Origin of the sequence: Catellatospora paridis (assembly GCF_009720365.1) — a bacterium.
Classification (GTDB): domain Bacteria; phylum Actinomycetota; class Actinomycetes; order Mycobacteriales; family Micromonosporaceae; genus Catellatospora; species Catellatospora paridis.
In genome coordinates, this window is the sequence record NZ_ML769314.1 from 108,489 (window position 1) to 223,831 (window position 115,343).

Annotated in this window: 97 protein-coding genes and 2 tRNA genes (2 of these 99 cut by a window edge); 54 read left to right on the forward strand and 45 right to left on the reverse strand. The window is 71.4% G+C overall.

All coding sequences use genetic code 11. The features are described 5' to 3' along the window. On the forward strand, positions 1-1,416 hold the 3' portion of the coding sequence (locus tag F9C41_RS09625) for a RecQ family ATP-dependent DNA helicase (protein WP_155386360.1). Its footprint begins 720 nt before the window's first position; 1,416 of the gene's 2,136 nt are visible here — the last part of the coding sequence; its start codon lies beyond the left edge, outside the window; it ends in the stop codon at positions 1,414-1,416. Between the two features lie 103 nt (positions 1,417-1,519). On the opposite strand, the gene F9C41_RS09630 is transcribed toward F9C41_RS09625, so the two are convergent. Further along, entirely contained in the window at positions 1,520-1,795 is a 276-nt protein-coding gene (locus F9C41_RS09630) for a dsRBD fold-containing protein (protein WP_155386361.1), read from the reverse strand. 97 nt (positions 1,796-1,892) lie between these two features. Here F9C41_RS09630 and F9C41_RS09635 point away from each other — a divergent pair, with 97 nt between their 5' ends. Beyond that, positions 1,893-2,864 carry a quinone oxidoreductase family protein gene (locus tag F9C41_RS09635; protein ID WP_155386362.1) on the forward strand — a complete coding sequence of 324 codons (972 nt, stop codon included), beginning with the start codon at positions 1,893-1,895 and terminating at the stop codon, positions 2,862-2,864. 1 nt (position 2,865) lies between these two features. On the opposite strand, the gene F9C41_RS09640 is transcribed toward F9C41_RS09635, so the two are convergent. Next, on the reverse strand, positions 2,866-3,633 hold the full coding sequence (locus tag F9C41_RS09640; protein ID WP_196279699.1) for a carbohydrate-binding protein: 768 nt from the start codon (positions 3,631-3,633) through the stop codon (positions 2,866-2,868). A gap of 211 nt (positions 3,634-3,844) precedes the next feature. Between F9C41_RS09640 and F9C41_RS09645 the strand changes: the two genes are divergently transcribed. Then, positions 3,845-5,068 (forward strand): YncE family protein, encoded by a 1,224-nt coding sequence (locus tag F9C41_RS09645; RefSeq protein ID WP_155386364.1) that lies wholly within the window; start codon positions 3,845-3,847, stop codon positions 5,066-5,068. On the opposite strand, the gene F9C41_RS09650 is transcribed toward F9C41_RS09645, so the two are convergent. Beyond that, positions 5,043-6,368 carry a hypothetical protein gene (locus F9C41_RS09650; protein ID WP_196279700.1) on the reverse strand — a complete coding sequence of 442 codons (1,326 nt, stop codon included), beginning with the start codon at positions 6,366-6,368 and terminating at the stop codon, positions 5,043-5,045. The two genes, F9C41_RS09645 and F9C41_RS09650, sit on opposite strands and share 26 nt — an antisense overlap. A gap of 59 nt (positions 6,369-6,427) precedes the next feature. On the opposite strand from F9C41_RS09650, the gene F9C41_RS09655 reads away from it, so the two are divergent. Both F9C41_RS09655 and F9C41_RS09660 read left to right on the forward strand, forming a co-directional pair. After that, positions 6,428-8,095: a hypothetical protein gene (locus F9C41_RS09655; protein ID WP_155386365.1), complete on the forward strand. Its 1,668-nt coding sequence runs from the start codon at positions 6,428-6,430 to the stop codon at positions 8,093-8,095. 181 nt (positions 8,096-8,276) lie between these two features. Continuing rightward, entirely contained in the window at positions 8,277-9,827 is a 1,551-nt protein-coding gene (locus F9C41_RS09660; RefSeq protein WP_155386366.1) for an AMP-binding protein, read from the forward strand. A 35-nt stretch (positions 9,828-9,862) separates the two neighbouring features. On the opposite strand, the gene F9C41_RS09665 is transcribed toward F9C41_RS09660, so the two are convergent. Both F9C41_RS09665 and F9C41_RS09670 read right to left on the reverse strand, forming a co-directional pair. Beyond that, positions 9,863-11,041 carry a macrolide family glycosyltransferase gene (locus F9C41_RS09665; protein WP_155386367.1) on the reverse strand — a complete coding sequence of 393 codons (1,179 nt, stop codon included), beginning with the start codon at positions 11,039-11,041 and terminating at the stop codon, positions 9,863-9,865. An 82-nt stretch (positions 11,042-11,123) separates the two neighbouring features. Further along, positions 11,124-11,732 carry a GNAT family N-acetyltransferase gene (locus F9C41_RS09670; protein ID WP_155386368.1) on the reverse strand — a complete coding sequence of 203 codons (609 nt, stop codon included), beginning with the start codon at positions 11,730-11,732 and terminating at the stop codon, positions 11,124-11,126. An 88-nt stretch (positions 11,733-11,820) separates the two neighbouring features. On the opposite strand from F9C41_RS09670, the gene F9C41_RS09675 reads away from it, so the two are divergent. The 8 genes from F9C41_RS09675 (at position 11,821) to F9C41_RS09705 (ending at position 25,943) form a co-directional block, all read left to right on the forward strand. Then, positions 11,821-13,200: a pyridoxal phosphate-dependent decarboxylase family protein gene (locus F9C41_RS09675; RefSeq protein ID WP_155386369.1), complete on the forward strand. Its 1,380-nt coding sequence runs from the start codon at positions 11,821-11,823 to the stop codon at positions 13,198-13,200. Further along, a complete protein-coding gene (locus F9C41_RS09680; protein WP_155386370.1) occupies positions 13,197-14,183 on the forward strand; it encodes a phosphotransferase in 987 nt (328 codons plus the stop codon). Before F9C41_RS09675 ends, F9C41_RS09680 begins: the two co-directional genes overlap by 4 nt. Before the next feature lie 78 nt (positions 14,184-14,261). Beyond that, positions 14,262-15,014, forward strand: coding sequence for a polyphosphate--glucose phosphotransferase (gene ppgK / locus F9C41_RS09685; RefSeq protein ID WP_155386371.1), 753 nt, complete (start codon positions 14,262-14,264; stop codon positions 15,012-15,014). Between the two features lie 59 nt (positions 15,015-15,073). Then, positions 15,074-15,196, forward strand: a complete 123-nt coding sequence (locus tag F9C41_RS41760; RefSeq protein WP_269058907.1) for a hypothetical protein — start codon at positions 15,074-15,076, stop codon at positions 15,194-15,196. A gap of 94 nt (positions 15,197-15,290) precedes the next feature. Continuing rightward, the gene (locus F9C41_RS09690) at positions 15,291-15,689 is read left to right on the forward strand and encodes a hypothetical protein (RefSeq protein ID WP_155386372.1); all 399 of its coding nucleotides are present in this window, start codon (positions 15,291-15,293) and stop codon (positions 15,687-15,689) included. 1,030 nt (positions 15,690-16,719) lie between these two features. Further along, positions 16,720-23,166, forward strand: coding sequence for an RHS repeat domain-containing protein (locus F9C41_RS09695; RefSeq protein ID WP_155386373.1), 6,447 nt, complete (start codon positions 16,720-16,722; stop codon positions 23,164-23,166). Positions 23,167-23,238: 72 nt separating this feature from the next. Next, entirely contained in the window at positions 23,239-23,769 is a 531-nt protein-coding gene (locus F9C41_RS09700) for a PH domain-containing protein (protein ID WP_155386374.1), read from the forward strand. Positions 23,770-24,224: 455 nt separating this feature from the next. Further along, positions 24,225-25,943, forward strand: coding sequence for a hypothetical protein (locus F9C41_RS09705; protein ID WP_155386375.1), 1,719 nt, complete (start codon positions 24,225-24,227; stop codon positions 25,941-25,943). Between the two features lie 132 nt (positions 25,944-26,075). Here F9C41_RS09705 and F9C41_RS09710 read toward each other — a convergent pair whose 3' ends face one another. Together F9C41_RS09710 and F9C41_RS09715 are read right to left on the reverse strand one after the other, a co-directional pair. Further along, positions 26,076-27,308 carry a cytochrome P450 gene (locus tag F9C41_RS09710; RefSeq protein WP_155386376.1) on the reverse strand — a complete coding sequence of 411 codons (1,233 nt, stop codon included), beginning with the start codon at positions 27,306-27,308 and terminating at the stop codon, positions 26,076-26,078. Between the two features lies 1 nt (position 27,309). Beyond that, positions 27,310-28,608: an SGNH/GDSL hydrolase family protein gene (locus F9C41_RS09715; RefSeq protein WP_155386377.1), complete on the reverse strand. Its 1,299-nt coding sequence runs from the start codon at positions 28,606-28,608 to the stop codon at positions 27,310-27,312. Between the two features lie 359 nt (positions 28,609-28,967). Between F9C41_RS09715 and F9C41_RS09720 the strand changes: the two genes are divergently transcribed. Genes F9C41_RS09720 through F9C41_RS09730 form a run of 3 tightly spaced genes read left to right on the forward strand, consistent with a single transcriptional unit; the run spans position 28,968 to position 33,191 of the window. Next, positions 28,968-30,542, forward strand: coding sequence for an AMP-binding protein (locus F9C41_RS09720; RefSeq protein WP_155386378.1), 1,575 nt, complete (start codon positions 28,968-28,970; stop codon positions 30,540-30,542). Then, on the forward strand, positions 30,542-32,500 hold the full coding sequence (locus tag F9C41_RS09725; protein ID WP_155386379.1) for an MFS transporter: 1,959 nt from the start codon (positions 30,542-30,544) through the stop codon (positions 32,498-32,500). Before F9C41_RS09720 ends, F9C41_RS09725 begins: the two co-directional genes overlap by 1 nt. After that, positions 32,493-33,191: an SGNH/GDSL hydrolase family protein gene (locus tag F9C41_RS09730; RefSeq protein WP_155386380.1), complete on the forward strand. Its 699-nt coding sequence runs from the start codon at positions 32,493-32,495 to the stop codon at positions 33,189-33,191. The genes F9C41_RS09725 and F9C41_RS09730 overlap by 8 nt, the downstream gene beginning before the upstream one ends. Positions 33,192-33,201: 10 nt before the next feature. Here the strand turns inward: F9C41_RS09730 and F9C41_RS09735 are convergent, their stop codons facing one another. After that, the gene (locus tag F9C41_RS09735; protein WP_155386381.1) at positions 33,202-33,690 is read right to left on the reverse strand and encodes an isochorismatase family protein; all 489 of its coding nucleotides are present in this window, start codon (positions 33,688-33,690) and stop codon (positions 33,202-33,204) included. A gap of 226 nt (positions 33,691-33,916) precedes the next feature. On the opposite strand from F9C41_RS09735, the gene F9C41_RS09740 reads away from it, so the two are divergent. After that, positions 33,917-34,978, forward strand: coding sequence for a S1 family peptidase (locus F9C41_RS09740; RefSeq protein WP_155386382.1), 1,062 nt, complete (start codon positions 33,917-33,919; stop codon positions 34,976-34,978). Positions 34,979-35,035: 57 nt separating this feature from the next. On the opposite strand, the gene F9C41_RS09745 is transcribed toward F9C41_RS09740, so the two are convergent. From F9C41_RS09745 to F9C41_RS09810, 14 genes are all read right to left on the reverse strand, one after another. Continuing rightward, positions 35,036-36,010: an alpha-ketoacid dehydrogenase subunit beta gene (locus tag F9C41_RS09745; RefSeq protein ID WP_155386383.1), complete on the reverse strand. Its 975-nt coding sequence runs from the start codon at positions 36,008-36,010 to the stop codon at positions 35,036-35,038. Beyond that, positions 36,010-36,996 carry a thiamine pyrophosphate-dependent dehydrogenase E1 component subunit alpha gene (locus F9C41_RS09750; protein WP_155386384.1) on the reverse strand — a complete coding sequence of 329 codons (987 nt, stop codon included), beginning with the start codon at positions 36,994-36,996 and terminating at the stop codon, positions 36,010-36,012. The genes F9C41_RS09745 and F9C41_RS09750 overlap by 1 nt, the downstream gene beginning before the upstream one ends. A gap of 64 nt (positions 36,997-37,060) precedes the next feature. Further along, positions 37,061-38,053: a methyltransferase gene (locus F9C41_RS09755; protein WP_155386385.1), complete on the reverse strand. Its 993-nt coding sequence runs from the start codon at positions 38,051-38,053 to the stop codon at positions 37,061-37,063. A gap of 95 nt (positions 38,054-38,148) precedes the next feature. Further along, a complete protein-coding gene (locus tag F9C41_RS09760) occupies positions 38,149-38,937 on the reverse strand; it encodes a DUF3050 domain-containing protein (protein ID WP_155386386.1) in 789 nt (262 codons plus the stop codon). Between the two features lie 29 nt (positions 38,938-38,966). Continuing rightward, on the reverse strand, positions 38,967-39,878 hold the full coding sequence (locus tag F9C41_RS09765) for a phytanoyl-CoA dioxygenase family protein (protein WP_155386387.1): 912 nt from the start codon (positions 39,876-39,878) through the stop codon (positions 38,967-38,969). 57 nt (positions 39,879-39,935) lie between these two features. Continuing rightward, on the reverse strand, positions 39,936-41,057 hold the full coding sequence (gene hppD, locus F9C41_RS09770; protein WP_155386388.1) for a 4-hydroxyphenylpyruvate dioxygenase: 1,122 nt from the start codon (positions 41,055-41,057) through the stop codon (positions 39,936-39,938). A 335-nt stretch (positions 41,058-41,392) separates the two neighbouring features. Beyond that, positions 41,393-42,658 (reverse strand): beta-ketoacyl-[acyl-carrier-protein] synthase family protein, encoded by a 1,266-nt coding sequence (locus F9C41_RS09775; protein WP_155386389.1) that lies wholly within the window; start codon positions 42,656-42,658, stop codon positions 41,393-41,395. Further along, positions 42,655-44,274 carry a class I adenylate-forming enzyme family protein gene (locus tag F9C41_RS09780; protein ID WP_407924689.1) on the reverse strand — a complete coding sequence of 540 codons (1,620 nt, stop codon included), beginning with the start codon at positions 44,272-44,274 and terminating at the stop codon, positions 42,655-42,657. The genes F9C41_RS09775 and F9C41_RS09780 overlap by 4 nt, the downstream gene beginning before the upstream one ends. Beyond that, positions 44,271-44,825, reverse strand: coding sequence for a beta-ketoacyl synthase chain length factor (locus F9C41_RS09785; RefSeq protein ID WP_155386391.1), 555 nt, complete (start codon positions 44,823-44,825; stop codon positions 44,271-44,273). The genes F9C41_RS09780 and F9C41_RS09785 overlap by 4 nt, the downstream gene beginning before the upstream one ends. Continuing rightward, on the reverse strand, positions 44,822-45,964 hold the full coding sequence (locus F9C41_RS09790; protein ID WP_230689464.1) for a beta-ketoacyl synthase N-terminal-like domain-containing protein: 1,143 nt from the start codon (positions 45,962-45,964) through the stop codon (positions 44,822-44,824). The genes F9C41_RS09785 and F9C41_RS09790 overlap by 4 nt, the downstream gene beginning before the upstream one ends. Further along, the gene (locus F9C41_RS09795; RefSeq protein WP_120321414.1) at positions 45,957-46,160 is read right to left on the reverse strand and encodes a hypothetical protein; all 204 of its coding nucleotides are present in this window, start codon (positions 46,158-46,160) and stop codon (positions 45,957-45,959) included. Before F9C41_RS09795 ends, F9C41_RS09790 begins: the two co-directional genes overlap by 8 nt. Before the next feature lie 92 nt (positions 46,161-46,252). Then, positions 46,253-46,510, reverse strand: coding sequence for an acyl carrier protein (locus tag F9C41_RS09800; protein WP_155374819.1), 258 nt, complete (start codon positions 46,508-46,510; stop codon positions 46,253-46,255). Positions 46,511-46,586: 76 nt separating this feature from the next. Then, positions 46,587-47,990: a class I adenylate-forming enzyme family protein gene (locus F9C41_RS09805; RefSeq protein ID WP_155386895.1), complete on the reverse strand. Its 1,404-nt coding sequence runs from the start codon at positions 47,988-47,990 to the stop codon at positions 46,587-46,589. 235 nt (positions 47,991-48,225) lie between these two features. After that, the gene (locus F9C41_RS09810) at positions 48,226-49,818 is read right to left on the reverse strand and encodes an MFS transporter (protein ID WP_155386392.1); all 1,593 of its coding nucleotides are present in this window, start codon (positions 49,816-49,818) and stop codon (positions 48,226-48,228) included. Between the two features lie 174 nt (positions 49,819-49,992). Here F9C41_RS09810 and F9C41_RS09815 point away from each other — a divergent pair, with 174 nt between their 5' ends. Beyond that, a complete protein-coding gene (locus tag F9C41_RS09815; protein WP_155386393.1) occupies positions 49,993-51,291 on the forward strand; it encodes an ATP-grasp domain-containing protein in 1,299 nt (432 codons plus the stop codon). Between the two features lie 109 nt (positions 51,292-51,400). Continuing rightward, complete coding sequence (locus tag F9C41_RS09820; RefSeq protein WP_155386394.1) at positions 51,401-52,336, forward strand: alpha/beta hydrolase; 936 nt, start codon at positions 51,401-51,403, stop codon at positions 52,334-52,336. Between the two features lie 92 nt (positions 52,337-52,428). Here the strand turns inward: F9C41_RS09820 and F9C41_RS09825 are convergent, their stop codons facing one another. The 4 genes from F9C41_RS09825 to F9C41_RS09840 form a co-directional block, all read right to left on the reverse strand. Continuing rightward, complete coding sequence (locus F9C41_RS09825; RefSeq protein ID WP_155386395.1) at positions 52,429-53,142, reverse strand: SRPBCC family protein; 714 nt, start codon at positions 53,140-53,142, stop codon at positions 52,429-52,431. Positions 53,143-53,146: 4 nt separating this feature from the next. Continuing rightward, the gene (locus tag F9C41_RS09830; protein WP_155386396.1) at positions 53,147-53,776 is read right to left on the reverse strand and encodes an ArsR/SmtB family transcription factor; all 630 of its coding nucleotides are present in this window, start codon (positions 53,774-53,776) and stop codon (positions 53,147-53,149) included. A 114-nt stretch (positions 53,777-53,890) separates the two neighbouring features. Further along, on the reverse strand, positions 53,891-55,183 hold the full coding sequence (locus tag F9C41_RS09835; RefSeq protein WP_155386397.1) for an aminotransferase-like domain-containing protein: 1,293 nt from the start codon (positions 55,181-55,183) through the stop codon (positions 53,891-53,893). A 13-nt stretch (positions 55,184-55,196) separates the two neighbouring features. Then, entirely contained in the window at positions 55,197-56,285 is a 1,089-nt protein-coding gene (locus tag F9C41_RS09840; protein ID WP_230689465.1) for an alpha-hydroxy acid oxidase, read from the reverse strand. A 532-nt stretch (positions 56,286-56,817) separates the two neighbouring features. On the opposite strand from F9C41_RS09840, the gene F9C41_RS09845 reads away from it, so the two are divergent. The 5 genes from F9C41_RS09845 (at position 56,818) to F9C41_RS09865 (ending at position 60,722) form a co-directional block, all read left to right on the forward strand. Next, positions 56,818-58,062 (forward strand): sensor histidine kinase, encoded by a 1,245-nt coding sequence (locus tag F9C41_RS09845; protein ID WP_155386398.1) that lies wholly within the window; start codon positions 56,818-56,820, stop codon positions 58,060-58,062. Further along, entirely contained in the window at positions 58,059-58,679 is a 621-nt protein-coding gene (locus tag F9C41_RS09850) for a response regulator (protein ID WP_155386399.1), read from the forward strand. Before F9C41_RS09845 ends, F9C41_RS09850 begins: the two co-directional genes overlap by 4 nt. Before the next feature lie 73 nt (positions 58,680-58,752). Then, positions 58,753-59,622, forward strand: a complete 870-nt coding sequence (locus F9C41_RS09855; protein ID WP_155386400.1) for a hypothetical protein — start codon at positions 58,753-58,755, stop codon at positions 59,620-59,622. Positions 59,623-59,733: 111 nt separating this feature from the next. Continuing rightward, positions 59,734-60,546, forward strand: coding sequence for a protein phosphatase 2C domain-containing protein (locus tag F9C41_RS09860; RefSeq protein ID WP_155386401.1), 813 nt, complete (start codon positions 59,734-59,736; stop codon positions 60,544-60,546). Next, on the forward strand, positions 60,543-60,722 hold the full coding sequence (locus F9C41_RS09865) for a hypothetical protein (protein ID WP_155386402.1): 180 nt from the start codon (positions 60,543-60,545) through the stop codon (positions 60,720-60,722). Before F9C41_RS09860 ends, F9C41_RS09865 begins: the two co-directional genes overlap by 4 nt. A 23-nt stretch (positions 60,723-60,745) precedes the next feature. On the opposite strand, the gene F9C41_RS09870 is transcribed toward F9C41_RS09865, so the two are convergent. The 6 genes from F9C41_RS09870 to F9C41_RS09895 all read right to left on the reverse strand — a co-directional run bounded on the left by F9C41_RS09870 (position 60,746) and on the right by F9C41_RS09895 (position 67,476). Beyond that, positions 60,746-61,972: a sugar ABC transporter permease gene (locus F9C41_RS09870; protein WP_230689466.1), complete on the reverse strand. Its 1,227-nt coding sequence runs from the start codon at positions 61,970-61,972 to the stop codon at positions 60,746-60,748. An 11-nt stretch (positions 61,973-61,983) separates the two neighbouring features. Then, positions 61,984-62,781 carry an ATP-binding cassette domain-containing protein gene (locus F9C41_RS09875; RefSeq protein ID WP_196279729.1) on the reverse strand — a complete coding sequence of 266 codons (798 nt, stop codon included), beginning with the start codon at positions 62,779-62,781 and terminating at the stop codon, positions 61,984-61,986. A 104-nt stretch (positions 62,782-62,885) separates the two neighbouring features. Further along, positions 62,886-63,971 (reverse strand): sugar ABC transporter substrate-binding protein, encoded by a 1,086-nt coding sequence (locus tag F9C41_RS09880; protein WP_155386404.1) that lies wholly within the window; start codon positions 63,969-63,971, stop codon positions 62,886-62,888. A gap of 207 nt (positions 63,972-64,178) precedes the next feature. After that, positions 64,179-64,997, reverse strand: coding sequence for a MerR family transcriptional regulator (locus tag F9C41_RS09885; protein WP_155386898.1), 819 nt, complete (start codon positions 64,995-64,997; stop codon positions 64,179-64,181). 187 nt (positions 64,998-65,184) lie between these two features. Continuing rightward, the gene (locus tag F9C41_RS09890; protein ID WP_230689468.1) at positions 65,185-65,991 is read right to left on the reverse strand and encodes a M23 family metallopeptidase; all 807 of its coding nucleotides are present in this window, start codon (positions 65,989-65,991) and stop codon (positions 65,185-65,187) included. A 303-nt stretch (positions 65,992-66,294) separates the two neighbouring features. Beyond that, on the reverse strand, positions 66,295-67,476 hold the full coding sequence (locus F9C41_RS09895; RefSeq protein ID WP_155386405.1) for a cytochrome P450 family protein: 1,182 nt from the start codon (positions 67,474-67,476) through the stop codon (positions 66,295-66,297). Between the two features lie 235 nt (positions 67,477-67,711). On the opposite strand from F9C41_RS09895, the gene ppdK reads away from it, so the two are divergent. The 3 genes from ppdK (at position 67,712) to F9C41_RS09910 (ending at position 73,939) form a co-directional block, all read left to right on the forward strand. Next, complete coding sequence (gene ppdK, locus F9C41_RS09900) at positions 67,712-70,339, forward strand: pyruvate, phosphate dikinase (RefSeq protein ID WP_155386406.1); 2,628 nt, start codon at positions 67,712-67,714, stop codon at positions 70,337-70,339. Positions 70,340-70,479: 140 nt separating this feature from the next. Then, a complete protein-coding gene (locus F9C41_RS09905; RefSeq protein WP_155386407.1) occupies positions 70,480-70,827 on the forward strand; it encodes a VOC family protein in 348 nt (115 codons plus the stop codon). A gap of 268 nt (positions 70,828-71,095) precedes the next feature. Then, on the forward strand, positions 71,096-73,939 hold the full coding sequence (locus tag F9C41_RS09910; RefSeq protein WP_155386408.1) for a glycoside hydrolase family 9 protein: 2,844 nt from the start codon (positions 71,096-71,098) through the stop codon (positions 73,937-73,939). A gap of 197 nt (positions 73,940-74,136) precedes the next feature. Here the strand turns inward: F9C41_RS09910 and F9C41_RS09915 are convergent, their stop codons facing one another. Both F9C41_RS09915 and F9C41_RS09920 read right to left on the reverse strand, forming a co-directional pair. Further along, a complete protein-coding gene (locus F9C41_RS09915) occupies positions 74,137-75,219 on the reverse strand; it encodes a DUF1996 domain-containing protein (RefSeq protein WP_230689469.1) in 1,083 nt (360 codons plus the stop codon). Between the two features lie 106 nt (positions 75,220-75,325). Further along, positions 75,326-76,036: a DUF4142 domain-containing protein gene (locus F9C41_RS09920; protein ID WP_155386410.1), complete on the reverse strand. Its 711-nt coding sequence runs from the start codon at positions 76,034-76,036 to the stop codon at positions 75,326-75,328. A 292-nt stretch (positions 76,037-76,328) separates the two neighbouring features. On the opposite strand from F9C41_RS09920, the gene F9C41_RS09925 reads away from it, so the two are divergent. Genes F9C41_RS09925 through F9C41_RS09935 form a run of 3 tightly spaced genes read left to right on the forward strand, consistent with a single transcriptional unit; the run spans position 76,329 to position 79,284 of the window. After that, complete coding sequence (locus F9C41_RS09925) at positions 76,329-77,342, forward strand: ferric reductase-like transmembrane domain-containing protein (RefSeq protein WP_196279701.1); 1,014 nt, start codon at positions 76,329-76,331, stop codon at positions 77,340-77,342. Beyond that, positions 77,339-78,598 carry an NAD(P)/FAD-dependent oxidoreductase gene (locus tag F9C41_RS09930; RefSeq protein WP_196279702.1) on the forward strand — a complete coding sequence of 420 codons (1,260 nt, stop codon included), beginning with the start codon at positions 77,339-77,341 and terminating at the stop codon, positions 78,596-78,598. The genes F9C41_RS09925 and F9C41_RS09930 overlap by 4 nt, the downstream gene beginning before the upstream one ends. 20 nt (positions 78,599-78,618) lie before the next feature. Next, a complete protein-coding gene (locus F9C41_RS09935; protein WP_155386413.1) occupies positions 78,619-79,284 on the forward strand; it encodes a hypothetical protein in 666 nt (221 codons plus the stop codon). A 75-nt stretch (positions 79,285-79,359) separates the two neighbouring features. Here the strand turns inward: F9C41_RS09935 and F9C41_RS09940 are convergent, their stop codons facing one another. After that, the gene (locus F9C41_RS09940) at positions 79,360-80,763 is read right to left on the reverse strand and encodes a carbohydrate-binding protein (protein WP_407924681.1); all 1,404 of its coding nucleotides are present in this window, start codon (positions 80,761-80,763) and stop codon (positions 79,360-79,362) included. 226 nt (positions 80,764-80,989) lie between these two features. Here F9C41_RS09940 and F9C41_RS09945 point away from each other — a divergent pair, with 226 nt between their 5' ends. Further along, positions 80,990-82,207: a deoxyguanosinetriphosphate triphosphohydrolase gene (locus F9C41_RS09945; protein ID WP_155386415.1), complete on the forward strand. Its 1,218-nt coding sequence runs from the start codon at positions 80,990-80,992 to the stop codon at positions 82,205-82,207. Positions 82,208-82,217: 10 nt separating this feature from the next. On the opposite strand, the gene F9C41_RS09950 is transcribed toward F9C41_RS09945, so the two are convergent. After that, on the reverse strand, positions 82,218-82,943 hold the full coding sequence (locus F9C41_RS09950) for a hypothetical protein (RefSeq protein WP_155386416.1): 726 nt from the start codon (positions 82,941-82,943) through the stop codon (positions 82,218-82,220). Positions 82,944-82,998: 55 nt separating this feature from the next. Between F9C41_RS09950 and dnaG the strand changes: the two genes are divergently transcribed. The 6 genes from dnaG to F9C41_RS09980 all read left to right on the forward strand — a co-directional run bounded on the left by dnaG (position 82,999) and on the right by F9C41_RS09980 (position 89,181). Beyond that, on the forward strand, positions 82,999-84,843 hold the full coding sequence (gene dnaG, locus F9C41_RS09955) for a DNA primase (protein WP_330164745.1): 1,845 nt from the start codon (positions 82,999-83,001) through the stop codon (positions 84,841-84,843). Positions 84,844-84,848: 5 nt separating this feature from the next. Then, positions 84,849-85,361 (forward strand): hypothetical protein, encoded by a 513-nt coding sequence (locus tag F9C41_RS09960; protein ID WP_407924690.1) that lies wholly within the window; start codon positions 84,849-84,851, stop codon positions 85,359-85,361. A 224-nt stretch (positions 85,362-85,585) separates the two neighbouring features. Next, positions 85,586-86,500 carry an ABC transporter ATP-binding protein gene (locus F9C41_RS09965; protein ID WP_155386900.1) on the forward strand — a complete coding sequence of 305 codons (915 nt, stop codon included), beginning with the start codon at positions 85,586-85,588 and terminating at the stop codon, positions 86,498-86,500. Then, on the forward strand, positions 86,500-87,255 hold the full coding sequence (locus tag F9C41_RS09970) for an ABC transporter permease (protein ID WP_155386419.1): 756 nt from the start codon (positions 86,500-86,502) through the stop codon (positions 87,253-87,255). The genes F9C41_RS09965 and F9C41_RS09970 overlap by 1 nt, the downstream gene beginning before the upstream one ends. Before the next feature lie 11 nt (positions 87,256-87,266). After that, complete coding sequence (locus tag F9C41_RS09975) at positions 87,267-88,088, forward strand: ABC transporter permease (protein ID WP_155386420.1); 822 nt, start codon at positions 87,267-87,269, stop codon at positions 88,086-88,088. A 163-nt stretch (positions 88,089-88,251) separates the two neighbouring features. Further along, positions 88,252-89,181, forward strand: coding sequence for a hypothetical protein (locus tag F9C41_RS09980; protein WP_155386421.1), 930 nt, complete (start codon positions 88,252-88,254; stop codon positions 89,179-89,181). Between the two features lie 17 nt (positions 89,182-89,198). Here F9C41_RS09980 and F9C41_RS09985 read toward each other — a convergent pair whose 3' ends face one another. Next, on the reverse strand, positions 89,199-89,405 hold the full coding sequence (locus F9C41_RS09985) for a hypothetical protein (protein WP_155386422.1): 207 nt from the start codon (positions 89,403-89,405) through the stop codon (positions 89,199-89,201). A gap of 168 nt (positions 89,406-89,573) precedes the next feature. On the opposite strand from F9C41_RS09985, the gene F9C41_RS09990 reads away from it, so the two are divergent. After that, a tRNA-Asn gene (locus tag F9C41_RS09990) sits at positions 89,574-89,646 on the forward strand. Between the two features lie 180 nt (positions 89,647-89,826). After that, positions 89,827-91,302 (forward strand): hypothetical protein, encoded by a 1,476-nt coding sequence (locus tag F9C41_RS09995; RefSeq protein ID WP_155386423.1) that lies wholly within the window; start codon positions 89,827-89,829, stop codon positions 91,300-91,302. A 60-nt stretch (positions 91,303-91,362) separates the two neighbouring features. Here F9C41_RS09995 and F9C41_RS10000 read toward each other — a convergent pair whose 3' ends face one another. Next, positions 91,363-92,178 (reverse strand): serine/threonine protein kinase, encoded by an 816-nt coding sequence (locus tag F9C41_RS10000; RefSeq protein WP_196279703.1) that lies wholly within the window; start codon positions 92,176-92,178, stop codon positions 91,363-91,365. Between the two features lie 156 nt (positions 92,179-92,334). Here F9C41_RS10000 and F9C41_RS10005 point away from each other — a divergent pair. Beyond that, positions 92,335-92,408, forward strand: a tRNA-Ile gene (locus F9C41_RS10005). Between the two features lie 117 nt (positions 92,409-92,525). On the opposite strand, the gene F9C41_RS10010 is transcribed toward F9C41_RS10005, so the two are convergent. Beyond that, a complete protein-coding gene (locus F9C41_RS10010; protein WP_155386424.1) occupies positions 92,526-93,197 on the reverse strand; it encodes a type 1 periplasmic-binding domain-containing protein in 672 nt (223 codons plus the stop codon). 173 nt (positions 93,198-93,370) lie between these two features. On the opposite strand from F9C41_RS10010, the gene F9C41_RS10015 reads away from it, so the two are divergent. The 4 genes from F9C41_RS10015 to mraY all read left to right on the forward strand — a co-directional run bounded on the left by F9C41_RS10015 (position 93,371) and on the right by mraY (position 99,268). Continuing rightward, positions 93,371-94,588, forward strand: coding sequence for a HupE/UreJ family protein (locus tag F9C41_RS10015; protein WP_155386425.1), 1,218 nt, complete (start codon positions 93,371-93,373; stop codon positions 94,586-94,588). Positions 94,589-94,729: 141 nt separating this feature from the next. Then, a complete protein-coding gene (locus F9C41_RS10020) occupies positions 94,730-96,706 on the forward strand; it encodes a purple acid phosphatase family protein (RefSeq protein WP_230689470.1) in 1,977 nt (658 codons plus the stop codon). 91 nt (positions 96,707-96,797) lie between these two features. Then, positions 96,798-97,874 carry a WxL protein peptidoglycan domain-containing protein gene (locus tag F9C41_RS10025; RefSeq protein WP_155386426.1) on the forward strand — a complete coding sequence of 359 codons (1,077 nt, stop codon included), beginning with the start codon at positions 96,798-96,800 and terminating at the stop codon, positions 97,872-97,874. Between the two features lie 278 nt (positions 97,875-98,152). Then, entirely contained in the window at positions 98,153-99,268 is a 1,116-nt protein-coding gene (mraY, locus tag F9C41_RS10030; protein WP_155386427.1) for a phospho-N-acetylmuramoyl-pentapeptide-transferase, read from the forward strand. 70 nt (positions 99,269-99,338) lie between these two features. On the opposite strand, the gene F9C41_RS10035 is transcribed toward mraY, so the two are convergent. From F9C41_RS10035 to F9C41_RS10055, 5 genes are all read right to left on the reverse strand, one after another. Next, a complete protein-coding gene (locus tag F9C41_RS10035) occupies positions 99,339-100,088 on the reverse strand; it encodes an ABC transporter permease (RefSeq protein ID WP_155386428.1) in 750 nt (249 codons plus the stop codon). Continuing rightward, positions 100,085-101,026 (reverse strand): ATP-binding cassette domain-containing protein, encoded by a 942-nt coding sequence (locus tag F9C41_RS10040; protein ID WP_155386429.1) that lies wholly within the window; start codon positions 101,024-101,026, stop codon positions 100,085-100,087. The genes F9C41_RS10035 and F9C41_RS10040 overlap by 4 nt, the downstream gene beginning before the upstream one ends. Before the next feature lie 124 nt (positions 101,027-101,150). Further along, positions 101,151-101,726: a dienelactone hydrolase family protein gene (locus F9C41_RS10045; protein WP_155386430.1), complete on the reverse strand. Its 576-nt coding sequence runs from the start codon at positions 101,724-101,726 to the stop codon at positions 101,151-101,153. Positions 101,727-101,849: 123 nt separating this feature from the next. Beyond that, positions 101,850-103,031 carry a glycoside hydrolase family 3 N-terminal domain-containing protein gene (locus F9C41_RS10050; protein ID WP_230689471.1) on the reverse strand — a complete coding sequence of 394 codons (1,182 nt, stop codon included), beginning with the start codon at positions 103,029-103,031 and terminating at the stop codon, positions 101,850-101,852. Between the two features lie 97 nt (positions 103,032-103,128). After that, a complete protein-coding gene (locus tag F9C41_RS10055) occupies positions 103,129-103,980 on the reverse strand; it encodes an alpha/beta fold hydrolase (RefSeq protein ID WP_155386431.1) in 852 nt (283 codons plus the stop codon). Positions 103,981-104,411: 431 nt separating this feature from the next. On the opposite strand from F9C41_RS10055, the gene F9C41_RS10060 reads away from it, so the two are divergent. Next, complete coding sequence (locus F9C41_RS10060) at positions 104,412-106,865, forward strand: glycosyl hydrolase family 28-related protein (RefSeq protein ID WP_155386432.1); 2,454 nt, start codon at positions 104,412-104,414, stop codon at positions 106,863-106,865. A gap of 54 nt (positions 106,866-106,919) precedes the next feature. Here F9C41_RS10060 and F9C41_RS10065 read toward each other — a convergent pair whose 3' ends face one another. Continuing rightward, positions 106,920-109,010, reverse strand: a complete 2,091-nt coding sequence (locus F9C41_RS10065) for a putative bifunctional diguanylate cyclase/phosphodiesterase (protein ID WP_155386433.1) — start codon at positions 109,008-109,010, stop codon at positions 106,920-106,922. Positions 109,011-109,133: 123 nt separating this feature from the next. On the opposite strand from F9C41_RS10065, the gene F9C41_RS10070 reads away from it, so the two are divergent. The 9 genes from F9C41_RS10070 to F9C41_RS10110 form a co-directional block, all read left to right on the forward strand. Further along, entirely contained in the window at positions 109,134-110,318 is a 1,185-nt protein-coding gene (locus F9C41_RS10070) for a branched-chain amino acid ABC transporter substrate-binding protein (protein ID WP_196279704.1), read from the forward strand. A 28-nt stretch (positions 110,319-110,346) separates the two neighbouring features. Beyond that, on the forward strand, positions 110,347-111,138 hold the full coding sequence (locus tag F9C41_RS10075) for a class I SAM-dependent methyltransferase (protein WP_230689472.1): 792 nt from the start codon (positions 110,347-110,349) through the stop codon (positions 111,136-111,138). Between the two features lie 143 nt (positions 111,139-111,281). After that, the gene (locus F9C41_RS10080) at positions 111,282-111,707 is read left to right on the forward strand and encodes a hypothetical protein (protein ID WP_155386435.1); all 426 of its coding nucleotides are present in this window, start codon (positions 111,282-111,284) and stop codon (positions 111,705-111,707) included. A gap of 454 nt (positions 111,708-112,161) precedes the next feature. Next, complete coding sequence (locus F9C41_RS10085; protein WP_147432774.1) at positions 112,162-112,539, forward strand: hypothetical protein; 378 nt, start codon at positions 112,162-112,164, stop codon at positions 112,537-112,539. Positions 112,540-112,547: 8 nt separating this feature from the next. Then, positions 112,548-113,537, forward strand: a complete 990-nt coding sequence (locus F9C41_RS10090) for an ADAM 12 protein (protein ID WP_155386436.1) — start codon at positions 112,548-112,550, stop codon at positions 113,535-113,537. A gap of 53 nt (positions 113,538-113,590) precedes the next feature. Next, entirely contained in the window at positions 113,591-113,971 is a 381-nt protein-coding gene (locus tag F9C41_RS10095; protein ID WP_155386437.1) for a roadblock/LC7 domain-containing protein, read from the forward strand. 42 nt (positions 113,972-114,013) lie between these two features. Further along, the gene (locus F9C41_RS10100; RefSeq protein WP_155386438.1) at positions 114,014-114,385 is read left to right on the forward strand and encodes a hypothetical protein; all 372 of its coding nucleotides are present in this window, start codon (positions 114,014-114,016) and stop codon (positions 114,383-114,385) included. 315 nt (positions 114,386-114,700) lie between these two features. Continuing rightward, entirely contained in the window at positions 114,701-115,120 is a 420-nt protein-coding gene (locus F9C41_RS10105) for a DUF6232 family protein (RefSeq protein WP_155386439.1), read from the forward strand. Between the two features lie 128 nt (positions 115,121-115,248). Beyond that, positions 115,249-115,343 carry the start of a helix-turn-helix domain-containing protein gene (locus tag F9C41_RS10110; protein ID WP_155386440.1) on the forward strand. Its footprint extends 802 nt past the window's final position, so 95 of the gene's 897 nt are visible here — the first part of the coding sequence; it begins with the start codon at positions 115,249-115,251; its stop codon lies beyond the right edge, outside the window.

Sequence of the window (115,343 nt, forward strand, 5' to 3'; positions counted from 1 at the left end):
GCCTGGCTCGCCGACCACCTGGACCAGATCCCCGGCTCCGGCATCGTCTACACGCTGACCGTCGCCGCCGCCCAGGAGACCGCCCAGTTCCTCGCGAGCCGGGGCTACGCCGTGGCCTCCTACACCGGCCAGGCCGAGGACGCCGACCGCCGCTCCGCCGAACAGGACCTGCTCGACAACAAGCTCAAGGCGCTGGTCGCCACCTCCGCCCTCGGCATGGGCTTCGACAAACCCGACCTCGGCTTCGTGGTCCACCTCGGCGCGCCCGCCTCGCCCATCGCCTACTACCAGCAGGTCGGCCGCGCCGGGCGCGCCGTCGCCGGTGCCGACGTGATGCTGCTGCCCGGCCCCGAGGACGCCGCCATCTGGCGCTACTTCGCCTCGCTCGCCTTCCCGCCCGAGGACCAGGTCCGCCGCGTCCTCGACGTGCTCGACACCGCCGGCAGGCCCGTGTCGACGCAGGCCCTCGAGGTCCAGGTCGACCTGCGCCGCAACCGCCTGGAGATGATGCTCAAGGTCCTCGACGTGGACGGCGCGGTCAAGCGCGTCCGCGGCGGCTGGGAGGCCACCGGCTGCCCCTGGGCGTACGACACCGAGCGCTACGCCCGCATCGCCAAGGCCCGCCAGGCCGAACAGGACTCGATGTGCGACTACACCGCCACGACCCGCTGCCGCATGGAGTTCCTCCGCCACACCCTCGACGACCCCGAGGCGCGACGCTGCGGCCGCTGCGACAACTGCGCCGGCCCCGCCTACACCAAGGACGTCTCCGCCGACGCCCTCAACGCCGCCCACACCTTCCTCGGCCGCCCCGGCGTCCAGATCGAATCCCGCAAGATGTGGCCCACCGGCCTCGCCGCCGCCGGCGTAGCCCTGACGGGAAAGATCCCCCCAGCCCAACAAACCCTCCCCGGCCGCGCCGTAGGCCGCCTCTCCGACCTCGGCTGGGGCACCAGACTCAGAGAACTCCTCGCCGACGGCACCCCCGACACCACCCCACCCCAAGACCTGCTCGACGTACTCGTCGAGGTCCTCAAAGACTGGTCCCACGGCACCGACCCCTGGCCCACCCGCCCCGCCGCCGTCGTGGCCATCAACTCCCGCACCCGCCCCCACCTGATCACCGGCGTAGCCGAACACGTCGCCCGAGTAGGCCGACTGGAGTTCCTCGGCACAGTCGCGGGCGGCCCGCCCCCGGACCAGCCCCGCGCCAACAGCGCCCAACGCGTCAAAGCCCTACACGACGCCTTCACCATCCCCGACGACATGGCCGACAGACTCCGAAACCTGTCCGGCCCCGTCCTACTCGTGGACGACCAACTCGACTCAGGCTGGACCATGGCCGTAGTAGCCCGCCAACTCCTCCAGGCAGGCGCCCCCGGAGTGCTCCCACTCGCCCTGGCCACCACGTCCTGACGCCAAGCGGAGCGGGGTGGTGCCCGGCGGAGCGTAAAAGGGCCGCAGGCCCCCAGCGCAGCCGGGCACCACCCCGCGGAGCGCCCCCCGACGAACCGAGACCTCAAATCGCCGGATCACCCCCGTGCACATTCGTCTCGACCTCGTCCGCGGCAGCCTCCAAAAGCCGGTGCGCCAACCCCGACAGCGCCCGAGCCCCCGCCATCTCCTCACCGATCGACGCCCGCGGCCGATCGACCGGATTGCGCCGGGCCTGCCCCTCAGCGGTCAGCAACCGCCCCGACGGCAGCCGCATGGACGCGATCGCCCTGGTCAGATCCGCGTCCTCCTCGTACCGCAGCTCCACCATCCAGGTCGTGGTCATCGTCGCGGTGGTCATGACGCGCCTCCTCCCGTTCCTGCGATGCTGCTCTCATTGTCCCTCCGCAGGCGTGCCCCGACCCCCGCATCCGGCCCCGATGAGGCAGGCTCGGACCATGCAGGCTGTTCAGATCACGCAGTACGGCGGGTCCGAGGTGCTCACCCCCGCCGACGTCGACCTGCCCGTGCCGGGTCCGGGTCAGGCGGTCGTCGAGATCGCCGCGACGGGTGTCAACTTCATCGACGTGTACCACCGCATGGGCCGCTATCCGACGCCCCTGCCGTTCATCCCCGGGGTGGAGGCCGCGGGCCGGGTCGTCGCGCTGGGGCCGGACGTGACCGGGGTGGCGATCGGCGACCGGGTCGGCTGGGTCCTGGCGCCCGGGGCGTACGCGCAGGCCGCGGCCGTGCCCGTGGACCGGCTGGTGCCGCTGCCCGACGGGGTGTCCGACGAGACCGCGGCGGCGGTGCTGCTGCAGGGCATGACCGCGCACTTCCTGACCCATGACGTGCACCCGGTGCGGGCCGGTGAGACGGTGCTGGTGCACGCGGCGGCCGGCGGCATGGGGCTGCTGCTGACGCAGCTGGTCACGCACTTGGGCGGCCGGGTGATCGGCACGGTGTCCACGGAGGCGAAGGAGCACCTGGCCCGGAACGCGGGCGCGGCCGAGGTCATCCGCTACGACCAGGTCGACGATCTGGCGGCGCAGGTGCGCGCGCTGACCGGCGGCGAGGGCGTGGCCGCCGTGTACGACGGCGTCGGCGCGTCCACGTTCGACGCGAGCCTGGCCTCGCTGCGGCGGCGCGGTGTGCTGGCCCTGTACGGTGCGGCCAGCGGCCCGGTGCCGCCGGTGGACCCGCTGCGCCTGATGTCGGCCGGCTCGGCGGTGCTGACCCGGCCTACGCTCGGCGACTTCGTGGTCTCGCGGCAGGAGCTGCTGGAGCGGGCCACCGACGTGCTCGGCTGGGTCGACGCGGGCACCCTGCACGTGTCGATCGGCGGCCGGTATCCGCTGGCCGAGGCCGCGCGCGCCCACGAGGATCTGACCTCCCGGCGTACCACGGGCAAGCTGCTGCTGATTCCGTGAGCTACTGGACGACCTCGAGGTAGTCGACGTTCGGGCCGCCCTCGCGGCTGGCGGCGGTGGCCCGGACGGTGTTCGCGCCCGCGGTCAGGGTGACGGTGACGGTGACCGTGTTCCAGGCGTCCCAGCTGGGCGTCGGGTCGAAGCGGACACCGCGGTGCACGGTGCCGCCGTTGACGCTGATGTCCATGGTGCGGCTGCAGCAGCCGGCGTTGGCGAAGCGCAGCCGCAGCGTGGCCGTGCCGGCCTTGCCCGGCACGCTCCACTGCAGGTATCCGCCGGCGGTGTTGTCGAAGTCGATGAAGCCCGAGCCGCTGTAGCCGGTGTGGTCGTCGGCGGTGCGGGCCTGGGACCGGCTCGCCGACTCGGCCTCGTGGCGTGTGGTCCGCGGCGCGGCTGGCGGCGGCGGGGCGGCCGGGGACGGCGAGATGGCCGGGGACGGCGTGGCGGCCGGGGACGGCGACGAGCCTTCGGCCCGCGGGGCGGCCGACGCCGACGCGGTCGCCGCGGGCCGGGCCGCGGGGGTGCGCGGTGCGGGGGTGTGCGCCGCCGGGGCGTCCGGGTTGATCGGCGCGACGACGGGCGCGGCGCTCGGCTGGTCCTCCCACGGCAGCGCGTCGTTCCAGGTCGCCGGCCGGTGGACGGTGGTGAGGATGAGCAGGATCAGCGCGGCGGTGAACACTGCGGCTGCCACCAGCGGCAGGGCGCGCAGCCGTTCCAGCAGCGGTACGCGAATCCGCCGCCGGCCCTCGTACCCGAAATCGTCCTCCACCGCCGGATGCCTGCCGTCTCTCGTCTGCCGTCTGCCGTCTGTCACGGTTACGAGCGAGAAACGTAGTGGGCGGGTGCCTGTCGCGCACCGGCCGCTCGGTCAGCAAATCCGGAGCCGACGGTCAACCCGGCCCGCCGTGCGGCTCTCGGGCCACTCCGTATCGATCGTCGTCGTACGGGAACCGGGGTCCGGTGCGGTGACTCGACCGGGCATGACGACGAGACGTGATGTGCTGGCCCTGCTCGGCGTGGGCGCGGCAGCGGCGCTGACCGGGTGCCGTGCGGCGGCGCCCGCGGCGGGGACGGGCGTGCCGGACCTGCTGCTGGTGCGGGCCGAGGGCGGGCTGACCGTGCTGCGGCCGTCCGGGATGGAGCGGATCGGGGCCGGTCTGGCCACCCCGGACGGCGCGACCGTGTACGCGGCCGCCGCGGCGGGCGTGGACACCGAACTGACCGCGATCGAGACCCGGACCGGGCAGCGCACCGCGGGGCCGCGGCTGGCCGGGGCGTGGACGCCGCGGGTCGTCTCCGCGGACGGGCGGCTGGTGGCGTTGGCCGCGCCCGGCTCCGGCGAGGTCACCCACGTGCCCTCGGGCCGGGCGCGCACCCCGCTGGTGGTCGCGGACACGGCCCGTGAGGTGGCCCGGCTGGAGCTGCCCGGCAACATCGTGCCGGACGCGTTCTCGACCGGCGGCGAGGGCCTGTTCGTGCTGGACTGGCTGCCCGCCACCGCGCCGGACCGGTACCGGGTGCGCCAGGTCGACGTGGCCACCGGCCGCAGCTCGGCGCTGCTGACCCGGGTGAAGTCGCCGGTCCCGCCGGGGGCCGAGGAGGAGATGAGCGGCGAGGGCCGGATGGCCGTGTACGCGCCGAACCGGCAGGTCCTCTACACCCTCTACACGCATCAGCCGGACCACCGGCACACCCGCGACCTGATCGCCGGTCGCCCCGGCGGCGTGCACGCGTTCGTGCACACGTTGCACCTGGCCGAGCAGTGGGCGTTCTGCGTCGACCTGCCCGCGCCGTTCGGCGAGGGTCCGGGGGCGGGGCACGCACTGACGATGTCGCCGGAGGGCGGCGAGTTCTACGTGGCCGACGTGACCAGCGGGCGGTTCGCGGTCGTCGGGACCGAGCAGCTCGCCGTCCGCGAGACCGTCGACGGCCCGAAGGGCGTGGGCGTCGCGTTCGCGGCGGCGACGTTCCGCGAGGTGCTGGTGGCGGTCGGCAGCACGGTGCACGTGCTGCCGCGCGACGCCGCGCCGGTGTGGCGCAGCTGGGACGCCGGGGGCGTGGTGCGCGGCCTGGGCGTCAGCGCCGACGGCAAGCGGGTGTACACGGCTCTGCCCGACGCCGTGGCCTGGTTCGACGCCGCGACCGGGCAGCGCCTGGGCACCGTCGCCGTGCCCGGCCTCAGCGCCCTGGACCGGGTCCTGTGACGGACGGCGATGCGTCGGTGGGCCGGGCTCCGGCCTGCTGACGCGGCCGCCGGGCCCGGCCGAACGGGGGGATCCGGGCGGCGACCAGGGCCAGCAGCCAGGCCGGGGCGAGCAGCGCCGTCAGCGCGGCATACCAGGGCAGCCGCCAGGTCCACGACGGGCCGGTGGCGGCGGTGACGTCGCCACCGGTCCACGGCCGCGCCGCCAGCGACCAGGCCAGGAACGCGTCGCCGACGGGCAGCGCGCCGCCCAGGTAGCGGCGTCGACCGTCCCACTGCACGGCCAGCCCGGCCGCCTCGGCCAGGCCGGTGAGCGCCGCGGCCGCCGGGGCGTCGCCGTAGACGACCGCGTCGCCGAGGGCGACCGCGCTCGCCGACGTGCTCAGCCCCCACAGCAGGGGCCCGGAGTCGACGTCGCCCGCGAGGTCGACGCCGCGCGGGTGCTCGCGGATGCCGGGCGCGCCCGGCACGGTCGAGGCGAACTGCGCGCGGAAGGCCGCCCAGTCGCGGGCGCCGACCGCCGGGTCCACCTCGCGCAGGAAGCGCAGCACCATCACCTGCGAGGTGGCGCGCGCGCCGCTGGTCGGCTGTCCGGTCGCCGGGTCCACGGTGTGCGGGAGCAGCCCGGTCGCCGGGTCGCGGCGGGTGTCCGCGGCGGCCAGCCAGTCGCGGACCAGGCCCGCGCGGTCGACACCGGTCAGCGTGCCCGCCAGCCGCACCGCGGCGATGCCCACGGCGCTGTCACAGGGCCAGGCCTGCCCCGGGTATGCGGTCAGGAACGGCGACCCGGTCGTGTCGAGCTGCCGCCGGAACGCCGTGGCCAGCGCGTCGGCGTCCGCGGTCAGCCGGGCCCGCTCCGGCGCGTCCGGCCCGTCGAGCGCGACCACGCCGCCTCGCAGCCAGGTGGCCCAGCCCTGATAGAACACGCCGTACGGCGGTTCGAGCGAGGCGTCGAAGACCGCGCTGCCCTCTGCGGAGTCCACCTGGGACAGCGCCCAGCGCGCCTCGGCCAGCGCCCGTGCCCGCAACTGCGTGCTGCGCGCGCCGACGTCGAGCCAGGTCAGGCCGTAGAGCGTGTAGCTGAAGAACCATCCCTCGGGGAACAGCTGCTGCATCCGCGCGGCGCTGCCGCCGTCGAGCGCCTCGCGCTGGAAGGCCAGGCGCGGCAGCGCGTCCGCGACGATCTCCGCGTCGGTGCGCGCCAGCGGGCTCGCCGCGTGCAGCCGGGACACCTCGATCCCCGCCAGGCCGGTGAGCGCCAGGACGAGCAACACGAGGAACGACCGCACCAGCCTGCGCATCGGGTGATCGTAGACGGGCGTGCATGCGTAGCGTCGTCCCGCGGGCCTACTATCAGTCGGTGACCCAGGGTGTGGAACCAGTGGACCTGTTGCGGCTCATCGGATCCGCGGCGCACGACTACGACAGCATGGACGGGCTGGAGCAGGTGCTGCTGCCCGCCGACGGCCTGCATCCGCTGGCCGCGCAGCTGGTCGCGCCGATCCTGGCGTTCGCCGCGGACCCCAAGACCCGCCTGCCCGACCAGCTGCTGATGCTGGTCCGCGAGCTGGCGGCGCACCCCGACGGGGAGCCGGTGCGCCAGCAGTTGCGCGCCTTCACCGTCACCCTGCGTAGCCTGTCCGATCTCGACGACCACAGCGTCGTCGAGGAGTCCACCGCCCTGCTCGGCTGGTGCGGCCCCGATCCACAGCTGTCGGCGGTGCTGCTGGCCCGCGCCCGGGACTACGCCGACGACTATCGCCGGGTCACCCCGCTGGTGACCGCGGCGCAGCTCGACCCGGCCGCCGCGGCGGGCTGGCTGCCGGAGTTCCTCGATGCGTCGCGGTCGTCCACGGTCCGGGTCGCGGCGGTGCTGGCGATGCGCGAGTCCGGACTGGCGCCCACCGCGCAGGCCGCCGCGGCGCTGGCCGCGGGCTGGTCCGCCGATCCCGACGCGCTGCGCTGGACCACCCGCCGCGGCAGGCTGGCCGACCTGGTCGAGTACGCGGCGGGCGGCGACGCGGGGCGCGACGCCGAGCTGCTCACCGCGATCGCGCGCGACGGCCAGGCGCAGGCGCGCCGCGACGTCGCGCAGACCCTGGCCGACCGCGCCGCCGGGCAGCGCCTGCCGGTGGAGCTGCAGGCCCTGCTCTGCTCGTTCCTGGACGACCCGGAGGAGCGGGTGCGCCGCTGCGCGTACCGGGCCGTGGTCGCCGACGACGCGCTGACCCGCCGCCAGGCCGACTGGCTGGCTGACGCGGTGGCGCGCGGGGCCCGCATGCGCCGCTCGGCGCTGGACGCGCTGATCCGGGTCGGTGACCCGCGCTGGCGTGTGCACGCCGAGGATGCGCTGCGCCAGGGCTGGACGCCGCCGCGACTGCCCGGCGCGCTGGCCGAGCTCCCGCCGCCGGACGAGTCCCTGCGGGGGGCGGTGCTGGGCCGGGTGGTCGCGCTGGCGACCACGATCGACGTGAACCGCTCGCCCAAGGCCACCGCCAAGGAGCAGCGCGAACTCGTGGGACTGCTGCGGGTGCTGGGCGCCGCCGCCGACTCGGCGGTGGTCGGCACGCTGGCCCGGCACCTGGCCCAGATGACCTGGCCTGCCCGGCTGTGGGTGGCCGAGTTCCTGGCCGAGGCGGGCCGCGGCGACCCCGAGGTGCTCGACGCGATCGGCGCGATGGCCAACGGTGAGGTCATCTACCTGCGGCTGCTGTGGCTGGCCGGGGGCGACGACGCGCCGCTGCGGGCCGCGATCGCGGTGGCCCCGCGCCGGGACGTGCTGGCCGCGGTCGCCGCGGCCGAGGTGTTCGGCGACGCCGACCCCGACGTGGCGGCCCGCCTGCGCGAGATCCGGGACAGCGACGCCGACGTCAAGGACCGGTTCGCGGCCGCGGGCGCGCTGTGGGAGCTGACCGGCGACCCGGCGGAGGCCGTGGCGACGGTCCGGGAGGCGCTGGACGCGCCGTGGCTGCGCACCCGGCAGCGCGCTCGGGAGCTGGCCGACCAGCTCGGACTTGAGCACGCCTGACCGGGAAAGCGCTCCATAGCACAGTTCCGACCCGCTGGCGTCCACTGAGGAGACATATGCATCTCGATTGTCGACGAATGGTTGCGATCTCGTAACCAGCGCTATGGTGCCGGTTCGGAAGCGCGCCATGTCAACGTCGCCAGTGCGCCCAGTGATCGGTCGAGCCACGGGAGTGTCCGCGATGGACCAGCGCGACCAGGAAAACTACGCGGCCCAGGCGCTCGCCGTCTTCGAGGGATACGGCACGGCCGAGGCGATCGTCTACGGGCCCCGCCGGCTGACCTACGCCGACCTGGCCACCGGGATCCGGGACATGGCCGCGACGCTGTACGAGCACGGCGTGCGCTCCTCCTCGGCGGTCGGCATCCTGGCCGGCAACCCGCCCGAGTCGATCCAGGTGCAGTTCGCCCTGCACCTGCTCGGCAGCCGCTCGGTGTGGCTGGCCCCGAACGCGCCCCCGCAGCTGTGCGCCGACTACCTGGCCCTGGCCGACGTCGACGCGTTCGCGTACGACGCGCGCACCCACGCCGCACTCGGCGAGCAGCTCGCGTCGGGGGCGGGCGACCTGTCGGTGTTCTGCTTCGGCGCTGGCGTGGGCATCGACCTGGCCGCGCCGCGGCGGCCCGGCGCGCCGCAGCTCGGCCTGCCGCCGTCGGTGCGCGAACCGCAGTCGCTGTTCCAGACCGGCGGCACCACCGGCCGGCCGAAGCTGGTGCACCACCGGCACGCCTTCTTCAAGGCGGTGCAGGCGGTTGCGGCCAGCTACCAGGTCACCGACGGCCGCCCGCTGCGGCACCTGGCCGTGGGCGGGTTCTGGCACTCCAGCCAGCAGGTCGCCGCGATGATCACGCTGTTCACCGGCGGGGTGCTGGTGCTGCACGACCGGTTCGTCGCCGAGGACTTCCTGGCCACCCTGGAGCAGGAGCGCATCACCAGCGCCATCCTGCCGCCGCCGATGCTCTACCAGGTGCTCGACCACCCGCGGCTGGCCAAGACCGACACCGGCAGCCTGCTCACGCTGTCCTGCGCGGGCAGTGCCGCCGCGCCGACGCGCCTGGCAGAGGCCGTCGAGCGGTTCGGGCCGGTGCTCCGCCCGGTGTACGGCATGAGCGAGGCCACCTTCATCGCCGCATATCCGAACCTGGCCTACGACCCGGCGCATCCGGAGCGGCTCGGCTCGTGCGGGCGGCCCTACCCGGGGGTGCGGGTCGAGATCCGGGACGATCGCGGTGCGGTCACCCCGACCGGGGAGATCGGCGAGGTGTGGGTGTCGGCGGCGCTGATGACCGCCGGTTACTGGGGGCAGGCCGAGCTGACCAGCCGCACCATCGTGGACGGCTGGCTGCGTACGGGCGACCTGGGCCGCGTCGACGCCGACGGCTACCTGTTCCTGGTCGACCGCCGCAAGGACATGATCGTCACCGGCACGACGTCGACCAACGTCTACTCCCGCACGGTCGAGGACGCGCTGCTGCGCCACCCGCAGGTGCGGGCCGCCGCGGTGATCGGGGTGCCGCACCAGAGCATGGGCGAAGCGGTCTACGCCTTCGTCGTCCCCGCCCCCGACGCCACCGTCACCGCTTCCCAACTGCGCGAATGGGCCGTCGCCGAACTCAACGAGCTCTGGGCCCCCTACGCCGTCGAGTTCATCCGCGAACTCCCGCTGACCGACGTGGGCAAGGTCGACAAAAAAGCCCTCCGCGCCCGCCGCGTAGCCGGCGCCACCGGCTGAAGGAAGGGGCGCAAGGCGCGAGCCGGGCGGTGGGGTCAGGGGAGAGTGGATTCGATGAGGTCGGCGGCCAGCGGGGCGCCGCCGTAGGTGCGGATCTCGGCTTGCAGGCGCGTCAGCGCTTCGGATACGCCATGGTCGGTGGTCAGGTTTTCGACGGCGGCGCGGAGCGCGTCGGCGGTCGGGGCGGTGGAGTCCAATGGGCGGCCGACGCCCAGCTCGGCCACGCGCAGCGCGTTGACCTCCTGCTCGGGAGTCTGCGGCACGGTCAGCATCGGCACCCCGGCCCGGATCGCCTCCAGGATGCCGCCCATACCGGCGTGCGTGACGAAGGCGGCCGCGTGCGCCAGCACGTCCAGCTGCGGCACGGTCGCCGCCACGGTCACGTTGCCGGGCACGGGACCCAGCTCGGCGGGGTCGGTGCGCTCGCCCACGGCCAGCACGGCCTGCCAGCGCGTGCCGGCGAACGCCTCGACGCAGGTGCGGTAGAAGCCGGGCAGCCGGTTGTAGACCGTGCCGAGCGAGATCAGCACGACGGGCCGGTTCGGGTCGGCCGGCGCCCACCGCTGCTGGAACGGCCGCGGCCCGGTGCACGGCCCCACGAAGTGGCACCGCTCGCCGAACGTGTCCGCGCGGAACTGCATGAACCGCGGATACAGCAACAGCTGCGCCGAGGGCTGGAAGGCGCGGACCGCGTCGGGGTCGACGCCCTGGGCGGCCGCGTACGCGTCGAGCTGCGCCTGATGGTCGGGCATGCCGGGGCGGGGGGTGACGGTCAGCGCCAGGTGCCGGGCGATGGACCAGTGCTCGTTGGCGGCCTGGAAGCTCTGGAACTGCACCGCGGGCAGGCCGTCGCGGATCGCGATGAGCCGCCCGGCGAGGCTCTGCATGCCGAAGACCATGAGGTCGGGGCGGTCGTCGCGGAAGTACGGCGCGAGCTGCGGCAGGGTGGCGCGGGCCTCGCCGAGGAAACCCTCCCGCACGGTGGCGATGTAGTCGGCGCGGTCGGGCCGCCGCAGGTCGCGGTCGCTTTCCGCGGGCAGGCTCGAGGTGTACGGCACCACCAGCGCGCCGGTCGCCGCCACCGCCTCGGCGCGTGCCGCCACGGTGGCGTAGCCGACCCGGTGGCCGCGCCGGACCAGTTCCGCCACGATCGGCAGGGTCGGGTAGACCTCGCCGACCGTCGGCGCGTTGACGAAAGCGATGTGTCGGCCCATCCGCACAGCGTCGGGGCGGCGGCAGGTCCGCTCAAGCGACCATCGGACCGTCTACTGTGGCGTAACGGTCGATGGACGTCGATCAGACCTTGAGGCCGAGGTAGGTCAGCGGGCCGGGGTCGGGCACGTCGACGACGTGCATGCCGATCCGGTCGTAGAAGGCCCGCGCGGCGGTGTTCTCGGTGGCCATGCCCAGATGCACCGCGGGCACGCCGGCCTCCTGCAGGGCCAGCACGAGCCGGCCGATCAGGGCACGGCCGTGGCCCTGCCGCTGGTGCTCGGGCAGCAGGTCGATGTGCAGGTGCGCCGGGTATGCCGCGAGCGCGGGCACCACCATGCGCTCCGGCCGGTGCAGCAGGTGCCGCATGACCTCGTCGCCGTCGCGGGGCTCCGCGCCGTCCAGCGGCGGGTAGCGGTCGGCCACCAGCGGCAGCCACTCGTGCCGGAACCGTTCCGCGAACGCCTCGGTGTCCCCGGCGGCCAGCACGTATCCGACGGCGTGGTCGTCGGCGTCGGCCAGCACGAAGGCGAACTGCGGCTCCAGGTGGGCGTACGGGAGGGCGAAGATCTCCGGGAGGATGCCCGGGTCGCGGTAGTGCGGCCGGGCGTCGCCGCCGTGGTGCGCGGTGCGGATGCAGATGTCGTACACCGCGTCGTGGTCGCTCGGCCGGTACGGACGGATGATCGTCATGCGTGGCAGAGTACCTGGAAGCGCTCCCACGTGCGCCCCCGTCGATCGCCTTCGCACAGGCCGGGGTCCGATGTAGCAGAGTGCAGGTATGACCGCACGCCCCGAGGACTACGCGCCCGCGCTCGATCACGCCGTCGCCCATACCCTCGCCTGGCTGGCCTCGCTGCCGGACCGCCCGGTGCGGCCCCGCGCCGACGCCGACGAGCTGGCGGCCGCGTTCGGCGGCCCGATGCCCGACGGTCCCACCGACGCGGCAGAGGTCGTCGACCAGCTCGCGCGCCAGGCCGAGCCCGGCCTGATGGCGATGCCGTCGGGACGCTTCTTCGGCTGGGTCATCGGCGGCACGCTGCCCGCCGCGCTCGCCGCCGACTGGCTGGTCAGCGCCTGGGACCAGAACGCCACGCTGCGGTACGCCACGCCCGCCGTCGCCGCGATCGAGGAAGCCGCCGCGGCCTGGGTGCTCGACCTGCTGGGCCTGCCCGGCCACGCCGACGTCGGGTTCGTCACCGGCGCGACCATGGCCAACTTCACCGGCCTGGCCGCCGGGCGCCAGCACGTGCTCGCCGAGGCCGGCTGGGACCTCGACACGCTGGGCCTGACCGGCGCGCCCCGGGTGCGCGTCATCGCCGGCGCGGAACGCCATGCGACCGTCGACCAGGCACTGCGCTACCTCGGCCTGGGCGCGCCGACCCCGGTCCCCGCCGACGGCCAGGGCCGCATCCGCCTCGACGCGCTCGCCGAGGAGCTGGCCCGCGGCCCCGGGCCGACCATCCTGTGCCTCCAGGCGGGCAACATCCACTCCGGGGCGTACGACGACGTCGGCGCGGCCTGCGCGCTCGCCCGGCAGCACGGCGCATGGGTGCACGTGGACGGCGCGTTCGGGCTCTGGGCGGCCGCCGCCCCGGCCACCAGGCACCTGCTCGCCGGGCACGAGCTGGCCGACTCCTGGGCCACCGACGCGCACAAGACCCTCAACGTGCCCTACGACTGCGGCATCGTCGCGGTCGCGCACCCCGCCGCGCTGCGAGCCGCCATGGGCACGCAGGCCAGCTACCTGGTACGGGCCGAAGCCGGTCCCGCCGACCCGCAGGACAAGGTGCCCGAGCTGTCCCGCCGCGCGCGCAGCGTGCCGGTGTGGGCGGCGCTGCGCTCGCTCGGCCGCACCGGCGTCGCCGACCTGGTCGAGCGGCTCACCCGGCACGCCCGCGCGCTGGCCGACGGCATCGGCGCGATCGAGGGCGCGACCATCCTCAACGACGTCGTGTTCACGCAGGTCTGCGCCGCCTTCGAAGACGACGCCCGGACGCGGGAGGTGACCGCGCGCCTGTTGGCCGAGGGCACCGCCTGGATGTCGGGCTCCCGCTGGCAGGGCCGTGACGTGCTGCGGGTGTCGGTGAGCAACTGGTCCACCGACGACGCCGACGTGGCCGCGTCCGTCGCCGCCGTACGCCGCGCCGCCGCCCGATGAGTGCTCCCGCCGTGCCACCCGCGCACGAGGCCGACAACCGCGCAGGCCCGGTCACCCCCGCCTGGACGCCCGAACACGAGGTCGACGTCGCGCAGGCGGCCGCGCTGCTCGCCGAGCAGTTCCCGGCGCTGCGCGCGGCTCCCGTGACGCTGCTCGCCACCGGCTGGGACAACACCGTGCACCTGGTCGGCGGCGAGTGGGTGTTCCGGTTCCCGCGCCGTGCCGTCGCCCTGCGGCTGCTGGCCCACGAGACGGCGGTGCTGCCCCGGCTCGTCGGGAGGCTGCCGCTGCCGATCCCGGTCCCCGAGCTGATCGGCGTGCCGTCTGCCCGCTTCCCGTGGCCTTTCTGGGGTGCCCGCCTGGTGCCGGGGGTGGAACTGGCCGACACCGGCCTGCCCGACGACCGGCGCACCCGCGCTGCCGCGGACCTGGGTGGCTTTCTCCGCGCACTGCACGACCCCGCCCTGGCCGCGCTGGTCATGGGCGACAGCGATCCGGCGGCGGTGTTGCCGCACGATCCGATGCGGCGCGGGGACCCCGCTGTGCGAGGGCCGCAGGCGCGGGAATGGCTGGCCGGGCTCGCCGCGTCGGGTCTGTGGCAGCCCGACTCGGCCGTGTTCGGGCTGCTCGACGAGGCGGAGCCGCTCGGCCCGGCAGACGGCCCGCCGGTGCTGGTCCACGGCGACCTGCACCAGCGGCACCTGCTGCTCGGCGACGACGGGCGGGCCACGGGCGTCATCGACTGGGGCGACGTCTGCCTGGCCGACCCGGCCGTGGACCTGTCCCTGGCCTACAGCGGCTTCACCGGCCCCGCCCGAGCCGCCCTGCTCGATGCCTACGGCCCCGTCCCGCCCGAGCGCGCGGCGCGGGCGCGGGTACTGGCCGTCAACATCAGCGCCGTGCTGGCCGAGTACGCCCACGCCGAGGGCCGTGCCGCCCTGCTGCGCGAGGCGCTGGCGGGAGTCTCCCGCGCGGCCCGCTGACCTGATCACGCCGTTTTCCGCGGCCGGCTGGTCGCTTGTGGGACGTGAACGCGGGTGGGTGCGGCCTAGACTGGGCCAATGGCGATTCTGGGCATCGACATCGGCGGCTCCGGCATCAAAGGGGCCCCGGTGGACATCACCACCGGCACCCTGGTCGAGGAGCGGTTCCGAGTGGAGACACCGCAGCCGTCCGACGTGACCAGTGTGGTGGCCGCGGTCGCCGAGGTGGTCGCCCACTTCGACGCCACCGAGCGGATCGGGGTCACCTTCCCCGGCGTCGTGCTCGGCGGGGTGACCCGCACCGCCGCCAACGTGGACAAGTCCTGGCTGGGCGCCCCCGCCCGCGACCTGTTCAGCCAGGCCGTCGGCGCACCGGTGACCGTGCTCAACGACGCCGACGCGGCCGGTGTCGCCGAGATGACCTTCGGCGCGGGCCGCGGCCGCAAGGGCGTCACGATCATGCTCACCCTGGGCACCGGCATCGGCAGCGCGATCTTCATCGACGAGAGGCTGGTGCCGAACACCGAGTTCGGACACCTCAAGATCAAAGGTGAGGACGCCGAGGAACGGGCGTCGGCGCACGCGCGCGAGGTGGACAAGCTCGGCTGGAGCAAGTGGGCCAAGCACGTCGAGGAATACCTGCGCGAGATGGAGAACCTGTTCAACCCCGACCTGTTCATCATCGGCGGCGGCATCAGCAAGAAGTCCGAGAAGTTCCTGCCGCTGATCGACATCCGCACCCCGGCGGTGCCCGCGGTCCTGCTCAACGAGGCCGGCATCGTCGGCGCGGCGCTCGCCGCGGCCGGAGCCGAGTTCGCCGGAGGGGCATAGCACCCACCGAGTGGACCGCAGGCGGGCATGAAGACCCGGACGGGAAGGAGCGGCTGCGCATGCGCATCGGAAACACGGAGATCAGACCGGTCGGCGGGGCGTGGGGCTGCCTCGCCATGATCGCGGTCTCGATCCTGCTCTCGGTGATCTGCACGATCGGGCTCAACCTGATCGGCCGGTGACCGGAGTGCGGATAACCAGGCGCGCCAGGCCATCGCCGTTGGACAATGTGCGCAGCACCGGCGCGCTGCCGCCGGTCCGGACCGAGGAGGGGCCGTGGCCTTTCAGGACCGCTTCACCCTGCGCAACATGTACCTCTACCTGGTCTGCCTGATCACCCTCGTGATCTCGATCTTCGCCGCGGTGAACCTGGTCCGCAGCACCGTCGAGCTGCTCTACCCCGACCCCGGCTACTACGGCTACGTGCCCCGCTGCGCCGAGAGCAAGCCCGGTCAGGCATGCACGCCCGCCGAGGAGGCGGCGTTCGCCGTGGAGCAGAAACGCATCGAGAAGCTGACCCGCGACTCGCAGCGCCGCCAGGCGGTGCTGAGCATCGTCGGCTCGGCCACCACACTGGCCATCGCGGTGCCGGTCTACATCTACCACTGGCGGCGTATCCAGACCGAGCTGCCGCCGCGGGTTCCGGCCACGACGGGTGAGCCGCCGACGGCGTGACCGGAGCACGGTCGGCAACTCATGCAGGCAGCAGTAGCACGGTTGCGGCCGGGCGGCTGACATCTTCCCGCCCGCGCCGAACGCCGGATCGACGCGTAGCCCAAAGGAGCCTGTTGATCCGCATTGTCGGTTAGGGCGTTGTTTCCGGTCGGTGTTCGGCATCTCGATTGCCTGATTCGGCCGCGGTTCGACATGCAGTTCACCTCGACGCATGGCAAACCTTCGCGCACTGGATCGTCGCCGCTATGGCATGGAAGCGCCGTGGTAGTCGGTAATAACGATCGAATAACGAAGACAACCATCGCTGCGTCTCAAGCCTGCGAAGCGTCAGTGACGGTCAGTGACGGAGTTGCCATAAGGGGGACCGCCTGTGCGGCGGCTGCCGCCTCTGCGGCCAGCTGCTTGTTCGTACGGTGCGGGGAGCTGTCTTCGAACTTCCTGCGGTGAGCGTCCATGGGTCTCGGGTTCGGTGATACCGACCGCATGTCGGAGCGATGTGGACCGCGAGTGACGATCGTCCCGCCGCCTTACGTGTTATCGCCGCGACCTCCGACTGCACGGGGGTCAGCGAGACGATCCGCGCTTAGGTAGCGTGCGGCGCGCCGGATCTTTCCGGTAGAACCGCTTCGGAGGACGGGGGTCCTATGCGGATCGATGCTGCCTGTGCGCACGTCGAGGCGATGTCATGGTCCGTTCGCGCGGCGACGCCGACCAGGTCGGCCGTCATTGCGCGGTCGCAAAGTGTGTCAGGCGGATTCTGCCGCCGACCAGGGGCCACTCCCACGCGAATCCCATCGCGGTAAGTGGAGCCGAGGCCCGTCCGGGTCTGGTTCCACCGACTCCGTGCCCCTGAATCCTGCGGTTCGCAGCGCATCCGTTCCACACACGAGAGAGCGACGGTCGGCCGTATTCACGGCCGCCGCAGCTCATCCATGCACGCCCTTACGGAGGGGATCACGTGTCACATCCATCGAGCCGGATACCGATCGGTATCCGGCCTGGTTCGAGATCGCGAACCATACAGCGAGGCATGATTGCGGCAGTGGCATCAGTGCTGACCGCGGGATTGCTCAACGCGGCGCCCGCCGCTGCGGAGCCGCCGGCGGAGCGGCTGAAACCACAGGCCGCAGTGTTGGACAAGGACGGACGCCCCGTCTCGGGTCAGGCCTGGTCGCAGCAGCGGGTGAAGGACACCTCTGCGGTTGCTCCCGTGTGGCCGCAGGCCGGGACCGCTCGGGTGGAGCTCGGGGCGGCCGGTGCGCGTTCGGCCGGCAACCGTGGCGTCCGCGCCGGTGGACTACCGGTGTGGGTCGATCGGACCGGCGGCACATCCGGGGATCGGCTTTCACGGCTGGATGTCCAGGTACTGGATCGAGTGCGACTTCCGCAGGCTTGGCGCGACGGCGTCGCCGTACGAGTCACGGCACCAGCCGGTGCAGCAGCGGGTACCGCGAGAGTGTCGGTGGACTACTCCGGTTTCCGGCACGCCTCAGGTGGCCAGTGGGCCTCCAGACTGCGGTTGTGGCGGGTGCCCGAGTGTGCGCTGACGACACCGGCCGCGGTGGCCTGTCAGCCCGTGGCCTTGCGCACCTCCAACGACCTCGCCGCGGGGGTGGCGTCGGCGGAGGTGGCCGTTGAGCAGGCCGGACAGTCGGCAGTGTCGCGGCAGAGCGGTCAGCTGCAAGGCGACGTGCCGCTGGCCGTCGGCCGGGGGTCGATGGTGCTCCTGGCGGCAGGTGGATCCGGCTCGGACGGGGACTTCACCGCTACCAGCCTCGCGCCGTCCTCGACGTGGTCGGCCGGTGGCTCATCGGGTGACTTCTCGTGGCAGTACCCGCTCCGTATGCCGCCGGCAACGGGTCCGACGCCCTCGATCGCGCTGGCCTATGCGTCGGCATCGGTCGATGGCCGTTCCGAGGTGACCAACAACCAGCCGTCCTGGATCGGTGAGGGGTTCGAATACAACTCCGGGTACATCGAGCGTCGGTATGTCCCCTGTATGGAGGACATGAAGAACAACGCCAACAACACCGACAAGACCGGTGACATGTGCTGGCGTTCGGACAACGCCACCATGTCGTTCAACGGCCGCGGTGGCGAGCTGATCAAGTCGGGCAGCACCTGGCATGCCACGTCGGAAGACGGCTCGAAGATCGAAAAGCTGACTGGCGCATCGAACGGAGATGCGGGATCGGCTGCCACCGCCGACATCGGCGAGTACTGGAAGGTGACCACGAACGACGGCACCCAGTACTTCTTCGGTCTGCACAGCCTTCCTGGACAGTCCTCCAACACGAACTCCGTCTCGACGGTGCCGGTGTACGGCAACCACACCGGTGAGCCCTGCCGTGCTGCGACCTTTGCCGCGTCCAGCTGTGTGCAGGCGTGGCGTTGGAATCTCGACTACGTCATCGACGTGCACGGCAACACCATGTCGAACTGGTACGGCAAAGAGACGAACAAGTACGGCAGGAACAACAGCCAGACGGATCTCGTGCAATACGACCGCGCCAGCTACCTGACCCGGATCGACTACGGCACTTATGACCGTACGCTGAGTGAGCACGGTGTGACCGAGCGAAGCGTGGTGCCGTATGCCAAGGTCGAGTTCGAGACGGGCATGCGCTGCTTCACCAACTGCGGCACCGACCAGGCTCCGGTGAAGGAGAACTGGAAGGACACGCCCTGGGACCAGAACTGTGCCAGTTCTCCGTGCAACCAGACCGCGCCCACGTTCTGGACCGGCAAGCGCCTCAAGAAGGTCACGACGTCCGTGTGGGACACCACCGTGACGCCGTCGCAGTGGCAGCCGGTCGAATCATGGACGTTGTCGCACACCTTCACGGCGACCGCCGACTCGACGCACACCGGTCTGTGGCTGGACCGGATCGACCACGCGGGCCTGGTCGGCACAGTGGTCAACATGCCGCCGGTCACCTTCGGCGCGGTCTCGCTGGCCAACCGGGTGCTGACCGAGCATGGCGCCACTGACAACTGGCTGCGGGTCAACGACATCATCACGGAGACCGGCGCGAAGATCAAGGTCGATTATTCTGCGCCGGAATGCACGGCGACGATGGTCGCCGGCCTGACGCCGCACACCAACACGAAGCGGTGTTATCCGGTGCTCGTGCCCGATCCGAATGATCCGTCCGGTGAGACGCTGGTCAAGGAGTGGTGGCACAAGTATCGCGTGGAGCATGTGACCGAAAACGACGTGCAGCTGGTCGACGGTCACCAAGCGGACCCGAAACACACGTGGTACGAGTACACCGAACCACCCGCGTGGCACTACGCCAACGACGACGGTCTGAGCAAGCCCGACCGCAAAACGTGGTCGCAGTGGCGCGGCTACGCTCAGGTGGCGACGCGTTCCGGAAGCAACGCCGCGACGCAGACCTTGACCGTCACGAACTACCTGCGTGGCATGCACAAGGACCGGCTGAACACCTCGGGCGGCGAGAAGTCGGTGATCGTCGGCGCCTCGCTGGGCTCTGAGACGGTCTACGACGAGGACCAGTTCGCAGGTCAGATTCGTGAGCAGGTCGTCTACAACGGCACGGTGGACAAACCGGTCTCGAAGACGGTCAACGTCCCATGGCGCTCCAACGCCCTCGCTTCGCGAACGATCAACGGAGACGTCGCCGAGGCACGTTACGTCAAGACCAAGACCACCTACTCGGCCACCGCGCTGGGGGTCGACGGTGCTCGCGGCTGGCGAGTCAGCCGCGGCGATCAGGACTTCCACCAGACCTATGGCACGGTCAACTGGTCGCAGAACGACGGCGACCTCGCCATGAGCAACGACGAGAAGTGCACGACCACCACGTACAACAGGAACCTGGCGAAGAACATCACGACCACGATGCAGCAGGTCTTCGTGACTGCACTGCCCTGCGGCACGCCGCCGCAGAGCATCGATGACGTGATCTCCGATTCGCGCAGTTACTACGACGGTGCGACGTCGGTCACCGACGTGCCCAAGTATGGCGACGTGACCAAGAGCGAGCAGCTCAAGGACTGGACGTCCGCGGGCGGCACGCAGTGGGAGACCGTATCGCAGGCGACCTACGACGGTTCGGGGCGGACGAAGACGAGCACTGACCTGAAGGGCTCGGTCACGACCACCACGTACACCCCGGCGGCCGGCGGTCCGACGACGAATGTGGCGACGAAGATCACCGCTGCCGGCGCCACGCCCTACAACTGGAGCTCGAACAAGGATCTCAGCCCGTTCTGGGGGGTGGCGACGAAGGAGGTCGATGCCAACGGCCAGGTCACGGTGCAGGCCGTATACGACGGCATGGGTCGCGTCGCCAAGGTCTGGAACACCGGCTGGTCCTACGCCGGCCATGAGACCCAGCCATCCAGCGAGTTCACCTACAACTTCGCGGTGAATCGCGACGGATATCCGTACATCACCTCGAAGACGCTCAATCCGGTGGGGAGCTACATCACCTCGCACCAGATCTACGATGCGTTCCTTCGTCCCCGGCAGACGCAGTCGCCGTCGGCCAACAACGACGGAAGCCGGATCGTCACGGACACCGTCTACGACGAGTTCGGCCGGGAGGCGGCGAGCTATGCGGCCCACGCCGAGCCCGGCGCGCCTTCGGGTGTGCTCTGGTGGGAGCCGGAGTGGTCTCTGCCCACCGTCACCAAGATGGAGTTCGACCGCGCCTCTCGGGGCACCGCCACGGTTCTCCTGTCCGGCGACGGACTGGTCAACCTGGTGGAGAAGTGGCGGACCGTCACCCTCTACGAGGGCGATCTGACGCAGACCGTGCCGCCGGGCGGTGGCACCCCGACGACCGTCATCACTGACATCGACGGACGCGCGATCAAGCTCCGGCAGCACAAGACGCCCGCCGGCCTGGGTGGCGGCTACGACGAGTATCGCTACGAGTACGACCGAAAGGACAAGCTCGTCAGGTCGATCGATCCGTCGGGCAACGAGTGGACCAGCAAGTATGACGCCAAGGGGCGGCAATACGAATCGGTCGACCCGGACAAGGGCAAGTCGAAGACCCAGTACAACGCGTTCGACCAGGTGGAGAAGACCACCGACGGCCGGGGTGAGGTGCTGTGGTTCGTCTACGACGGCCTGGGACGCAAGACCCAGGTGCGAGACGACTCTGCCACCGGTGCCCTTCGCACCGAATTCAAGTACGACAGCCTGTACTCCGGGCAGGGTGGCTTCCGTGGCCAACTGACGCAGTCGATCCGGTACGAGCCGCCGGGCAGTGCGAACGCGTACAAGTGGCAGGTGCGCAACTTCGACGGGCGCTACCAACCGAGCGGTGTCAACTACGTGGTCCCGGCCGTCGAGGCGGGACTGGACGGCACTTACGTCTACGCGTACGAGTACTCGCAGTACACCGGCGCGCCGACCAAGGCCACCATGCCTGGCGGCGGTGGGCTGGTCAACGAGGAGCTGAAGACGGTATACGACAGTGTGAGCGGCGCTCCGGCGCGGCTGAACACGAACATCACCGGGCCGGACGCGACGATGGTCACGGCCTGGTATGACGCCTTCGGCATCCCCTCGATGACGACACTGAAGCTGCCCGGCGGCCTGTACGTCGACAACAGCTTCGAATACTACGACGACACCCGCCGGCTCAAGACCGTCAAGGTGCAGCCGGAGACAGCTGCGGGAACGGTCTCATCGCGCACCTACGACTACGACCCGTCGGGCAACATCACCTCGATCGCTGACGCGCCGCAGGTGGGGTCGACCGACACGCAGTGTTTCGGCTACGACGGCCTGGCTCGACTGACCAGCGCCTGGACGCCGAAGTCGGGGGTGAACTGTTCGGCGACGCCTTCGCTGGCGAATCTGGGCGGCCCTCAGCCCTACTGGCAGGACTGGACGATCGACAGCACAGGCAACCGCACCACCGAGGTGAGCCACGCCTCCGCAGGTGAAACCACGCGGACGTACACCGTTCCGGCCGGAGGGGCGAACGTCCCGCGTCCGCACGCGGTGACCCAGATGAAGACCGAGGTTTCGGGTCAATCCCCGGTCTACACCAACTACAACTACGACAACTCCGGCAACATGCTCTGCCGGCCGTCCGGCAGCGCCGCGAACAACTGCACCACAGGAAGCGGCAGCCAGCAGCTGGCCTGGGATGCCGAAGGCAGGTTGTCCTCGGTCCAGATCGGGTCGACCACGTCGGAGACGAACATCTACGGCGCGGACGGCACCCGCTTGATCCGGCGGGACCCGGCCGGCACGACCTTGTTCCTGCCGGGCCAGGAGATCCGGCGCGAGGGCACGGTCAACACAGGAACCCGCTACTACTCGTTCGCCGGGCAGGTCTGCGCCAGCCGCAAGGGCAGCTCGGCGAACTCGGCGGTGAACTGGCTGTTCAACGACCACCAGGGCACCCAGCAGGTTTCGGTGAACGCCGCCACGCAGGCGGTCACGATCCGCCGGCAGAACCCGTTCGGGGGAGCGCGCCCCGGCGCGACCAACCCGGCCTGGCCGAACGGCAAGGGCTTCGTCGGCGGAGACAATGATCCGACCGGCCTGGTCAACGTCGGCGCTCGCCAATACGACCAGCTGCTAGGGCGGTTCGTGTCGGTCGATCCGGTCATCGACCTCTCGGATCCGCACCACTGGAACGGGTATGCATACGCGTACAACAGTCCGGTCACCCGGTCGGACCCCTCGGGTCTTGATCCGTGCCCCGGCGGTGGCGGCGGCTGCTACTACGACGGCACCACCACCAGGTTCGATGGTGTGACACCTGAGCAGATGGCCAAGGCGCGCGCGGAAAGTGACGTACTGGCGCAGAAGGTCGCCGAGGAGAGGCGCAAGCGCGAGGAGGCCGAGCGCAAGAGGCGCGAATGCCAGGCGAACTTCTGGTGCAGGACCAAGTCGCGCGTCACTGATGCGGCGAGCGCTACCTGGGACTGGGTGGTGGACCACCGCGGGATGCTCGCCACCGTCGCAGCCACTGCCGGCTGCTTCATCCCCGCGGTGGGATGGGGTCTCTGTGCGGCGTTCCAAGCAGGGGCCTTCGCCATGCGCACCGACCAGAAGATCCGGGACGAGGGCGGCTGGGAGAAGAACAAGAACTCAATCATCATCGATGGAGTGATCACCGGTGCCACGATGGGGCTCGGGGGTCTGGTCAGGAGCGCACAGTTCGGCACCACCGCCGGTATCAAGGGTGCCTATCTGCCCGGTTACATGGAGAAGCCAGCTTCTCTGCTCGGGAAGGTGCCAGGGTTGCGGGGCGTCGCACCGAAGCTCACCGAGTTCGCCAAGCGCGCGAAAGACGCGCAGCTCGATGACTGGACGAAACAGACCCTCGGGGAGGGTAAGATCACGAGCCTGATCAATGTGCCGTCGGCGATCGCGATTCTGGGATTTACCGTTCCGATGACCGGTGTCAAGCAGGCGATTGACCCGGTGAACATCCTGGAAGATCCGTTAGGGTTCCTCTCGAACATCGTGTCCGTCTAATCGGAGTGATTCCGGGGGCCGGTGCTCACCGGCCCCCGGAATCACTCCGCCAGTCACTTGGAGAATTGTCGTGTGCACGAGCGCGAACCGGCAAGGAATCGATGGAGTATGACGGACAGGCGGCTTTCCTGGAGCTCGACCTTCTGGAACATCGTTCTCGCGGGCGTGTTTCTGGTCATGGCGGTGCTGTTCATTGAACGTGGTGTGTTTTACCTCTCGCTCCCGGGCGCGCTGTGGGCGGGCGTCGGGTTCGGGGCGTTCGGGGTCGCGATGGCGATCGGCGCGCTGCGTGCGCCGTTTGTCGGGGTGCGGGCCGACGGCCGGGGTATCACGATCCGCGCGGTGACGTCCACGAAGCGGATTCCGTGGCAGGATGTCTCGCGAATTTCGCTGGGTGGGCTCACGCCGGGTGCGTCGGGCGCCGCGGGAGCGACGGCGCCCGTGGTCTTCGTCAAATCCGGAGGAGCGACTGAGCGGCAGATCGTGCTGAAGGAACTGGGTGGCTACGGCGTGTCGTCCGGCCGGTCTGTCGCGCAGCAAGCCGCGGAAGACCTCAATCGACTGCTCACGGAATGGCGAAAGCAGCACAAGACGTCGAGCTGATCTGGAGCGACCGAGAACCGTCGACCCGAACTGCCGTGGCGCTCGGTGGTCTGCGCGCCACCGCTCAAAGCGGATCGACGGTGCCGACGCGTCACGGTTGACCCGATCGTGCACAGGTTGGACCGGTTGCTCCTGCGGAGCGGCCGGTCCGCCCTGTGCTGTTCGCGCCGCCGGGGATGGGTGCTTTCAGCCCATCCGGTCGCGAATGGCGAATCGCGAGCAAACGGCAGGTGCGGGCTTGCGTCGCGCGATTGTTAAATTCACAGGTGACTATCTTCGCTGTTCGTCCTAGGCCTTTACAACTACTCGTTCATGCCGTTAGCTAGCCGGGATCAGCTGTTCGGCTGGTCTCTATCCGCTTTGGAGAAACGGGGATCCACATGCGGCCTATTTGGCGTGCCCGAATGTCTGCCACCACGGTGGCGCTACTGGCAGCGGGCCTCAGCGCATCAGTCATGTCAGCACCCTCGATCGCCGCACCGCCGGCGTGTGCGGGAGTCGCGGAGTCGGAGCAGGCGGCGCGGGACCTCGCCGCCGCGTGCCGCCAGTCCGTCGTCATCGGCTCGTCCAGGTCTGAGTACGGCCAGGTCACGGTGCACGCGGACGGCACCCGCACGCTCGAGGTGGCGGCGGTGCCGCAGCGGGTGCGGCAGGCCGACGGCTCCTGGTCCGACATCGACCTCGGCCTGGCCCGCGGTGCCGACGGCTCCTGGCGGCCCAAGGTGTCCGCGGCGGACGTGGCGTTCTCCGCCGGTGGCAGCGGGCCCCTGGTGACGCTGACCCGCGGCGGCAAGACCATGACGATGTCCTGGCCGGGCACGCTGCCCGCGCCTACGGTCGCCGGCGACACGGTGACCTACGGCGAGGTGCTGCCCCAGGTCGACCTGGTGGTGCGGGCGACCCGGACCGGCTTCACGCACGTGCTGGCCGTGAAGTCGGCCGCGGCCGGGAAGAACCCGAAGGTGCGCGACATCGGCTTCACCCTGGGCGGCGACGCCCGGGTGCAGGCGGCCGCGGACGGCTCGCTGAGGGCCGTGGCCGGGGACGAGGTGCTGGCCTCAGCGGACCCGGCGGAGATGTGGGACTCGGGCACGGTCCGGGCGGGCGGGCGCGCGGCGACGATCGCGGGCGCACGCTCCTCGGCGGCCGGTGCCGGTGACGCGGCGCGCGTCGCCAAGGTGGGTCTGCAGCTGGGGGCGGGACGGTTGTCGCTGCGCCCGGACGCGAAGCTGCTGGATGCCCCCGACACCGTGTACCCGGTCTACGTCGACCCGACCTGGCAGGTCGGCAGGACCCGGTGGGCGTACGCCACGAACGACGGCTCGTCGAACCTGGACTACAGCGCGGCGCGGGTCGGCCTCAGCTCGGACACGGGCGCGATCTACCGCTCGTTCTTCGAGTTCCCGACCATGCCGCTGACGGGCAAGTACATCCAGTCGGCCCGGGTCGACATGGAGCTGACCCACTCCTGGTCGTGCAGCCCCACCGTGACGTCCATGTACAGCACGGCCACCATCAACGCCACGATGAAGGCGACCTGGTCGGCGATGACGCTGCAGTCGTTCCTGGACACCGCCACCGGCAACGCCAACGAGCTGGGCTGCGGAACGAGCCAGCCGAACATGACCATGCGGTTCGAGGGGTCCCTGGTGAGGTCACGGGTGCAGGTCGCGGCCGACAGCGCCGCGTCGTTCCTCACCTTCGGGTTCACCGCTCGGGACGCCTCCGGCGCCGGCGAGTCGAGCGCGGACCGCTGGAAGAAGTTCGTTCCGGAGTCGGCACGGCTGGTCGTGGATTACGACACCGCGCCCGCCGCGCCCTCTGCCCTGCAGGTCGGAACGGTGGCCTGCGGTGCCGAGAGCGTCGCCGCCGGCACGCTGACGCCCGCTCTGTCCGCGGTGTTCTCGGACGTCGACTCGGGCGACCTGCTGACCGGGCAGTTCGAGTGGATCGAGGTGCCGGTCGAGGGCATCGGCGCGGTCACCGACACCGTGCCCGCCCGGCTGACCGCGCCCGCAGCGGTGACCAGCGTCGTGCCGAACACCCGCGCGACCAGTGACTCGGTGACCGTCGAGGACGGCAAGGTGTACGCGTTCCGGGCCCGCAGCATGGACCGGCCGCCGTACTCCCTGACCGGCCCCTGGTCGGACTGGTGCCAGTTCACCGCCAGCTGAGCCGCCGGGCCCGACCTGCTGAGGGCGGGGCGCTCGTTGGCCGCACCTGCCGCGGCGCGAACCACCGCCCACGACACGGCTGGGACCCACCTTGCGGCCGCCGCTCCTCTGGAGTGGCGGCCGCGAGGCTGTTCAGTCCGAGAGGTGGAGCCACAGCTGCTCGTGCCCGCGCAGCATCAGCTGCCGTGGCGTGCCGGGCGGCTCGGCCAGCCGGATGGCCGCGCCGAAGCGCTCCAGCAGCATCGCCAGCCCGCGTTGCCCCTCCAGCCGGGCGAGCGCGGCCCCCAGGCAATAGTGCGCCCCGCCTCCGAAGCTCAGCGTCGACGTCTCGGCCCGGTCGGGGTCGAACAGGTCCGGGGAGGCGAACACCGCCGGATCGCGGTTGGCCGCGGCGAGCAGCACCAGCACCCAGCACCCGGCGGGGATGGGCACCCCGGCGACCTCGGTGTCCTGGGCGCACCAGCGCACCGAGAAGTGCGTCGGCACCTCGTAGCGCAGGATCTCCTCGACGTAGCGTGGGGCCAGCGAGAGGTCGCCACGGAGCCGGGCCAGTTCGTCCGGGCGCTCCAGCAGCAGGGTGAGCCCGTTGCCGAGCAGGTGCGTGGTGGTGACGAAACCCGCGTTGAAGACCACGATGAGGTTGGCCAGCAGCTCCTCCTCGGAAAGCTGCGAGCCGTCGGCCTCCAGCGCCTGCACCAGCGCGGTGACCAGGTCGTCGCGCGGGTCCTTGCGGCGCGCCGCCGCGAGGTCGGCGAAGTAGCCGGTGATCTCCTCGGCGGCGGTGTTGGCGGCGGCGACGTTGTCGGGGGTCGTGCCGCCGAGTTCCAGGATCGCGCCGAGCGCCAGGGCGCGGGGGCGATACCAGGCGCGGTCGGCCTCGGGCACGCCGAGCAGCTCGCCGAGGACGTTGGCGGGCAGCGGGAACGCGAATTCGCTCATGAAGTCGACCTTCGCGCCGCCGGCGGCCTGTTCGGCGAGCCGGTCCAGCAGGTCCGCGGTCATCCGGTCGATCGCGGGTTCGAGCGCGTTGACGCGCCGTGGGGTGAACGCCTGGTTGAACATCTTGCGCATGCGGGTGTGCCGGGGCGCGTTGGTGAAGAAGACCGAGTTCATGAACACGGCGTGCGCCCGGTTGCCCTCCCAGGTGGGCTTCGCACCGAGCAGGGTGGAGTCCATCACCTTGAAGGTCGCGGAGTCGCGCAGCACGGCCGCCGAGGCCTCGTATCCGTGCACCACGTAGCTGTACCGGTCGCCGGGTGCGACCCGGCAGACCGGGCCGTGGCGGTGCAGTTCGGCGTAGAACGGGTAGGGGTCGCGGCGTACCTCGTCGGTGTGCAGCGACGCCAGCGAGACCTCGACGACCACGTCAGTCCTCGTCGGAGTCGTCGGCCAGGAGCAGGTCGAGCGGGACGGCCTTGGCCATCGCCTCGTTGCCGGCGTCGTTGGGGTGGATGTGGTCACCGCTGTCCCACTCGGGGCGCAACTTGGTCGGATTGGCCGGGTCGCGCAGCGCGGCGTCGAAGTCGATGATCCCGTCGAACTCGGTGCTGGTGCGGATGTACGAGTTCACCTGCAGCCGCACCGAGTCCAGCGTCGGGGTGTACGCGACCACGCCGGGCGCGGACTCGAAGGCGTTCCACGGGCTCAACGTGCACACGATGACCTGCAACCCGGACTGCTTCGCCACGGAGGCCATCTGCTGGATCCGCGCGATGATGTTGTCCGCGGTGTCCTGGCTGAGCCAGACGTCGTTGATGCCCAGGGCGAGGATGACGGTGCGCACCCCGGTCTGCCCGAGCACGTCGAAGTGGAACCGGGATGCGCCGTTCATGCCGAGTTCGTTGACGCCTAGGTCGGAGCCGTTGAGGGTGAGCCGGTTGCCGGACAGGCCCGCGTTGAGGATGCCGGGGGCCCGGCCCTCGGGCGCCTCCTTGACCAGCCGTGCGCCCAGGTAGTCGGTCCAGCGGCGGTCGGCGTTGACGGTCGTCTTCAGCCCGTCGGTGATCGAGTCGCCGAGCACCACGACCGAGCCCTGCCCGCTGCGGTTGAGCACGTCCAGGCCGGCGAGGTAGTACCAGTTGTTGCGGGTCTCGGCGAGCTTCGCGCCACTGGCCTCGCTCGCGTGGTCGCCCGTGCCGATGTAGGTGGTCTCCCGGGAGTACAGGTGCCAGGTGGCCGGGTTCGGCTTCTGCTGGGCCGGCACGTAGAGGGTGACCGCGAGGTCCTGCGCGGTCGGGACCTCCATCGACACCGGGTCGCTGACCGCGCTGCCGCCGGAGGGGATGGTCACCTGCTTCTGCCCGTTGAACGTGGCGTCGACCACCGAGCCGGGCTTCAGGTCGCCGGGACCGGCCTCGGGCCACGGCAGCGCGAGCGTGGCGCGGCCGATGGTGAGCGGAGCGGTGCCGTAGCGGTTGGACAGCCGGATGCGGGCCTGTGTGCCGCCGACCGAGGTGTGCACGAACATCCGGATGGTCTGGTCGGAGAAGCCGTCCTTGGACTTGCCCGACCCGGCCGGCGTCAGCGCCGCGGACCAGGAGCCGGTCCACGCCTCCGGTTCGGGGGCGACGGCCTGGCTGTTCGCGGTGGCGACCAGCAGGGTCGAGCCGACGGTCACCAGGGTGACCAGTGCCATCAGGAATTGCCGTTGCCGGGGGCTGTTCATCGGCGTGAAGCTCCTCGGTCGCTGAGGGGTGTGTCGACCATCGGTCACCGGAATCCGGGCGTCGCGCCATGCGGCCGCAGGCGCCGGCGGCGCCCCGGGCTCCGTGGTGTTCAGGTCGGCAGTCTAAGCCGATCGAAGCGCCGTTGGCACCATCGGAATCGATGGACCGTCCGCTCAAGACGTCTGCATACGCAAATGTCCCGATTGGAAAATGACGTCTATACGAATCGACGACTCTAGGTGGTTCCTGATTCATCGCGGCGGCGGTATCGTCCCCGCGTAGGCCGCTGCCACACTCCCGGAACCGGCCTGCCACCAGCGAATCCGCTGTCTCCTGACCGAACTGGGGTGACTCGACCGTGGGCGATCGGACATACGATCCGGCAGACAACTACGCCGCGAAGGCATTGACGCTTTTCACCGGATACGGTGACGCCGAAGCGCTCGTCGCGGTCGACGGCCGGCGCTACTCGTACGCCGAGGTGCGTGCCGAGGTGATCGCGATGGCGGGGGCGCTGTGGGCGCACGGCGTCCGCCCCGGGCAGGCGCTGGGCGTGCTCGCCCGCAACCCCGCCGAGTCGGTCTTCCTCCAGCTCGCGGCGGGGCTGATGGGCTGCCGCACCGCGTGGATCGCCAACAACGCCCCGCCGCGGTTCCGGCGGGGCTTTCTCGACCTGGCCGAGGTCGACGCCTTCGTCTACGACGCCGGCAAGCTGCGCGAGATGGGCGCGGAGCTGGCCGCGCTGGCCGCGCCGCGGCCGGTGTTCTGCTTCGGGCCGGGCGGCGCGGGGCCGGACCTCACCGCCGGGCCGCCCGCGACCGAGCTGCCGTTCGGCCCGGCCGCCGTCACCGACGAGCCGTCGTCGCTGTTCCAGACCGGCGGCACCACCGGCTCGCCGAAGCTGGTCCACCACGGGCACCGCTTCTTCGCCGCGCTGCACGCCCTGTCGGAGTACTACCTCAGCGGCGGCCAGCCCACCCTGCGCCACCTGCTGGTCGCCGGCACCTGGCACGTCAGCGCGCAGACGGCGGTGTTCATGACGCTGTTCACCGGGGGCACCGCGTTCCTGCACGACGGCCTGGACTACCCGCTGTTCTACGACACCATCGAGCGCGAGCGCATCAACAGCACCCTGCTCGCCCCGCCGCTGCTGTACGTGCTGCTCGACGACCCCAAATCGGCCGGGGTCGACTTCAGCAGCCTGCACACGCTGACCGTGTCCGGCGCGGCGGCCTCCCCGGCCCGGCTCACCCAGGCCATCGAGCGCTTCGGCCCGGTGCTGCGCATCGTGTACGGCATGAGCGAGTCCCCGTTCATCTCGGCGCTGCCAGAACTCGACCACGACCCGGCGCACCCCGAGCGGCTGTCCTCGTGCGGCATCCCGTACGGCGACGTGCGCGTGCAGGTCCGGGGCGAGGACGGGGCCGTGCTGGCGCCCGGCGAGGTCGGCGAGGTCTGGATCACCGGTTCGCTGCTGATGCGCGGCTACTGGGGCATGCCCGAACTGACCGAGCAGACGCTCGTCGACGGCTGGTTGCGCACCGGCGACGTGGGCCGGCTGGACGCCGACGGCTACCTGTACTTGCTGGACCGGGTCAAGGACATGATCGTGACCGGGTTGAGCAGCACCAACGTCTTCTGCCGCCCGGTCGAGGACGCGCTGGCCGCGCACCCCGAGGTGGTGGCCGCGACGGTCATCGGCGTGCCGCACGAGCTGGAGGGCGAGGCGGTGCACGCGTACGTGGTGCGCACGCCCGACGGCACGGTCACTCCCGCGGAGCTGATCGAGCTGGCCACCGCCGAGCTCAACGCCATGTGGGCGCCGCAGCACGTCGAGTTCATCGACGAGTTCCCGCTGACCGAGTCCGGCAAGGTCGACAAGAAGGTTCTGCGGGAGCGGTATGCCGCCCGCACCGGTCCTGGAGGGCACTGATGACGATCAACGCCGCACCCGCGGTCGGCGACCCGGTGCCCGAGCAGGCCGAGCAGGCCGCCGCGCTGCCGGTGCTGGCCGCCGAGGCGGTGTCGACCCTGGCCACCCGGATGTCGCTGCTGGCGGTGCCGTGGCTGATGCTCGCCGCGGACGCGGACTGGCGATTCGTCGGGCTGGTCTCGGCGGCGCAGGTGCTGGCATACCTGCTGGCCGGGCCGGTGGGCGTGGCACTGGCCGACCGGCTGCACCCGGTGCGGCTGGCGGTGTCGGCCGACCTGCTCAGCGCGCCGGCGCTGGCGGGGATCGCGTACTTCGCGCTGCCGGACTCGGCCCTGGCCGCATCGCCGGGACTGCTCGGCACCGCCGGGCTGGGCGTGCTGGCGGCGCTGGCCGGCGCGCTGCGCGCGGTCGGTGACCGGGCCCGGAACGCGGTGCGCCGCGGCGCCGGTGACGACGGGGCGGGGCCGCCGCGGTCCGGTGTGGTCCGTGCCCTGCAGGTGGTCGTGGTGCTTGTCGGCGGCGCGGCGGCGGGGGTGCTGGTGGTGCGCCTGGGCCCGGCCGGGGTGCTGTGGCTCGACGCCGTGCTGTGCGCTCTCGGCGCGGCGATGCTGGTGCAGGCGGTCACCGTCAGGCCGCGGCCCGATGCCGCGTCGCCGCCGTCCGAAGTGCTCAGCGGCGAGGTGCTGCCCGCCGAATCCGGCCAGGACACCACGGCATCCGATGCGGCATCCGACGGCCGCGTCACCGCCGCGACCCAGGCCGCAAGCGAGCCGCCCGTCAACGGCCGAGTCGCTGCTGCGACCCAGGCCGCAAGCGATCCGCCGGTCAACGGCCGAGTCGTGGCCGAGCCACCTGCCGAAGACGACGCGGCGGCCGCCACCGCCGAGCGGGCTGACGACGACGCCGCCACGCGTGGGCGGCATGCCGCGGAGGAACCGCGCAAGGCCGGTGACGGTCGGCAGGCACCGCCGATCGCCCGCACCCAGGCTCGTGACCTGCGGCGCAGCGCCATGGCCGAGCTGCGGGCCGACGGGCTGGTGCGCCGCCTGGCGGCCGTGCTGTTCGTGACCAACCTGCTGGTGCAGGCCGGTGCCGTGCTGCTGGTGGCGGCCTGGATGGAGCACGTGCTGGGCGGGCCTGACCTGCTCGGCCTGGTAGGCGGGGCGTTCGCGCTCGGCGCGGTCGCCGGAGCCGTGGTGCTGACCGGGCTGACCCGGACACCGTCGCGCCACCTGCTGCCGGCGCTGGCCTTCCTCGCCGGCGGCGGGGCCGCCGCCCTCGTCGTCGGGCTGCCGCCCGTGCAGCTGATCATCGCCGTGGTCGCGGCGGTGTGCGGGGCGACCATGTCGTCGGTGACGCCGCCGCTGGGCATGCTGCTGTCGCAGCGGGTGCCGGTGCCGGTGCGCAGCCGGGTCGGCGGGTTCGCCGCGGGTATCGCCTACCTGGGCGTGCCGCTCGGCACGGCCGCCGCGGCCTGGGCGCTGCCCCGGCTGGAGTTGCGCTGGGCACTGGCCGCCGCGGCCGGGGCGTACCTGGTGGCGCTGCTGGCCCCGGTTTTCGCGTACCGCACCTGGCGGCAGCTGAGCGCCGGTGCGCCGGCCGTGCTGACCGGCGCGGCCCGGCTGCCCGCCCGCCTGTCCGTGACGCTGGCCTACGCCAACGGCCAGTGGCTGGTCGAGGTGCGCAAGGGCCGCGCCCTACTGGGCTCGCGACACCTGGTGAAGAGCGCCGAGGCGCTGAACATGCTGGCCCTGCTGGACGTCCCGGGCGTACGCCGCAGCGTCGAGGAGGCGCTGACCGTCGATCAGACCGAGGCGGCCAGGCAGGCCGAGCGCATGCGCAGCGAACTCGCCGAGCTGGAGGCGAAGCTGGCCGGGCTGTCCGAGATGGCCGAGCTCAGCGAGGTCCGGCTGCCGGTGCAGCAGACGCCGAACAGCAAGGCGACCACCCATGGCTGACGGGTACGCCTCCACGCTGGAGGCGGCCGACCCCTACTGCCTGCGCCCCGGCGAGGCGGCGGGGCTGCTGGCCGGGCACCCGTGGCGGCGCTTCGCGGTGCTGGGCGACAGTGTCGCCTCGGGGGTGGGCGACCCGGTGCCCGGATACGTCGAGCAGGCCTGGTGCGACCGGATCCACAGCGAGCTCGCCGCGCAGCAGCCCGACCTGCGGTATCTGAACCTCGGGGTGCGCGAGCTGCGCGCGGCGGAGATCCGCGAGCAGCAGCTGGACCGCGCGCTGCGTTTCGCGCCGGACCTGGCGCTGATCTCGGCGGGCGGCAACGACGCGATGCGGCGCTCGTACCAGCCGGACGCGGTGGACGAGGAACTGGCCGCGATGATCATCGCGCTGCGCGTGGCCGGCGCGGATGTCATCACGGTCGGCATGTTCGACGTGTCCTTCGCGCCGTCCTTCCCGGAGCCGGTGAAGCAGCAGGTGGGGGAGCGGATGCGGATGCTGTCGGCGCGCACCGCGGCGCTGGCCCGGCGGCTCGGCGCGATCCACGTCAACTGCACCGGGCATCCGGCCGAGCGCGACCCGGCCAGCTACAGCGCAGACGGCGTACACGGCAACCTGCGCAGCCACAGCATCTGCGCCGCGCTCACGGTGCGCCGCCTCGGCCTCCACCTGGGCCGCGGTGACACCGACTGACCGGGGAGGGTCAGAGGTAGTCGGCGGTGGTGCGGACCCGGCCGAAGCGGGGGAAGGTGCGGCGTACCGCCATCTCGTGCTCGTCGGTGGCCAGGCCGGACATGGCGTCCTCGACGAACTCCAGGTCGTAGCCGAGGTCGCCGGCGGCCCGCGCGGTGGACTCCACGCCCATGGTGGTGACCAGGCCCGCGAGCACGAGCTTGGTCGCGCCCAGGCGCTGTAGCTGCTCATGCAGGTCGGTGTTGTGGAACGCGCCGATGGTGCGCTTGACCACCAGTACGTCACCGGGCTGGGCCAGGCCCTCGACCAGGTCGCTGCCGGGCGGCTGCGCGGCGACGTTGGGCCGGTCGACCCGCACCAGCACCACGGGTCGCTCCGCGGCCCGGAACGCGGCGGCCAGTTGCGCGCAGCGGCGCAGCACGTCTTCGCCGGAGTGGGGCTCCACGGGCAGCGCCACGATGCGGGGCATCAGGTCGATCAGTACGAGAGCCGTGGTCACGAGTCGATCTTACTCCGCCGTGAGGTGCCTCGGTCGTTCGGCCACGGCGGGACGTTGCCGGAGCCGTTCGGGTTGCACGCTGAGCAGAGTTGGCACATACATTTAGCAAGCTAAATATTGAAGATTCTTGCAACGTTTGGCATCGTGTTCCACGACCGAGCGCCCCAACCGGGCAACCCGGTCACCTCCGGCATGTCACCACATGCCATAACCCCGAGGAGGAACCATGCTCCACACCGAATCCCCGTTCCGGCGAATCGCCGTACGCGCGGCCGCTGCCACGCTGCTCGCCGCGGGTCTGCTGGTCCCGGCGACCGCCCAGGCCGCCCCCGCCGGCGGCACCGGGCCCGCGCTGACCGCCGACGCGGCAACCGCTCTCGCGGCCGACATCGACTCGGCCGGCGTATACCAGGACAACGCCGGCAAGATCGTCGTCACCGTCACCGACAGCGCCTCCGCCGACCGGGTCCGCGCCGCAGGCGGTGTCGCCCGTCTCGTCACCCGCAGCGCCGCGCAGCTGAACGGCGCCACCGCCGAACTCGACCGGCTCGCCCGCATCCCCGGCACGTCCTGGTACACCGACCCGATCAGCAACCAGGTCGTGGTCACCGCCGACAGCACCGTCACCGGGTCGAAGCTGGCCAAGCTGAAGGCCGTCACCGACCGCCTCGGCGACACCGTGCGGGTGGAGATCACGGCCGGCACGCTCAGCCCGACCATCTCCGGTGGGCAGGCCATCTACGGCGGCAACTCGCGCTGTTCGCTCGGCTTCAACGTGCGCAACTCCGCGGGCGTCTACTTCTTCCTCACCGCCGGGCACTGCACCAACATCTCGTCCAGCTGGTACGCCTCGTCGGGCGGCGGCAACTTCATCGGCACGCGCACCGGCACCAGCTTCCCGGGCAACGACTACGGCATCGTGCGCTACGACAGCGCGATCGCCCACCCCGGCAACGTCTACCTCTACAACGGCAGCTACCAGGACATCACCAGCGCCGGCAACGCCACCGTCAACCAGACCGTGTACCGCAGCGGCAGCACCACCGGCCTGCGCAGCGGCCGCGTGCTCGGCACCGGCGCGACCGTCAACTACCCGCAGGGCACCGTCACCGGTCTGATCCGCACCAACGTGTGCGCGGAGGGCGGCGACAGCGGCGGCTCGCTGTTCGCGGGCACCGTCGCGCTCGGCCTGACCTCCGGCGGCAGTGGCAACTGCAGCTCCGGCGGCACGACCTACTTCCAGCCCGTCACCGAACCGCTCAGCGTCTACGGCGTGAGCGTCTACTGAGGCCTCCTCCTCAGGTGAGGCAGCCGCCGGGCCCCCACCCCGGCGGCTGCCGCCCGGTCAGCGGCTGGACTTGTAGACCTCTTGCACGGCGGTGAGCAGCTGGTCCTGCTGCGGCTGGACGGCCAGGTCGAGTTCGCGGGCGAACGGCAGCACCGCACCGTCGGGCCGGGTCACCCGCTTGGGCGGCACCGTCAGCCGCATCTGCTCGGCGGCGGTGGCCAGGATCTCCCCGGCGATGCCGCACATCCGGTTGGAGTCGTCGATCACCACGAGCCGCCCGGTCTTGGCCACCGAGGCCGCGAGCCCGTCCCAGTCGAACGGGTAGAGCGTGCGCGGGTCGAACACCTCCACCGAGATCTGGTCGGCGAGCTGCTCGGCGACGGCCAGCGCCGCCTGCACCAGGTGCCCGACCGCGACCACGGTCACGTCCGTGCCCTCGCGGTGCACCCGGCCGACGCCCAGCGGCACCGGCCCGAGCGCGGCCAGGTCGACGTCTCCGCGCACCCCGAGCGAACCCGCGGGCGCGAACAGCACCACCGGGTCGTCGTCCCGGATCGCGGTGAGGAACAGCCCGTATGCGTCCTCCGGCGTCGCGGGCACCACCGTCTTCACGCCGACGTGGGCGAACAGCCCGTATGGGTGGTCGGAGTGCTGGCCGGCCCAGCCGCTGCGGGAGCCCGAACCCGGCACGAAATAGGTCACCGGCACCTTCGCCTGCCCGCCGGTCATCAGCGAGAACTTGTGCGCCTGGTTGGCGATCTGCTCGAAGACCAGGAACAGCAGCGACGGGATCTGGAACTCGATGACCGGCCGCTGCCCGGCCAGCGCCGCGCCGGTGGCGAAGCTGGTGAAGGCCTGCTCGGACAGCGGGGTGTCGACGACCCGCAGGGGACCGTGCTTGGCCAGCAGGCCGGTGGTGACGTTGTTGACGCCCACGCCGATGTCCTCGCCGAGCACGCACACGCTGGAGTCGCGGGCCATCTCGTCGGCCAGTGCCCGCTGCAGGGCCTTGAGGTAGGACAGTCGTGCCATCAGCGCACCGCCGTGTCGAGGAGTCCGACGCCGTCGCGGCCGCGCAGGCCGGTGGCGTAGAGGTGGTCGAGCGCGCCGGCCGGGTCGGGGCGCGGGCTGTCCAGCGCGAACGCGACCGCCTCGGCCAGCAGGGCCTCGACGTCGGCGTCGATCCCGGCGCGGGTGTCGGCGTCCAGGCGTACCCCCTGGATGTCCAATGGGTCGCGGGACCGGCCGGCCGCGACCTCCTCGTCGGCGCGGTAGCGCACCCGGGCCTTGTGCTCCCATGTGTGGTGGGCGTCGAAGCGGTATGCGGTGGCCTCGATGAAGCTCGGGCCGCCCCCGGCCCGGCCGCGGGCGACCGCGTCGCGGGCCGCGTTCAGCACTGCCGCGGCGTCGGCTCCGTCCACGCTGACCGCGGGGATGCCGAAGGCCTCGGCGCGGGCCGTGATGGACCCGGCGACGGCCTGCGCCACGGTGAGCGTGGTGGCGTAGCCGTTGTTCTCGCACACGAACAGCACCGGCAGCCGCCACAGCGCGGCCAGGTTGAACGTCTCCAGCAGCACGCCCTGGTTGACCGCGCCGTCGCCGAAGAAGCTGACCGCGACCCGGTCGCTGCCCTCCTTGACCGCGGCCCAGGCGGCGCCGGTGGCGATGGCCCCGCCCGCGCCGACGATGCCGTTCGCGCCGTAGATGCCCTTGCCGAAGTCGGCGGCGTGCATCGAGCCGCCGCGGCCGCCGTTGAGGCCGGTGGACCGGCCGGTCAGCTCGGCGAGCATGCGCACCGGGTCGGCGCCCTTGGCCAGCACGTGCCCGTGCCCGCGGTGGGTGCTGGTGATGACGTCGTCGTCGCGCAGAGCCGCGCAGACTCCCGCGGCGATGGCCTCCTGCCCGATGTACGGGTGGATCCCGCCGATGATCTCCCCGGCGTGCACCAGCTCGATCGCCCGCTCCTCGAACCTGCGGATCAACCGCATCGTCCGGTAGAGCCCTTCGCCAACACTCATGCCTTCTCCTCGCTGCGCTCGTCGGCGGCATCGCCAAGGCTGCCGATTCGCTCGCTGCGCTCGCTCATGCGACCCGCGCCTCCATCACTCCCGCGCGGGCTTCGACGATCTCGAACCCGGCTTTGCCCAGCAGTTCGCGGTACTCGTGCTCGGTGCGGTCACGGCCTTCCAGGGTGACCAGCATGAGCAGATCGACGAGCCCGGCCGCGGAGCGGCCCGCCGGGTCGGCCTCCTCGGGCAGGAACTCCTCCAGCACGATCACCCGCCCGTGCGGGGGCAGCACCGCGTGCACCCTGCGCAGGATCGCGATCGCGTTGTCGTCGTTCCAGTTGTGCAGCACCCGGGCCAGTGTGTAGACGTCGCCCCCGTCGGGCACGCCGTCGAAGAAGCTGCCCTCCACGCACGCCGAGCGCCCCGCCAGACCCGCCTCGGCCAGTCTGGTGCGGGCCGCCGCCGCCGCGTCGGGCAGTTCCAGCAGCACGCCCTGCAGGTCCGGATGGCGCTCCAGCAGCTCGACCAGCAGGCTCCCGTTGCCGCCGCCCACGTCGACCACGATGCGGGCCGCGCTGAGGTCGCAGCCGGCCAGCGCCTCCGGCGGGCGCTGGTCGCCCATGGACTCGTTGAAGACCGCCGCGGCCTCGGGGTTGTCGCCGAGGTAGTCGTAGAACGGCCGGCCGTACACCGCCTCGAAGGCCGGGCGGCCGGTGCGCAGCGTATGCATGATCTCGGCGAACGAGCGGAACACCTCGTCGCCCTGCATCAGTGCGTTGAGGCGCACCGAGCCGGGCACGTCGGCGCGCAGCAGCTCGGTGGTGGGGGTGAGCCCGTAGGTGTCCGGGGCGGGGCGGGTGAACAGGCCCATCAGGGCCAGCGCCCGCAGCAGGCGGCCCAGCGCGCGCGGATCCGCGCCGCACCGGTGGGCCAGATCGCCGACGTGCACCGGACCGTCCGCCATCAGGTCCGGAACACCGAGCCGGACCAGCGCGTACACGCCCTGGGCGACCCAGCTGCCGGAGAGGATGCCGAGGAGTTTGCGTCGGGCCAGTGCTTCGTTCATGGTGCTCTCCGAGCCGGGGTGAGGGTGTGCCGAAGCCGCGGCTCACAAGCGGGCGACACCGGTTGTGAGCCGCGACTGAAAAAAGAGAAGGCCGGTCAGCCCGCGTTGATCGCGGCGAGGATGCCGGTCCACAGCTTCTGCCGGGCGGCCAGCGCCGCGTTGACCGTCTGCGCCGCCTGCGCCCACTTCTCGTCGTCGTCGCCGCACAGGTCGGTGACCATCTGCATGGCCATCGGCGTGTGGAACTCGCCGTCGACCTCGATGTGCCGGGCCAGGTAGTCGACGAAGGTGTCGAGCTTGCCGCCCTCCTGGTTGACCTTGATGACCTGCTGGAACATGTCCGGGATCAGGTCCTCGCGGCCGAACGCGAACGCCGCGGCCTGGCAGTGGATCGGCAGCGTGTCGATGAACCGGAAGGTGGTGCGCACGAAGTCCGCCGAGACGGGGTTGACGTCCGCGCCGACCAGCGCCTGCTCCACCGTGCTGCCCTCGCCCAGCAGCTTGATCAGGTGGTTGATGACGCCGGTGTCCGCGCCGGCCTGGTCCATGCCGCCCACGTACAGCTCGAAGTGGCTGATGAAGCCGCCCTGCAGCTCGTCGCTCTCCTCGACCAGCACGATGTCGTTGATCAGGCGTCGGCTGCCGGTCGGGCCGCTCGGGATCCACGGCACGTTGACGCTGGTCAGGTGGCGCTGCAACGACTTCAGCAGGGACATGAAGTCCCAGACCGCGAAGACGTGGTGCTCCATGAACGTGACGATGGCCTCGTGGTTGTCCAGCGCGGCGTACAGCGGGTGGGTGACGACGGCGTTGCGGGCCTCGCTCACCGCCTCCTCCAACCGGGTGATGCCCGGATGCGTCTGACCCCAGTCGTAACGCGACATTGCTCTCTCCTTGTCGATCGGGTGGTCGTTCAGTGCTGAGCCGAGGTCCAGAGCACCGGGCAGTAGTCGGGGTCGGCATAGTCGGGGCGGCCGTCGGGCGTACGGCGCACCAGCTCGTCGTGGTTGTAGCCGACGACGGAGCCGTCGCTGAGGGTGTACGGGCGGTACTGGTTCGCGCCGTCCTGCAGGTGCAGGGACACCGCGCGCCGGGGACGGTCGCTGCGGTTGCCGGCGCTGCCGTGGTAGGTGCGGCAGTGGTGGAAGCTCATGTGGCCCTTGGGGATGATCATCGGCACCTTGGCGACCTTGGTGCCGTTGAACTCGGCGTTGCGGGTCAGCAGGACCTCCAGGTCCTCCTTGTCGCGCTCGGCGAAGTGCTTGGCGGTGGAGTCGTCGTTGCCGGTCTCCCGCCAGGCGTGACTGCCGTCGACCATGGTGATGGTGCCCATCTCCTCGCCGCAGTCGTGGAAGGGGATGAACGCGGTGAGCATGCGCTCCGAGGTCGACGACGCCCAGTAGTGCCGGTCGAAGTGCCACGGCACCACGTTGGTCGGCTCCTCCGGGCGCGGCGGCTTGAAGATCAGGGTCGACTGGAAGATCCGGATCTCGTCGGCCTGGGCCAGCCGCGCCGCGACCGCGCCGATCAGCGGCTTGCGCAGCAGCTTGGCCAGGCCGTCGTGCTCGTAGTGCACGTAGTCGTTGTGCCGCTGCACGTCACCGTGCTGCGGCTCCCAGTACGCCAGGCGGCGCGGCCGCAGCGGCAGACAGCGGCTGCGCTCCCCGGCGTAGAAGCGCTCGCTGGCCTCGACCAGCTCGTCGACCTCGGCGTCGGTGAACAGCTTCTTCGTCAGGTACCAGCCGTGCTCGGCGTAGAACGCGACGTCCTCGTCAGAGGGCAGCAGTTCGCGCTCCTCGTCCGTCAGAGGGAACTGTTCAGCCATGGATTTGCTCCTCGCCAGGGTGGGGGTGGGGGTGTGGTGCACGGGGGTGTCCCGGTCTCAGGCGGCGGCCAGGCCGGCGGGGCGGGCGTCCTGCGACGCCGTGGGCACCGCCTCGGCGGGGGCGGCCAGCTCGCGCTCCTTGGCCTCGTACAGCGCCTTGATGTTGCTGCTGCCGAAGGTCAGCGCGCCGTGCCGCTCGATCAGCTCCAGGAACAGCGTCCGGCGCACGTGCATGGACTGCGTGAAGATCTGGTACAGCTCGCCGTAGTGGTCGGTGTCGACCAGCACCCCGAGCTGCCGCAGCTCCGCGATGGGCAGGTCGACGCTGCCCAGGCGCTGCTCCAGCGCGTCGAAGTAGGTCCCCGGCGTGCTGAGGAAGCCCACGCCCCGCTCGGCGAAGGTGCGCACTGCGGTGACGATGTCGTTGGTGCGGAAGGCCACGTGCTGCACCCCGGCCCCGGCGTGCCAGGACAGGAAGTCGTCGATCTGGCCGGGGCGGCGCGACAGGTCCGGCTCGATGAGCGTGAACGTCACCTGCCGCGACGGGCTCTGCACCACCTTGGAGTCCATGCCCTGCCCGCCGACCTCGATGTACTCCTCGAAGATCTCGGCGAAGCCGAAGACGTCCTGGTAGTAGCGCGAGGTGGCGGCGATCTCCCCGGCCGGCACGCAGATCGCGCAGTGGTCGATGACCTGCAGCAGGTCGTCGGCGTGCGACTGCTCGGGCACCGTCATCTCGATCGTGCCCGGCAGGAACTCCCACCGGGAGCCGTGCCGCTCGACGAGGCGGTGGGTGACGTCGCCGAAACCGGAGACGCTCGCCTCGACGACCCGCCCCGCGCCGTTCTCGTGCACGGTCGGCGTGCCCAGCGCGGCGGCTCCGCGCCCGACGACGTAGTCGTACAGGCCGGCGGTGTCGTCGGTCTCGAAGGCGATGACGGCCACCCCGTCACCGTGGCGGCCGACGTAGAGCGTGGCCGGGTGGTCGGCGACCAGGCCGGAGGTGAGCACGATGCGGATGTCCCCGTGCTGCAGCAGCAGCGAGCGCTGCCCGGCCAGGCCCGTCTGTGGCCCACCCTGCCCGCAGATCCGGAACCCGAATGCCGTGCACAGATAGTAGGCCGTCTGACGGGCGTCACCGACGTAGAACTCCAGGTGGTCGATGCCGAGAATGTTCATTTGCTACCTACCCCTTGGCGTACGATGTCCTGTTTTGCACTGACTGCTAGGACTCGCTCCTCGCCAGGTGGTGGGCGCGGAACGGGTCCACGGAACATGACTCGTCCCGGCGCTGCCGCTTCCGCGGCGCACGCCAAACGAACTCACCACGCTCCGATTGGCCGTCGTGCCCCTGTGACGTCCGTTGTTCACGACCCTCCCGCCGGAGCCGAACGCTCCGGCGAGGGCCGTCTGACTGTCACGCTAGCGGGTTATGCTGATGTCCCTCAATACCTAACTACGCAAATATTTAATTGCGACAGTATGTTGCGCGTGGCAAACGATTCGGTGACACCTCACTCAGCAAAACGGCTGAGTGACGTGGTGGGTCGACCCAGGACAAGGCTCACATTATGTCCGCCGAATCCGAATGAATTGGACAGTGCAAAACCGATAGGACTTTGTCGGGCCTTGCCGCGAATATGGTCGAGATCGCACGCGGGATCGGGATCGTCGAGGTTCACCGTCGGCGGCAGCAGCCCGTGGCCCAGCGCCATGATCGTCGCGGCGGCCTCGATCACCCCCGACGCGCCGAGCATGTGCCCCGTGACGGCCTTGTTCGAGCTGACCGGCGGCATGGCCGAAGCGAACACCGTGTTCACCGCCAGCGACTCCGCCACGTCGCCCAGCTTGGTGCTGGTGGCGTGCGCGTTGAGGTAGCCGATGTCGGCCGGGGACAGCCCAGCGTCGGCCAGCGCCCGCCGCATGCACTCGGCCTGTCCCGCGCCGTCGGGCCGGGGTGTGGTCGGGTGGTGGGCATCGGTGGTCGCGCCCCAGCCGTGCAGCGTGGCGTACGCCGGCCGGCCCCGCGCGTCCGCGTCGGCGGCCCGCTCCAGCACGAACACGCCCGCCCCCTCGGCCAGCACCAGCCCGTTGCGCCGCGAATCGAACGGGCGGCTCGCCGCCGTCGGGTCGTCGCCCCAGCCCTTGGCGAGCGCGCGGGTGTTGCCGAAGGTGTCGGCCAGGGTCGGGAACAGCGGCGCCTCGCCGCAGCCGACCAGCACCACGTCCGCCTCGTCGTTGCGCAGGATGCGCATGCCCTCGGCGATCGACTGCGCCCCGGCCGCGCACGCGGTGCCGATGGAGGAGCTGTAGCCGCGCAGGTCGTACTTGATGGCGATGCGCGCGGTGGCCATGTTCGGCAGCATCCCCGGCAGCAGGTACGGGCTCACCCCGAGCCGCCCCTTCTGGGTACGCGTGATCACCTGCGCCTCCAGCGTGGCCAGCCCGCCCGTGCCGGACACCACGGTCGCGGCCCGATACGGGTCCACGTCGCGGCCCACCACCAGGTCGGCGTCGGCCATCGCCTGCGCCGCGGCGACCAGCGCGTGCACGATGTACCGGTCCAGCGTGCGCGCCTCCGGTCCGGGCAGCACGCTGGCCGCCTCGATGTCCGGGCCCTTGCCCATCACCTCCAGGGAGCCCTGCGCGCGGTGGCCCTCGGGGGTGGCGACGATCCCGGACCGGCCGGTGCACAGGGCGTCGAAGATGTCGTCGAGATCCTGTCCGACCGGGGTGACCAGGCCGATGCCCGTGACGACGATGTCAGGACGGTGGTTCATCGCGACGCACCCGCCAGGGCGCGCTCGCGCAGCACCAGCTTGCGCACCTTGCCGGTGGCGCCGGTGGGGATGTCCGAATCGGGCACCGCGTTGACGTCGCGCAGCGTCGGCGCGGCGTGCTCCCCCAGCGCCGCGACGACGGCGTCACGGTGGTCCACCGCGGCGTCGGCCCCGGGCTTGAGCACCAGCAGCACGTCGGTGACGACCCGGCCGTTCTCGCGCACCGCCACGACGGTGCAGTCGAGCACGTCGGGGCAGCTCGCCAGGATCTTCTCCTCGGTCAGCGACGTGTGCAGCCACTGCCCGCCGTCCAGCACGACCGAGTCCACCGCCCGGTCCACGTGGTAGTAGTAGCCGTCCTCGTCGTGGTACACGAGGTCACCGGTCAGGTAGTAACCCGACTGGCGGGTGCGGTACTCGGTCACCGAGTCGTTCCAGTACATCAGCTTCACCGTCGGCGACTTCAGGCCCAGGTGCCCGACCACGCCCGCGCCCACCGGCTCACCGGCGTCGTCCAGCACCGCCACGTCGGCGAAGACGTGCGGGCGGCCGATGCAGCGGTTGTAGCGCTCGGTGTCCACCCGGTGGGTGATGTGGAAGGCGGAGTGGCCCATCTCGGTCGAGCCGATGCCGTCGATGAACATCGAGCCCTTGATCCGGGTCACGCCCTCGCGGGTGACCGTGTTGCGGCTGCCCACCGCGACCAGCGGCCGGATGTGCGCTTCGTGCGCGCAGTCGCCGGTGTTGAACCAGATCGCCACCGAGTCCAGCGCCCGCTTGCTCAGGTCGTGGCGGGCCATGTCGGCCCAGGTCACCGCGAAGCCGAAGACGCCCGTCGGCTGGAACCGCTCGATCGCGTCGAGCACGTAGTCGCCCCGCTGCGAGGACAGGAACACCAGCTCGGCGCGGTTGCACAGGGCCTGGTTGATGGACAGGATGCCCGCGGTGTGCGCCGACGGCAGCGCGCAGACGACCCGTTCGGTGCCCTGCGCCCGCGGGCCGGACAGCCGGATCTTGCGGGTGGCCGCGAACAGCGTGGTGTGCGAGTGCACGATCGCCTTCGGCAGGCCCGTGGTGCCGGAGGAGTGCGTGATCGAGATCGGGTCGTCCGGGTGGTGCCGGTAGGGCGGGGGAGCGGCGGCCGGGTCCGCGGAGCCCATCTCGGTGATGTCGCCGAGCAGGCGCGAGCCGAAGTCGCGGCCCTCCAGCAGCGCGGCGTGCTTCGCGTCGGTCAGCACCGCCTCGGCCCGCAGCCGGCGGATGTACTCGGCCGCGATCTCGCCGCTGAGGTTGCCGTTGAGCAGCGCCGGGATCGCGCCGATGCGGTTGAGTGCGAGGAACGACAGGATGACGTCGGCCGACGTGCTGGCGTACACCGCGACGGGGTCGCGCCAGCCGATGCCGCGTTCGTGCAGCCACGCGGCGCGGGCCGCGACCCGCTCGTCGAGTTGCCCCAGCGTCAGCGGCTCCCACGCGGGATGGCCGTCGACGTCCACGTCGAAGGTCAGCCCGGGACCGGCCGGGTCGGCGCCGTGCGCCAGCAGCCGGGTGATGACGTTGCCCGCGCCGAGGTCGGCGTCGGCGGCGAGGATCGCCCGCAGGTTGGTTCCCATCAGCTGCACTCCTTCGGTCGGTTCACTTCGCTGTCACGTACGAGCACGGCCAGCGCGCGGTCACGCCCGCCGTCGCCCAGGGCCTGCTCGGCCACCACGATCAGGGCCTCGTCGGCGTCGCCGTCGCGGATCAGCAGCGACGCCATCGCCAGTCCTTCGGCCAGGGACTCCGTGACGGGGTCGGGGCCGCCGCCGGGGCTCAGCGAGACCACCGGCCCGCCCAGCTCCCACCGTGCCGCCACGTAGCCGGCCACCGCGTTGGGCACGGCCTGGAAGAACAGCAGCGGCCCCAGCCGCCGTCCGCCGTCGACGGCCCGCGCCACCTCGGCCGCCGTCGACGCGTCACCGGTCGCCGAAGAGATGATCACCGCGGTACGCAGCCCGCGCTCCGCCGCCACCGGAGGCTGCCCGTGGGCACGGGTCAGGCAGCGCTTGGCCGCCTCCGCCGCCAGCGGGCTGAACGTCGACATCACGAACCCGGCCAGCACCGGCGGCTCCGTGTCCGCCTCGGACTCCGGCCACGCGCCCCGCGCGACTTCCACCAGCGACGTCATGGGGCGCCGACCACGAGGGCGGTGTTCGCGCCGCCGAAGGCGGCGTTGAGGCTGAGGGCATACGCCGGGGCGGCCGTGGTCGTCTCGGTGAGCACGCGCAGGGGGCAGTCCGGGTCGGGGCCGAGGTAGCCCGCGTTGACCGGCAGGAAGCCCTCACGCAGGGACAGCACCGTGGCGACCAGCTCCAGCAGGGGTGATGCTTCGAGGGCCTGGCCGTGCAGCGACTTGGTCGAGCTGATCGGCACCACCGCCGCGGGTGCGCCGAGCGCGCGGGTCAACGCGGCGGACTCGGCGGCGTCGCTCTGCGCGGAGCCCGAGCCGTGCGCGTTGACGTAGCCGAGCTGTTCCGGAGCCAGCGCGGCGCGGCCGAGGGCCGACTCGATCGCCCGGGCCAGGCCCGCGCCGTCGGGGCGCGGCTGCACCACGTGGTAGCCGTCCCCGGCACGGCCCCAGCCGAGCAGCCGGGCCAGCGGCGTCGCGCCCCGGGCCGACGCGGCGCGGGCCGACTCCACCACGACCGCGGCCACCCCGTCGCCGAGCAGCAGGCCCTTGCGTCCCGCGCTGAACGGGCGCACCGCGCCGTCGGCGGCGAGCGCCCGGCCCGCGTCGAACAGCGCGAACTGGTCCGCCTCGACCAGGTATCCGGCGGCCACCAGCAACCGGTCGGCGTCGCCCGCGGCCACCGCGGCGGCGGCGTCGGCGACCGCGGTGCTGGCCGCGACGCAGGCACTGGTGTACGTGCGCACGGCCCCGGACAGCCCCGCCTTCTCGGCGACGGTGAGCGTGAACGCACCGGTGCGGCCGGGCCGGTCGGGCAGGCCGCGGGCCCCGTCGGGCTCGCCGTGCACGGCCAGCAGCAGGGGAGTCGTGGCCCGCTGCGCCGCGGACAGCCCGGCTGACGTGGCTGCCTCGTCCACCACTGCGAGCAGCTCGTCCAGCAGCACCGGCGCGCCGGGCAGCAGCGCGCCGACGCCCACCCGCCGGCCGCTCACGTCGAAGCGGGTGACCGGCGCGAACGCCGGCCGCCCCGAGCGCAGTCCGGCCGACAGCGCCGCCGCGCCCCGGCCGTACGCGCTGACCGCCGACAACCCGGTGACCACCACCTGCGCGCGGTCACCGGCGGGGCGCGGTTCAGTCACCGGCAGGCTCCGCCAGCACCTCGGCCAGCACCTCGACCGCACCGGTCACCGTCGTCATGCGCATGAGCACGTCGTCGTCGAGGTCGAGCATCCGCCCGTGGCGCTGCTCGACCTGGTGCACCAGCCAGGCCAGCTCCAGCGAGTCGATGCGTTCGCGCACCTGCTCCGGGCTGCGCTCGCCGTAGCCGGCCAGCATCGCGACGACCGCCGCCCGGTCCGGCGCGGCCGGTTCGCCCGCGCGCTGGCGCGGCACGCCGAGGGACCCGGCGGCCGCAACAGGGGCGTCCATCACGCGCTCGCCAGGTTGCCGCGTTCGCGGATCGCCTCGGCGAACTCGCCGACGGTCCAGGCCGCCATCTGCTCGGCCTCCTCGTCGCTGAACTTCACGCCGTAGGTGTCCTCCACCCGCACCGCGAGCTCGGCGACGGCCAGCGACTCCAGGTCCACGCCCGCCGAACCCAGCGGCGTGTCGGCGTCGACGTCGTCGATCGGGTAGTTCATGTCCGCGATCGCGTCGATGATGAACTGGCGTACGTCGGTGCTCATGTTGACTTCCTTCCATGGTGGAACGGCCCAACGGGCCCGGATCGGGATGGCAGTCGGGGGACGGGCGGCGCCTGCGCTAGGGGGCCGCCGTCGGGTCGGCCGTGCGCAGCACCGCGCGGTCGCGCACGAGCTTGCCCGTCGCGGTGCGGGGCAGCTGCTCGACGATGTGCAGCGCCCGCGGCCGCTTGTACGGGGCCAGCCGCACGGCCAGCTCACCCTCCAGCGCCGCGGCCGCGGCCGCGTCGGGCACCACGGCGAAGGCCTCGATGCCGCCGTCGTAGACGACCACCGCGCTCTCGACGCCGGGCAGGGCCGCCAGCGTGTGCTCCACCTCGGTCAGGTCGACCTTGAGCCCGCCGACGGACACCTGCGAGTCCAGCCGGCCGAGCACCGTCATCAGGCCGGTACCCGGGTCGACCCGGCCCGCGTCCTTGGTGTGCAGCCAGCCGTCGACCCAGCGGGTCGGGTCCGACAGCCCGATGTACGGGCTCGCCGGCGTCGCGATCAGCAGCTCGCCGTCCAGCTCCCGGACCGTGATGCCGGGTGCGGGCAGGAGCGACGGGCGGTGCTCGCCGAACAGGTCGGTGGCGATGACCCCGACCTCGGTCATGCCGTACATGTTGCCCAGCACGATGCCGTAGCGGTCGGTGAAGCGCTGCGCCACCTCCGCGCGCACCAGCTCACCGCCGGTGGTCATCCGCTTGAGCTGCGGCAGCTTCGGCGGGTTCGGGTTGGAGGCCAGCAGCTCGGTGTGGAACGGCACGCCCAGCAGCGTGGTCGGCGCGTCCCCGGCGGCCACCGCGCGCAGGATCGCGTCGACGGTCAGCCGCTCCGGCAGCACCAGCTCGACGCCCGTGTGCAGGCAGTAGAGCAGGCCGCCGACCAGGCCCAGCACGTGCACCACGGAGGCCAGCAGCACCACCCGCTCGCCGGGCAGCGGCACCCCGTCCATGCGGGTGTACCGGTCGATCTCGGCGACCAGTTGCTCGGCGGTCCGGGCGATGACCTTGGAGGGGCCGGTGGAGCCGGAGCTGAGCTGCACCACGGCGTGCCCGGTCTCGGCGGGCCGGCCGTCGCGGGCCTCGGCGACGTCGGCGACCTCGTAGAAGGCGCGCAGCCCGCCCGGCAGGGTCCCGCTGAAACTCACCACGACCTGCGGCTGCAGCCGATCGAGGGCCCGGTCGGTCTCGTACGCGGTCAGCCGGTGGTCCAGCAGCGCGACCTGTGCCCCGATCCGCCACGCGGCCAGCAGGTTCGCCACGTACGCCAGGGACGGCGGCAGCCGCAGCGCGACCGAGCCGCCCCGGGCCAGGCCCAGCCTGCGCAGCGTGTCCTCCCGGTCGGCGACGGCGTGCCGCAGGGCCGCCCGGTCGACGGGGGATCCGAAGTGGAGGCAGACGTCGCGGTCGTCTCCGGCGAGCAGGAGCTCGTCCACCCAGTCGGGGGTCGCCGCCAAGGGCGCGCCGGTCGCCCAGCCCATGTTGCTCATGCCTTCTCCTCGCTGCGCTCGTCGGCAGCATGAGCTCGGGACGACATGATGCGCTCGCTGCGCTCGTGCATGAATGCTCCGCCAGGTGTCGCAAGGATGCTGGAACCTGGGCCGTGCGCCCCCGACGGACCCGGTGAATCCGGAGACTAGCAAGCAGATCGATGTACTTGCAATGCTCGCTTTAAGTCTGTCGATACGTGAATGGACCAGCCAAAATTCGGGCTTTTCATGGCAGATGAGAGGGCCGCAATCCGACATTTATCTGACTCATCGTGAATTCCATCCGGGCGAGTTCTGTGCGCAGCCGGGCCGCCTCGTGCCCGGCCCCGTCGTGCTCACGCCGCGCCAGCTCGCGCACCGCCTCGTGCACGGCCGGGGCGTCGAGCTGCGCCAGCGCGTGGGCCGCCGTCTTGGCACGCAGCGCCCGCCGCGGGGCGAGCCGGCGCAGCCCTGACCTGGCCTGCAGCGTCCACTGGCCGTCGGCGTAGCGCAGCGTGACCCGGGGGCCGAGCGCCGTCGCGGCCAGCCCGTACCCCCGCGGCAGCGCCGTTGCCGGGTCGGCGGTCGGCCCGCGGGCCCCGGCGTCGTTGAGCTCGCGCCAGACCCGGTGCCGGACGACCGGGGTGAGCGTGACCGCGAAGTACAGCAGCGAGGCCAGCAACACCCCGTTGACGAAGCCCAGCCGTTCCACGACGACCCCGGCGAGCACGCCGCCGAGCGGGATGCCGGCCATGGCCACGGCCATGATGATGCCGCCCGCGCGGGCCAGCATCGGGCCGGGCACCCGCTGGTAGATCACCGCGCCGATGGTCGGGTTCACCGAGCACATGACCATGCCGCTGAGGAACGTCACGATGACGATCACGGTCAGGTCGTCGGTGAGCGCGAAGACCAGGAACCGGGGCGCACCGCCCACGAAGTAGCCGAACACCAGCGCGCTGTAGCGCGGCAGGTACGGCGCCAGGGTCGCGAACACGACACTGCCCACGATCATTCCGATGGCGTACGCCGCCGACACCGACCCCAGCGCGACCGGCGAATCCAGCACCGTCAGCACCCACATCGGCACGAACACCACGGAGCTGGCCTGGTTGAACAGGTTGGTGAAGAACAGCATCCCGGTCACCGCGCGCAACAGCGGCTCCCGGGTGAAGTACGTGAACCCGCCGCGCAGCGCGGTCAGGTACGGCTCGGCCGGGGCGGGCTTCGGCGGCTCGCCCTCCTTGACGGCGGGGTCGGGCACGAAGAAGGCCACCAGCGCCGCGCCGACCAGAAAGCTCGCCGCGTCGACCCAGATCGCCCCGATCGCGCCGAACGCGGCGATGGCGACGCCGCCCACCGAGGCTCCGATCAGCCCCGAGGTGCGCAGCACGCCCTCGCGGGCCGCCGACACCCGGGTGAAGTCCGTGCCGGCGGCGTCCATCAGCGGCTTGAGCAGGTTGTTCTTGGAGCGGTCGGCCTGTGCCCGGAGCACCCCGGCCAGGCTGGACAGCACGATCAGCACGCCGAAGCCGAACTGCCCGGTCACCGCGATCGCGCCCATCACCACCGCGCTGCCCGCGTCCGACAGCAGCGAGGTCGCCCGCGAGCCGATCCGGTCCTGCAGCGGTGCGGCCAGCACCCCGCTCAGCACATACGCCAGCGTCTCCGCGCCCGCCACGATGCCGACCTTGACGGGACTGCCGGTGGTGACCAGCACCAGCCAGGGGATGGCCAGGAAGGACATCCGGCCGCCGATGACCGAGATCGCCTCCGCGGCGACCAGGCCGGGGATGGCGGCTCTGCGGCGCCAGGGCGACGGCGATGTCGCGATGGACAACGGAACTCCTTCTCAAGCCGGTCGCGTTCTTTGTACCAGCAAGAAAGGGTGACATTGAAGTATCCGTAGGTATCGAGTGGTGGCGCTCTGGACACGTACCGTCGCCGTCGATACGGTGACCTTCGATCCGCGGGCGGTCAGCCCCGTCCGTCGGCGTGGAGAGGCGGTCGGTCGATGCGGTTGCTCATGGTCGGAGCGGATCTGCCCGCCATCGCCGCGGCCGGTCCCGACGTCGAGGTGACCGTGCTGCTCGGCGCGACCACGAAGGACGGCTGGCTGCCGCTGCCCGCGGGAGTCCGCACCGTCTTCGTCGACGACCACAAGAGCATCGACGCCGCCGTCAACGGGCTGCTGCGCGCGGGGTTCGGCCCCGGCTCGTTCGACGCGGTCTACGCCTACGACGACCCCGCGCTGATGACCGCCGCGGCGCTGGCCGCCATGCTCGGGGCGCGCGGCATCCCGCCGCGCACGGTAGCCCTGTTCCGGGACAAGTCCCTGCAGAAGCAGGCGCTGCGCGAGGCCGGGCTGCCGGTGACCGCGTGCACGGTCGTCGAGGACATCCGCGAGCTGCCCGAGGGCTTCCGGCTGCCGTACCCCAAGGCCGTGGTCAAGCCGGTGGCCGGGATGGCGACGCAGTCCACATTCGTGGTCTCCGGCGACGCCGAGCTGGTCCGGATCAGCGCCCAGTGCCGGGCGAACAACACCGCCGCGCGCACCTTCGTCATCGAGGAGTTCGTCACCGGCGAGGAGTGGTTCGCCGACGGCTTCCTGTCCGAAGGGGAGCTGCGCTTCCTGAGCCTGGGCCGCTATGCCCAGCCCTGCCTGAGCGCGGTGCTGGAGAAGGCTCCCGTGCAGACGTACTGCCTTGACCCGGTCGCGGACAAGGTGGCGTACGACCTGGCGGCGCCGCTGGTCGCCGACGCCCTGCGGGTGCTGGGCCTGACCGACGGCGTGTTCCACATGGAGCTGTTCCACCAGCCCGACACGGGTCGGCTGGTGTTCAGCGAGTGCGCGGCCCGCCGCGCGGGCGGCCCGATCAGCGACCAGATCCGCTACAAGTACGGCGTCGACCTGGCCGCCGACGGGGTGCGCGCCCTGCTGGAGCCGGTGGGCGAGCCGGACGTGCGGGTCCGCGAGGGCGTGGTCGCCTCCACGTTCCTGCCGCTGCGGCCCGGCATAGTGCTCGGTTACCCGACCGCCGAGCAGGTGCTGGCGCAGCCCGACGTGGTGCACGCCCGGATCTTCGTGCCCAAGGGCATGCGGGTGCAGGGCGGCGCGGCGAACACCTTCGCCCGGATGGGCGAGGTCACCGTGCACACCGCCGACGCCGAGACCGCCCAGCGGCGGCTCACCGAGCTCGCCGACTGGTTCCGGCAGCACATCGAGGTGCTGCCGCTCGCCCCGACACTGCGGGAGCTGTACGCCGACCCCCGCAACGCCGACTTCGTCCACGCGGCCGCCGCGAACGGCTGACCGCAGGCCCGCGACGAAGCGGACCCCGCCCGGCAGCGCCGAAACCCACGGCCCCCGCCGGGCCGAGCCGCTTCCGGCGCGGTCGTCTCAGCAGGATCAGGAGAGTTCCATGCCACTCCACCCGCAGGTCCAGGCGATGCGCGCGCGTCGCGAAGCCGGCGACACCCCGCAGCTGTACACGCTGTCGGTGGACGAGGCCCGCGCCGCCGACCTGGCCTCGATCCAGGCGTCCGGGGGCGACCCCGAGCCGGTCGCCGAGGTCGCCGACCGCGAGATCGACGGCCCGGACGGGCCACTGCCGATCCGGATCTACCGTCCCGTGCTCGGCGGCGAGCTGCCGGTGCTGGTCTACTTCTTCGGCGGCGGCTGGACCCTGGGCACCATCGACACCTCCGACGCCGTGTGCCGCAGCCTCGCCAACGCCGCCGGCTGCCTGGTCGTCGCCGCGGGCTACCGGCTCGCACCGGAGCACAAGTTCCCCGCCGCGGTGCACGACTGCCACGCCGCGGTCCGCTGGGTCGCCGCGAACGCCGCCGCCATCGGCGCGGACCCGGCCCGGATCGCGGTCGGCGGCGACAGCGCGGGCGGCAACCTGGCCGCCGCGGTGACCCTGCTGGCCCGCGCGGACGGCGACCTGCCGCTGGCCGGGCAGCTGCTGGTGTATCCGAACACCGATCACCGCTCGCACACCGCCTCGCTGCGCGAGGGCACCGACCCCTACCTGTTCAACGCCACCTCGGTCGCCTGGTACTGGGCCAACTACCTGGCCACCCCCGAGGACGGCCTGAACCCGCTCGCCTCGCCGCTGCGCGCGGACACCCTCGCCGGGTTGCCCCCGGCCCTGGTCGTCACCGCCGAATACGACCCGCTGCGCGACCAGGCCGAGGAGTACGCCCGCCGGCTCGGCCGCGAGGGCGTGCCGGTCACGCTGACCCGATACGACGGCATGGTCCACGGCTTCTTCTGCATGAGCGGCGAACTCGACGCCGGCCGCCGCGCCATGGCCCAGGCCGCCGCTCAACTCCGCACCTGGTTCACCGCCTGACCGCGTCTTACATAAACGCTGGCCTATCTGGATGAGTTTGATCTACTCACGTTCATCCAGATAGGCCAGCGTCTATAAAACGGGGCGCGTGATCAGGCGTAGACGGACTGGAGCCAATCCTCCAGCGCCTTCTGCTCGTCGGCCGCGTCGGCGTCCGCGTCGAAGTGGTGCACGGCCACGCCGACCGGGGCGCCGAACGCGTTGCGGCCGAAGAAGCGGTACAACGCGTCCTGGGTGCGCAGCCCGACGAAGTTCGGGTGCAGGTAGTCGACGACCGCCTCGGTCTGCCCGCCCGGCAGCGCGACCCGGACCGTGTCGTCCTGGCTGGTCTGGCCGGTCAGGCCGAGCGCGCCGCGCAGCGTGGTGAAGCCGTCGGGCGAGTTCGACGACGCCGGGGCGTCGGTCGACAGGTAGACGACCGGGCGGCGGCTGAAGTGGGTCAGGTACTGCCCGAGGGTGTGCAGGTAGAAGTCGGTGTGCTGGCCGGCGCCGTCGTACTGGTTGTCCCAGTCGTCGGTGAACACGCCGCTGTGCACGTACCGGAACCAGGTCGTGCCGCCGTCCCGGCCCTCGACGGTGTGCTCGACCTGGTTGAACCAGCCGTTGTCGCCGTCCATCCGGGAGGCGAGGCGGTGCGGCGGGTCCCACGCGGTGACGGTGCCGCCGAACGCGGCCGCCCCGCCGACGCGCGGCTCGAACTCCATCGGCCACAGCCAGCCGCCGTTGCCGGTGGTGACGGCGTCCCAGTACTCCTCCGGGGTGGTCCGCAGCTCGCCCTCGCGTACGATCTCGAACTTCTTGCCCATGGTGCTACTCCTTCTCGGTGTCTTGCTCAGTTGAGTGGGTGCCGTCCGCGCGGGGCAGCAGCAGGCTCGGGTGCAGGCCGACGACCAGCCGGTGTCGGCGGCCGCCGGTGGCGCTCCCGTCGTGATAACGGCCGACCAGGGCGGCCAGCGTCTCGGTCAGCTCGGTGGCGAACGCGGCCCGGTCACCCGCCGACGCGAACCGGATCTCGGTGTCCACGGCGAACGTGGCCAGCGGACGGCGCGCGGCCCGTGCTCCGGTGATCAGCTCGCCGACCTCGCGGACCAGGCGCGAGGCCAGTGCCAGCAGCCAGCGGGCCGACTGCTGGTCGGGGGAGTGCTCCGGGTCGGGAGCGACCGCCGCGAACGCTGCGGGGGAGATGACGTAGGACGCCGCGGTCGCCCGCATCACGCGCTCGGTGCAGTTGCCCTTGCGCCGCTCCTCGACCAGCTCGATGAGCCCGTGGGCCTCCAGCGTCCGCAGGTGGTGGTTGACCTTCTGCCGGGTCAGCCCGGCCTGCGCCGCCAGTGTGGTCGCCGACCCCGGCTCGGCCAGCGCTGCCAGCAGCCGCGCCCGAACAGGATCGAGCGACACCTCGGCCACCGCCGCGTCATCGATCACACCGACTTCGAACATGTCTCCACCCTCCCACCGACAACAAAAGTTGTCAAGGAGGCAATCCCGGTCGGTGTGCCGATGGACATGCCCACGCCCCGACCCGTGGGCGGGCCGGGGCGTGGGGGAGTGGCGTCAGGCGATGGAGTCGCGCAGGAGCGCGGCGAGGCGGCGTACGCCCTCTTCGAGGGTGTCGGGGTCGAGGCCGCTGCAGGACAGGCGCAGCGAGTGGTGGCCGCCGTCGGTGTAGAAGAAGCTCATCGGGGTCCACAGGACGCCGTGGCGGGACGCGGAGACCTCCAGGAGCTTCTCGTCAGCCGCGATGGGCACGTCGACCACGGCGAAGAAGCCGCCCGCAGGCACGTTCCAGGAGATGCCCGCCTCGTCGCGCCAGGGGGCGGGCAGGTGCCGGTCGAGGGCGTCGAGCAGGCGCAGCAGGTTCTGCCGGTAGAAGGCGATCTTGTCCACGTTGGCGGCCTTGAGGCTGCACCCGGACTCCACCAGCAGGCCGCCGACCACGGCCTGGGCGATGGGGGAGGTGTTGACCGTGACCATGCTCTTGACCGCGGACAGTTCCTCGGCGAGCAGGGTGCGGTTGCCCGTGGCGTCGACGACGGTCTGGTCGGCGACCAGGAAGCCGATGCGCGCGCCGGGGAAGCAGGATTTGGCGAACGAGCCCAGGTAGATGACGCGCTGGTCGCGGTCGAGGGACTTGAGCCGGGGCCGGGGGCGGTCGTCGAGGCCGAACAGGCCGTACGGGTCGTCCTCCAGGATCAGCAGGTCCTCGGTGGCGGCGACGTCGAGCAGCGCGTGCCGGGCGGGCACGTCCAGGCAGCGGCCGGACGGGTTGGCGAAGTCGGGCACCAGGTACAGCGCGCGGGGGTGGCGGCCCTGGGCGCGCACCGCACGGGCGACCTCGGTGACCCGGGCGGGATCGAGGCCGTCCGGGCCTTCGGGCACCGGCACCACGTCGATGTTCAGCACGCGGGCCGCGCCGGTGATGCCGACGTAGCACGGCTCGGCCGCCAGCAGCACGTCGTCCGGGCCCGCGCACAACCCGCGCAGCGCCATGATCATCGCTTCCTGGCAGCCCGCGGTTACCGAGATCGCCTCGGCGGGCACCTCGATGCCCTCGTCGATGGCGAGCATGCGGGCGATGAGCCCGTGGATCTGGCCGTTGGTGCGGCCGTACTGCATCAGGGCACGGCGGATCTGCTCCGGCGTGCTGCCCTGGTCACCGAGGTACGCGACGTACACGTCGAGGTACCGGGTGATGTCGGCGACGTCGTAGAAGCCCTCGTAAGGCCGGCCGGCGGCCAGCGAGATCGCGTCGGGGTAGCGCCCGGCGACCTCGTTGAGGAAGTTCATCGAGGCGGCGACGGGATCGCTCACCGAGGCGTGCATCGACTCCTTGACCAGCTCCACCATGAAAGCGCTCCGTTCAGGTGTCGCGCCGGTCGGGCAGCAGCGCCGCGTCACGGCCGATGTCACCCAGCCGCGGCCGCCCGGCCAGCGCCATCGTGTGTTCCAGCTCGCCGGTGAGCATGGTCAGCAGCCCGGCCACGCCGTCCGCGCCGCCGACCGCGAGCGCCCACAGCGCCGGGCGGCCGACGAGCACCGCGCTCGCGCCGAGAGCGAGCGCGGCGAAGACGTCCCGGCCGTGGCGTACGCCCCCGTCGAGCAGCACCGGGCAGCGGCCCGCGACCGCCGCGACCACCTCGGGCAGCGCCCGCAGTGCGGGCACCGCACCGTCGAGCTGGCGTCCGCCGTGGTTGGACACGATGATCGCGTCGACGCCCTGCTCGACGGCACGGTCGGCGTCGGAGGCGGTGAGCACGCCCTTGAGCACCAGCGGCAGGTCGGTGAGCCCGCGCAGCCAGGCCAGGTCGGCCCAGGTGACGGTCTGGTCGAAGGTCTGCGCGGCGTGGGCGGCGATGGCGGACGCGCCCTCGTGGCGCTCGTGGGTGGCCGCCATGATCGCGTCATCGAGATTGACCGCGCGGATCCCGGGGTCGACGGCGAAGCCGTTGCGCGCATCGCGCAGGCGCTGCCCGATGCGCGGCGCGTCGACGGTCAGCACCAGCGCCCGGTAGCCGGCGTCCTGGGCGCGGCGGGCCAGCTCGGCGAGCACGGTGCGGCGGCGCAGCCAGTACAGCTGCAGCCAGAGCGGGCCGGTCGCGGCCGCGGCGATCTCCTCCAGGCTGCGGCTGGCGAAGATGCTCACCACGAACAGGGCGCCGCCGGCGCCGCGGGCGGTGGCGACCTCGCCCTCGGGGTGGGCCAGCCGGTGGTACGCCGTGGGCGCGATGCCGACCGGCGTGGGCAGCGGCTGGCCGAGCAGCTTGCCACCCGTGTCGCAAACGGACACGTCGACGAGCACTCGGGGCCGCAACTCGACGCGGTCGAACAGGCGGCGGTTGGCGTCCAGCGTGAGTTCGGCGCCGCTGCCGCCGTCGAGGTAGTCCCAGATGTCCGCGGGCAGCAGGGGCTGGGCGAGGGCGCGGTAGTCGTCGGTGCACAGGATCGGCAACGGACCTCCACAGCTTCGTACCCGTCCGCGGCCCACGCTAAAGGAGTCGATCGACGCCGCACAATAGCCCGAGATCTTTATGAAGTGATTGTCGTAAGAATGATTTAGGTACCGATTTCAATGGGTGCCACCCGTGATGTGTCGGCACAGTGACACTCATTGCCGTCTATTGGGACAGTTCACGACGAGTTTTCCGAAGATCAATATTGAGGGACTTCACTGCGGAGTCAACAATCGCTACAGTCGCTAACGCGCCACAAGAGCGCTCCGGTGACAGACCATGCAGACATCGGAGCGTGCTGTGCCGCGCCCTTCAAGGTCCGAGGAGGAGGTGTGATCATGGAGGTTGCAAAGAAGGAGGTTGCCAAGCGCGAGGTTGCCAAGCGCGAGGTTGCCCAGCGTGAGGTCGACGGCGTCATCGCCTGACCTGATCTGTGAACCGGGGCGCGGCCTGGTGCCGCGCCCCGGCCCGCGGCCGCCGCCCCTGGCGGCCGCGGCATACCGTGTCGTGAGGCGGCTACGCTCTGACGCCATGAGCAGGGCGGGACGCGGGCAGGACGCGCTGACGCTGCTGCGCCGCGCCGAGCACGTGCTCTTCGCCGCGCTGCTGGCGATCGGCGCCGGCGAGGCGTGGGCCGACGGCGGTCACCGCGTGTCGGTGCTGCTCACGACGCTCGCGGTCGCCGCCTGGTACGCGGTGGGCATGGCGCTGTCGCGCCGCGCCGCCGGAGTCCGGATGGCGCTGCTGTGGCTGGTCGTGCTGACGGCCGGCTGGACGGCGCTGCTCGCGCTGTCCCTGTCGTTCGTCTGGCTCGCGTTCGCGCTGTACCTGCTCTGCCTGCAACTGCTGCCACCACGCGCCGGCCTGCCGGGAGTGGCCGCGCTGACCGCGATCGCCGTCGCCGCGGCCGCCGCGCACCGCGGCGGGCTGGACTCCGGCACCGTGCTCGGCCCGGTCTTCGGAGCCGCCGTCGCGATCGTGATCACCGCGGTCTACCGGCGGCTGCGCCGGGAGAGCGAGGCCCGCGCCGCGCTGGTCCGCGAGCTGACGCAGGCGCAGGAGCGGCTCGCCGCGACCGAGCGCCGCGAGGGCATCCTCGCCGAGCGCGAGCGCCTCGCCCGCGAGATCCACGACACCGTCGCGCAGAACCTGTCCAGCATCATCCTGCTGCTGCGCTCGGCCCGCGACGCCGCCGATCCCGGCCCGCAGCTGGAGATCGCCGAGCATGCGGCCCGGGGCGCGCTGGAGGACACCCGGCGGCTCGTGCGCGCGCTGGCCCCGGCCGAGCTGACCGGCCGCTCGCTGCCCGAGGCTCTGGCGCGGGCCGTGGCCGACGCCCGGCACTTCGGCGTCGAGGCCCGGTTCGTGGTCGACGGCGAGACCGGGCCGCTGCCCACCCCGGTGGCCGTCGCGCTGCTGCGGGTCACCCAGGCCGCGCTGGCCAATGTGCGCGCCCATGCCCGCGCGGCCACCGTCGTGGTCACCCTCGCCTTCCAACCCGCGGCGGTACGCGTGGACGTCGCCGACGACGGCGTCGGCTTCGACCCGCGGCATCCGGCCGCGTCGCCGTCCTCGGGCACCGGCTTGGGCCTGTCGGCGATGAGCAGCCGCCTCGCCGAGGTGGGCGGCGTGCTGGTCGTGGAATCCACCCCCGGGGAAGGCACCGCGATCGGCGCCACCGTCCCGCTGGCCGGGGCGCCGGGCGCCTCGCCTGCGGGTGAGACGGCGCGAGATCCCGGCACGTCACCCGTTGCCGCGGGGGAGGTCCGGCCGTGATCAGCGTGCTGCTGGTGGACGACCACCCCATCGTGCGGGCCGGGCTGCGCGCGACGTTGGCGGCCGATCCCGGGCTCCGCGTGGTCGGCGAGGCGTCCGGCGGTGACGAGGCGGTGCGCCTGGCTCGTGCGCTGCGCCCCGACGTGGTGCTGATGGACCTGCAACTCGGCCCCGGCAGCGACGGCGCGACCGCGACCGCGCGGGTGCGCGAGCTGCCCGACCCGCCGCGCGTGCTGATTTTGACCACGTACGACAGTGACGCCGACATCCTGCGGGCGATCGAAGCGGGTGCGATCGGTTACCTGCTCAAGGACGCCGAGCCGGCCGACCTGCTGCGGGGGCTGCGGGCGGCCGCGGCGGGGGAGACGGTGCTGGCCCCGTCGGTGGCGACGCGGCTGGTGTCGCGCGAGCGCGCCCCCGGGATCAGCCTGACCCCCCGCGAGGCCCAGGTGCTCCAGCTGGTCGCGGGCGGGCACTCCAACTCCGCGATCGCCCGGCAGCTGTTCATCAGCGAGGCCACCGTCAAGTCCCACCTGGTGCAGGTCTTCGCCAAACTCGGCGTGGACAACCGCACCGCCGCCACCGCGGAGGGCCGGCGCCGCGGCGTCATCCGCTGAGCGGTGCGGATCGTTTCCGGTTCGATATGGCCGAGGTGTTGCCGCGACGGCGGACCGGCCGCACAGTGACGCCATGCGATGGGGACGGGTGGCGGCGACACTGTTGCTGGTGGGCTTGTTGGGTGCCTGCCGAGGGTCGGCCGAGCCGGTGACCTACGAGGTGACCGAGGTGGACGAGAGCGGCTCGGATCGGGTCACCGTGCGGGTGGAGAGCAACGTGCCCGAGCGCGGCGGGCGGTGGGAGGTCCAGCTGGACGGGCGCATCGCGGGGCAGTCCGTGCGGGTGTTCCTGGCGCCGCCGCAGCCCTCAGGCTGCGGGGTGCGGACGTGCTACCGCGTGGTGCCGGGGCTGCTGCGGGTGGAGTCGGGCGGCGACGACACCGGTTGGACCACCGCGTGGGAGATCGCCGGTGCCGACTACGACCGGCTCGCTGCGGACTACCCGGCGCTGGGCGACCGGGCCGAGCACCTGTCGTCGCGGTCGATCGTGGTGCGCGAGGTCGCCGGCGGCCACGTGGTCTTCGTCGCCAACGGCCGGGACGGGCTGCTCTACCGCTCGGTCAACGGGGTCTGGCACCGCCTGGGCATCCCGAGGGGAGGCGAGGGCTGGTACTTCGAGGAGCCGCCGCGCCTGGCCTCGGAGCCGCCGCCGGCCGATCCGTCGTGGCTCGTGGCCGTGCTCGTGGCCGCCATGCTCGGCGTCGCGGGCCTGCTCATGATGGTGGTCCGGCGGAGGTGGCGCGGATACGACATCGGGCTGACCGCGGGCACGGCGGTGGTCGGCGGGCTGCTGTCGTACGCCGCCTGCCAGGTCCCCGGCGCGGGCATGTTCCCCGCCGCGATGTACGCCGTGCTGCTGATCTCCGCGATCGTCGTGGTCGGCCTGCTGGTGTTGTTGCTGGGTGTCGGCCGGGGGAGCGCGGCCGCGCCGGTGCACGGCTAGCCACGCCCTTTCCCCTGCCGAGCGAGAGGCAAGACCCGGTGCGACCGGATCAGCCGATCATGGGAGGGTGGAGCCGCGGCGGCGACCTCGCGGCCGGGAGCGGAGCGGAACATGCGGGTCAGCATCGCCAGCGAACCGGCCACCGCGGGTGCGGTCAACCTGGACTGGGCCGGGGCCTTCCCCCGGCTCGCCGTGGTGCTCGACGGGCTGACCGAGAGCCCGCAGACCGGCTGCGTGCACGGCACCGCCTGGTTCGTGGCCCGCCTCGGCGCGCGGCTGCTGCGCCGGCTCGACGGCCCGACGCCGCTGGCCGACGGCCTCGCCGCCGCCATCGAGGAGGTGGCCGCCGAGCATCCGCGCTGCGACCTTCGGCACCCCGGCTCGCCCGGCTCGACCGTGTCGATCGTGCGGCAGACGCCGCAGGGCGCGGAGTACCTCGTGCTCGCCGACTCCCCGGTGGTGCTGGACACCGCGGACGGCCCGGTCGCCTTCATCGACGACTCGTGGAAGGCGCTCGCGACGCCCCACCTGGCCGCCGCGGCCGACCGCGGCACCCGGGACGACCTGGCCCGCTTCATCGCCGACCAGCAGTCCCAGCGCAACACCCCCGACGGCTACTGGATCGCCCGCACCGAACCGGAGGCCGCCGCGCACGCCCGCACCGGCACGGTCCCCGACGTGCGCGGCGCGGTGCTGGCCTCCGACGGCGCGGCCCTGCTCGTCACGGACTACGCCCTACTGGACTGGCGTGGTTACCTTGACCTCGCCTACCGGGAAGGCCCGGCGGGCATCATCGCGTCGACCCGCACCGCCGAACGCGCCGACCCCGAGCGGACCCGCTGGCCCCGCCAGAAGGTCAGCGACGACGCGACCGCCGCGGTATGCCTGTTCGACGTCACCCGGCAGGAGGGCGCACGACCATGACCGACGACCGGTACTCGGGCGAGAGGTTCACCGACGAGGAGTCGGCCTTCCTCCGTCACGTCAGATTCGGCGAACTCCCCACCCGCCCCGCCCCCGAAGACCTCACCGCCGCGACCGAGTCCGAAACCGACCCCCGCCACACCCCACCCGACCCCAACCCCGCCATCCACGGCTGATGTCGGGTGGGTGGGGCGTGGGGTCAGCGGCCGTGGGAGGTGCGGGAGCGTTGGACCAGGGCGTCGATGACCACTGCGGCGAGCAGGACGGTGCCGGTGACGATGAGGCGTACGTCGGAGGACAGGCTCAGTAGTTCCAGGCCGTTGGCGATCGAGCCGATGACGAGCGCGCCGAGCAGCGGGGCGTAGCGGCGGGTGCGGCCGCCGAACAGGCTGGTGCCGCCGATGACGGCGGCGGCGATCGCGTTGATCAGCGTCTCGCCGCTGCCGGACTGCTGGTTGGCGAAGCCGAGCCGCATCGCCGCGACCACGCCGCTGACCGCCGCGAGGGTGCTGCACAGCGCGAACACCGAGATGCGGATCCAGTCGACGTTGATGCCCGCGCGGCGGGCCGCCTCGATGTTGCCGCCCACCGCGAAGATCTTGCGCCCGTACGCGGTGCGCCGCAGCAGCCAGTCGAAGAAGACCACCACCAGCACCATGAACACGAAGGTCCACGGCACCCCGCGGTCGAGGTAGAGCTTCGCGACGACGAGCTGGAGCAGCACGAGCAGGATCACCGCGACCGCGATCGGCAGCCACAGCGGGATGACGGGCAGCTCGGCGGCGGCCCGGCGACGCCGGGTCAGCAGACTGAGCAGCAGGTAGAGCAGCGGCGCCAGGGCGGCGAGGGTGATCGCCAGCCAGCGCGGCACGAAGGAGAACTGCGCCCAGCGCACCAGCGTGCCGGCCGGGGGCAGGTTGATGGTGCCCTGCTCGCCGAGCACGCGCAGCTGCACGCCCTGCCAGATGAGCAGGCCGGCCAGCGTGACGATGAACGACGGTACGCCGATCTTGGCGAAGATGGAGCCCTGGATCAGGCCGACCAGCGTGCCGACCAGCACCGCGACCAGCACCGCCAGCAGCGGCGCGTAGTCGTGGTTCACGTGGGTGACCAGCAGCACCGCCGCGGCGAGGCCGCTGACCGAGCCGATGGACAGGTCGATCTCGCCCAGCATCAGCACCAGCGTGATGCCGGTGGCCATGATGCCCAGCGCGGCGATCTGCAGGCACAGGTTGACCAGGTTGAACGCGTTGAGGAAGGTCGGGTTCAGGCTCTGGAACACGATCACGATGAGGATCAGCCCGATGATGATCGGCAGCGAGCCGATGTCGCCGGTGCGCAGCGTCTGCAACCAGCCGCCGACCGCCTCCTTCGGGCTGCTCAGCTCCGTCGCCGGGGTGGGCGGGGGCACCGCCGGTTCCGTCACGGGATCGACCATCAGGCACCGCCCTCCGCCGAGCCGGCCGCCAGCGGGTCGTCGCCGGCGGACTGCTCGCGCAGCCGGGCCACCCGTTCGGAGACCACGTTCTGGGTCGCTCCGGTGATCGCGGCGATGATCTGCTCGTTGGTGACCTCGTGGATGCGGAACTCGCCGTTGCTGCGGCCGAGCCGCAGCACCACCACCCGGTCCGCGACCGCGCGCACGTCGACCATGTTGTGGCTGATCAGCACCACGCCCAGGCCGCGGTCGCGGAGCCGCTCGATGAGGTTGAGCACCTGTGCGGTCTGCGCCACGCCGAGCGCCGCGGTGGGCTCGTCGAGCAGCACCACCTTCGGGTCGCCCAGCAGCGAACGGGAGATCGCGACGGTCTGCCGCTGCCCGCCGGACAGCGACGCGACGGGCAGCCGCACGCTGGGGATGCGGGCGGCCAGCTCGCGCAGCAGCTTGCCGCTGCGCCGCTCCATCTCGACCTCGTCGAGCGACGCGCCCCGCCGCAGCTCCCGGCCGAGGAAGAGGTTGTTGACCACGTCCAGGTTGTCGCAGAGCGCCAGGTCCTGGAACACCGTCGCGATACCGAGCTCCTGTGCCGCGTGCGGGGATTCGACGCGCACCTCCCGCCCGGCGAACGTGACGGTCCCGGTGTCCGGCGGGCTCACCCCGCAGATCGCCTTGACCAGCGTGGACTTGCCCGCCCCGTTGTCCCCGACGAGCGCGACCACCTCACCCGCGTACACGTCGAGATCCACGTCGGACAGCGCCTGCACCGCACCGAACCGCTTGCTGACCCCCCGCATCGCCAGAATCGGCTCCCTGCCCCCACTCACCGCCCACCCCCTTGTGAAAGGAAGGGCACCTTCACGTCGCCATGCGTAGCGGAAGGTGCCCTTCTTAACGCTTGTCAGGTCAGGCCGGCGGCCTGGCAGGCGGCGGCGTACGCCGAGGTGCAGATCTGCTCGATCGTGTAGAGCTTGTCCGCGACCACGGTCTCCTTGACGTTCTCCCTGGTCACCGACTGCGGTTCGAGCAGGAACGACGGCACCTCGGTCGCACCGTTGTTCACGGTCCGGTCGGTGCTGGGCTTCTCGCCCTTGAGCAGCGCGACCGCCAGCTCGGCGGCCCGGTCGGCCTCCGGCTTGAACGCCTTGTAGACGGTCATGTACTGGTCGCCGCCGACGATGCGCTGGATCGCGGCGAGCTCGGCGTCCTGCCCGGTGGTGGGCGGCACGGGCGTGATGCCCGCGGCCCGCATCGCGGAGATCGCGCCGCCGGCGGTGCCGTCGTTGGCCGCGTACACCCCGACGAACCCGTCCTTGCCGAGCTGGGCGATCTGCCCCTCCATGAACTTCTGCGCGTTCTCGGGCTTCCACTCGGGGGTGAAGAAGTCGGGCGTCGGCACGGTCTTGAAGCCCGAGGTGTCCAGGGCCGAGTGCGCGCCCTTGTTGAACAGCTTCGCGTTGTTGTCCGTCGGCGATCCGTTGATCATCACGATGTCGCCGGAGGTCTTGCCCAGTTCCTTGAGCCGGTTGACCAGCGTCTCGCCCTGCAGCTGGCCGACGCGCTCGTTGTCGAAGGAGATGTAGTAGTCGACCGGCGCGTTCTGGATGAGCCGGTCGTACGAGATCACCGGCACGTTCTTCGACTTCGCCAGCGACACGATGGTCGCCGCCGCCGCGCCGTCGACCGGGTCGAGCACCAGCACCTGTGCGCCGTTGTTGAGCGCGGCCTCGGCCTGCTGCTGCTGGCGGCTCTGGTCCTGCTGGGCGTTGCTGTAGATGATCTCGCAGTCAGCGCACAGTTCCTTGACCCTGGCCTCGAACAGTGGCCGGTCGTGCTGCTCGTACCGGGTGGTCTGCGATTCGGGCAGGAGCAGTGCGATCTTGCCGCCGCTGGCCGGGCCGCCGGAGTCGCCGCTCTCGCAGGCGGTGGCGCCGACGGCGAGCAGCAGCGCGGTGGTGATGGCGACTGCCAGGCGCCGCGAGGACATGCGAACCTCCTTCACGGCCGGCTCGCCGGGCGTGTCGGCACGGAGTAGGTGAATACGAGTGATCGTATAACTCACCTATTCCGCATATGTCCCAGTTCGCGAATTCTCAGCTGATCGTCAGACTTGCCAGGCACCTGGGCGAATACGTCCTCAAGATACGCACAGGTGCCAGGCAAGTCCGATGATCAAGGGGTCGCGGGAACGGGGTCAGGCGGGGGTCACCGCGATCTGGAGTTCGGTCACGCCGTTCTCCGGGGTGTCCGGCAGGTAGTCGAGGTAGACCTCGCGGTGGTAGCCCACCGTGCGGTAGCCGTTCTGCTCGACCCAGCGGGCCAGCGCCTGGAGGCTGTACAGCACGTCGTCCATCGGACCGCGATGGATCACCGTGGCGGCGTGGATCGCGGGCAGGTCGACGACCGCGAAGTCCTGGCCGGGCACCGGGTCGACGGCGACCTGCATCGCCGCGTGGACGAGCACGGCGTCGCCCTCGGGCTCGTAGTAGGCGATGGCCGGTGCGCTGAGCGGGCTCAGCCCGGCCTTGTCCAGGCGCCGCATCAGCTCGGGGTACAGCGGGGAGATGGTCGGCCCGATGTGCTCGGGGCCGTAGCCGGCGGCGACGGCGGTGAGCTCGGCGACCCGCAACGGAGCGACCTGCTTGAGGGTGATGTCGTGGGTGGCCATACGGCCCTCCTTCTCGATCATCCGGAGCCTCGCCTCGACCATGGCCAGCCGCGCGGTGTCCGCCGCGACCTGCGCGGCCAGCTCCTCGCGGCGCAACCGCAGCATCCCGCGCAACTCGGCGACAGGGACCTGGTCGTCCAGGATCGCCTGCACCTGCTGCAGCGTGAAGCCGAGGCCCTTCAGCGCGACCAGCTTGTTGAGCCGCCACAACTGCTCGGCGCGGTAGAGCCGGTATCCGCTGGCCGGGTCCACCGAGTCCGGCGGCAGCAGCCCGAGCGCGTCGTAGTGGCGCAGCATGCGGACCGACACACCGCCGAGCTTGGCGAAGTCTCCGATGGTGAACATGTCGAGAACCACCCTGGGGGCTGACACGGTGTCAGGGTCAAGCCCATCCTGCCCGACCGCCGGACGCTCGGCCGGACGAACGGTCCGTCCAGGTGCGGGCGTACCCCGGACAGGCGAGAGGCCCGGATCAACACTGATCCGGGCCTCTCGTCGGGGGGAGGGATGGGGGTATGGGGATGGGCGGGTCTCAGCAGGAGGTCTGGATCCCGCGGTCGGCCAGCCAGCCGTCCGGGTTGATCTGGTTCCACATGCCCTTGTGCACCTCGAAGTGCAGGTGCGGGCCGGTCGAGTCGCCGGTGGAGCCCTCCAGGCCGAGGATGTCGCCGGCCTTGACCTGGTCACCGACCGACACCTTGTCCTGCGACATGTGGGCGTAGTGGGTGAGGTAGCCGTTGTGGTGGTCGACCACGACGGAGATGCCGTATCCGCTGTACGCCCAGCCGGCGCTGACCACGGTGCCGGCGCCGACGGCGCGGATCGGGGTGCCGCTCGGCATCGCGAAGTCGATGCCGGCGTGCAGCACACCCCAGCGCTGGCCGAAGCAGGACGTCACCTGGGCGCCCTTCATCGGGATCAGCCACGCCGGCCGGGGGGCGGCGGCGGGCTTCGGCGCGGTCTTGACGGTGGCCGGCTTCGGCTGGGCCGCGGTCGGCTGCTTGGGCGGGGTGGCGGCGGGCTGGCTCGTGGTGGGGGCGGAACGCTGGTATCGGCTCGCGTCCTCCGCGACGGCCTGCCGCTCGGCGAGCGCGTCGAAGGATGCCACGCTGGTGATCGCCTTCGCGGCGTCCGCGGGGGTGGGGTCGTTGTCGCTGGCGTTGGCGGCGCCGCTGATCAGGCCGAAGGCGCTGACACCCGCGAGTGCGGTGATGGCCAGTGCCTGGCGGGAGTGCCGGGCGAGACCTCCGCGAACCATTCCGCCGGTCTGGGCGAAGCGGTCACGGCTCTTGTCGAGGGTGCCGGGGACGCTGTGCTTGCCACGTTTGAAGTAAGTCACGGGGGTTGGGGGCCTTTCCGTCATCACCTTTGATTCGGGAGCGCCCATACTGCCTGCTCAGTGACTGGACTCACCAGCGCGACCAGGAATCATCTGCCCTGATGGGTGAACTTTCCTCCCCTTCTGGTGGCTTACTGGTCGGTTCATCACGTCTTGTGATGCTGTGATGTGCATCACAGCATGTCCGAATTGCTGGCATTTTCCCCTACGGGATCGCCTCAGGGTGGGGCCGTCTTATGCCATCAAAGCTCCACTCAGAGGCCCAAACGGGCACCAAATGGAGCTTTGATCTTGGGGAATTTCTCAGTTCACCATGACCGGTAGCCGATCGAGGCCGCGTAGCAGCGCTCCGGGACGCCAGATCAACTCGTCCAGCGGCTGCGTGGCACGCAGCTTCGGGAACCGGTCCAGCAGGCCGTTGAACGCGATCTCCCCCTCCAGCCGGGCCAGCGGCGCGCCGAGGCAGTAGTGGATGCCGTGGCCGAACGCGAGGTGCTGGTTGTCGGCGCGCGCCGGGTCGAAGCGCTCCGGGTCGGCGAAGACCTGCGGGTCATGGTTGGCCGACAGCAGGCTCACCATGACGATCGCCCCGGCCGGCACGGTCACCCCGTCGAACTCCACCGGCTCGGTGGCCATCCGGAAGGTCGAGGTCTTCACCGGGCTCTCGTAACGCAGGAACTCCTCGATCGCGGGGGAGACCAGCTTGCGGTCCGCGCGCAGCCGCGCCAGCTGCTCCGGGTGGCTCAGCAGCAGGTAGACCCCGTTGCCGATGAGGTTGACGGTGGTCTCGTGCCCGGCGAGGAGCAGCAGGAAGACCAGCGAGGTCAGCTCGTCCTCGGTCAGCCGGTCGCCCTCGTCGGCCGCCGAGACCAGCGCGGACAGCAGCGCGGCGTCCGGCTCGGCCCGCTTGCGCTCCACCAGCTCGCGCACGTACGCGTTCATCGACGTCGCGGCCGCCAGCGCGTCGCCCTGCGCCATCGCGCTGGCGATGATGGTGTTCGACCACTGCCGGAAGCTGTCGCGGTCGTCCATCGGCACCCCGAGCAGCTCGCAGATGACCTGTAGCGGCAGCGGGAAGGCGTACTCGCCGATCAGGTCGACCTCGTCGCGCCCGGCGAAGCCGTCGAGCAGCTCGTCGGAGATGCGCTGCACGTCGGGGCGCAGGTCGGCGATGCGGCGGGCGGTGAACACCGAGGAGACCAGCCGGCGCAGCCGGGTGTGCGCCGGCGGGTCGTTGCTGAGCATGTGCGAGTCCATGGCGGCCCGCAGCTCGTCCGGCCAGCCGCCGCCGGTGCGGATCGGGGTGCCGGCGATGTTCTTGCTCAGGCGGGGGTCGTTGAGGGCGCGGCGGGCATCGTCGTACCGGGTGATCAGCCAGGCGGTGAAGGTCGGGGTCAGCTGGATCTCGTGGGCCGGAGCCTCCTCGCGCAGCTGTGCGTAGACCGGATGGGGGGCGGACGTCGCTTCAGGACCGAACGGGTGCATGCTCGAACGTTAGCAATCGATGTCCGGTTCGGCGGTCCCTTTCGGGTCTCGCCGAATCTCGCCCGTTCGTGGCGGGATGCGCGGTCCTGCGCGTGGGAACGCTCCCCGAAAACCGCGCGAACGGCACATCTGTCGATACCTGTGCCATACGTCACCAGCTCCTCCTAAATTTCCTGAGCGGCCGTTAAGGTCCCGCGCAAGACTGGTTGTCGAGGTCACTACGCGGGAGGTCGCAATGACGAAGTACGTGTACGACTTCGCCGAGGGGAACAAGGACCTCAAGGACCTGCTCGGCGGCAAGGGCGCGAACCTCGCCGAGATGGTGCGGATCGGCCTGCCCGTGCCTCCTGGGTTCACCATCACGACCGAGGCCTGCCGGGAGTATCTCGCCGCGGGCAGCCCGCCCGCCGAGCTGGCCGAGCAGGTCGGCGCGCACCTGGCCGCGCTGGAGGAGAAGATGGGGCGCCGCCTCGGCGACCCCGCGGACCCGCTGCTGGTCTCGGTGCGCTCGGGAGCCAAGTTCTCCATGCCCGGGATGATGGAGACCGTGCTCAACGTCGGGCTGACCGACGCCAGTGTGCACGGGCTGGCCGCGCGCAGCGGCAACGAGCGTTTCGCGTGGGACTCGTACCGCCGGCTCATCCAGATGTTCGGCAAGACCGTCTGCGACGTGCCCGGCGACGCCTTCGAGCACGCCATGGACCGGGTCAAGGGCGAGCGCGCCGACATCGATCTGGACGCCGCCGAGCTGCGCACCCTGGTGGACACCTTCAAGGCCATCTTCGCCGAGCACACCGGCCGTGACTTCCCGCAGGACCCGCGCGAGCAGCTGAAGCTCGCCGTCAACGCCGTCTTCGACTCCTGGAACGCCGAGCGGGCCGTGCTCTACCGCCGCCAGGAGCGCATCCCGGCCGACCTGGGCACCGCGGTGAACATCGTCGCCATGGTGTTCGGCAACCTCGGCCCCGACTCCGGCACCGGCGTCGCCTTCACCCGCGACCCGGCCACCGGCGCCCGCGGCGTGTACGGCGACTACCTCGCCAACGCCCAGGGCGAGGACGTGGTGGCCGGCATCCGCAACACGGTCCCGCTGCAGGAGCTGGAGCACCTGGACAAGAAGTCGTTCGACGAGCTGATGGACATCATGTCCACGCTCGAAGGGCACTACCGCGACCTGTGCGACATCGAGTTCACCATCGAGGCCGGCAAGCTGTGGATGCTGCAGACCCGGGTGGGCAAGCGCACCGCGGCCGCGGCGTTCATCATCGCCTCGCAGCTCGTGGACGAGGGCATGATCGACCTGGACGAGGCGCTGCGCCGGCAGAGCGGGGCACGGCTGGCCCAGCTGATGTTCCCGACGTTCGACGAGGCCGCCGTCGACAAGCCGATCGCCAAGGGCATCGCGGCCTCGCCCGGCGCGGCCGTCGGGCACGTGGTGTTCGACAGCGCGCAGGCGGCCGCGCAGGCCGCGAAGGGGGAGAAGGTCATCCTGGTGCGCCGGGAGACCAACCCCGACGACCTACCCGGCATGATCGCGGCGCAAGGCATCCTGACCAGCCGCGGCGGCAAGACCTCGCACGCCGCGGTGGTGGCCCGGGGCATGGGCAAGACCTGCGTATGCGGTGCCGAGTCGGTCGAGGTGGACCTGGCCGGCAAACGCTTCACCGTCGGGGACGTCACCGTGGCCGAGGGCGACCTGATCTCGATCGACGGCACCACCGGGGCGATCTACCTCGGCGAGGTGCCGGTCAAGCCCAGCCCGGTGGTGCGCTACTTCGACGGTGAGCTGCCGGCCGACGCGGACACACTGGTCACCGCCGTTCACCGGATGCTGGAGCACGCCGACCGGCGACGGCGGATGGCGGTGCGCACCAATGCCGACACCGGCTCCGACGCCGCGCGGGCCCGCCGCTTCGGAGCGCAGGGCATCGGCCTGTGCCGCACCGAGCACATGTTCCTCGGCGAGCGCCGGGCCATGGTGGAGCGGCTGATCCTGGCCGACGGCGAGGAGGAGCAGCAGCAGGCGCTGGATGCCCTGCTGCCGCTGCAGCGCGACGACTTCGTGGAGATCCTCCACGCGATGGACGGGCTGCCGGTCACCATCCGGCTGATCGACCCGCCGCTGCACGAGTTCCTGCCGCCGCTGGAGGAGCTGGCCGTCGAGGTGGCGACCGCGAAGGAGCCCGACCCGCACCGGCAGGCACTGCTGGCCGCGGTGCACCGGATGCACGAGCAGAACCCGATGCTGGGCCTGCGCGGCGTACGCCTCGGACTGGTCATCCCAGGCCTGTTCGGCATGCAGGTGCGGGCCATCGCGCAGGCCGCGGCCAAGGTCCGCGCCGAGGGCGGCGACGCCCGGCCGGAGATCATGGTGCCGCTGGTCGGCGCGGTCCAGGAGCTGGAGGCGGTGCGTACCGACGCCGAGCGCATCCTCGCCGAGGAGGGCATGGCCGGCACCCCGATCGGCACGATGATCGAGGTGCCCCGGGCAGCCCTGACCGCGGGCCAGATCGCCGAGGCGGCCGACTTCTTCTCCTTCGGCACCAACGACCTGACCCAGATGGGCTGGGGCTTCTCCCGCGACGACGTGGAGGGCTCGTTCTTCAGCCGATACCTGGAGCTGGGCGTGTTCGGGGTGTCGCCGTTCGAGACGCTGGACCGCGACGGCATCGGCCGGCTGGTGCGCATCGCCGTGCAGGAAGGCCGGCAAGTCCGGCCGGACCTGAAGATCGGCGTCTGCGGCGAGCACGGCGGCGACCCGGAGTCGGTGCGCTTCTTCGACGAGGTGGGATTGGACTACGTGTCCTGCTCGCCGTTCCGCGTCCCGGTCGCCCGCCTGGAAGCCGGCCGCGCGCAGCTCTGACGGAGGAAAGGAGGGGCGCCTTCACATCGCCATGTGTGGTGGCAGGTGCCCTTCCTTTCCGCCAGGTTTACGGGTGGTGGCAGACGGGAATCCGGGGGCGTACGCTTTCGGCACTCTGTCCACACCGGCAGGAGGCGGCGATGGGGCTGCGCTGGCATGGCACCGCAGTGGACGCCGGGGATCCGGCGCGGCTGGCTCGCTGGTGGGCTGAGGTCCTCCATTTCCAGATACTGGAGGAGCGGCCCGACGCGGTGGCGATCGCACCCGACCAGGCGAGCTATCCGGGCATGCTGTTCGTGCAGGCGCCGGCCGCGAAGGTCGGCCGCAACCGGCTGCAGGTAGAGCTGGACTGCGACGATCTCGTGTCCGACATCGAGCGGCTGATGGACATGGGCGCGCGCCACGTGCCGGCCGAGACGCCGAGCACGCCGTGGACGCTGCTGGCCGACCCGGAGGGCAACGAGTTCCGGCTGCGCGCCCGGCCGTGAATCCCGAGCGATGAAAGTTCCATCGCGACGGGTCGATATGGGAGCGTTTCCATAGGTCATCGGATACCTGCTGGTCATTGACGCTTCACATGCGCGTGACATCCGGCTACATTGGTCCGCAGTTGTGGGAGCGCTCCCGCAATCTTCCGCCCGATCACTCACCGTGCCTGGCCACCGCGTCGGGCGGGGTAGGACGCGCCCACGTCCGATCCCGCGCCGTCCCGTCGTGGTCCGTCCAGGTGCGGCTCCACGTACGAGGAGTCCCGCCATGCCCGACGCACGACCACACTGGGGACGCCGACTGGCGGCGACCGCCGCCGCGGCGCTGACCGCGGCGAGTTTCGCCGTCGCGGTCAGCCCCGGCCCGGCCGCCGCCGCGCCGACCTTCAACTACGCCGAGGCGCTGCAGAAGTCGCTGTACTTCTACGAGGCCCAGATCGCCGGCCCCAAGCCCGCCTGGAGCCGGGTGTCCTGGCGCGGCGACTCCGCGATGAACGACGGCTCCGACGTGGGCCTCAACCTGACCGGCGGCTGGTTCGACGCCGGTGACCACGTCAAGTTCGGCTTCCCGATGGCGTTCACCACCACGATGCTGGCCTGGGGCGCGGTCGAGTACCGGGCCGGTTACGCCGCCTCCGGGCAGCTCACCCAGCTGCTGAACAACCTGCGGGTGCCCAACGACTACTTCATCAAGGCCCACCCGTCGGCCAACGTCCTCTACGGACAGATCGGCAAGGGCGACGACGACCACAAGTGGTGGGGCCCGGCCGAGGTGATGCCGATGGCGCGGCCGGCGTACAAGATCGATGCCAGCTGCGGCGGGGCTGACCTCGCGGGGGAGACCGCGGCCGCGATGGCCGCCTCGTCGATGGTGTTCCGGCCCACCGACCCCACCTACGCCGACACCCTGGTCACGCACGCCAAGCAGCTGTACACGTTCGCCGACACGGTGCGCCAGACCTACCACTCCTGCATCACCGACGCGACGAACTTCTACAAGTCGTGGAGCGGCTACACCGACGAGCTGGTGTGGGGCGGGATCTGGCTCTACCGGGCCACCGGCGATGCGTCCTACCTGGCCAAGGCCGAGGCGGCGTACGACAGCCTGGGCACAGAGCCGCAGACCACCACCCGCTCCTACAAGTGGACGCTGGCCTGGGACAACAAGCAGTTCGGCGCGTACGTGCTGCTGGCCAACCTGACCGGCAAGCAGAAGTACGTCGACGACGCCAACCGCTGGCTGGACTACTGGACCGTCGGCGTCAACGGCGAGAAGATCCGCACCTCGCCCGGCGGCATGGCCGTGCTCGACAGCTGGGGCGCGCTGCGCTACGCCGCGAACACGTCGTTCGCCGCGCTGGTCTACAGCGACAAGACGACCGACACCGCGCGCAAGGCGCGCTACCACGACTTCGCGGTCCGCCAGATCAACTACGCGCTCGGCGACAACCCGCGCAGCTCCTCGTACATGATCGGCTTCGGGGTCAACTCGCCGAAGAACCCGCACCACCGCACCGCGCACGGCTCGTGGTGGGACAGCATGACCGTGCCCGTCGAGACCCGGCACGTGCTGTACGGCGCGCTGGTCGGCGGCCCGTCCTCGCCCGACGACGCCTACTCCGACGTGCGCAACGACTACGTGATGAACGAGGTCGCCACCGACTACAACGCCGGTCTGACCTCCGCGCTGGCCCGGCTGTCGCAGGAGTACGGCGGCAACCCGCTGGCCGGCTTCCCCGGTGTGCAGGCCCCGGACATGGACGAGATGACCGTCGAGACCACGCTGACGGCCGACCTGCGCGAGACCCGGGTCAAGGCGATCGTCTACAACAAGTCGGCGTTCCCGGCCCGCGCGCTGACCACGGCGAAGTTCCGCTACTACTTCACCCGTGACGACGCGAGCGCCGTCGTGGTGACCTCCGGCTACACCCAGGGCTGCCCGTCGCCGAGCACGGCGAAGCAGGCCCAGGGCAACCTCTGGTACGTCGAGGTCGACTGCACCGGATACAGCATCGCGCCGGCCGGGCAGTCGCAGCACCGGATGGAGGTGCAGTTCAAGGTCGGCGTCGGCGAGGGCGGCACCTGGAGCCCCGGCAACGACCCGTCGTACCTGGCCACCGCGGGGGTGAACCCGGGCGTGCCGCTGTACCACGGCGGCGTGCGGATCTGGGGCAACGAACCCAGCACCACGCCTGACACGACCGCGCCCAGCGTGCCCGGCACCCCGAGCGCATCCGGCGTCACCACCACCGGGCTGACCCTGGCCTGGGCGGGCTCGACCGACACCGGCGGCAGCGGCCTGGCCGGCTACGACGTCTACCGGGAGGCGGGCTCGACCGACGTGCTGGTCGGCTCGCCGACCGCGGCCACCCTGTCGCTGACCGGGCTCACCCCGAACACCTCGTACACCTACTACGTGGTGGCCAAGGACGGGGCGGGCAACCGCTCGGCGGCGTCGGCCCCGGCGACCTTCACCACGCTGATCGCCGACCCGGTCGACACCACGCCGCCGAGCACGCCGGGCACGCCCGTCGCGTCCGCGGTGACCTCCAGCGGCCTCACCCTGACCTGGACCGGCTCCACCGACAACGTCGGCGTCACCGGCTACCGGGTCTACCGCGAGGCCGGCACGACGGACGCGCTGCTGGCCACGGTCACGGGTACCACGTACGCGGTGTCCGGGCTGGCCGCCGCCACGGCGTACCAGTTCTACGTGGTCGCGGTCGACGCGGCGGGCAACGCCTCGACGCCGTCGAGCGCGGTGTCGGCGACGACCCTGCCGAACAGCCCGGCGGGCAGCTGCCAGGTCACGTACGGCAGCAACGACTGGGGCACCGGCTTCACGGGCAACGTGACGATCAAGAACACCGGCACGGCCGCGATCAACGGCTGGACGCTGCGGTTCTCGTTCACCGCCGGGCAGCAGGTGACCCAGTCCTGGTCGTCGAAGTACACCCAGACCGGGGCGGACGTCGCGATCACCAACGAGGGCTGGAACGGCACGCTCGCCGCCGGGGCGTCCACGTCGTTCGGCTTCAACGCCACGCACACCGGCAGCAACCCGCGGCCGGCGGCGTTCACCGTCAACGGCGCCACCTGCACCATCGGGTGACGTCCTCGGCCCGCGCCGCCGCCAGGGGGTGGCGGCGGCGCGGGCACACCGGTCCGAGCCCAAGCGGACCGTCGGGGGTACGCGAGTGCGGCGCGTACCCCCGCCCGGCCCCGCTCCTCCCGCCGGTCGCCACCGCCCGGACACAGCAAGAGGGGGTACGCGGATGCGGTCGCGTACCCCCTTGATCCGGCCCCGGGTCAGCAGCGGCGGCCCCGGTTGATGCAGTCGGTGGCGAACGTGGTCAGCTGCGCCGGCATCACGTTGACGAAGTCGGCGTGGTCGGTGAGCGGGTTGTGGTTCTGCTCGGGGAAGGTGTCCAGCGCGAACGACCGCCCGCGCGGCACGCTGTAGGTCAGCGTCATGCGCAGCTGCGCGATCGGCTTGGTGCCCTCCGGGCAGCGCCCGTCCGCGGCGGGGAAGACCACGTGCGCGCGGTGGTTGGCGCTGTCCGTGTTGACGCCGTCCCAGCAGCTCGGGAAGTCCAGGATGCGCTGCACCTGGCTGCCCTGCGGGCACAGCGGGTACTTCGCGGTGCGCCGGTTCGTGAAGCCGGTGCAGGTCCACTGGGCCTTGGCGTTCGCCGGGCCGTTGGTGACGGCCTTGGCGTCGCCGGTGATCAGCCGGATGAAGTCCGGCATCGCGGTCACCTTCGCGAACCGGTTGCCGCGGAACTCCAGCCGCACCGACGCCGGACGCAGGATGCGGCCGATGTTGCCGTCGTTCCCGCCGCCGTCGGCGGTCGCGTCGTTGCCGACGGTGCCGCGCTGGCGCAGCACCGGCCAGTAGTAGGTGGAGCGGTCGTCACGCCGGCAGGTGGTGCCCGCCGCGGCGAGGCTCTCGTTGGTGGAGTTGCCGTCCGCGGACAGGTTGCCGACGTAGTCGTGCGTGTGATGAGCGCCGTTGAACACGCCCGGCGCGACGATGAAGTTGTCGGGGTTGCGGTGGTCGTTGAGATTGCGACCGCACTGCGAGGTGAACGTGCCCGCCGAGCCCTCCGCGGTCGTACGGCGCTCGCGCACGTTGGGCGGGATCGAGCGGATGTCGACGAAGTCGCCGGCGACAGGCGGACCGGTCGGGGCGTGGCAGCGCGCGGGCGCGCGCGGCTTGGTGCACTCGGCGTCGGGACCCTGGTCGTTCGGGATGCGGGCGGCCGCCGCGAGCGCCGCCGGGACCTCGGCGGCGGGTTTGGCGCCGTCGCCCGTCGCGGCCTGCGAGACCTGGCTGATGGTGGCCAGCACGGTCGCGGCGATCAGCACGATCACCGCGGCCAGTAATCGCACTGCGCGAGGTTCCATGCGGTGCCGGGGGGAGTGACTGCGTGCCATGGGGTGTCCTTCCGGGGAGGTGGGTTCCGGGTGCGCCGCTGTCGGCGGCGGGCGCACCGGGTCAGCGGGGGTGCCTGATGCGGGCCGCGGTGACCGCGCCGGCGGCCAGGGCGGCTGCCAGGATCAGCCAGATCAGCGGGGCGGGCGGGCCGCCGGTGCGGCGGGCCGCGGCGGCGACGGGTGTCGGCGGCGCGGGCAGGGACGTGTAGTCGACCAGTCCGGTGCTCTCCAGGTACGTCATGTGCCGCATCACGATCGTCACGGCCTGCTGGGCGAACTCGCGGATCACCTCGTTGCGGGTGCCCGCGCGGACCGCCGCGACAACGCTGAAGACCTTGCCGTGCGCGACGCGCAGGCGGGCGGTGAAGACGTTGTCCCACGCCGCACCGCGCAGCCCGTTCAGCTCGTCGAGCCAGCTCTGCTGCTCGGCGTTGGGCCGGTCGGGCAGCGGCACCCCCAGCCGGTCGGCGACCTTGAGCACCTCGGCATCCAGCGCGATGTGCTCGCCACTGATGTGGTGGCCGATCTCCTTGACCTTCTCGCTGCGGGCGCGGTCCTGGGCCTGCTTGCCGGCGGGGGCCTCCCAGAGCCCGGCGAGGCGCACGCGGACCAGCAGGTCCCGGTCGGCGGGACCGAGCGGTCCGAACTCGGTGACGGTCCAGCCGGGCTCGAGTCCCTCGGCATGGGCGGCCGGCGGTGGGGTGAGCGTCACCACGACGGCGAGGGCCGCGAGCGCTGCGATCGCCGCGGTCCGGGCGAGGCGAATGTCCATCAGACACCTTTCCGTGTTCGCCCGAATACTCGATGCGACTACCTATTGGTAGCGACAGGAGCCTAGGCGCGACACGGGCTCCGGAGTCAATCCCCAGAGGCTTTGTTAAGCCGTTTTTAGGGTCCGCATAGGACGGACCTAAATTAGTGTGCCCAGTTCGCACAGGGCGTCCGCGATGTGGTCGCAGGCATTGACATTGAGCCGCAAACGGTTGAAGGTGTCGTCCCAAAGGGATCGTGGAAATAATTCACGGTGCCATTCACGCTTATTCGAGCAGAGTAGCGGGACGGTTATGGAGAGTGCTCATGTCATCGCCGCGACGGTGGGATTCACCTCGTTCGGGCTGCTCTGGCTGGCAGTGCTCGGCGGCGTCGCGCTGCGCAACGGATGGGGTCTGAGCCGGATCCGCCGATCCGTGGCATACGCCGCCCATCAGGGCATCGCCCTGATCGGGTTGACGCTGGGCCTGGTGCACGGGATCGCCCAGCTCGCCGTGCCGAACGGCACCATCAGCGTGGTCGAGGTCATCGTGCCGTTCGTGGACACGCACGACCCGGTCGGCGTCGGCGCGGGCGTGCTGGGCCTGGAGCTGGTGCTGGCCGGTGCGATCTCGATCGTGATCCAGCGCCGGCTCGGTTTCAGCCGGTGGCGCGCCGTGCACATGGCCACCTACGTCGGGTTCTCGCTGGTGTCGGCACACGTGCTGATCTCCGGCACGGACACCGGCCCGGCCTGGGTCTGGGGTCCGGTCTACACCGCCTGGCTGGCGACGGTCGCGCTGTGGTTCACCACCTGGCCGCGCCGCAACCGCCGGGTCGAATCCGACAACGTGCTGGCCACCATGCGGCCGGAGCAGCCGCGCGACAGTCTGGTGGTGGACGTGGATCCGGTGCGCTGCGCCCGGTTCGGCTTCTGCGAGCAGGAGTCGCCCGCCGTGTTCAGCCTGCGCAGCGACGGGCGGCTCGACTACACCGCGGCCCCGCCCGCATACCGCCTGGAGGAGGTGGTCCGCGCGGTCGAGGTGTGCCCGGCACGGGCCATCAGCGTCCGGCGTCCGGCCGGGACCGCGCCGGCCGCGCCCGTGCCGCCCGCGGCGCCGGTGACCCCGCTCATCACGCGCCAGCGCGAGCGAGAGCGCGTCGCCACGCCACCCGCCGACTACGACGACGACGATCGCCGCCCGGCCTTCGAGCCCGCCACCGAACTCGACGAGTTCCGGCAGCGGGCACGCCACAGCCGGGCCCAACACCGCCCAGCCCGCGACCGCTTCCATGTCGCCGACCTGACGAGCGAGGACCAACCGTGAGGCACCGCACATCAGACCTGGACCGGGTCGTCGTCGTCGGCGGCGGACGCGCCGCGGTGGCGGCGGTCGAGGAGTTGGAGCGGCTCGGGTTCACCGGCGCGGTCACCGTGCTGGCCGGTGAGTCGCGCCCGCCGTACCACCGGCCCGCCTGCTCGAAAGGGCTGCTCACCGGACAGCGGCCCGCCGACGTGCTGCTGTCCACCGCGTCCTCCGCGCGTTGGCTGACGGGCCGGGTCGCCGCCGAACTGGATGCCAAGCGCCAGATCGTCTACGCCCAGACCGGCGAGATGTACGTGTACGACGCGCTGATCGTCGCGACCGGCGCCCGGCCGGTCATGCCGGACGCCTGGCCGGTCGGCGAGCCCGGCCTGCACAGCCTGCACAGCATCGACGACGCGCTGAGCCTGGCCGCCGATCTGCGCAAGGCGCAGCGGGTCGCGGTCGTCGGCGCCGGGCTGACCGGCTGCGAGGCCGCCTACGTGGTGCGCTCGCTGGCCCGCGAATGCATCATGATCGACTCGAACCCGCAGGTCATGACACGCGCCGTCGGGTCCGTGACGGGCGGGCTGATCGCCGACACGATGCGGCACGAAGGCGTGCGCATGCGTCTCGGCCGCCGGGTGAAAGGCCTGGCCCGCGGACGCCGCGGCTGGCGGCTCGACCTCGACGACGGCTCGCACGTCGACGCCGACGTGGTCATCGCCACGCTGGGGGAGCGGCCGGACACCGACTGGTTCACCGCCCGCCACGCCGACACCAGCGACGGCCTGCTCTGCGACGAGAGCCTGCGGGTACAGGGCGTGGACCAGGTGGTCGCCGCCGGTGCGGTGGCCCGCTGGCCCAACGCCTGGTACGGCGACAAGCCCGCCCGCGTCGACCAGTGGATCGCCGCCATGGAGCTGGGTCAGGCCGCCGCCCGCACGCTGCTGTCCGGCTCGCGCGCCGCGCCCGCCGTCGGGGTCCTGCCGCGCTACTGGTCCGACCTGTTCGGGCTGCGCATCCAGGTCTGCGGCCGGATCGACAAGGCCGAGGAGGTCGCCGTCACCGAACTGCGCCCCGGCCGCCGCGACATCGCCCGCGGCGGGGTGCTCGCCGCACACCGCCGCGACGGTGTGACCTCCGGGGTGGTCGCGGTCAACGCGCCGCGGCAGTTCACCACGCTCGCCCGCGCGATGCGGGAGGCGGGCCCGGCCCGCCCGCTCGTGTCGCTGCCCGCCGTCATCCCGAACCAGCGCCGCTTGAGCCTGGTCGGTTGAGAGAGAAGGGAAGTCCTCCGATGCTGCGAAGTGTTCGCGTTGTACTCGCCGCCACGCTCCTGCTGGTCCCGATGGGCGCCATGACGGCGTGCGCGGGCCTGCGCGACGGGCCCGCGCCGATCAACCAGCCCGCACCGTCCCCGCTCGGGCCGGCGGAGAACGAGCCCGCCGCCGAGGTGATCGCCGCCGTCGGCAGCCCGACCGCGGAGCTGCGTGCCAAGAAGATCGCGAAGATGGGCGACATCGTCACCGACGCCGACGGCTTCGTGCTCTACCGGTTCGACAAGGACACCGCCGACCCGCCGGCCAGCAACTGCTCCGGCGACTGCGCCGCGGTCTGGCCGCCGGTGCTGGTCGACGAGAACCTGAAGCTGACCGGGCTCGACGCCAAGCTCGTCGGCACGGTCGAGCGGGAGGACGGCGCCACCCAGGTCACCCTCGCCGGTTGGCCGCTCTACCGCTACCTGGGCGACAAGAAGGCCGGGCAGTGGAAGGGCCAGGCCGTCGGCGGAGTCTGGTTCGTCGTCGCGCCGACCGGCAAGAAGAACCTGTCCTGCCTGCCCACGGCGACCCCGGTGCCGGTGCCCCCGCCGGGCACGGCCGCATCCCCGGCCGCGGCTCCGCCCGCCTCGCCGGCGGCACCTGCCGCCGCCTCCCCGACCCCCGACGAGATTTACACCTACTGACCAGGGCGTACGCGGTGCGGCGGGAGGGGCGGTTGCCGCCCCTCCCGCCGACCACACCGGGCAGGGTCTGCCGGCTCAGCGCCGGAACCGGAACCAGTCGATGTTGACGTAGTCGTTGGGCTGCCCGCTGGAGAAGGTCAGGTAGACCGTGTGCGTGCCGGTCACCGAGCCCACGTTCGCGGGTATCTCCCGCCAGCTCGTCCAGCCGCCCGTGTTGGCGATGGCGAAACTGCCGATGGGCGCGTTGGACAGGCTGTCGATCCGCACCTCGACCAGGCCGCTGATGCCGCCCGCGGCACCCGAGGCAGCTCTGGTGACGAAGTCCAGCGGCCTCGGCGAGCCGAAGTTCACGCCGTCGAAGCGCAGGTTGTCACCGTTGCCGATGGCGCCGACGTAGTAGCCCTCGTAGATCGTGGTGCCGGTCTGGGCGTTGCGGCTCTCGGCCTGGATGTTGGCGTACGCGTCGCGGTTGCCCCCGCCCGGCGGCGGCGACTGCGGCGGGCTGGCCGGCGGCGACGACGGCGGCGTGGTGCCGCCCGTGGTCTGGTAGACGGCCACGTAGTCGACCCGCATCGGCTGACCCGAGACGGTGCTGCCGGTCGGCGTCGCCGAACCCGCCACGCCGTTCGGGAACGCGCCGCCCATCGCCACGTTGAGCAGCAGGAAGTAGCCGGCGTGCGAGGTCATCGCGGACCAGTACGAGCCGACCTGGCTCTGGTTCACGGTGTGGTACAGCGTGCCGTCGACGTACCAGCGCAGCTGCTGGGCGTTCTCGTTGGTGCGGTCCCACTCGAACCGGTACGTGTGGAACGCCGACTGGCAGGTGCTGCCAGGGCAGGCGCGGCTCGTGCCGATGCCGTTGAACTCGTTGCACGGCCCGCCGGGTGCGACGCCGCAGTGCAGCACGCCCCACACCGAGTTGATGCCGTTGACGTTCTCCATGATGTCGAACTCGCCGACGCCCGGCCAGTTCTGGTAGTTGCCCCGGTACGGTGCGCCCAGCGCCCAGAACGCGGGCCAGTAGCCGGCGGCCGCGGCCCCGGTCACGTTGGGCATCTGGATGCGGCCCTCGATGCGCAGGACGCGCCCGGCCGCCGGCTTGAAGTCCGTGCGGACCGTCTCGATGCGCGACGAGGTCCAGCTGGAACCGTTGCGGATGGGCGTGATCAGCAGGTTGCCCGCGCCGTCGTGGCGGACGTTGTTGGTGCTGTTGGTGTACGTCTGGATCTCACCGGTGCCCCATTGGGCGGGGCCGCCGGGGTAGGACGTGCCGGTGTCGATGATCCAGTTGCCGGACGACGGCAGCGTGTTGTTCGCGCCGTTGAAGTCGTCGCTCCACACCAGCTGCCAGCCCGAGGGCGTGGACGGCAGTGAGGCGTGCGCGGGGATCGCGTTGACCGCGGCGGCCGCCGCGGCGACCAGGACGGCCAGACCGGCGGCGAACAGCGCCGTGCGGCGGCCGGAGAATCGCGTGCTCATCAGGGCTTTCTCCTCCTGGGGAAGAGGGTGGCCCGCACGCCGTGGGCTCGGCATGGGCGGCGGACCGGGGACCGTGGACGGTTGTGAGAGCGCTCTCTTGTCCCATCACTTAACGTCCCCGCAACATGAATGTCAATAACCATCGATGCCAACGTGGACGATGCCGGTCGGCTGACGTTCACCGCGCGTGCGCGATAAAGCGGGGCGCGGTCAGTAGTCTTGGCAGATGGTTGATCCCAGCGAGCGGTTCATCCCCGAGCCTTCGAAGGACACCGGCTTCGGCCGCAGCCCGTACGAGCGCGACCGGGCGCGGGTGCTGCACTCGGCCGGGTTCCGGCGGCTGGCCGCCAAGACCCAGGTGCACACCGCGGGCAGTGGCGACTTCCTGCGTACCCGGTTGACGCACTCGCTCGAGGTGGCGCAGATCGCCCGCGAGATGGGCGCGCGGCTGGGCTGTGACGCCGATGTCGTCGACGTCGCCGGGCTGGCCCATGACCTGGGGCATCCGCCCTTCGGGCACAACGGCGAGGATGCGCTCGACGAGGTCAGCAGGGCCTGGGGCGGGTTCGAGGGCAACGCGCAGACGCTGCGGGTGCTCACCCGGCTGGAGGCCAAGGTGGAGGGCGCGGGGCTCAACCTGACCCGGGCCTCGCTGGATGCGACCTGCAAGTATCCGTGGCCGCGCCGGGAGGGCACCCGCAAGTTCGGGGTGTACGCCGACGACGGCCCGGTCTTCGACTGGGTGCGGCTGGGGGCGCCCGACGACGACCGGCGCTGCCTGGAAGCGCAGGTCATGGACTGGTCCGACGACGTGGCGTATTCGGTGCACGACGTCGAGGACGGCCTCTACTCCGGGTTCATCGAGCTGCAGCCGCTGCTGCTGGACGCCGACGAGCGGGCCGCCCTGTGCGCGGACGTGGCGCAGGTGTACTCACCCGAGTCGCCGGCGCTGCTGCACGAGGCGCTGATCGAGCTGCTGGCCGATCCGGTCGTCGCGCCGCTGGCCGGTTACGACGGTTCGTTCAAGGCGCAGCTGGCGCTCAAGCGCTGCACCAGCGTCCTGACCGGACGGTTCGTGGCCGCCGCGGTCGACGCCACCCGCGAGAAGTACGGCGACGGCATGCTGCGCCGCTACGACGCCGACCTGATCGTGCCGCAGGCCGCCCGCATCCGCTGCGCCCTGCTCAAGGGCATAGCGCTGCGCTACGTGATGCGGCGTCGCGGCATGGAGCCGTGGTACGACGAGCAGCGCCAGATCCTGCGCGACCTGGTGCGGGTGCTGGCCGAGCGGGCCCCGGCCGAGCTGGACCCGGTCTTCGCCCCGCTGTGGCGGGAGGCCGCCGACGACACGGCCCGCTGCCGCGTCGTCGTCGACCAGGTCGCCTCCCTCACCGACCCTGCGGCGCAGGCCTGGCATCAGCGGCTGACCATTGCCGGTGCCTGACCGCTACGCGCTACGGAGTCAGGTGCGGCGCGGACTGGTCCGGGATTTCGGGGCGGGTGAGTCGGGGGAGGGGGCGGTCGGCGAGCAGGCGCTGGTTCCCGGCGAAGTTGGCCCGGACGGTGCGGCTGACCCACCACAGGTGCAGGGCCGCGGCGGCGGCGAACAACGCCAGGGCGAGGACGGTCACCGCCCAGCCGGGCGCTCGCGCGGCGGCGGCGAGCAGGCCGCCGCCCATCGCGAACAGGGCGCTGTTGACCAGGCCGATGGTGGCGGCCAGGCCGACCGCGTCGCGCATGCGCAGGTGGAAGCGGCTGGCCGGCGGCGGGAACAGCCCGTTGTCGTCGAGGGTGGGGAGCAGGACGAACGGGGCCAGGTCCGGGGCGCGCCGCACCAGGTAGGTGCGCAGCGTCTGCTCGGCGAGGCCGTAGCGCTGGGACGCGCCGGTGTAGCGCAGCTGGCGAGCGAACACGGCCGGGCCCATCAGCAGCACCAGCGTGCCGAGCGTCGCGACGGCGCCGATCTTCACGTTCTGGTCGATGGCGCTGCCGAGCAGGCCGGCCGAGACCGCGGCCACGGCGGTGGCGATGACCAGGAAGAAGTTGTACCGGTTGTGGGCCTGGTCGCTGACCGCCCGGCGCATTTCAAGGATCTTGGTGTACTCGGCGAGCGCGACGGTGAGCTCGATGTCGTCGGCGGCGCGGCGGGCGGCGTCGGGCGCGGGGGTGGGATGGGCCACGATCGCACGGTATCGGCTGTGCGCCCGCGTGGCGTCCCCTGGCAGGATGTACCGCATGGCCGGGGGTCGGATCCGTGATGAGGACATCGCGCTCGTACGCGAGCGCAGCTCGATCGTGGACGTGGCCGGTGAGCAGGTCACCCTGAAGAACGCGGGCGGCGGCAACCTCAAGGGGCTGTGCCCGTTCCACGACGAGAAGACCCCGTCGTTCACCGTCTCCCAGGCGCGCAACGTGTGGTTCTGCCACGGCTGCGGCGAGGGCGGCGACGTGATCAACTTCGTGCAGAAGATCGATCACCTGAGTTTCATCGAGTCGGTGGAGCGCCTGGCCGACCGGGCGGGCATCCAGCTGCGCCGGATCGAGGGCGGCCCGGCGGTCGAACGTCCCCAGTACGGCCAGCGCCAGCGCCTGGTCGCCGCGCACGCCGCGGCCCAGGAGTTCTACGCCGAGCAGCTGCTCACGCCGGGGGCGCGGGCGGCCCGGGAGTTCCTGGCCGAGCGGGGCTTCGACCGGGACGCAGCCCAGCGCTACGGCTGCGGGTTCGCGCCCGTGGAGTGGGACCTGCTGGTCAAGCACCTGCGCGGGCTCGGCTTCAGCGCGGCCGAGATGGAGACCGCGGGCCTGGCCCGGCAGGCACGCTCGGGCAGCCTGGTGGACCGGTTCCGCCGCCGCCTGCTGTGGCCGATCCGGGACGTGTCCGGCGACGTGATCGGCTTCGGGGCGCGCAAGCTGTTCGACGACGACGACGGCCCGAAGTACCTGAACACCCCCGAGACGCCGCTGTACAAGAAGTCGCACGTGCTCTACGGCATCGACCAGGCCAAGCGCGAGATCGCCAAGCAGGGCCGGGCGGTGATCGTCGAGGGGTACACCGATGTGATGGCCTGCCACCTGGCCGGGGTGACCACGGCCGTGGCGACGTGCGGCACCTCGTTCGGCACGGACCACATCGGGGTGCTTCGGCGGCTGCTGCTGGACACCGACGCGTACGCCGGAGAGATCATTTTCACCTTCGACGGCGACGCCGCGGGGCAGAAGGCGGCGCTGCGGGCGTTCGGCGACGACCAGCGCTTCGTCGGGCAGACGTTCATCGCGGTCAGCCCGGACGGCATGGACCCCTGCGAGCTGCGCCTGGCCCGGGGCGACCTGGCCGTGCGGGACCTGGTGGCCCGGCGCGAGCCGCTGATCGCGTTCGCGCTGCGCTCCACGCTGACCCGCTACGACCTGGACACGGTCGAGGGCCGGGTGGCCGCGCTGCGGGCCACCGCACCCATGGTCTCCAAGATCAAAGACAGGTCGCTGCTCACCGGGTACGCCCAGAAGCTCGCCGGTGACCTCGGCGTCGACGTCGACCAGGTGCGTACGGCGATCCGCAGCGCCGACGGCGCGAACGTGCCCGCGCCCCGGCCCGCCGCGGCCGCCCCGGACAACCCGCGGCTGGTCGTCGAGCGCGAGGCGCTGAAGTTGGCGATCCAGCAGCCGGTGCTCGCCGGGCCGGTGTTCGACGCGGTCGACGAGACCCTCTACGCGCACCCGCCGTACCGGGACATCCGGGTGGCGATCGCCGCGGCCGGCGGGGCCTGCGCCGGGGTGGCCGGGGCCGGCTGGGTCAACAGCGTGCGCGACGCCTGCTCGGATCTGGCCGCGCAGATGCTGGTCCTGGAGCTGGCGGTGGAACCGGTGCGCTACGACGGCGAGCCGGACTCGGGCTACCTGCACGTGGTCCTGGCCCGCCTCCAGCTCGCCGGGCTCAACCAGCGCATCGGCGAGGTGAAGTCGCGGCTGCAGCGCATCAACCCGGTGACCGAGTCCGACGAGTACCGGGCGCGTTTCACCGAACTCGTCGCCCTGGAGCAGCACTCCCGGGCGCTCAAGGAGAAGGCCGCCGGAGGGCTCTGATGAAGATTCCACTGTTCGGCGGGCGGCGTGTGCTGCCCGCGGAGCGCCGCCCGCAGCTGGCGGCCGACGAGCGCGTGCTGGCCTGGGCCCCGGCGGGCGAGGACACGGTCGTGGCGACCAACCTCGGGCTGTGGTGGGACGAGCAGCGCACCGGCTGGCACCGCATCGACAAGGCGGTCTGGGACGGGGAGACGCTGGTGGTCACCCCGGCCGAGGTGCTCACGGAACGCGCCGGCTACGAGGTGGTCGCCGATGGCACGCCGGTGCGCCTCAAGCTCACCGATCCGCACCACCTGCCGCACCAGGTGCGCCTGCGGGTGACCAGCTCGGTGCAGCAGCCGCAGCACCACGAGCTGCCCGGCGGCGGCGCCTGGATCTTCGCCCGGCGGGTGTCCGGCGTCGACGGCCTGAGCTGGACCGTCCGCTACGACCCGGGCACCGACGGCGAGGACCCGGCGGTCGTCACCGCGACCGACGAGCTGATCGCGGCCGCCCGGGGCGACCTCGGCGACCTCTGACCCCCTGCGCCGCAGCCACCACACCGCGCCGCGCTTCCCCGCCCGGTAGATCGCTGTTTTGGGTCGAGAAGTGGAGTCTGACCACATGCTCTGACCCGTAACGGCGGTCATGCGCCAACGTGCGGGCGCAGTGGCAGCCAGGGTGATCGATGAATCGGGAAAAAGGCCGCGAGATTGTCGGGGCTCGGGGATAGGGTCGCCGCGTGAGTGACCAACGACCCCCGATGATCTATGCCCGCGGCCTGGTCAAGCGGTTCGGCGACTTCACCGCGGTGGACGGCATCGACCTGGAGGTCGCGCCGGGCGAGGCGTTCGGCTTCCTGGGCCCCAACGGCGCCGGCAAGTCCTCCACCATGCGCATGATCGGCTGCGTGTCCACGCCGACCGCCGGTGAGCTGCGCATCCTGGGCATGGACCCGGTGCGGGAGGGTCCGGCGATCCGGGCCCGGCTGGGGGTGTGCCCGCAGACCGACAACCTCGACCCGGACCTCACCGTGTTCGAGAACCTGACCACCTACGCGCGCTACTTCGGCATCCCGCGCGCCGAGGGCCGCCGCCGCGCCACCGAGTTGCTGGAGTTCGTGCAGCTCACGGAGAAGTCGGGCAGCACGGTCGACCCGCTGTCGGGCGGCATGAAGCGCCGGCTCTCCATCGCCCGCGCCATGATCAACGAGCCGGACCTGGTGCTGCTCGACGAGCCCACCACCGGGCTCGACCCGCAGGCCCGCCACCTGCTGTGGGAGCGGCTGTTCCGGCTCAAGCAACGCGGCGTCACCCTCGTGCTCACGACGCACTACATGGACGAGGCCGAGCAGCTCTGCGACCGCCTCGTCGTGATGGACGCCGGCAAGATCGTCGCCGAGGGCTCCCCGCGCCACCTCATCGAGACGTACTCCACCCGCGAGGTCGTCGAGCTGCGCTTCGGCGACGATGCCCCGGCGACGTACGTGGAGAAGCTCGCGGGCATCGGCGAGCGCCTCGATCCGCTGCCGGACCGGCTGCTGCTCTACAGCGCCGACGGCGACGCGGCCGTGAACGAGGTGCACCGGCGCGGCTTCACCCCGTCCAGCGTGCTGGTGCGCCGTTCGACCCTGGAGGACGTGTTCCTGATCCTCACCGGCCGGACGCTGGTCGACTGATGGACGGCACGCTCGCGGTGTTCAACCGGGCGCTGGTCTCGTACCGGCGGCTCTGGCAGGCCTCGGTGTTCTCGTCGTTCATCCTCCCGGTGCTGTTCGTGCTCAGCATCGGCATCGGGGTGGGCGGCTACATCAGCGACGTCGGCGGCGTCAGCTACCTCGACTGGATCGTGCCGGGCGTGCTCGCCTCGACCGCGTTCCAGATGGCGGTGGGTGAGTCCACCTTCCCGGTGCTGGGCGACTTCAAGTGGGTCCGCGGCTTCCATGCCATGCGGGCGACGCCGGTGCGCATCGCGGACATGATCTCCGGATACCAGCTGTACATCGTGTTCCGGGTGCTCATCGCCTCGGTCGTGTTCCTCGGGGTCAGCGCGCTGTTCGGGGCGATCCACTCGCCGTGGGTGGTGCTCACCCCGTTCGTGTGCGCGCTGCTCGGGGTCGCGGTGTCCGCGCCGACCTCGGCGTTCGCGGCGACGATCGAGAACGACAGCTACTTCGCGCTGCTGTTCCGGTTCCTGGTGATCCCGTCGACGCTGTTCGCCGGGGTGTTCTTCCCGGTGTCGCAACTGCCGGAGCTGCTGCGGCCGCTGGCGTACGCGTCGCCGCTGTGGCACGCGGTGGAGCTGTGCCGGGCGGCCACGCTGGGCGTCGCGCCGCCGTGGCCGGTCGCCGCGCACGTGGCATACCTGCTGGCCTGGGCCGGGCTGGGTTACCTGCTGGCGCTGCGCGCCTTCCGCCGACGGCTCTCGGACTGAGGGGACTGACCATGGTCACCACGTATGCCGTCGCGCGGGTCGCCCGCGGCAACCGGCTCTCACCCGCCCGGGTGGGCGCGGTCATCAACCGCAACGTCGGGGCACTGCGCTCCGGTCCCGCGTACTGGCTGGTCCTGGCTTCAGGTTTCTTCGAGCCGGTGCTCTACCTGCTGTCCATCGGGGTCGGGGTCGGCGCGCTCGTCGGCGACCTGACCCTGACCGACGGCGAGGTGCTGCCGTACGCCAACTTCGTCGCCCCGGCCATGCTGGCGGTCTCGGCGATGTCCGGCGCGCTGGCCGAGACGACCTTCAACTTCTTCTTCAAGTTCAAGTACGTCAAGACGTACGACGCCATGCTGGCCACCCCGCTGCGCCCGATGGAGATCGCGGCCGGCGAGCTGACCTGGGCGATGATCCGCGGCTCGCTCTACACCGGGGCGTTCCTGATCGTCATGGTGGCGCTGGGCCTGACCACGCCCGGCTGGGCGCTGCTGGCCTTCCCGGCGACCTGGCTGGTGGGCCTGGCGTTCGGCGCGGTCGGCATGGCGGTGAGCACGTTCATCCGCGGCTGGCAGGACTTCGACCTGATCAGCACCGGGCAGTTCGCGCTGTTCCTGTTCTCCGGCACGTTCTCGCCGGTGCAGGACTACCCGCTGCCGGTGGAGATCCTGATCGCGGCCACCCCGCTCTACCACGCGGTCGAGCTGATCCGGGGCATCACCACCGGCATGCTCACCTGGTCGATGCTCGGCAACGTGGCATACCTGCTGGTCATGCTGGCCGTCGGCCTGTACGTGGCGAGCCGCCGCCTTACCTCGGTGCTCTGCCGTTAAACCTGTTCGGGCGTGAATGAGCGCGTGAACTAGATCATGCTCACGCGCTCATTTGTTAAGTTCTATTTGTCTGATGTGGATCAGGCAGGTACGTTCTCGGCAACACGCCGCCGGGCGGAGGTGACCCATGCGCCTACGACATCCCGACGGACAGACTGTGCACGTGGCGACCGTCGTGTCCGTCGAGAACGTCAAGGACGTGCGCGCACTCCTGAAGACGCTGGACGCCCGGGTCGTGCCGCAGCGCCAGCGCCTGTTCGCGGACGTGCTCAGCGTGAGTCTGCGGCTGAGCCCCATCCTCGCCACCACCCTCGCCTCCTCGCTCGGGCTGCGCCGACGGCTGCGCCACGAGTTGGCCACCCGCCGGCTCGAAGTGGTCACCCTCGACACGGGCCCCGACCTGACGGCGCCCGACGGCAGCTGGCGCACCTGGTGGATGCAGACCCTCGACCTCGCGCGAGTGCTGGTCGACCTGCTGCCCGAGGACAGCGCCCACGGCTCCATCTCCACCACGCTGCCGCGCTCGGCCGCGCCCGCGCTCACCGCAACCGGTGACGAGGCTGACGCGGAGACCGACACCGCCGCCGACGAGGCCAGGCGCGAGCAGCGCGAACGCGAGTGGCAGGTGGCGACCCGGCTGATGGCCGACCTCAGCGGGGGCCTGACCGAGATCGCCTGGCACACCGGCCGGCTCGTCCGGGTCGCGGTCGAAGCCGCGCCGAAGACCCTGATCACCGGCTCGCAGGACGTCGTGCGCCTGCTGGAGCGCGCCGACCCGGCCCGGATCGGCGCCTGCCTGAGCGCCGCGCAGCTGGCCGATGCCAAGGAGAGCCCGGCCCAGGCGCTCACCAGGCTGCGCCGCGCGCGGCTGTCCGTGGTGAAGCTGCGACTGGGGCACCACGGCGACGACACCGATCTCGGCGCGGTGGCCCGCTCGATGCTGGCCGCCGTGCTCGGCGGCGTGCACGCGGGCTGCGACCACATCGAGGTCGGCGGCACCGAGGAGCTGGACGCCGCCCGCGACGAGCTGAGCGCGGTGGGACTCGACGGCGCGGCCGACCGCCCGATGCCGGGAGTGGGCCGCGCCGGTTAGTTCCGCGCGAAGAGGCTTCAGGCCTGCTGGTTCAGCTTGCGTAGGCCCTCGTCGTACAGCTTCGCGGCCTGCGCCTGGACCAGGCCCGCCGCCTCCTGCACCGTGGGGTGCTCCATCACCTTGCGGGTGGTGGCCACCAGCTCGTCGTAGGTCTGGCGTCCGGCTCGGGTGCCGAACACGAACCCGACGGCCGCACCCGCGGCGAACCACACCAGCTTCCCCATCGTGCCTCCTTGACCTCGATCGCGTGATACGTCCCATCCTGCCTGTTGCGGGCACGCCGCGACACCAGACCGGCCAGGGTTACCCGTTTGCCATACCCGGGGGACCGTCCTGTAGTCTTGTCGAGGCGCGCCGCTGAGGAGAGATCCGCAGGGTCGCCAAGAGCACATTCCCCTGTAGCTCAATTGGCAGAGCAGCCGGCTGTTAACCGGCAGGTTCTTGGTTCGAGTCCAAGTGGGGGAGCACCGAAGTCGAAGGCCCCGGGCATTTGCCCGGGGCCTTCGACTATTTAGGGCCCGTCGCATTGAATGCGAATAAAATATTTGTTTGCGCATTTCGCACCTTTTGTGCAGGTCAGGGCACATAAGCTCCGTCTCGGGTGTTTTCCACACCGTCCACCTCGCCCGTTCAGCGGAGGCAAGCATGACGAAACGTCCCTACCACAAGGGCCGGCCGGTGACACGTGCCGCAATACTGAGCCTCGGGCTCGCGGCCGTCCTGGCACCAGTGGCAACGAGCAGCGCACAGGCGGCGGCCCCCGCCCCCCACCTGCGCGCGGCGCTCCAGACGCTCACCACCGACGCAACGCCGGACACGGCGCCGATCAGCGACACCCTGGTGCTCACCGACACGGCCACGCTGACCGACGTCCCGGTGCCCGGCACGCTCGTGTTCCAGCTCTTCGGCCCGGATGACACGGACTGTTCGGGCACCGTGCTCGATGAGACGACGACGCCGGTGACGGTGGCGGACAGTGAAATCACTTCGAACCCGTTCGAGCCGACGACTGTCGGCACCTACCGGTGGACGGTCACCTACACGGCCGGTGACTTCGAGCTCGTCAGCGCGTGCAACGCGGAGAACGAGAGCACGGTCGTCACCCAGGCCGCGCCGACGGTGAGCACCACCGTGTCCGATGACAGCATCACCGTGGGCAATCCGGTCATCGACACCGCCACGCTCACGGGCGGCTTCCAGCCCACCGGCACCATCACCTTCAACGTGTACGGCCCGGGCGACGACGTCTGCGAGAATGCTCCGGTCGACACCTCGACCAGGACGGTGGTCGCCAACGCTTCGTACCAGTCCGACCCGTTCACGCCGACGGTGCCCGGCACCTACCGCTTCCGGGCCGACTACAGCGGTGACGCCAACAACGCCGGCGCCGGCACCGCCTGCAGCGACCCGGCCGAGGACGTGGTCGTCACCCCGCGGGCGACGCCGACGATCACCACCCAGGCGTCTCCCGACGTGAACCTGGGCGGTTCGATCAGCGACACCGCGACCCTGGCCGGGGGCAACAGCCCCACCGGCGTCATCACCTTCACCCTGTTCGGACCGAACGACGCGAACTGTACGGGCGAGCCGGTGACCGACGGCGTCACGGTGAACGGGAACGGCCCGTACCAGTCGGCCGGGATCACCCCGACGCAGCCCGGCACGTACCGGTGGATCGCCGCCTACGGCGGTGACGCGAACAACGCCCCGGCCACCACCGCCTGCAACGACGCGGGTGAGAGCGTCGTCGTCCGCGCGGTGCCGGTGACGCCGACGCTGGTCACCGAGGCGTCGCGGGACACGTTCGTCGGCAAGCCGGTCTCCGACACGGCGACCCTGTCGGGCGGCGTGAACCCGACCGGCACCATCACCTTCAACCTGTACGGGCCGAATGACACGACCTGCTCGCGGACCCCGGTCTTCACCTCCACCGTCACCGTCGACGGCAACGGCGTGTACCCGTCCGGAACCTTCCGGCCCGGCACGCCCGGCACCTACCAGTGGGTCGCCGTCTACACCGGTGACTCCAACAACAGGGCCGTCAGCACCCGCTGCGGCGACCCGGCCGAGCAGGTGGTCGTGCGGAAGAAGACGCCGTACGGCGGCCGCCCCCGGCCGTAAGGCGTGATCATCCTGGTGGGCCCGGCGGTCGCCGGGCCCACCAGTCTGTGTACGGCCAGGTCAGCCCCGTGCCGTCGCGGCTCGCCAGGCCACGGCGAGTTCGTCCACCGTGGCGTGGCGGAGTTCGGGGCGCTGCTCGGTCGCTCTGGCGATCACGGCCAGCTGGCGGTCCGTGCCACGCCAGGCGGCCTCGACGTCGCCGGCGTCCATTAGCAGCCGCAACGTGCGGCCCAGGTTGAACACCGTCGTCCGCTCGTCGATCACCGCGCCGCGGCGGAACTCCTCCGGCGCCATGAACCTGGTCGATCCGGGCAGCCGGTCCGCCTCCAGCGGGAACGGCCCTGGCCGGTACTCGTCCACGTCGACGACGTGCATCCGAAACCCGGCGAAGTCGTAGAGCAGGCAGCCGTCGTAGAGGTCCACCGCGACGAACCCCGCCGCCGCCACCGCGACGTGCGCGTCGAGGACCGCGTCCAGCGCCGCTTCGACCCGGTCCGGCGGCAGCGCGCGGAACCGGGCCATCGCCCCGCCCGGATCCGTGCGCACCGCGGCCCCGCGCGGATCCGTCGGGTACAGCACCCCGCCGTCCAGCCACGGATACACCAGCGCGTGCTCACCCGAGCGCAGCCGGTACGCGGCCAGCGGCGCGGCGATCGCCTCGTGCGCCACGGCCCCGTGCAGCGCCAGGGCACGGCGCAGCAACGAGTCCTGCCCGGCCCGGAAGGTCTTCACGAAGCGCCGCCCGGCAGGGGTGGCCACCCCGTACGAGACGCAGCCGGAGCCCTGCAGCTCGAAGGCGGCGAAGCGGGTGCCCAGGGCGTCGAGCCAGGCGGGCAGGTCGACGTCGACGGGAGCAGGGATCAGTGGGCGCGGCATGTCACGACGGTAGGGGACCGCGTCCGCGGCGGCGATCGGATATCGCGCCCGGCCCTGGCGGACATGTCTGACCGGCCAGGAGTGTCGCACCGATATCGGGCGTGTAAGCAGCGGCGCAGATTCGCTACGCTATGCAGCGCCGGGATCATCCGGCGCGGGGCGGTAGCTCAGCAGGTTAGAGCAGGGGACTCATAATCCCTCGGTCGCGGGTTCGAGTCCCGCCCGCCCCACCGAGCGCCACCCCGTTTGGCCCGTCTGCATGCCGCTTTCCCGGTTGACATATCGTGATCAGTCGATACCTACGTGTCGCCCGACCGCGGCCCGCCGGTCACCGGGAATCAGGCGGGTCAGTGCTGGTCGAGCCAGATCACGATGCCGGTCAGGTCGTTGAGCACGGCCGCGACGCCAGCCCGGATGGCGGCCGCGCAGCGCTCGGCCGTGAACGAGGCGGCGTCGTACGTCGAGGACATGCCGAGTCCCTCGCCGCGGAACGAGGCGCCGGACCAGTCGACCGCGGTGACGTTGTGCGTGGGCTCGGCCAGTTCCGCGCCGACCACGAGGAACTGCTGCGACAGGTGGCTCGCGGTGACCAGCGCGAGCGGGTCGATGAGGTCGTTGCCGGCGCTGACGATGAGGTCCGGGGCCATCTCCAGGGCCCTGGTCACCGCGTGCAGGAGGTCGTGGGGCCCGTCGGGGGTCACCGTCCGCAGGTCGACGTGCTCCTCCTCGGCCCACTGCTCGACCGCCGCCACCAGGGCCTTGGTCGGGGCGTCGGCACCCGCGGTCAGCAGCACCACGCGGTAGTCGGCCGACGGGTGGACGCCGGTCCAGGACCCGGGCCGGGGCGTGATGGTCGCCTCGGGGGCGGGCCGGGCGGAGGGGTCGACGAACCCCGGGCCGAGGGTGCCGACGGCGGTGGGCTTGGCGTGCGGCTGGGACCAGTCGTCGCCGGAGCTGCATCCGGTGACGAACGCGGCGACCGCGGCCAAGATGGCGACGGCCCGAAGCGGAGGGCGCAAGGTGATCGTCCTGGGAGTGGGGAGGGGCTCGGTTCCCCGTATTCCTACCTCAGCGAAAGCCGCTTCCGGCCGCTCGCAGGCCGTCGCGGGCGTTTGTTCGCCAGTGGTTCGCCGCTGGTCGGGCTGGTGTTCACGCGCGCCGTGCAACGTGCACTGGCCAGCTAAGGAGCACCATGTCACGGCACATCCGCCATACCCTCGCCATCGCCGCCGCCGGCATCGCCGCGGCGGTCCTCACTTTCCTGGGCGCCGCCCCGGCGTTCGCCCACGGTTTCTCCTCGACCGCGTACGTCGACCTCACCTCGGGTGAGCAGGGCCACGTCCGGACGGAGCTCGGTCTCGAGTACGACCTGCTCGTCGTGTCCGCCGCCGACTTCGGACACGTCGACGCCCTGTTCCGGGCGGGCACCGCCGCGTTCGCCGACGGTGACGCCGCAGCACAGGCCGCGGTGCTCGACGCCCATGCGGAGCCGGTCGTCGCGTACGTCACCGAGCACCTGTCGGTCACCTCGGACGGCGCGGTCTGCGCCCCGGCGCGCGTCGGCGACTTCACGATCGGCGAGCGGGAGGGCGTGCCGTACGCCGGGCTGCTGCTCGACTGGGCCTGCCCGGACCGGGCCGGCGGCCACGAGGTGCGCAGCGAGCTGTTCCCCGACGGCGAGGACTTCGTCAAGGACACCAAGACCATCGTCACGTATGACCTGGACGGCCACTCGGGCAGCGCCGCGCTCGACGCCGCGAGCCCGTCCTTCTCGACCGCGCAGACGTGGTACCAGAGGTTCGGCGAGTTCTTCGGCCTCGGCGCCGAGCACCTGCTCGGCGGCATCGACCACCTCCTCTTCCTGTTGGCGCTCATCGCCGGGTCGCGGCGCCTGCGCGAGATCGTGCTCACGGCCACGAGCTTCACCCTCGCCCACTCGGTGACCTTCCTGCTCGCCGCGCTCGGCCTGGTCCAGGTGCCGGCCGCGATCGTGGAGCCGGTCATCGCGCTGTCGATCGCGGTGGTGGCCGGTTGGCACCTGTGGTGCATCCGCCGCCGCGGCGATCACGCCGTCGACCTTGCGGAGTCTGGACGCGGCCACTTCAGCCTGGACCGTTCGGGGTGGCTGCGCCTGGCGGTGGTGTTCTGCTTCGGACTGGTGCACGGCCTGGGCTTCGCGGGCGCGCTGGGCATCGACGAGGCGTGGTCGTGGACGCTGCTCTGGTCCCTGCTGGTGTTCAACGTCGGCATCGAGGTCGTCCAGCTCGCGATCATCGCGGCCGTCTTCCCGCTGCTGATCGTGCTGCGCCGCCGTACGCCGCGGGGCGGCCTCTGGGTGACGGGCGCGGTTTCGGCCGGGGTGTCCGTGATGGGACTGGTCTGGTTCGTGGAACGGGTGTTCACGTCCTGATACCGCAGTGACCTTCGGGGAAGGGCTACCGAGCCGCCCGACGGGGTTCACCGCGGGTTCATTTGGCGGGTCAAGCGTAAGGACCGCTCCACCAAGTTGGGGGTTGCACCTCCGCGCCTCCAGAAGCAAAGGAACAGAACCTTGAACCACTCGACACGGGCCTCCGGGCTTGTGCGGCACCGCATGGCCGCAGGGGCCACCGCGGCACTGCTGGGCCTGGCCGTCGCCGTCGGCAGCGGCCTGGCCAGTCCGGCCGCTGCCGCGGACACCGCCACGCTCACCGGCATCGTCCTGGGTGTGGGCGCCGACCAGTCGCAGCGCGTCGTGAACTGGTACTCCTCCGCGGACACCGCGCAGAAGGTCCAGCTCGCCCCGACCGCAGCGATCGTCAACGGCGAGTTCCCGGCCGACGCCGTCAGCGTTGACGCCGTCGGTGCGGCGAACACCTCCACCACCGGTTTCAACCGGCACGCGACGCTCACCAGCCTGCGTGAGAACGTCGCGTACTCCTACCGGGTCGGCGCCGAGGGCAACTGGTCCCCGGCGTACTCGTTCAAGACGCAGGACTTCGAGGGCGACTACGACTTCCTGTTCTTCGGCGACCCGCAGATCGGCTCCTCCGGCGACCGGCTGAAGGACCAGGCCGGCTGGGAGGACACCCTCAAGGTGGCCACCGCGGCCAACCCGAACGCCGAGCTGCTGGTCTCCGGCGGCGACCACGTCGAGAGCGCCAACGACGAGGGCCAGTGGACCTCGTTCCTGGCTCCCGACCAGCTGCGCCAGTACCCGCTGGTGGCCACCATCGGCAACCACGACGTGGGCGGCAAGTCCTACGAGCAGCACCACTTCACCCCGAACACGGACCGCACGGCCCCGTACTACGACAACGGGAACCCGGCGGGCACCAAGTCCGGTGGCGACTACTGGTTCGTCTACAAGGACGTGCTGTTCATCGACATCAACAGCAACAGCTACAAGGTGCCGGCGGGCGGCGGCAACGTCGGCGACTCGGCGCACGTCTCGTACATCACCGACGTGATCAACAAGCACGGCGCCGAGGCCAAGTGGAAGGTGCTGGTCTACCACCACTCCATCTACTCCCCGGCCAGCCACTCCACCGACACCGACAACAAGGACCGTCGTGAGCACTTCACGACCGCGTTCTCGAACCTCGGCATCGACATGGTGCTGCAGGGTCACGACCACAGCTACTCGCGCAGCTACGCCATCAAGAACGGCCAGAAGGCCGACCCGGCGGAGCAGCCCGGCGCGGCTGAGGTGACCCCCGGCCCCGGCGGCGTCATCTACGTGACGGCGAACTCGGCCTCGGGCTCGAAGTACTACGACATCAAGACCCCGGACTCGTCCGGCACGGGCATCCGTGGCAACGGTCCGGACCCGCTGAACCCGGGCAGCTTCTGGTACAACTCCGTGCAGAACCAGGAGCACGTCCGCAGCTACGTCCGGGTGCAGGTCAAGGCCGACAAGCTCGTGCTGGAGAACCTGCGCAGCGGCACCTGTGTGGCGCCGAACGCGGCGGTGGAGAACGGCAGCGAGACCTGTGCCAACACCACCGAGGCGCAGCCGGTCGGCTCGATCGTCGACAAGGTCACCGTGCACCCGTACCAGGGTGACGGCCAGTCCATCCAGGTCAACGTGCCCAACCCGGCTCCGGGCGAGTTCGGCTGGACCATCGACGGCTACAACGGCCTGGTGAACCTGGGCGTCGCGCAGGAGCGCAACGGCACGTCCTTCCAGGCGAGCGGCAAGATCAACCCGATCCTGGTGTCGGACAGCCGCCGCTCGCTCTCGCCGTGGTCGATCTCGGCCAGCGTGGGCGACTTCCGGGACGGCGACAAGTCGTTCTCGGGTTCCTACCTCGGCTGGACGCCGAACGTGCTCGACGCCGGTGCGGGCGCCCAGGCCAACGCCCAGGTGCTCTCCGGCTTCCAGGACCAGGGGCAGGGCCTGTCGGTCTCCCGTGGTCTGAGCTGGGCCGACCAGGGTCACCCCCGTGGTTCGGCCAAGGTCGGTGCTGACCTGGATCTGCAGATCCCGGACAGCGTCGCGAAGGGCAGCTACCGCGCCACCCTCACGATCACTGCGCTGAGCAGCTGACCGATCCGCTCCACCGTGGCGGGGTGAGCGCCTCCGGGTGCTCACCCCGCCGATCGCTCCACAACTCGCTCCACTCGCGCAAGGACCCGACATGCACTCACCTGCCCCGCACCGCCGCTCCGCCGCCGCCCGGCTGCTGACCGCCGCGCTGACCCTGCTCGCCGCGCTCGCCCTGGTCGGCCTGGGCGCCGACCCCGCGCTGGCGGCCGAAGGCGACGTCGCCTGGACGGTCCGCACGGCGTCGAACAGCTACGGCGCCGACCGGTCCAGCTACAGCTACTCCGTCAACCCCGGCGGCACTGTCGAGGACGCCCTGGTCGTGGCCAACCGCGGCCCGGCCCCGCTGGACCTCGCGGTCTACGCGGCCGACGGCTTCACCACCGGCGGGGGCCAGCTCGACCTGCTCCCCAAGGACGGCAAGTCGGTCGCGGTCGGCGTATGGGTCCACGCCGAGCGCGCCGGCATCGTCCTCAAGCCGGGCGAGTCCGTCCAGGTGCCCTTCAAGGTCACCGTGCCCGCCAACGCCACGCCCGGCGACTACGTCGGCGGCATCGTCAGCTCCCTGACGCAGTCAGGCGACGCGGCGGGCATCAACGTCGACCGCCGCCTCGGCATCCGGGTGAAGCTGCGGATCGGCGGCGAGCTCAAGCCGAGCCTCGCCGTCGAGGACCTGCGGGTCGACTACGCCGGCACGGGCAACCCGCTGGGCAAGGGCGATGCCACCGTCACCTACCGGATCCACAACACCGGCAACGCCATGCTCTCGGCCCAGCAGGCGGTGTCAGTCTCGGGCCCGTTCGGGTGGCTGCGCGCCGAGGCGGGGCAACTCGCCCCGTCGCCGCAGCTGCTGCCGGGGGAGAGCTGGGAGGTGAGCGTGCCCGTGCACGGCGTGGCACCGGCGGTCAGCCTCACCGCTACCGCGACCCTCACCCCGCTGCTCGTCGACGCGTCGGGCACCACCTCGCCGCTGGCGCAGGTCGAGGCGACGGCGGGCGGCTGGGCCGTCCCGTGGACGCTGCTCCTGCTGATCGTCGTGCTGATCGCGGTCGCCGTGGGGGTGCGGGTGCTGTCGCGCCGCGGCCGCGCGCAGCGCACGCAGCGCGAGGACGCCCGCGTGCAGGAGGCCGTCGAGCAGGCGCTGCGCGACAAGGAGACGGACGCGAGCTGACCACCGTCGCGGAACTCGGCGGGAATGCGTGGGCACCGTCGGCATCCTGACCTGCGAGCGGGACATCCTCGCAGGTCAGGATGCCGACAAAACCGAGTGCGGTCGCCACTGTTGGCGCGCCTGTACGAACCTGGGCTATTGTGCCGCTCGGCGGAAATGAGGTCTCGGGTGCGTGCGGATAGGGTGGCGCTGGTGAAGGGCTCGCGATACCGGGTATGGCGGGTTGCGGACTCACCCCGGCTTCCTGGTTCAGCCGCAGCGCATGGCGGTGTGCGTCCGTGAGAGCCGTGATCGTCGCGGCGGCGGTGGCGTTTCTGTTGTCGCTGCTGGGAACGCCTCTGCTCATCAGGGTTCTGAACCGGTTGAAGGCCGGTCAGCCCATCAGAGACGAGTTGGCCCTCAAGTCCAACGAGGGCAAGCGCGGCACGCCGGGGATGGGCGGGTTGGCTTTCATCCTGGCCACCGTCATCGCCTACGTGGCCGGACACATCGCGCTGCGCGGGTTGCCGCAGGCCCAGATGGGCCAGGTCCGTCCGACCATCACCGCGCTGGTCGTGCTGGGAGTGTTCGTCTTCTGCGGCGCGATCGGCTTCGTCGACGACTACATGAAGGTGATCGGCAAGAGCAGTGCCGGGCTCAGCGCCAAGGGCAAGCTGGTCGGCCAACTGCTGGTGGGCAGTGTCTTCGGCGTGATCGCGGTGTACTACCCGTCGTCCAACGGGCAGACGGTCGGCTCCACCAAGGTGTCGTTCGTCAAGGACATCTCGTGGCTGGACATCACCAAGGTCGGCGCGGTCGTGCTGTTCGTGCTGATGGTGATGTTCATGAGCAACGCGGTCAACCTGGCCGACGGCATGGATGGCCTGGCCACCGGCGCGTCGGTACTGGTCGTCGGCGCGTACGCCATCATCGGTTACTGGCAGTACCAGCACTGGTGTGCCGACACCACCGGTTACGCGGCCAACCCGGACGCCTACTGCTACTCGGTCCGCGATCCGCTCGAAGTGGCGATGATCGCCGCCGCCGTCGCCGCGGCCTGCGTGGGCTTCCTGTGGTCGAACACCTCGCCGGCGAAGATCTTCATGGGCGACGCCGGCGCGCTGGGCCTCGGCGGACTGATGGCCGCCCTGGCCATGGCCACCCATACCCACCTGTTGCTGCCGCTCCTGGCGTTCCTGTTCGTGATCAGCCTGATGTCGGTGGTCATCCAGGTCATCTCCTTCCAGACCCGCGGCAAGCGAGTGTTCCGGATGTCGCCGATCCACTATCACTTCGAACTCGGCGGCTGGACCGAGGTCAACGTCGTGATCCGGTTCTGGATCGTCGCGGCGATCAGCGTCGCCGTCGGCCTCGGCTTCTTCTACGGCGACTTCCTGCAGAACGTGCAGCGGTAGCGCGGCGCCGCCCCGGCGAACCGAGGTTCGCGGAGGCGGCGCCGGAAGAGCCGGAGTCAGCCGGTCGCGGTCATGCTCGCTTCTGGAACGTGGCACGCGCCCACAGGTACCCGACGAGCGCGATCACGACGCACCAGGAGACGGCGAGGACCACGTTGCCGGTGTCCGGTGCGCCGTTGATCAGCCCGCGCATCGTCTCGATGATGGGCGTGAAGGGCTGGTACTCCGCGAACTCCCGCAGGCCCGGCCCCATCTTCTCCGCCGGCACGATCGCGCTGCTGAAGAACGGCAGCATGACCAGCGGCACGGCGGCCAGACCCGCCGTCTCCGGAGACTTCGCCGACAACCCCAGGGCGACCGTGATCCAACCGGCGGCGAACCCGAGCAGCACGACCACGCCGGCCACGCCGAGCCAGTCGAGCGGGCTCGCCGACGGGCTGAACCCCAGCAGGAAGGCCACGCCGAGCAGCGCCGCGATGGCGATCACGTTGGTCAGCACGCTGGCGACCACGTGCCCGGTCAGCACCGCGCCACGGGAGACGTCCATGACCTTGAACCGGTTGATGATGCCCTTGGTCATGTCGGAGTTCACCGACGTCGCGGTGGCGCCCAGCCCGTAGCAGACCGCCAGCAGCATCAGCCCCGGCGTCGCGTAGTCGATGTAATCGACGCCGACGTCGAAGGCGTCTCCGAACATGTACACGAACATCAGCATGAGGATGATCGGCATCAGGACCGCGTTGAAGACCGAGGTCGGATTCCGGGCGATGTGCCGGAAGTTGCGGCGCAACATGACCAGCGAGTGCGACTTGGCGCTCATTTCGCGTCCACCTCCGTGGTGTGGCCCGTCAGGGCGAGGAAAACGTCGTCGAGGTCGGGGGTGTGCACCGAGCACTCCTCGGCACTGAGCGAGTACTCGTCGAGCCGGTCCAGCAGCGCCCGCAGCGACTTCGTACCGCCGTCGCCGGGCACCCGCAGGGTCAGCGCCTCGGGGTCGGGGGTGGAGTCGGTCAGGACCCGCGCGGCCGCGTCGAGTTCGGCGGCGGTGGTGAACCGGAGCCGGACGTGGGTCCCGGGGATCTGGCGCTTGAGCTCGTCGGCGGTGCCCTGGGCGACCAGGCGGCCCTGATCGAGCACCGCGATGCGGTCGGCGAGCTGGTCGGCTTCCTCGAGGTACTGGGTGGTGAGGAAGATGGTCACGCCGTCGGCGACCAGGCCCCGGATGATCGACCACATCGTGCGGCGGCTGCGCGGGTCCAGCCCGGTCGTCGGCTCGTCGAGGAAGATGATCCGCGGGTTGCCGACGAGTGTCATCGCCAGGTCGAGCTTGCGGCGCATACCACCGGAGTAGGTCGACGCGGGCTTGTCCGCCGATCCGGTCAGCTCGAACCGTTCCAGCAGGTCCGCGACGACCCGGCTGCCGTCGCGGGACACCGCGCGGTTCAGGTCGACCATCAGCTGCAGGTTCTCCTGCCCCGTCAGCAGCTCGTCCACCGCCGCGAACTGGCCGGTGACGCCGATCGCCGCGCGCACCGCCTTGGCCTCGGTCGCGACGTCATGGCCGGCGACGCGGACCGTCCCACCGTCGGCGCTCATCAACGTGGTCAGCACGTTCACCGTCGTCGTCTTGCCCGCCCCGTTCGGGCCGAGCAGCGCGAACACCGTTCCTGCTCGGACCTCCAGGTCGATGCCGTCGAGCACGACCTTGTCCCGGTAGGCCTTTCGCAGTCCGGAGACCGCGATCGCTGAAGTTGTCATGCGGACGACTATCGGGATCCGGCCTGTCACCGACCTGACGCGACCCTGACACGGCGGTTCGAGCGCTGTCAGACCGGATCCACCGACGTGCTGTCCCCGTCTGCCCGGCCGACAGCGGCGCGGCTCAGCGGCGGTGCACGAAGTCGAGCACCCGCTCGGCGACGAGCGCGGCGGCGTCGGCGTCGTATGTCGCCAGCGAGCTGTCGGTGAACAGGTGCCGCTCACCCGGATAGACGAACAACTCCCCGTCGTCGGCCTCCTTGACCAGCGCGCGGGCCGCGTCGATGTCGCCCTCCCCGGCGAAGAACGGGTCCGCGTCCATGCCGTGGACCTGCACCGGAACGTCGGCCGGCCAGGCACCGCCGAACTCCGCCGGCGGGACGCAGGATTCGAGCAGCACCGCGCCGCGGGCGCCGGGCCGGGTCTGCGCCAGCCGTTGCGCGGGCAGCACGCCCAGCGAGAACCCGATGTACACCAACTCGGCGGGCAGGGCGTCGGCGGCGCGTACGCCCCGTTCCATGAGCTCGCCGAAGCCGACCTGGCGGGCGTAGGCCAGGCCCTCGTCCAGGGTCGGGAAGGTGTTGCCGTCGTACACGTCCGGGGTGTGCACCGTGTGCCCGGCCTGCCGCAGCCGGTCGGCGAAGGCCCGGATGCCCTCGGTCAGCCCCTGCGCGTGGTGGAACAGCAGCACTTCTGCCATGCGAGTTCTCCTTGTCGATCGGGTGTCTGCCGGCACCCTAGAACCCATTGCGGACGTTATGCGTCCGGAATCGTGCCGCTGACGGCAGCGGATGTCCGGTTCGGCGGGATCGGCTGGGGTGACTCAGCGCGGTGGCCACAGGGCGTCGATGCGGGCGGCGGACCGGTCGATCTGCGCGGCGGTGATCTTCCCGGCACGGATCAGCCCGAGCACGTGGTCGACGGTCTCGGTGACGATCGCCGGGTCGTAGACCGCCTGGTTGCAGAAGACGAGCTGGTCCACCCCGGCCTCCAGGGCGTACGTGGTCGCCTCGTCACGGGCGTACCGGCTCGTGATCGCGACGGCCTGCATGTCGTCGGTGACCACCACGCCGTCCCAACCCAGCTGGCCGCGGAGCAGGTCGGTGACGACGGCGTGGGACAGCGACACCGGCCGGTCGGGGTCGAGCTTGCGGTTGAGGAAGTGGGTGACCATCACGGTGTCGGCGGTGCCGGCGGCGATCAGGCGCTGGAACGGCACGATCTCGGCCCGTGTCCAGGTGTCGGTCACGTCGACGGCCTCGAAGTCGGTGTTGCCGGTGGCGCTGCCGAGCCCGGGGAAGTGCTTGATCGAGGTGCGCACCTTCGCCTCGCGGTAGGTGTCGATGGTGTCGGTCGCGCAGGACACCACGACGTTCGGGTCGGCCGAGAAGCTGCGGCCGAGCAGGGCGATCGCCGGGTTCGACGGGTTCACCGCGAGGTCGGCGACGGGGGCGAAGTTGAAGTTCACCCCGATCTGGACCAGCGTCTGCGCCATGCCCCCGGCCCAGGCGCGGGTGGCCGGGGGCGAGTTGACCGCGCCGATCTCGGCCTGCGACTTGGTGGCGGGGAAGCCGTTCTGCGGCCCGAGCCGTGCGATCTTGCCGCCCTCCTGGTCGATGGAGACGATCAGGCCGTGCGGCGCCGCACCCTGCAGCGTCTTGATCAGGGCGGTGACCTGCGCCGGGGAGTTGATGTTGCGGCTCTCGCCGGTCAGCTGGTCGCGGTCGAACAGGATGACGCCGCCGAGCCCGCGCTCGCTGATGTCCTTCATGATCCAGTCGTCGGGGCCGACCTGCGCGCCGCGGAAGCCGACGATCATCATCCGGGCGATCTTCTTGCGCAGCGCGGCCTCGTCGAGGGTGGGGCTGGCAGCCACGGGTGTGGTGGGCGCGCCGGCGGACGCCGCCGGATCCGGTCGCTTGGCGCACGCGCCCAGGCCCGCGGCGGCCACCGCGGCCCCGGCGGCGGCGAGCAGACCCCGGCGGGAGATTCCGTCCCCTGTCACCCCGTCCACGTTACTGAGCGTTGTCCCTGCTCAAGCCGATTATCGGCGGACCCCGCCGCCCGCGGGCGATGCCCGGCCCGCTCCGCTCGTCGCGACGTCATCGGTGGGGCCCGTCGCCGTGCACGAAGTCGCGGACCGCGGCGGCGAAGGCGGCGGGCTGCTCCGCCCAGGGCAGGTGTCCGGCGTCCAGGCTGATCCGGGTGGCCTGCGGCAGCGCGTGGGCCAGGGAGTCCACGCAACGGCGCGGGCGGATGTCGTGCGCGCCGTCGATGATCAGCACGGGGGTGCGTACGGTCGCCGCGGCGGCGAGCGCCGCACCCGAGTCGACGTACTCGGCGGTCTGCGCGCCCATCGCGGCATGGTGGGCGAGGTTGATGCCGAGGAACGGGGTCGCCGCCCGCTCGGCGAACTCGAGCGCCGTCGCCGGTTCGGCGAAGTCGGCGGTCCACTGCAGCACCGCCAGCTCCCGGTCCTCGGCGCGGCTGCGCTCGCGGGCGCTGAGCTCGTCGAAGCGGGCCCGGTGGGGTTCGAGCCGGGCGAGCAGCCCCGCCTGGTAGTCGGCCCGCCAGGTGGCGGCGGGGTCCACGCCGACGCCGGACACGTACACCAGGTGGCTGACGTGCTCGGGGTGGGCCAGGGCGTAGCGCAGCGCGAGCAGGCCGCCCCACGAGTGGCCGAGCACGGCGACCGGCGACCGGCCCGTGCTGCGGACCACGGCATGCAGGTCGGCCACGTTCTGCTCGATCGAGTACGGCCCGGGGGACGGGGACCGGCCGCAGCCGCGCTGATCCCACTGCACGACGGCGCAGTCCCCGCCGAGCAGCGCGGCCGGATCGTCGAAGTAGTCCCACAGCCCAGGCCCGCCGTGGCACAGCGCCAGCGCAGGGCCGTCGCCCGTCCGCCGCGTCCACAACTCTGCCCCGTCGTCCGTTCGCACCGTCTCGATCACCCCGACATTGTCCGCCCACGGCGACGGTCTGGGGTGGATGCTCCACAAGGGTGCAAGGACTTGCGTGATACGGCGAGAAATTTGCGTAAACGCTGCTGTCGGCAGGCTGCCACAAGGACGAAACGCGCCCCAGATACAGCTTCTCATGGCCGCCGCGACCTCGAAAAGAACAGTACTACCAGGTATTACGCGTGGTCTGTCGATGGGCGCGGGGGATGCAAGAGAATCCTGGACGTTTGTTTGAATTTTGCGTACGGCTCTGGACGTGGCGACGGTCGCGGACCTAATCTGCTGACATCTTCGGAACACGCTCGCGACGTGTCCGAAACAGCCGCCGAACACCGCCCGCGACGCGTGCCGGCCGCGATCCCATACCCCCGAATCCTTGAGCGCGCCCCCATCCGCGCGGATCATCCCGATAGGAGCCATTGATGAAGCTCCGCACCGCCCTGCTGGCCGCGACGACGGTCGCCGCGGCCGGCGTGCTGGCCGCGACGAACGCCACGGCCGCCGTCGCCGGTCCGGCCCTGCCGACCGTGCCCACCCTGCCCGGCACCGCCCTGCCCCTGCCCGTGCTGTACGGCGCGCGTGGCGCGGCCGTGCCCTTCACCGAGTACGAGGCCGAGCACGCCCGCACCGACGGCCGGGTGCTCGCGGCGACGCGCGCGTTCACCCAGCTCGCCGCGGAGGCGTCCGGCCGCCGCGCGGTCGCGCTCGACGCCGGCGAGTGGGTCGAGTTCAACCTGGCCAAGCCCGCCAACGCGGTCGACGTGCGCTACTCCGTGCCGGACGGCACGAGCGGCACGCTGACCGTGACGGCGAACGGCAAGACCGCCGGGCAGCTCGCCCTGACCTCGAAGTACGCGCACGTGTACGGCAACTACCCGTACACCAACGACCCGGCCGACCGGGGTCAGCACCACTACTTCGACGACGTGCGCACCACGTTCGGCCGCACCCTGCCGACCGGCACCAAGGTGCGGCTGAAGGCGAGCGCCGCCACCGTGGTCGACCTCGCCGACTTCGAGGTCGTCGCCGCCGCCCCGGCCGGGCCCGCGGGTCACCTGAACGCGCTCGACTTCGGCGCGGACCCGACCGGCGCGGCCGATTCGGGTGCGGCCTTGCAGGCGGCCATCGACGCCGCCCGCGACCAGCAGCGCGGCCTGTGGATCCCGCCGGGCGACTACACCGTGACCCGCCACCTGCAGGTGGACCGGGTGACGGTGCGCGGCGCGGGCCCCTGGCACACCGTGCTGCGCGGCGCGGGCGTGGGCGTGTTCGGCAACGCCGCGCCGAACCCGAGCACCGACGTGCACCTGTCCGACTTCGCGGTCTTCGGCGAGACGGTGGTGCGCGACGACGCCACCATCGACAGCGGCTTCGGCGGCGCGCTGAGCGCCTCGACCATCAAGAACGTCTGGGTCGAGCACGTCAAGGTGGGCATGTGGTTCGACGGCCCGTCCGAGGGCCTGACCATCGACGGCGGCCGGATCAAGAACGTCTGGGCCGACGGGCTCAACCTGCACGACGGGGTCAGCCGCAGCACGGTCACCAACCTGTTCGTCCGCAACACCGGCGACGACGGCATGGCCATGTGGTCGGCGACCAACGCCGACACCGGCAACACCCTCACCCGCAACACCGTCTCCGTGCCGCTGCTGGCCAACGGCTTCGCGGTGTACGGCGGCCGGGACAACACGGTCAGCGACAACGTCGCCGCCGACACCGTCACCCAGGGCGGCGGCGTGCACGTGGGCAACCGGTTCGGTGCGAACCAGCTCGCCGGGACCACCACGATCAGCGGCAACCTGCTGGTGCGCACCGGCAGCCTGGTGCCCAACGAGCCGACGCAGATCGCCGCGCTGTGGTTCTGGGCCGCCGACGCCCCGATGACCGGGACCGTCCAGGTCCGCGACACCACGCTGCTGGACAGCTCGTACGCGGGGATGCAGTTCTTCGGCAAGGCCATCACGAACGTGTCCGTGGAGCGGGTGACCGTCGCCGGGGCGGGCACGGTGGCCCTGCAGTTGCAGGCGCCCGGCGCGGCCTCTTTCGCCAAGGTCGTCGCGTTCGGACTGGGCGACAAGGGCGTCCACGACTGCGCCAGTGGTTTCGCGGTGACCCGCGGTGCGGGCAACCTCGGCTGGACCGGCACCCGGTGCGGCTTCGCGCCGGCCGGTCAACTGGAGATCGCGCAGGCCACCGGGGTCGAGTACGGCTTCCAGCCGATCGGCGTCGAGGCGGTGCAACCCGTCGCGATCACCAACCCCGGTCCGAAGCCGGTCACGGTCGACGCGGTCGTGCCGCCGCGCGGGTACACCGTCGACAGCGGCTGCGCCGTGATCGCGGTCGGCGCGACCTGCACCCTCCAGGTGCGGTTCGCTCCGGCGACCTCGGGCAACTACGCGGGTCCGCTGACGATCCACAGCTCTTCGCCCGCCGGTCCGTACGTGGTGGGACTCAGGGGCATCGGGTTCGACCCGGAGGGCAACCTGGCGCTGGGCCGCGACATCACGTCCAGCTCGCAGGCCGGCTGGTGGATCGCGCCGCCGAACCTGGTGGACGGCGACTCCTCGACGTACTTCGAGAGCCTCAACGGGGCCTTCCCGCAGACCGTGACGCTGGACCTGGGCCACCAGGTGTCGGTCAGCCGGATCGTGCTGAAGCTGCCCGCCAACTGGGGCGGCCGCTGGCAGACCATCGCCGTGTCGGCCGACGGCGCGCCGCTGGTCGACGCGGCCGAGCACCTGTTCGCGCCGGAGACCGGCAACATCGTCACCATCGCCTTCCCGGCCGTCGCGGCCCGCGAGCTGACGCTGACGTTCACGTCCAACACCGGCTGGCCGGCGGCGCAGATCTCGGAGTTCGAGGTCTACGCCCACTGACCGGTCGGCGCCGCCGCGTCCGTCGTGCCCACACCGGCACGGCGGACGCGGCGGTCACGGGTTCAGGGCCGCCGCGGTCTGCGTCTGCACCGTGGCGCCACCCCGGCGGGTGGCGGGTTTGAGCGTGGTGCGCGCGGTGTCCTGCGCCTTGCGGATCTCGGCCATGAGCGCGTCGGCGGGCACCGGGTAGGCCAGCGCGAAGCCCTGCACCTGGTCGCAGCCCAGCTCGTCGAGGATGGCCAGGGCGGTGAGATCCTCCACGCCCTCGGCCGTCACGAACAGGCCGAGGTTGTGCGCCAGCTCGATGGCGCTGCGCACCAGGATGGCGTCGCCGGGGTCGGTGGCCAGGTCGTGGATGAAGGTCCGGTCGATCTTCAGCTCGTCCGCGGCGAGCAGCTTCAGCTGGCTCAGCGAGCTGAAGCCGGTGCCGAAGTCGTCGATCGAGACCTGTACGCCGTCGCGTCGCACCCGGCGCAGCGCGTCCTGCGCCCGCCCCGGGTCGGTGGTCATGCCGCTCTCGGTGATCTCCAGGCGGAGCAGGGTGGCCGGCAGCCCGTGCTCGGCCACCGCGGAGCGCACCTGGCCGACGAAGGCGTCGTCGAGCAGGCAGTTCGGCGACACGTTGACGGACACGGTCATCGGTCGGCCCTGGGCGCACCAGTGCGCGGCCTGCTTCACGGCGATGCGGAGCAGGTGGTAGGTGAGCGGGATCTCCAGGCCGCCGGTCTCGGCGACGCCGAGGAACGCGCCGGGCGACAGCAGGCCGAGCTGCGGGTGGCGCCAGCGCACCAGGGCCTCGGTGGCGCCGACGGTGGCGTCGGCGAGCCGTACCTGGGGCTGGTAGTACAGCACCAGCTGGCCGTCGGGGTCGCCGTCGGTGAGCAGCGCGCGCAGGTCGCCGAAGAGCGCCATCCGGCCGGGCTGGTCGGTGTCGACCTCGGGGTCGTACAGGGCGACGCCCTTGCCGCTGGTCTTGGCCCGGTACATCGCGGCGTCGGCGTGGCGCAGCATGTCCTCGGCGCACGTGCCGGGACGGCCCAGCACCATGCCCACGCTGCCGCTGACGGCCGCGGAGCCGGCTGGCAGCAGGTAGTTGCGCCGCAGCGCGCCGGTGGCCCGCTCGGCGATCTCGACGGCCCCCTCGGCCGACGTGACGCTGGGCAGCAGCACGGCGAACTCGTCGCCGCCGAGCCGGGCGACGGTGTCGCCGTCGCGGACCACCTTGCGCAGCCGGTGCCCGGTCTCCACCAGCACGTCGTCGCCGGCCTGGTGGCCGAGGGTGTCGTTGACGGCTTTGAACCCGTTCATGTCGATCAGCATCACGGCGAGCTGTTCGGCGTCGGGCCGGGACGGGTCCAGGGCGTCCTCCAGCCTGCGCTGGAACAGCAGGCGGTTGGCCAGCCCGGTGAGCGGGTCGTGCAGCGCCTGGTACTGGCTGACCTCGGCGTGCTGGAGCACTCGGCGCTGGTAGCCCAGCATGACCCGCCAGATCGCGGCGACCAGGCCGAGGCCGACGGCGAACCCGACGATCGTCGCGGCGAACATCCGGGTCTGCACCTTGCGCAGGTCGGCGACCAGCTTCTGGGCCTGGGTGTGGTGGTTTCGGGCGACCTCGGTGATGTCGTGCTGGAGTGTGTAGTACGCCGGGGTGACCTCGAGCCGGTCCTGCTGGACGGCGTCGGGGTTGCGGTCGGTCACCATGATGATCAACTCATCCGCGGCCTGCCGGTACGCCGACTGCTCGGCCTGCAGCCGCAGTGCGTCCTCCAGCGCCGCTCCGGTGCTCAGCTCGACCGCCCGGCGCAGCGTGGCGTCGGCCTGCGCGGCCGACTCCAGGTAGCGGGCGCGGCTGGCGACCGAGGGTTCGAGCTGGTAGTGGCGGGCCTGCATCTCCTGGACCGCCACGGCGGCGCTGGCCTCGCTGAAGATGGCGTCGAGCACGAGCGCCTGGCTCTGCACCTCGGTGGCCCGGGTGGCCTGCAGGGTGCCCCACAGCGTGAACGCGCCCAGCCCACAGAGAACCGCGGCGAGCGCGGCGGTCATGCCGAGGCTGCGGCGCGGCCGCAGCACCGGATCGGCCCGGCGGGCGGCCTTGCCCCGCCTGCCGAGCCGTTCGACGGCCCGCCTCCAAGACGGCCAATGCATGTTTCGGGGGTCCTCCTCCAAGTGGCCGGGCGGCCGCTCCGTTCGGGCTTGTCCGGTGGGTCAACGCGATCTTCCACGCGGCAATTCCGGCTTATCCCGCGAACTCTGATAATAATTCACGATATGGACATCCTCCACGGACCGCGAATGCCGCGGCGGCTGCGCACGGTGGTCGCACTGCTGGCCACCCTGCTGCTCGGCGGCGTGGCCGCCTGCAGCCAGCCGGAAGAAGCGGACAAGACGCCCGATGTCGTACGACTCGGCGCACTCGTCCCGCTGACCGGCGACAACGCGCCGACCGGGCAGCGCCTGCTGGAGGCGTTCCAGATCGCGATCAAGGACGTCAACGACGCGGGCGGGGTGCTCGGCCGAAAGGTCGAGCTGGTCGTGGGCGACGACGCCTGCGACCCCGGCACGGCCGTGGTGAAGGCGAACGAGATGACCGGGCGGGACATCACCGTCTCCGTCGGCGGCGGGTGCAGCGTGGCCGCTGTGCCGACGCTCAAGGTCTTCCGGACCGCCGGCATTCCGATGATCATCCCGGCGGCCAACTCGATCGATCTGCTCGCGCCCGGCTACGACAGCGTCTTCCTGCTCGCCGGCACCACCACGATCGAGGCCGAGCGGGCCGTCGACGCGATGGAGAAGCTCGGCCGGCGGCGGCTGCTGGTGATCGACGACGGCACCAGCTTCCCGCAGACCGTGGCCGCCGCGGCCGTCGCCAGCGTGCAGAAGAAGGGCGGTCCGCTGACCCTGGCCGGGCAGATGCGGGTCAGCCAGGGCGCGACCAGCTACCCCCGGGTGCTGGACAAGGTCAAGGAGGTCGACGCCGACCTGGTCTTCTACACCGGGTACTACCCCGAGGCCGGCCGGATGATCCGCGACCTGCGCGACGGCGGTTACCAGGGCACGATCATGCTGTCCGACGCGGGCACCGACCCGACGCTGTTCGACGTGCTCAACGATCAGCAGGAGGAGGGCGTCTACGGGATAACCCTGCCGCTGGCGCAGTTCGAGCCCAAGGCCAAGGAGTGGGCGGCCAAGTACCGGGCCTCCTACGGCCACGAGCCGGGGCCGTTCACCATGCAGGGCTACGACGCCGTACGCCTGGCGGCCAACGCCATCCAGCGCGCGGGCACGACCGACCACGAGGCCGTACGCAAGGCGATCGCCGACACCAAGCCCGGCGACATCGAACTGCTGTCGGGACCGTCGCAGTTCACCGCGAACGGCACCCAGCCGAACCCCACCTTCATCCTGCTGCAGATCAAGAACGGCGCCTTCGTGCTGGTTCGCGAACTCAGCTGAGTCGAACGGCGGTCGTATTCTCGATCGCGTGACGGATGTCTGGGCGGTCGCCCGCGCGTACGAGGTCTACATGGGCCGGTGGAGCGCCCCGGTGGCGGACGCCTTCGTGCGCCTGCTGGCGGTGCCGCCCGGTCGCAGCTGGCTGGACGTGGGCTGCGGCACCGGTGCGCTGACCGCCGCCGTGCTCGCGGCGGCGGAGCCGTCCCGGGTGACCGGTGTCGACCCCGCGGAGGGCTTCCTGGCCCACGCGCGGGCCCGCGTCGGCGATCCGCGGGTGACCTTCTACAGCGGCGACGCCCGCTCGCTGCCGGTGCCCGACCGCGCCTTCGACGCGGTCGTCAGCGGCCTGGCGCTCAACTTCGTGCCCGCCCCTGAGCAGGCGGTCGCCGAGTGTGTGCGCGCCGCGGCGCCCGGCGGGACGGTCGCGGCCTACGTCTGGGACTACGCCGAGGGTATGGCGATGCTGCGGCACTTCTGGGACGCGGCCGTCGCACTCGATCCGGCGGCCGCCGACCTCGACGAGGGCCGCCGCTTCCCACTGTGCCGGCCCGAGCCGCTGCGGGACCTGTGGACCGGCGCAGGTCTGGCCGACGTGCTGGTGCGGGCGATCGAGACGCCCACCGTGTTCGCCGACTTCGACGACCTCTGGACGCCGTTCCTCGGCGGCCAGGGCCCGGCGCCCGGCTACGTCGCCGCCCTGCCCGCCGACCGCCGTGCCGCCCTGCGCGACCGGTTGCACGGCAGCCTGCCGCTCGCCGCGGACGGCTCCGTCGCGCTGACCGCACGCGCCTGGGCGGTCAGCGGCGTACGTCCGGGCTGACCCACGCCGCGCGGAGCCCTCTCCCGCACGACCCGTCGCAATGTCCGCTCCGGACGGCGGTTAGCGCATCGCTGCGCGGGTATCCGGTTCGCAACGGGCCGCCGTTCCTTCAGGCGTGCTCGGCGCGATAGGAGGGCAGCTCAATGGCTAAGAACAGCAACGGAGTCGCCGCTTCGGCGGAGCAGCTCAAGCAGACCCTGACCGAGTCGGGTCGTGCGGTGGCGGCGCAGGCCGGTGAGGTCGGGCAGACCCTGGCCGAGTCGGGTCGCACCGTCGCCGCGCAGGCCGGCGAGGTCGGACACACGCTGGCCGCGTCCGGCCGCACCGTCGCCGCGCAGGCCGGTGAGGTCAAGGACCAGGTCGCTGCGACGGCGGTGCTGGCCAAGGACAAGGCGGGCGAGGTCGTCCACGACCTGGCCGACCGGATGCCGTCCAGCTCGCAGGAGTGGGAGGAGATGGGCCGCGACGTGATGGACAGCGTCCGTCGCAACCCGCGACCCTGGCTCATCGGCGCGGCGGTGGTCACCGTCGTCTGGTGGCTGGGCCGCAAGTCGAAGCGGTCCCACTGACCGCGAGCAACACCGCACCGGGCGGGGGGGGCGGGGAACCAGAGACCGCCCCCCCCCCCCGGGGGGGGCGGGCCGCCCCCCCCCCCCCCCCCCCCCCCCCGCCCGGTTTTCGGCGTATGCGACGGGCGTCGCCATAGGACAGTCGGGCGTGCGACGCAAGTCCGCGGTGACGGACAGCGTGTGCGATTCGCCGAGGTGGAACGTGCGTAACCTGCCGAACGGTCGGGGGTCGGCGCAGTATCCCTCGGCATCTCTGCCGTCGGACCGTCTATATACGACTTCAATGACCCTTTCGGGCAGAAGTTGCGAACGAATAGTTTTCACGCTAACCATCCTTTATCTCGGTCACCTGCTGTAGTCTTCATCGAGCTACCCGTTACCACCACGGCGTTTCCAGACGCTTCCGGCGGTGACGCGAGTCGTGGGTGGCGTCATGTTCTTCCGGGGAGCGGGTGTGCTTGACATCGACGACTGTCTTCACCGTCTGATGGCCCTCCAGGGCGTCCACGGCGCCAGCCTCATCGATTTCCCCAGCGGCTCGATCATCGGCGCGGCCGGGCGCGGGCCGGGCAGCCGCGACGACACCCCTGCCGACGCGGTCGGCATGATCCACGCCACCATGCAGACCGCAGCTTTCGCCACGGTCGGCCAGCCCGCCCACGTCGAGGACATCGTGATCACGGCGGGCAACGGATACCACGTCATGCGCCTGCTCTCGACGGACGTCGAAGCGCGCATGGTCCTCTACGTGTGGCTCGACCGCGCGGTCGGCAACCTGGTCATGGCGCAACGGCAGCTCAGCGTGATCGCCGCCCAGTTCAGCGCGAACTGATCAGGCACATGTCGAAGAGCTCACGCCCGCCGTTGCTGCGGGAGTCCCTCGAACCGTGGTGCGCGGCCGGGGTCACCGGCGCGCTGCGCATCCTCGACCCGCCCGGCGGCGTGGTGTACGTCGTCGACGGTCGGATCGCCTACGCCGAAACCCCCGTCGCCTCCGGCGTGGAACGCCTGCTCACCGCATCGGGCCGGCTGCCCGCCGACGCGTGGCGCGCCGCCGTCACCGCCGGACGCGCCCAGCACCGCATCGGGCCCGAACTCGTCGACGCCGGCCTGGTCACCCAGGTCGAGCTGGAGGCGCTCGGCGTGATCGCCCTCTACGACGCGGCGTTCTTCCTGTTCGACCTGATGGTGTCGGCGCACTTCGAGCACCGTGCCCGCCATCCCGTCGGCCACCTGCGCACCCTCGACCTGCGTACGGTGTGTCAGGAGGTGGACCGGCGCAAGCGGCTGCTCGCCGACGCCTGGCCCGACGCGGCCATCGACACCGCGGCCGTGCTGCCCCAGCGCCGGCTGCGCTCGCAGTGCGTCGCGCTCACCGCGCTGCAGTGGGAGGTCGTGGCCAACGCCGACCGTCGCCGCAGCCCCATCGACCTGGCCCGGCTGCTCGGCCGCGACACGTTCACGGTCATGCTCGAGGTGCGCCGGATGGCACGCACCGGTCTGGTCGAACCCGGCCGCCCCGGCGGCTCCGCGGCCGCGGAGTCCGTCGCCACGGTGCGGGCCAGGGCCGCCGCGGGTCTGACCGCCCCGCCTGCCGCGCAGCCGGGACGGCACGCGAAAGCCGTGGCCGAACCCATCGCCGAACCCGCGCCCGATCCGCCGCCGGAACCGGCCGGAGAACCGGCCGGAGAACCGCCGCCGCACATTCCGCTGCCGCGCCGCGCCGTCCGGCAGGAATCCGCCCGGCGCACCGAACTCGCCGGCACGCCGGAGACCCGCGTGCCCGAGCAGATCCTCACCCGCCTCATCGCCGGGCTGGGGGCGCTGTGAAACGAGACCTTCTGAGATCGCTCCTACGCGGTAGGAAGAGAGGAGTCATCCCCTTGGCCCCAGACAGTCCGGTGCTCGCCGAGATACGCGAGCTGCGCGTCCGCCTGCCACACGTGGTCGGTGTGCTCGTGGCGAGCGTCGACGGGCTGCTCATCGCGCAGGACGCCGAAGGCATCGAGCCGGAGGTCTTCGCCGCGATGTCGGCCGCTCAGCTCGGCCTGGGGCAGCAGATCATCGCCGCGGTGCGCTCGGGGGAGTTCCGGGAGACGGTCACCACCGCGACGAACGGCTACGTGGCGGTCTTCGCCGCCGGAGCATCGGCACTGCTCACCGTCATCGCGGGCCGGGAACTCAACGTCGCCCGCCTGCACCACGAGGCGCGTCCTGTCGCGGCGCGCATCGGAGAACTCGTACAACACGTAGAGATCCGCTGAACCATCTGACCATCCCTTGTCGAACGAAAACGAGGTTCCACCATGGCTGACATGGAAAGCTCGCTCCAGGAAGCGATGCAGATCGAGGGCGCGGTGGGTGTCGCGCTCGTGGACTACACCAGCGGCATGGCCCTGGGCACGCTCGGCAGCGCCAAGGAGCTGGACCTGACCATCGCCGCCGCGGGCAACACCGATGTGGTCCGGGCCAAGCTGCGCACCCTGGAGATGCTGAAGCTGAAGGACTCGATCGAGGACATCCTGATCACGCTGGGCGTGCAGTACCACGTCATCCGGCCGCTGACCAGCCGGAACACCCAGGGGCTCTTCCTCTACCTGGTGCTCGTCCGGTCCCGGGCCAACCTGGCCATGGCCCGGCACAAGCTCAAGAACATCGAGGAGGGTCTGCAGATGTGACCGTCGCCGATCTCGTCGTCGGTGGCCGAAAGCGTTGTGCGCCAGGCCATCGGCGGTGGGAAGGTCGCGATGGGACGTGATTCACTTTAATGTTCGTTCAAATCTGCTGTACCGCAGAGTGCGGTATGGCGATCAACGTGTGTCCATCCCATACTGAGCAGTAAGGAAGCATCACGTTTCCTGGAACAGGAACAGCGCCCGGCTGGCACCGGGCGCCGCTCTTGGCCTCGTCCCACGCAGGGAAGGAGGACTGTCTCATGTCATCTATACCCCGCCGACTCCCTCCCTGCAAGGGCTGCTCAAGGGAGAGGGAGGATGCCCGTCTACTACCGAGGTCCGTGGGCGCACATCGACCACCGGTACCTCCAGGTGTACGTGCCTGAACCCCGCCGGTTCGCGCTCAGCGGACTGCACGGGGTGCACATCGTCTGCATCCCGTCCGAGCGGGGTGGTGGCACCACCACCCGGCTTTACGCGACGGGCACCGTCGGCGTCGCTGCGGCGACCGCCTGGCCGGTGCTCGGCACGGGTGCGATGTCGGTCGCGGCGACGATCGCCGCGGCGTTCCTGGTCGGAGCCCGGGGCTGCTGGGGGACCAGGACTCACTCGTACGAGTTGCGCGGGTTCTACCGAGGGTCGTACCAGGTGCTGTTCTCGACCACTGACGAGCGGATGTTCGAGCAGGTCAGGCGGGGTTTGGTGCGGGCGATGGAGTATCACGCGGACACGAATTGACATCGCTTTTCATCAGTGGTGTCCAACCGGGATGCCGCGGTGTAACGTCTGTGCGTTGCATCACACAGCGGCATCCCAATCTGCTGTACAGCTAGATCACGGAACGGGAGACGATCGGGAGGGCCGCCATGGTCTCAGGTGATCTGCCTGCAGTGGCCCGCCGTCGACTCCGCCTGGCACTGCGCGGTTGGCGTGACACGCGCGGGCTGACCCAGGGTGAGGT

What these genes read in the sequence shown, in the direction of transcription:
- F9C41_RS09630 (WP_155386361.1), bottom strand. Translation starts at nt 1,795, where the DNA reads ATGACCACCGCGACGATGACCACGACCTGGATGGTGGAGCTGCGGTAC.
- F9C41_RS09635 (WP_155386362.1), top strand. Translation starts at nt 1,893, where the DNA reads ATGCAGGCTGTTCAGATCACGCAGTACGGCGGGTCCGAGGTGCTCACC.
- F9C41_RS09645 (WP_155386364.1), top strand. Translation starts at nt 3,845, where the DNA reads ATGACGACGAGACGTGATGTGCTGGCCCTGCTCGGCGTGGGCGCGGCA.
- F9C41_RS09650 (WP_196279700.1), bottom strand. Translation starts at nt 6,368, where the DNA reads ATGCGCAGGCTGGTGCGGTCGTTCCTCGTGTTGCTCGTCCTGGCGCTC.
- F9C41_RS09660 (WP_155386366.1), top strand. Translation starts at nt 8,277, where the DNA reads ATGGACCAGCGCGACCAGGAAAACTACGCGGCCCAGGCGCTCGCCGTC.
- F9C41_RS09665 (WP_155386367.1), bottom strand. Translation starts at nt 11,041, where the DNA reads ATGGGCCGACACATCGCTTTCGTCAACGCGCCGACGGTCGGCGAGGTC.
- F9C41_RS09670 (WP_155386368.1), bottom strand. Translation starts at nt 11,732, where the DNA reads ATGACGATCATCCGTCCGTACCGGCCGAGCGACCACGACGCGGTGTAC.
- F9C41_RS09675 (WP_155386369.1), top strand. Translation starts at nt 11,821, where the DNA reads ATGACCGCACGCCCCGAGGACTACGCGCCCGCGCTCGATCACGCCGTC.
- F9C41_RS09680 (WP_155386370.1), top strand. Translation starts at nt 13,197, where the DNA reads ATGAGTGCTCCCGCCGTGCCACCCGCGCACGAGGCCGACAACCGCGCA.
- ppgK (WP_155386371.1), top strand. Translation starts at nt 14,262, where the DNA reads ATGGCGATTCTGGGCATCGACATCGGCGGCTCCGGCATCAAAGGGGCC.
- F9C41_RS41760 (WP_269058907.1), top strand. Translation starts at nt 15,074, where the DNA reads ATGCGCATCGGAAACACGGAGATCAGACCGGTCGGCGGGGCGTGGGGC.
- F9C41_RS09695 (WP_155386373.1), top strand. Translation starts at nt 16,720, where the DNA reads ATGATTGCGGCAGTGGCATCAGTGCTGACCGCGGGATTGCTCAACGCG.
- F9C41_RS09705 (WP_155386375.1), top strand. Translation starts at nt 24,225, where the DNA reads ATGTCAGCACCCTCGATCGCCGCACCGCCGGCGTGTGCGGGAGTCGCG.
- F9C41_RS09715 (WP_155386377.1), bottom strand. Translation starts at nt 28,608, where the DNA reads ATGAACAGCCCCCGGCAACGGCAATTCCTGATGGCACTGGTCACCCTG.
- F9C41_RS09725 (WP_155386379.1), top strand. Translation starts at nt 30,542, where the DNA reads ATGACGATCAACGCCGCACCCGCGGTCGGCGACCCGGTGCCCGAGCAG.
- F9C41_RS09730 (WP_155386380.1), top strand. Translation starts at nt 32,493, where the DNA reads ATGGCTGACGGGTACGCCTCCACGCTGGAGGCGGCCGACCCCTACTGC.
- F9C41_RS09740 (WP_155386382.1), top strand. Translation starts at nt 33,917, where the DNA reads ATGCTCCACACCGAATCCCCGTTCCGGCGAATCGCCGTACGCGCGGCC.
- F9C41_RS09745 (WP_155386383.1), bottom strand. Translation starts at nt 36,010, where the DNA reads ATGGCACGACTGTCCTACCTCAAGGCCCTGCAGCGGGCACTGGCCGAC.
- F9C41_RS09750 (WP_155386384.1), bottom strand. Translation starts at nt 36,996, where the DNA reads ATGAGTGTTGGCGAAGGGCTCTACCGGACGATGCGGTTGATCCGCAGG.
- F9C41_RS09755 (WP_155386385.1), bottom strand. Translation starts at nt 38,053, where the DNA reads ATGAACGAAGCACTGGCCCGACGCAAACTCCTCGGCATCCTCTCCGGC.
- F9C41_RS09760 (WP_155386386.1), bottom strand. Translation starts at nt 38,937, where the DNA reads ATGTCGCGTTACGACTGGGGTCAGACGCATCCGGGCATCACCCGGTTG.
- F9C41_RS09765 (WP_155386387.1), bottom strand. Translation starts at nt 39,878, where the DNA reads ATGGCTGAACAGTTCCCTCTGACGGACGAGGAGCGCGAACTGCTGCCC.
- hppD (WP_155386388.1), bottom strand. Translation starts at nt 41,057, where the DNA reads ATGAACATTCTCGGCATCGACCACCTGGAGTTCTACGTCGGTGACGCC.
- F9C41_RS09775 (WP_155386389.1), bottom strand. Translation starts at nt 42,658, where the DNA reads ATGAACCACCGTCCTGACATCGTCGTCACGGGCATCGGCCTGGTCACC.
- F9C41_RS09785 (WP_155386391.1), bottom strand. Translation starts at nt 44,825, where the DNA reads ATGACGTCGCTGGTGGAAGTCGCGCGGGGCGCGTGGCCGGAGTCCGAG.
- F9C41_RS09795 (WP_120321414.1), bottom strand. Translation starts at nt 46,160, where the DNA reads ATGCTGGCCGGCTACGGCGAGCGCAGCCCGGAGCAGGTGCGCGAACGC.
- F9C41_RS09800 (WP_155374819.1), bottom strand. Translation starts at nt 46,510, where the DNA reads ATGAGCACCGACGTACGCCAGTTCATCATCGACGCGATCGCGGACATG.
- F9C41_RS09805 (WP_155386895.1), bottom strand. Translation starts at nt 47,990, where the DNA reads ATGGGCTGGGCGACCGGCGCGCCCTTGGCGGCGACCCCCGACTGGGTG.
- F9C41_RS09815 (WP_155386393.1), top strand. Translation starts at nt 49,993, where the DNA reads ATGCGGTTGCTCATGGTCGGAGCGGATCTGCCCGCCATCGCCGCGGCC.
- F9C41_RS09820 (WP_155386394.1), top strand. Translation starts at nt 51,401, where the DNA reads ATGCCACTCCACCCGCAGGTCCAGGCGATGCGCGCGCGTCGCGAAGCC.
- F9C41_RS09825 (WP_155386395.1), bottom strand. Translation starts at nt 53,142, where the DNA reads ATGGGCAAGAAGTTCGAGATCGTACGCGAGGGCGAGCTGCGGACCACC.
- F9C41_RS09830 (WP_155386396.1), bottom strand. Translation starts at nt 53,776, where the DNA reads ATGTTCGAAGTCGGTGTGATCGATGACGCGGCGGTGGCCGAGGTGTCG.
- F9C41_RS09835 (WP_155386397.1), bottom strand. Translation starts at nt 55,183, where the DNA reads ATGGTGGAGCTGGTCAAGGAGTCGATGCACGCCTCGGTGAGCGATCCC.
- F9C41_RS09845 (WP_155386398.1), top strand. Translation starts at nt 56,818, where the DNA reads ATGAGCAGGGCGGGACGCGGGCAGGACGCGCTGACGCTGCTGCGCCGC.
- F9C41_RS09855 (WP_155386400.1), top strand. Translation starts at nt 58,753, where the DNA reads ATGCGATGGGGACGGGTGGCGGCGACACTGTTGCTGGTGGGCTTGTTG.
- F9C41_RS09860 (WP_155386401.1), top strand. Translation starts at nt 59,734, where the DNA reads ATGCGGGTCAGCATCGCCAGCGAACCGGCCACCGCGGGTGCGGTCAAC.
- F9C41_RS09865 (WP_155386402.1), top strand. Translation starts at nt 60,543, where the DNA reads ATGACCGACGACCGGTACTCGGGCGAGAGGTTCACCGACGAGGAGTCG.
- F9C41_RS09875 (WP_196279729.1), bottom strand. Translation starts at nt 62,781, where the DNA reads ATGCGGGGGGTCAGCAAGCGGTTCGGTGCGGTGCAGGCGCTGTCCGAC.
- F9C41_RS09880 (WP_155386404.1), bottom strand. Translation starts at nt 63,971, where the DNA reads ATGTCCTCGCGGCGCCTGGCAGTCGCCATCACCACCGCGCTGCTGCTC.
- F9C41_RS09885 (WP_155386898.1), bottom strand. Translation starts at nt 64,997, where the DNA reads ATGTTCACCATCGGAGACTTCGCCAAGCTCGGCGGTGTGTCGGTCCGC.
- F9C41_RS09895 (WP_155386405.1), bottom strand. Translation starts at nt 67,476, where the DNA reads ATGCACCCGTTCGGTCCTGAAGCGACGTCCGCCCCCCATCCGGTCTAC.
- ppdK (WP_155386406.1), top strand. Translation starts at nt 67,712, where the DNA reads ATGACGAAGTACGTGTACGACTTCGCCGAGGGGAACAAGGACCTCAAG.
- F9C41_RS09905 (WP_155386407.1), top strand. Translation starts at nt 70,480, where the DNA reads ATGGGGCTGCGCTGGCATGGCACCGCAGTGGACGCCGGGGATCCGGCG.
- F9C41_RS09910 (WP_155386408.1), top strand. Translation starts at nt 71,096, where the DNA reads ATGCCCGACGCACGACCACACTGGGGACGCCGACTGGCGGCGACCGCC.
- F9C41_RS09920 (WP_155386410.1), bottom strand. Translation starts at nt 76,036, where the DNA reads ATGGACATTCGCCTCGCCCGGACCGCGGCGATCGCAGCGCTCGCGGCC.
- F9C41_RS09925 (WP_196279701.1), top strand. Translation starts at nt 76,329, where the DNA reads ATGGAGAGTGCTCATGTCATCGCCGCGACGGTGGGATTCACCTCGTTC.
- F9C41_RS09935 (WP_155386413.1), top strand. Translation starts at nt 78,619, where the DNA reads ATGCTGCGAAGTGTTCGCGTTGTACTCGCCGCCACGCTCCTGCTGGTC.
- F9C41_RS09940 (WP_407924681.1), bottom strand. Translation starts at nt 80,763, where the DNA reads ATGAGCACGCGATTCTCCGGCCGCCGCACGGCGCTGTTCGCCGCCGGT.
- F9C41_RS09945 (WP_155386415.1), top strand. Translation starts at nt 80,990, where the DNA reads ATGGTTGATCCCAGCGAGCGGTTCATCCCCGAGCCTTCGAAGGACACC.
- dnaG (WP_330164745.1), top strand. Translation starts at nt 82,999, where the DNA reads ATGGCCGGGGGTCGGATCCGTGATGAGGACATCGCGCTCGTACGCGAG.
- F9C41_RS09965 (WP_155386900.1), top strand. Translation starts at nt 85,586, where the DNA reads ATGATCTATGCCCGCGGCCTGGTCAAGCGGTTCGGCGACTTCACCGCG.
- F9C41_RS09970 (WP_155386419.1), top strand. Translation starts at nt 86,500, where the DNA reads ATGGACGGCACGCTCGCGGTGTTCAACCGGGCGCTGGTCTCGTACCGG.
- F9C41_RS09975 (WP_155386420.1), top strand. Translation starts at nt 87,267, where the DNA reads ATGGTCACCACGTATGCCGTCGCGCGGGTCGCCCGCGGCAACCGGCTC.
- F9C41_RS09985 (WP_155386422.1), bottom strand. Translation starts at nt 89,405, where the DNA reads ATGGGGAAGCTGGTGTGGTTCGCCGCGGGTGCGGCCGTCGGGTTCGTG.
- F9C41_RS09995 (WP_155386423.1), top strand. Translation starts at nt 89,827, where the DNA reads ATGACGAAACGTCCCTACCACAAGGGCCGGCCGGTGACACGTGCCGCA.
- F9C41_RS10000 (WP_196279703.1), bottom strand. Translation starts at nt 92,178, where the DNA reads ATGCCGCGCCCACTGATCCCTGCTCCCGTCGACGTCGACCTGCCCGCC.
- F9C41_RS10015 (WP_155386425.1), top strand. Translation starts at nt 93,371, where the DNA reads ATGTCACGGCACATCCGCCATACCCTCGCCATCGCCGCCGCCGGCATC.
- F9C41_RS10025 (WP_155386426.1), top strand. Translation starts at nt 96,798, where the DNA reads ATGCACTCACCTGCCCCGCACCGCCGCTCCGCCGCCGCCCGGCTGCTG.
- F9C41_RS10035 (WP_155386428.1), bottom strand. Translation starts at nt 100,088, where the DNA reads ATGAGCGCCAAGTCGCACTCGCTGGTCATGTTGCGCCGCAACTTCCGG.
- F9C41_RS10040 (WP_155386429.1), bottom strand. Translation starts at nt 101,026, where the DNA reads ATGACAACTTCAGCGATCGCGGTCTCCGGACTGCGAAAGGCCTACCGG.
- F9C41_RS10045 (WP_155386430.1), bottom strand. Translation starts at nt 101,726, where the DNA reads ATGGCAGAAGTGCTGCTGTTCCACCACGCGCAGGGGCTGACCGAGGGC.
- F9C41_RS10060 (WP_155386432.1), top strand. Translation starts at nt 104,412, where the DNA reads ATGAAGCTCCGCACCGCCCTGCTGGCCGCGACGACGGTCGCCGCGGCC.
- F9C41_RS10065 (WP_155386433.1), bottom strand. Translation starts at nt 109,010, where the DNA reads ATGCATTGGCCGTCTTGGAGGCGGGCCGTCGAACGGCTCGGCAGGCGG.
- F9C41_RS10070 (WP_196279704.1), top strand. Translation starts at nt 109,134, where the DNA reads ATGGACATCCTCCACGGACCGCGAATGCCGCGGCGGCTGCGCACGGTG.
- F9C41_RS10080 (WP_155386435.1), top strand. Translation starts at nt 111,282, where the DNA reads ATGGCTAAGAACAGCAACGGAGTCGCCGCTTCGGCGGAGCAGCTCAAG.
- F9C41_RS10090 (WP_155386436.1), top strand. Translation starts at nt 112,548, where the DNA reads ATGTCGAAGAGCTCACGCCCGCCGTTGCTGCGGGAGTCCCTCGAACCG.
- F9C41_RS10100 (WP_155386438.1), top strand. Translation starts at nt 114,014, where the DNA reads ATGGCTGACATGGAAAGCTCGCTCCAGGAAGCGATGCAGATCGAGGGC.
- F9C41_RS10105 (WP_155386439.1), top strand. Translation starts at nt 114,701, where the DNA reads ATGCCCGTCTACTACCGAGGTCCGTGGGCGCACATCGACCACCGGTAC.